Source organism: Corallococcus sp. RDP092CA (assembly GCF_041903675.1).
Classification (GTDB): Bacteria; Myxococcota; Myxococcia; order Myxococcales; family Myxococcaceae; genus Corallococcus.
In genome coordinates, this window is the sequence record NZ_JAYESI010000034.1 from 1 (window position 1) to 88,259 (window position 88,259).

73 protein-coding genes and 1 pseudogene are annotated in these 88,259 nt (G+C 72.4%); 40 read left to right on the plus strand and 34 right to left on the minus strand.

Going from position 1 to position 88,259, the window contains the following annotated elements:
• Positions 1-209: 209 nt before the first annotated feature.
• A complete protein-coding gene (locus tag U8525_RS28250; RefSeq protein ID WP_374269799.1) occupies positions 210-1,310 on the minus strand; it encodes a hypothetical protein in 1,101 nt (366 codons plus the stop codon).
• Between the two features lie 424 nt (positions 1,311-1,734).
• Between U8525_RS28250 and U8525_RS28255 the strand changes: the two genes are divergently transcribed.
• Positions 1,735-2,439 carry a LysM peptidoglycan-binding domain-containing protein gene (locus tag U8525_RS28255; RefSeq protein WP_374269800.1) on the plus strand — a complete coding sequence of 235 codons (705 nt, stop codon included), beginning with the start codon at positions 1,735-1,737 and terminating at the stop codon, positions 2,437-2,439.
• A 243-nt stretch (positions 2,440-2,682) separates the two neighbouring features.
• On the plus strand, positions 2,683-3,066 hold the full coding sequence (locus U8525_RS28260) for a response regulator (protein ID WP_374269801.1): 384 nt from the start codon (positions 2,683-2,685) through the stop codon (positions 3,064-3,066).
• Here the strand turns inward: U8525_RS28260 and U8525_RS28265 are convergent.
• Positions 3,060-4,967, minus strand: a complete 1,908-nt coding sequence (locus tag U8525_RS28265; RefSeq protein WP_374269802.1) for an ATP-binding protein — start codon at positions 4,965-4,967, stop codon at positions 3,060-3,062. The two genes, U8525_RS28260 and U8525_RS28265, sit on opposite strands and share 7 nt — an antisense overlap.
• A gap of 107 nt (positions 4,968-5,074) precedes the next feature.
• On the minus strand, positions 5,075-5,356 hold the full coding sequence (locus U8525_RS28270) for a hypothetical protein (protein WP_374269804.1): 282 nt from the start codon (positions 5,354-5,356) through the stop codon (positions 5,075-5,077).
• A gap of 168 nt (positions 5,357-5,524) precedes the next feature.
• Between U8525_RS28270 and U8525_RS28275 the strand changes: the two genes are divergently transcribed.
• Complete coding sequence (locus tag U8525_RS28275) at positions 5,525-6,211, plus strand: response regulator (protein ID WP_374269805.1); 687 nt, start codon at positions 5,525-5,527, stop codon at positions 6,209-6,211.
• Between the two features lie 8 nt (positions 6,212-6,219).
• Here the strand turns inward: U8525_RS28275 and U8525_RS28280 are convergent, their stop codons facing one another.
• The 4 genes from U8525_RS28280 to U8525_RS28295 form a co-directional block, all read right to left on the minus strand.
• Positions 6,220-9,084, minus strand: a complete 2,865-nt coding sequence (locus tag U8525_RS28280; protein ID WP_374269806.1) for a bpX6 domain-containing protein — start codon at positions 9,082-9,084, stop codon at positions 6,220-6,222.
• Complete coding sequence (locus U8525_RS28285; RefSeq protein WP_374269808.1) at positions 9,081-10,895, minus strand: hypothetical protein; 1,815 nt, start codon at positions 10,893-10,895, stop codon at positions 9,081-9,083. Before U8525_RS28285 ends, U8525_RS28280 begins: the two co-directional genes overlap by 4 nt.
• Positions 10,892-11,308: a hypothetical protein gene (locus U8525_RS28290; protein ID WP_374269810.1), complete on the minus strand. Its 417-nt coding sequence runs from the start codon at positions 11,306-11,308 to the stop codon at positions 10,892-10,894. The genes U8525_RS28285 and U8525_RS28290 overlap by 4 nt, the downstream gene beginning before the upstream one ends.
• A gap of 1,000 nt (positions 11,309-12,308) precedes the next feature.
• Positions 12,309-13,466 carry an AAA family ATPase gene (locus U8525_RS28295; RefSeq protein WP_374269811.1) on the minus strand — a complete coding sequence of 386 codons (1,158 nt, stop codon included), beginning with the start codon at positions 13,464-13,466 and terminating at the stop codon, positions 12,309-12,311.
• A gap of 45 nt (positions 13,467-13,511) precedes the next feature.
• Between U8525_RS28295 and U8525_RS28300 the strand changes: the two genes are divergently transcribed.
• The 3 genes from U8525_RS28300 (at position 13,512) to U8525_RS28310 (ending at position 15,639) form a co-directional block, all read left to right on the plus strand.
• A complete protein-coding gene (locus U8525_RS28300; RefSeq protein ID WP_374269812.1) occupies positions 13,512-14,132 on the plus strand; it encodes a hypothetical protein in 621 nt (206 codons plus the stop codon).
• Between the two features lie 20 nt (positions 14,133-14,152).
• Positions 14,153-14,863: a YqiA/YcfP family alpha/beta fold hydrolase gene (locus U8525_RS28305; protein ID WP_374269813.1), complete on the plus strand. Its 711-nt coding sequence runs from the start codon at positions 14,153-14,155 to the stop codon at positions 14,861-14,863.
• A gap of 62 nt (positions 14,864-14,925) precedes the next feature.
• Positions 14,926-15,639 carry an esterase family protein gene (locus tag U8525_RS28310; protein WP_374269814.1) on the plus strand — a complete coding sequence of 238 codons (714 nt, stop codon included), beginning with the start codon at positions 14,926-14,928 and terminating at the stop codon, positions 15,637-15,639.
• Positions 15,640-15,741: 102 nt separating this feature from the next.
• Here U8525_RS28310 and U8525_RS28315 read toward each other — a convergent pair whose 3' ends face one another.
• The 5 genes from U8525_RS28315 to U8525_RS28335 form a co-directional block, all read right to left on the minus strand.
• A complete protein-coding gene (locus U8525_RS28315; protein ID WP_374269815.1) occupies positions 15,742-16,377 on the minus strand; it encodes a LysM domain-containing protein in 636 nt (211 codons plus the stop codon).
• A 98-nt stretch (positions 16,378-16,475) separates the two neighbouring features.
• Positions 16,476-17,882: an MATE family efflux transporter gene (locus U8525_RS28320; RefSeq protein ID WP_374269816.1), complete on the minus strand. Its 1,407-nt coding sequence runs from the start codon at positions 17,880-17,882 to the stop codon at positions 16,476-16,478.
• An 86-nt stretch (positions 17,883-17,968) separates the two neighbouring features.
• The gene (locus U8525_RS28325) at positions 17,969-20,110 is read right to left on the minus strand and encodes a beta-propeller domain-containing protein (RefSeq protein WP_374269817.1); all 2,142 of its coding nucleotides are present in this window, start codon (positions 20,108-20,110) and stop codon (positions 17,969-17,971) included.
• Positions 20,111-20,236: 126 nt separating this feature from the next.
• Positions 20,237-21,364, minus strand: coding sequence for a TIGR02266 family protein (locus U8525_RS28330; protein WP_374269818.1), 1,128 nt, complete (start codon positions 21,362-21,364; stop codon positions 20,237-20,239).
• Between the two features lie 138 nt (positions 21,365-21,502).
• Positions 21,503-23,329, minus strand: a complete 1,827-nt coding sequence (locus tag U8525_RS28335; protein WP_374269819.1) for an Hsp70 family protein — start codon at positions 23,327-23,329, stop codon at positions 21,503-21,505.
• Positions 23,330-23,545: 216 nt separating this feature from the next.
• Between U8525_RS28335 and atpH the strand changes: the two genes are divergently transcribed.
• From atpH to atpA, 3 genes are all read left to right on the plus strand, one after another.
• Positions 23,546-24,088 carry an ATP synthase F1 subunit delta gene (gene atpH / locus U8525_RS28340; RefSeq protein ID WP_374269820.1) on the plus strand — a complete coding sequence of 181 codons (543 nt, stop codon included), beginning with the start codon at positions 23,546-23,548 and terminating at the stop codon, positions 24,086-24,088.
• A 148-nt stretch (positions 24,089-24,236) separates the two neighbouring features.
• Positions 24,237-25,718, plus strand: a complete 1,482-nt coding sequence (locus tag U8525_RS28345; protein ID WP_374269821.1) for a PAS domain S-box protein — start codon at positions 24,237-24,239, stop codon at positions 25,716-25,718.
• Between the two features lie 231 nt (positions 25,719-25,949).
• Positions 25,950-27,497 (plus strand): F0F1 ATP synthase subunit alpha, encoded by a 1,548-nt coding sequence (atpA, locus tag U8525_RS28350; protein ID WP_374269822.1) that lies wholly within the window; start codon positions 25,950-25,952, stop codon positions 27,495-27,497.
• A 95-nt stretch (positions 27,498-27,592) separates the two neighbouring features.
• On the opposite strand, the gene U8525_RS28355 is transcribed toward atpA, so the two are convergent.
• Positions 27,593-28,441 carry an HAD family hydrolase gene (locus U8525_RS28355; RefSeq protein ID WP_374269823.1) on the minus strand — a complete coding sequence of 283 codons (849 nt, stop codon included), beginning with the start codon at positions 28,439-28,441 and terminating at the stop codon, positions 27,593-27,595.
• Positions 28,442-28,662: 221 nt separating this feature from the next.
• Here U8525_RS28355 and U8525_RS28360 point away from each other — a divergent pair, with 221 nt between their 5' ends.
• The 4 genes from U8525_RS28360 to U8525_RS28375 all read left to right on the plus strand — a co-directional run bounded on the left by U8525_RS28360 (position 28,663) and on the right by U8525_RS28375 (position 34,153).
• Positions 28,663-31,257: a PAS domain-containing protein gene (locus U8525_RS28360; protein WP_374269824.1), complete on the plus strand. Its 2,595-nt coding sequence runs from the start codon at positions 28,663-28,665 to the stop codon at positions 31,255-31,257.
• Positions 31,258-31,326: 69 nt separating this feature from the next.
• Positions 31,327-32,193 (plus strand): OmpA family protein, encoded by an 867-nt coding sequence (locus U8525_RS28365; protein WP_374269825.1) that lies wholly within the window; start codon positions 31,327-31,329, stop codon positions 32,191-32,193.
• 80 nt (positions 32,194-32,273) lie between these two features.
• Positions 32,274-33,158 (plus strand): hypothetical protein, encoded by an 885-nt coding sequence (locus U8525_RS28370; protein ID WP_374269826.1) that lies wholly within the window; start codon positions 32,274-32,276, stop codon positions 33,156-33,158.
• A gap of 161 nt (positions 33,159-33,319) precedes the next feature.
• Positions 33,320-34,153 carry a hypothetical protein gene (locus tag U8525_RS28375; RefSeq protein WP_374269827.1) on the plus strand — a complete coding sequence of 278 codons (834 nt, stop codon included), beginning with the start codon at positions 33,320-33,322 and terminating at the stop codon, positions 34,151-34,153.
• A 73-nt stretch (positions 34,154-34,226) separates the two neighbouring features.
• On the opposite strand, the gene U8525_RS28380 is transcribed toward U8525_RS28375, so the two are convergent.
• The 3 genes from U8525_RS28380 to U8525_RS28390 all read right to left on the minus strand — a co-directional run bounded on the left by U8525_RS28380 (position 34,227) and on the right by U8525_RS28390 (position 36,100).
• On the minus strand, positions 34,227-34,907 hold the full coding sequence (locus U8525_RS28380; protein ID WP_374269828.1) for an NTP transferase domain-containing protein: 681 nt from the start codon (positions 34,905-34,907) through the stop codon (positions 34,227-34,229).
• Between the two features lie 227 nt (positions 34,908-35,134).
• The gene (locus U8525_RS28385) at positions 35,135-35,443 is read right to left on the minus strand and encodes a CBS domain-containing protein (RefSeq protein WP_374269829.1); all 309 of its coding nucleotides are present in this window, start codon (positions 35,441-35,443) and stop codon (positions 35,135-35,137) included.
• 120 nt (positions 35,444-35,563) lie between these two features.
• On the minus strand, positions 35,564-36,100 hold the full coding sequence (locus U8525_RS28390) for a hypothetical protein (protein ID WP_374269830.1): 537 nt from the start codon (positions 36,098-36,100) through the stop codon (positions 35,564-35,566).
• A gap of 198 nt (positions 36,101-36,298) precedes the next feature.
• Here U8525_RS28390 and U8525_RS28395 point away from each other — a divergent pair, with 198 nt between their 5' ends.
• From U8525_RS28395 to U8525_RS28405, 3 genes are all read left to right on the plus strand, one after another.
• Positions 36,299-39,235, plus strand: coding sequence for a hypothetical protein (locus tag U8525_RS28395; protein WP_374269831.1), 2,937 nt, complete (start codon positions 36,299-36,301; stop codon positions 39,233-39,235).
• A 31-nt stretch (positions 39,236-39,266) separates the two neighbouring features.
• Complete coding sequence (locus U8525_RS28400; protein ID WP_374269832.1) at positions 39,267-40,457, plus strand: OmpP1/FadL family transporter; 1,191 nt, start codon at positions 39,267-39,269, stop codon at positions 40,455-40,457.
• An 86-nt stretch (positions 40,458-40,543) separates the two neighbouring features.
• The gene (locus U8525_RS28405; RefSeq protein ID WP_374269833.1) at positions 40,544-41,836 is read left to right on the plus strand and encodes an SEC-C metal-binding domain-containing protein; all 1,293 of its coding nucleotides are present in this window, start codon (positions 40,544-40,546) and stop codon (positions 41,834-41,836) included.
• Positions 41,837-41,852: 16 nt separating this feature from the next.
• On the opposite strand, the gene U8525_RS28410 is transcribed toward U8525_RS28405, so the two are convergent.
• From U8525_RS28410 to rpmG, 4 genes are all read right to left on the minus strand, one after another.
• The gene (locus U8525_RS28410; protein ID WP_374269834.1) at positions 41,853-43,013 is read right to left on the minus strand and encodes a cyclic nucleotide-binding domain-containing protein; all 1,161 of its coding nucleotides are present in this window, start codon (positions 43,011-43,013) and stop codon (positions 41,853-41,855) included.
• 56 nt (positions 43,014-43,069) lie between these two features.
• Entirely contained in the window at positions 43,070-44,284 is a 1,215-nt protein-coding gene (locus U8525_RS28415; RefSeq protein ID WP_374269835.1) for a cyclic nucleotide-binding domain-containing protein, read from the minus strand.
• 245 nt (positions 44,285-44,529) lie between these two features.
• Positions 44,530-45,786: a zinc metallochaperone GTPase ZigA gene (zigA, locus tag U8525_RS28420; RefSeq protein ID WP_374269836.1), complete on the minus strand. Its 1,257-nt coding sequence runs from the start codon at positions 45,784-45,786 to the stop codon at positions 44,530-44,532.
• Positions 45,783-45,947: a 50S ribosomal protein L33 gene (gene rpmG / locus U8525_RS28425; RefSeq protein ID WP_374269837.1), complete on the minus strand. Its 165-nt coding sequence runs from the start codon at positions 45,945-45,947 to the stop codon at positions 45,783-45,785. The genes zigA and rpmG overlap by 4 nt, the downstream gene beginning before the upstream one ends.
• 185 nt (positions 45,948-46,132) lie before the next feature.
• On the opposite strand from rpmG, the gene U8525_RS28430 reads away from it, so the two are divergent.
• The 8 genes from U8525_RS28430 to U8525_RS28465 all read left to right on the plus strand — a co-directional run bounded on the left by U8525_RS28430 (position 46,133) and on the right by U8525_RS28465 (position 53,845).
• Entirely contained in the window at positions 46,133-47,416 is a 1,284-nt protein-coding gene (locus tag U8525_RS28430; protein WP_374269838.1) for a WD40/YVTN/BNR-like repeat-containing protein, read from the plus strand.
• 2 nt (positions 47,417-47,418) lie between these two features.
• On the plus strand, positions 47,419-48,069 hold the full coding sequence (locus U8525_RS28435) for a hypothetical protein (RefSeq protein ID WP_374269839.1): 651 nt from the start codon (positions 47,419-47,421) through the stop codon (positions 48,067-48,069).
• Positions 48,066-49,304: a YncE family protein gene (locus U8525_RS28440; RefSeq protein ID WP_374269840.1), complete on the plus strand. Its 1,239-nt coding sequence runs from the start codon at positions 48,066-48,068 to the stop codon at positions 49,302-49,304. Before U8525_RS28435 ends, U8525_RS28440 begins: the two co-directional genes overlap by 4 nt.
• Positions 49,301-50,020 carry a c-type cytochrome gene (locus U8525_RS28445; RefSeq protein WP_374269841.1) on the plus strand — a complete coding sequence of 240 codons (720 nt, stop codon included), beginning with the start codon at positions 49,301-49,303 and terminating at the stop codon, positions 50,018-50,020. The genes U8525_RS28440 and U8525_RS28445 overlap by 4 nt, the downstream gene beginning before the upstream one ends.
• A 157-nt stretch (positions 50,021-50,177) precedes the next feature.
• The gene (locus U8525_RS28450; protein WP_374269842.1) at positions 50,178-51,518 is read left to right on the plus strand and encodes a PAS domain S-box protein; all 1,341 of its coding nucleotides are present in this window, start codon (positions 50,178-50,180) and stop codon (positions 51,516-51,518) included.
• The gene (locus U8525_RS28455; RefSeq protein WP_374269843.1) at positions 51,491-52,450 is read left to right on the plus strand and encodes an ATP-binding protein; all 960 of its coding nucleotides are present in this window, start codon (positions 51,491-51,493) and stop codon (positions 52,448-52,450) included. The genes U8525_RS28450 and U8525_RS28455 overlap by 28 nt, the downstream gene beginning before the upstream one ends.
• A gap of 86 nt (positions 52,451-52,536) precedes the next feature.
• Positions 52,537-53,322, plus strand: a complete 786-nt coding sequence (locus U8525_RS28460) for a hypothetical protein (protein WP_374269844.1) — start codon at positions 52,537-52,539, stop codon at positions 53,320-53,322.
• A 118-nt stretch (positions 53,323-53,440) separates the two neighbouring features.
• Positions 53,441-53,845, plus strand: coding sequence for a DUF2203 domain-containing protein (locus tag U8525_RS28465; RefSeq protein WP_374269845.1), 405 nt, complete (start codon positions 53,441-53,443; stop codon positions 53,843-53,845).
• 7 nt (positions 53,846-53,852) lie between these two features.
• On the opposite strand, the gene U8525_RS28470 is transcribed toward U8525_RS28465, so the two are convergent.
• Entirely contained in the window at positions 53,853-54,458 is a 606-nt protein-coding gene (locus U8525_RS28470; protein WP_374269846.1) for a hypothetical protein, read from the minus strand.
• Between the two features lie 161 nt (positions 54,459-54,619).
• Between U8525_RS28470 and U8525_RS28475 the strand changes: the two genes are divergently transcribed.
• Positions 54,620-55,546: an NmrA/HSCARG family protein gene (locus U8525_RS28475; RefSeq protein ID WP_374269847.1), complete on the plus strand. Its 927-nt coding sequence runs from the start codon at positions 54,620-54,622 to the stop codon at positions 55,544-55,546.
• Positions 55,547-55,642: 96 nt separating this feature from the next.
• Positions 55,643-56,356: a hypothetical protein gene (locus tag U8525_RS28480; RefSeq protein WP_374269848.1), complete on the plus strand. Its 714-nt coding sequence runs from the start codon at positions 55,643-55,645 to the stop codon at positions 56,354-56,356.
• Here the strand turns inward: U8525_RS28480 and U8525_RS28485 are convergent, their stop codons facing one another.
• Complete coding sequence (locus U8525_RS28485) at positions 56,357-56,656, minus strand: hypothetical protein (RefSeq protein WP_374269849.1); 300 nt, start codon at positions 56,654-56,656, stop codon at positions 56,357-56,359.
• 149 nt (positions 56,657-56,805) lie between these two features.
• On the opposite strand from U8525_RS28485, the gene U8525_RS28490 reads away from it, so the two are divergent.
• The 3 genes from U8525_RS28490 (at position 56,806) to U8525_RS28500 (ending at position 60,709) form a co-directional block, all read left to right on the plus strand.
• Positions 56,806-58,344, plus strand: a complete 1,539-nt coding sequence (locus U8525_RS28490; RefSeq protein WP_374269850.1) for an FAD-binding oxidoreductase — start codon at positions 56,806-56,808, stop codon at positions 58,342-58,344.
• Positions 58,345-58,460: 116 nt separating this feature from the next.
• Positions 58,461-59,399 (plus strand): hypothetical protein, encoded by a 939-nt coding sequence (locus tag U8525_RS28495; protein ID WP_374269851.1) that lies wholly within the window; start codon positions 58,461-58,463, stop codon positions 59,397-59,399.
• Positions 59,400-59,521: 122 nt separating this feature from the next.
• Positions 59,522-60,709, plus strand: coding sequence for a tetratricopeptide repeat protein (locus tag U8525_RS28500; protein WP_374269852.1), 1,188 nt, complete (start codon positions 59,522-59,524; stop codon positions 60,707-60,709).
• Between the two features lie 21 nt (positions 60,710-60,730).
• On the opposite strand, the gene U8525_RS28505 is transcribed toward U8525_RS28500, so the two are convergent.
• Positions 60,731-61,693 carry an ornithine cyclodeaminase family protein gene (locus tag U8525_RS28505; RefSeq protein WP_374269853.1) on the minus strand — a complete coding sequence of 321 codons (963 nt, stop codon included), beginning with the start codon at positions 61,691-61,693 and terminating at the stop codon, positions 60,731-60,733.
• A gap of 243 nt (positions 61,694-61,936) precedes the next feature.
• Between U8525_RS28505 and U8525_RS28510 the strand changes: the two genes are divergently transcribed.
• A complete protein-coding gene (locus U8525_RS28510) occupies positions 61,937-63,991 on the plus strand; it encodes an ATP-binding protein (RefSeq protein ID WP_374269854.1) in 2,055 nt (684 codons plus the stop codon).
• A gap of 7 nt (positions 63,992-63,998) precedes the next feature.
• Here U8525_RS28510 and U8525_RS28515 read toward each other — a convergent pair whose 3' ends face one another.
• Both U8525_RS28515 and U8525_RS28520 read right to left on the minus strand, forming a co-directional pair.
• Positions 63,999-65,360, minus strand: a complete 1,362-nt coding sequence (locus U8525_RS28515) for a Sapep family Mn(2+)-dependent dipeptidase (protein ID WP_374269855.1) — start codon at positions 65,358-65,360, stop codon at positions 63,999-64,001.
• A gap of 18 nt (positions 65,361-65,378) precedes the next feature.
• The gene (locus tag U8525_RS28520) at positions 65,379-65,627 is read right to left on the minus strand and encodes a hypothetical protein (protein WP_374269856.1); all 249 of its coding nucleotides are present in this window, start codon (positions 65,625-65,627) and stop codon (positions 65,379-65,381) included.
• A gap of 112 nt (positions 65,628-65,739) precedes the next feature.
• Here U8525_RS28520 and msrA point away from each other — a divergent pair, with 112 nt between their 5' ends.
• Together msrA and U8525_RS28530 are read left to right on the plus strand one after the other, a co-directional pair.
• Positions 65,740-66,390, plus strand: coding sequence for a peptide-methionine (S)-S-oxide reductase MsrA (gene msrA / locus U8525_RS28525; protein ID WP_374269857.1), 651 nt, complete (start codon positions 65,740-65,742; stop codon positions 66,388-66,390).
• A 162-nt stretch (positions 66,391-66,552) separates the two neighbouring features.
• Positions 66,553-69,057 (plus strand): AAA family ATPase, encoded by a 2,505-nt coding sequence (locus U8525_RS28530; RefSeq protein WP_374269858.1) that lies wholly within the window; start codon positions 66,553-66,555, stop codon positions 69,055-69,057.
• Positions 69,058-69,180: 123 nt separating this feature from the next.
• Here the strand turns inward: U8525_RS28530 and U8525_RS28535 are convergent, their stop codons facing one another.
• Positions 69,181-70,164, minus strand: a complete 984-nt coding sequence (locus U8525_RS28535; protein WP_374269859.1) for an AraC family transcriptional regulator — start codon at positions 70,162-70,164, stop codon at positions 69,181-69,183.
• A 34-nt stretch (positions 70,165-70,198) separates the two neighbouring features.
• On the opposite strand from U8525_RS28535, the gene U8525_RS28540 reads away from it, so the two are divergent.
• Together U8525_RS28540 and U8525_RS28545 are read left to right on the plus strand one after the other, a co-directional pair.
• Complete coding sequence (locus tag U8525_RS28540; RefSeq protein WP_374269860.1) at positions 70,199-71,287, plus strand: alkene reductase; 1,089 nt, start codon at positions 70,199-70,201, stop codon at positions 71,285-71,287.
• A gap of 20 nt (positions 71,288-71,307) precedes the next feature.
• Positions 71,308-72,171, plus strand: coding sequence for a pirin family protein (locus U8525_RS28545; RefSeq protein WP_374269861.1), 864 nt, complete (start codon positions 71,308-71,310; stop codon positions 72,169-72,171).
• A gap of 21 nt (positions 72,172-72,192) precedes the next feature.
• Here U8525_RS28545 and U8525_RS28550 read toward each other — a convergent pair whose 3' ends face one another.
• Positions 72,193-72,567 carry an Mpo1-like protein gene (locus U8525_RS28550; RefSeq protein ID WP_374269862.1) on the minus strand — a complete coding sequence of 125 codons (375 nt, stop codon included), beginning with the start codon at positions 72,565-72,567 and terminating at the stop codon, positions 72,193-72,195.
• 240 nt (positions 72,568-72,807) lie between these two features.
• Here U8525_RS28550 and U8525_RS28555 point away from each other — a divergent pair, with 240 nt between their 5' ends.
• Complete coding sequence (locus tag U8525_RS28555) at positions 72,808-73,902, plus strand: hypothetical protein (RefSeq protein WP_374269863.1); 1,095 nt, start codon at positions 72,808-72,810, stop codon at positions 73,900-73,902.
• 84 nt (positions 73,903-73,986) lie between these two features.
• Complete coding sequence (locus tag U8525_RS28560) at positions 73,987-74,256, plus strand: hypothetical protein (protein ID WP_374269864.1); 270 nt, start codon at positions 73,987-73,989, stop codon at positions 74,254-74,256.
• 6 nt (positions 74,257-74,262) lie between these two features.
• Here the strand turns inward: U8525_RS28560 and U8525_RS28565 are convergent, their stop codons facing one another.
• On the minus strand, positions 74,263-75,033 hold the full coding sequence (locus tag U8525_RS28565; protein ID WP_374269865.1) for a class I SAM-dependent methyltransferase: 771 nt from the start codon (positions 75,031-75,033) through the stop codon (positions 74,263-74,265).
• 202 nt (positions 75,034-75,235) lie between these two features.
• Here U8525_RS28565 and ptsP point away from each other — a divergent pair, with 202 nt between their 5' ends.
• Both ptsP and pfkB read left to right on the plus strand, forming a co-directional pair.
• Positions 75,236-77,716, plus strand: a complete 2,481-nt coding sequence (gene ptsP / locus U8525_RS28570; protein WP_374269866.1) for a phosphoenolpyruvate--protein phosphotransferase — start codon at positions 75,236-75,238, stop codon at positions 77,714-77,716.
• Positions 77,713-78,669, plus strand: coding sequence for a 1-phosphofructokinase (pfkB, locus tag U8525_RS28575; protein WP_374269867.1), 957 nt, complete (start codon positions 77,713-77,715; stop codon positions 78,667-78,669). The genes ptsP and pfkB overlap by 4 nt, the downstream gene beginning before the upstream one ends.
• Here the strand turns inward: pfkB and U8525_RS28580 are convergent, their stop codons facing one another.
• Entirely contained in the window at positions 78,670-79,128 is a 459-nt protein-coding gene (locus U8525_RS28580; protein WP_374269868.1) for an acyl-CoA thioesterase, read from the minus strand.
• 163 nt (positions 79,129-79,291) lie between these two features.
• On the opposite strand from U8525_RS28580, the gene U8525_RS28585 reads away from it, so the two are divergent.
• Entirely contained in the window at positions 79,292-81,124 is a 1,833-nt protein-coding gene (locus U8525_RS28585; protein WP_374269869.1) for a metallophosphoesterase, read from the plus strand.
• 2 nt (positions 81,125-81,126) lie between these two features.
• Here U8525_RS28585 and U8525_RS28590 read toward each other — a convergent pair whose 3' ends face one another.
• Positions 81,127-82,458, minus strand: a complete 1,332-nt coding sequence (locus U8525_RS28590) for a DUF4032 domain-containing protein (protein ID WP_374269870.1) — start codon at positions 82,456-82,458, stop codon at positions 81,127-81,129.
• A gap of 90 nt (positions 82,459-82,548) precedes the next feature.
• Between U8525_RS28590 and U8525_RS28595 the strand changes: the two genes are divergently transcribed.
• Positions 82,549-84,213, plus strand: coding sequence for an alpha-amylase family glycosyl hydrolase (locus U8525_RS28595; protein ID WP_374269871.1), 1,665 nt, complete (start codon positions 82,549-82,551; stop codon positions 84,211-84,213).
• Here the strand turns inward: U8525_RS28595 and U8525_RS28600 are convergent.
• The 4 genes and pseudogenes from U8525_RS28600 to U8525_RS28615 all read right to left on the minus strand — a co-directional run.
• Positions 84,210-85,454 (minus strand): imm11 family protein, encoded by a 1,245-nt coding sequence (locus tag U8525_RS28600; protein ID WP_374269872.1) that lies wholly within the window; start codon positions 85,452-85,454, stop codon positions 84,210-84,212. The two genes, U8525_RS28595 and U8525_RS28600, sit on opposite strands and share 4 nt — an antisense overlap.
• A gap of 21 nt (positions 85,455-85,475) precedes the next feature.
• Positions 85,476-86,837, minus strand: coding sequence for an AHH domain-containing protein (locus tag U8525_RS28605; protein ID WP_374269873.1), 1,362 nt, complete (start codon positions 86,835-86,837; stop codon positions 85,476-85,478).
• Positions 86,838-86,918: 81 nt separating this feature from the next.
• Positions 86,919-87,986, minus strand: a complete 1,068-nt coding sequence (locus tag U8525_RS28610) for a glucodextranase DOMON-like domain-containing protein (protein WP_374269874.1) — start codon at positions 87,984-87,986, stop codon at positions 86,919-86,921.
• Between the two features lie 164 nt (positions 87,987-88,150).
• Positions 88,151-88,259 (minus strand): annotated as a pseudogene (locus U8525_RS28615) (IS5/IS1182 family transposase); the annotation flags it as partial.

An 88,259-nucleotide genomic window follows, 5' to 3' on the forward strand; every position in this document is an offset into this window, starting at 1 on the left:
GGCGCGAGGCTTCCGCCAACTGCTGCTGCGTGGACTGCAGAAAGCGCGCGGCGAGTGGGCGCTCATCTGCCTTACCCACAACCTGCTGAAACTCCATCGGGCTCAGCTCGCCGCGTAGTGGCGGCGCTGCCAGCTCCAAACGGGCGAAGCGCCACCTCTGCTGCAAGGAGCCTGTTATCCGGCTCCTCGCCCGTTACCCCAACACACTCCTAGGCCTTCGGCGCCGTGCCCCGCGCCGCCAGCTCGCGCTCCACGTACAGCCGCAGGATGTGCATGAAGTCCTGCGCGTTCGTCACCACGCCGAAGGCCTGGTGCGTGCCGCGGTCCTTCAGCTTGCTCACCACGAACTCGGACGAATCCACGCAGATGGTGGGCAGTTCCCGCAGGCTGCCGTCCTTCTCCGTCACGAACGCCGGCAGCATGTTCCCCGTCGCGATGGCGTGCAGCGCCGTGGCCACCAGCACCGCCATCGTCGCCTTCACCGCGTGCCTTCGCATCGCGTCCTGCGCCGCCAGGTTGTCCGTCACCACGTCCGGCAACGGCCCGTCATCCCGGATGGACCCCGTCAGCACGAACGGCACCCCGTGCTTCACGCACGCGTGCATGATGCCGTTGGTGATGACGCCCGCCTCCACCGCCTTCGCGATGGAGCCCGCCTGCCGCACCCGGTTGATGGCGCGCATGTGCAGCCCGTGCCCGCCCGACGTCGCCTCGCCCGCGCCGCTCATCCCCAGCGTCGTGCCGTAGATGGACGCCTCGATGTCGTGCACCGCCACCGCGTTGCCCGCGAGCAGCGCCCCCACGAAGCCGTTCTCCACGAACCACGTCATGTCCGCCCGCGCCCGCGAGTGCACCAGCGCCGGCCCCGTCACCCAGATGGGATAGCCGCCCCGCTCGCGCTCCTCCACCAGCAGCCGCGCCATGTGCGCGTAGTCGATGGGCTTCTCGCGCGACACCTCGCTCGTCATGAACTTGAACTCGCCCTCCCCGCCCTCCGACAGGTAGGCCATGTTCACGTAGACGCCCTCGCTGCCGTCCTCCGCCTTGCCCACCACCACCCGCTCGCCCGCGCGCACCCGGCGGCCCTCGCGCACCCAGAGCTCCCCCTGCGCGTCCAGCACCAGCGCGCCGTCCATGCGCGGCTCGCGCGGCATCCGCCACCGCCCGTCCACCCGCACGTACGTGGGCAGGTTCGTCGTCGTGAAGAAGCCCTCCGGCAGCACGCCGTCCGCCGGTGCCGGGGTGAAGCGCGCGTCCGGGAAGCTGGCGAACCGCGCCGCCGCGAAGTCGGGATGAGCAATGGTCGTCACCCCGCCACCATGCGTGGGCGCCCCCACCCGTTCAAGCGCGCCGCGCGTCCCCATCCCCTCGGAATGTTTCCCCTTTCATAAGAGCCACCCACCTGGACGCCGCCGAGCGCGCCCGCCTCGACGCGAAGCAGGACGCCCTCAGCCGCCGCATCGCCCGCCAGAAGCACGACGGCCAGAGCCGCTAAATCCCCTGAAATTGCGCACCGCGACAAGGCCTCCCCGGGCGGCCCCCCGGGTGCCCCAGGGCCGGTGCGCGCCCTGCTCCGGCCAGGGATTCCACTCCGGGTGCGCAGCGTCGCCCACATGTGCGGGCCTGGAGTGAAAAGCAGCCGGGGAACGCAACCCCGGTTCTTGAATGCCGAGAATGGAAACAATCGCAGCCGGTGACCGCCGTCGGGTCACTGCTCCCCTCTCGGAGCCCCCCATGAGCTACCGCATCCAGTCTGGTGACACCCTCTCCGCTCTGGCCCAGCGCTACGGCACGTCCGTGGACTCGCTGATGAAGGCCAACCCGCAGATCACCAACAAGGACCTCATCTACACGGGCAAGACGCTGAACATCCCCGGCTCGCGCGACAGCTTCGAGTCCGGCTCGCAGGGCCTCCGCGGCGGCGGCAGCTCCGGCGGCAACAACAGCGGCGCGGGCGACGTGACGGCGCCCGCGGGCGGCGCGGGTCCGGCCACGCGCGGCCCCGGCGGCAGCCCGTACGACATCGCGGTGTCGAACCTGGGCAAGAACGCCGGCTCGCTGAAGCTCGAGACCAGCGGCGTGGGCGCGGACATGGAGGACTGGGTCCCCAACAACGTCAACTGCGCCAACTTCGTCTCCGCGTGCCTGGAGCAGGCCGGGCAGATCAAGGACAGCCAGCACAGCGCGTCCGTGATGACGCTCCAGTCCAACCTGGACCGCGACCCGAACTTCCAGCGCGTGAGCCTGAAGGACGCCAAGCCCGGCGACGTCGTCTGCATGAAGGTGGGCAGCGGCGAGCACGTGGTGATGTTCGCGGGCTGGAAGGACGGCAAGGCCCAGTTCATCGGCTCCAACAACGTGAACGCGGACGGCTCGCAGCGCATCAGCTTCTCGTCGATGAACTACCCCATCATGTCCGTGCACCAGTACCGGGGCTGAGCACCCCCGGGATGACGGTCCCCGGTGGGGCCTTCGCCTTCCGCGCCCCAGGCGCCCGGAAGGGGGAGGCCCCATCTCGTTTTTCGCGGGTCTGGCTTCGGCCCCTGGACGGAGGCCTGCCCTCCAGGGCCCCCTCCGTGGCGCCGGCTGCACACTGCCCATGGCCTTCCGTCCAGGGTTGGACGTTCCCAGGGCCCGGGGTCTTTGCGTCCGGGGCCGGACGGGGGGAGGCTCCCGGGTGCCATGCGAAGCCTCATCCTCCTCGTGGAAGACCATGTCGACAGCCGTGAGATGCTGGAGGAGTTCCTCACGCTGGAAGGGTTCGCCGTGGAGGTCGCCGGCAACGGCCTGCATGCGTGGGAGCGCCTGCGGCGCGGCCCCATGCCGGACGTGATGCTGCTGGACCTGATGATGCCGGTGATGAGCGGCTGGGAGCTGATGGAGCGCGTGCAGAAGGAGCCGCGCCTGAAGAACCTGCCCGTCATCGTCGTATCGGGCGCGGGCGCCACCCGCCCCGTGCCCCAGGGCATCCGGGCGTCCATCCCCAAGCCGCTGGACCTGGACGACCTGATGCGCGCGCTGGAGCCGTTCCGCTCCCAGCAGTCGCAATTAGCCGCCGCCTACTGAGCCTGCGGCGGCGCGGGCTCGCGAGGCAGGAGCACGCGGAAGACCGTGCCCTCGGACGCGCGCGAGCGCACCTCGATGCGGCCTCCGTGGCCCTTCACCACCTGCTCGACGATGTAGAGCCCCAGCCCCAGGCCGCCTTGCGTGTTGCTGCCCACGCCGCGCCGGAAGGGGTCGAACAGGCGCGGCAGCAGGTCCGGCGGGATGGGGTCTCCGCCGTTCTGCACCTCCAGCACCACGTGCGCGTCCGCGTCCGACAGCGTGAAGCGCACGGGGGAGTCCGGCGGGCTGTACTGGAGCGCGTTGCCGCCCAGGTTGCTCACCACCTGTAGCAGCCGGTCCGCGTCCCAGACGCCGTCATAGCGGCCGGGGCCCACGCTCAGCGTGAGCGAGCGCTCCGGCCACGCCGCCTCCAGCTCCTCCACCGCCTGGCGCACCACCATGCGCACGTCGCCGGGCACCCGCTCGATGGGGATGCCGCCGCCCAGCCGGCTGCGGGTGAAGTCGAGCAGCTCCGAGATCATGCGCGCCATGCGCTCGCTGGAGCGCGCGATGCGGGACACGGCCTTGCGGTCGCGCTCCTGGAGCGCGTCGCCGTGCAGCAGCCGGGTGACGGACAGCTGGATGGCGTTGAGGGGGTTGCGCAGGTCGTGGCTGACGATGGCGATGAGCCGCTCGCCGAACTGCGCCGCCTCGCGCGCCGCCTCCTCCGCGCGGCGGCGCTCGGTGACGTCCACCAGGGTGACGACGCCCGCCACAATCTGGTCGTCCCGGTCGCGCACGGGCGCGCTGGAGCCCAGCAGGTGCGCGGTGGTGCCGTCCGGCCGGCGCACCTGGAGCGGCTCCGCCTGGCGCGTCTCGCCGGTGCGCAGCGCGCGGGCCATGGGCCACGCGTCGTCCGACAGCGGCTCGTTGTCCGCGGTGAACATCCGGTGCGACGACTCGTAGTCCGCGAGGCTGGCCGTGGGCCGGAAGGGCTGGCCCAGGAGCGACTCCAGCGCGCGGTTGCCGAGCAGCAGCCGGCCGCTGGGCGCCTCCGCGATGAGCACGCCCGCGGGGAGCTGGTCCAACACCGCCGCCAGCCGCGCGCGCTCCGCCTCGATGGTGGCCAGCAGGCGCTGGCGCTCCGCCTCTCCCTGGCGGCGCTGGGTGATGTCCAGCACCGTGGCGGCGCGGCCCACGCGGCGGCCCGTCGCGTCCCGCAGGGACGTCACGTGCACGAACGCGGGGAAGCGGCTGCCGTCGCGGCGCAGGTGCAGCGCTTCGTATTCGTGGAACGGCTTGGAGCTGGCGGCGGCCATGTGCCGGGGCAGCGCGCCGCGCGACTCGGGCGCGACCAGCTCCTCCAGCCGCAGGCCCTTCAGCGCCTCCGGGGGCTGCCCGTGCATGCGCGCGAGCGCGGGGTTCGCCGCCACGAACGTGCTGTCGTCGGCCCCCATCACCGCCACGCCCACGCCCAGGTGCGTGAAGATGTCCTCCCAGCGCCGGGGCTCGGGCGCGTCCGGAGCGCCCCGCTCGCGCGCCGCCTCCGCCGCCTCGCGCGACGCGTGCAGCCGCGCCTGGACGTGGGCCTCCAGCGCCGCGGCCTCCACCGCGTCCACGGCGTCGTGGAAGCGCTCCACCTGCGCGGCGTCCTCGCCGCCCCGCTCGCGCCACAGCCGCAGCACCGTGTCGCGCAGGCGCCGGAAGTTGGTGGTCGTGGGGTGCCCGTCGGAGCCCTGCACCAGGAGCGACAGCTCGCGCGCCAGCGCGTCGGACACGCGCGCGTCCGGGTTCGCCATCCGGGCCGCCACCGCCGCCAGCCCGTGCGTGAAGGTGTCGCCGGAGCCGGGGGCTTCGTGGAGCCAGGCGTCCTGCAGGACGTCGCGGGACTGGAAGAGGAAGTCGGCCAGGGACGGAGGCACGGTGCGCGGCTCGCGAGGCGAAGGGACCTGGGGTGCGTCCAGAGAGAAGAGGTCCCCTCCGACTTAGGCCCCCGCTCCCGATGCGACAAGGACCGTCTGGCGACGTGTCAGGAGGAAGGCGAACGGACCAGCCCCAGCGGCCACAGGGCCGTCAGCCGCAGGAGCCCCGCGTCTGGCTCCACGCGGTAGCGGACCTGGAAGCCGCAGGCGAGCACCGTCGCCCCCTCGCCCCCCGGCGGCGACACCGGCAGGGCCGGCATCCGGCTGGCGAGGGCCCCCAGCTCCGCCTGGAGCCGCGCGCGCACCGGGGGCGGACACGCCGTGAGGGCGCGCACCACCAGGGGTTCCAGCTGACAGCGGTAGGCCATGGGCACCCGCAGGGTGTGCATCTACAGCTCAACTACAAGTTGACAGCGACACGGTGAACCAAGCGGATCAGGCGCCAGGTGTCCGGGGGGAACAGTCCCCGGGCGCCACTGTCGGACAGGTGACGCTGGGGAGCCCGCTGGCCCCAGGTCCGGTTCAACAATCCAGGGAAAAGCAGGTCGAATCCGGGGATGGCCCTGGGTGTCCACCACCTGCTGCTCGTCGAGGATGATCGCTCCTGGCGGGAGCGCGTGGACCGTGCGGCGCGGGAGGTGGGCTTCCTGGTGTCGTCCGTGGCGGATGGCGCGGAGGCCCTGGACTGGCTGCGTCATCGTCCGCGCGCGCAGCACCCGGACCTCATCCTCCTGGACCTGATGTTGCCGCGGCTGGACGGCTGGGAGGTGTACGGGCAGCTGCGCACGAACGCGCGGCTGCGGCACCTGTCGGTGATGATGATGTCCACGGCGAGCGGCGCGCCGGAGGTGCCGCTCCAGGGAGTGGTGGGCTTCCTGCGCAAGCCGACGCAGCCGGAGGCGCTGGTGCGGGTCCTGTCGGAGCGGCTGCGGGAGCTGCCCGGGCGCCCGCCTGAACCGCCGCGCGTGCCGTACGCGCTGCGGCTGACGGACGAGTCGCTCTACGCGCTGCACGCCCTGCCAGCCCCCATCCGTCACGCGGTGCGCGTGCACCTCTTGCGCGCCGCGGAGCTGGCGGCCACGGAGCTGCCGCTGGCGTCGTCGTGGTTGATGGCGCTGCACAGCGATCAGCCGTCGCTGCTGGTGACGGTGGAGGGCGTGCGCGTGGTGCTGGAGGTGGACGACGCCGCCTGCGCGCTGACGGCGAGCATCGTCATCGTGCCCAGCCACCTGCGCTGCGCCTGAGGGGAGGCTCACACCACCGGCACGCGGTGGACCTCACCGGAGTGCAGGTCCAGCCACACCACGCGGCCATGCAGGTCGTGGATGGCGCACCAGTCCTCCGTGAGGCGCACGACCTGGGGCGGAGTGCCTGAGAACTCCACCGTCGCGCGCGCGTGGCCGGCGCCGTCGCGCAGGACGGTCGTGTGCAGCTCCCCCTTCTGGAAGCGCGTCGCGCTCCAGGAGCGCGTGAGCACCTCGCCCACGCGCGCCACGTCCCGTCGGGCCTGGAGGTGGAAGCGCCGCGGGATGATGGGGGCCAGGTAGGGCCAGGTGTCGGGCCCCGCCGCGTCCGTGGGGACCGCCATGCGCCCGACCGTCGCCTCGCCGTCGGGCGTGAGCGTGAGCGACGCAGGGGGCTCCCGCAGGTCCTGCATGTCCGCGCGTCCGCGCAGGACGGGGCCGCCCGGCAGCTCGTAGCACCAGCGCTCGACGCGCTCGAAGTCCTGGTTCCAGGTGAGGTGCAGGACGAGGAAGGACAGGTGCTTCGCGTCCACGGCCATCCGGAGCACGGTGCCGCCCACCTCCGACACGCGCCACAGGGAGCGCGGCTCGGCGGCGAGCGTGTCCACCATGCTCACGGCGCCATGCGCGGCGGTGAACCATCGCTCCCCGTCGTAGGTGGGCGCCCACGCGTCCAGCTCCAGGTCGCACCAGTGCGTCGCCCGGCGCTCCACCAGGTCCAGGCGCGACACGCGCCATGGGTCGCCCCGGCGCGCGAGCGCGAGGGCGCGGTGGCCCTGCTCGGACAGGACCAGGGAGAACGCCGGCACGTCGAAGCCCGCGAGCGTGCGTCCGTCCGGGCCCACCAGCCGCGCGCCCGCCTCGCCCAGCGCGAGCAGCACGCGCCGGCCCGGCAGCACCACGGCGTCATGCACGGCGTGGGCGCCCGCGTGGCTCCGGTCCATCCACACGCGCACATGCGGCGCGGCATGCGACTCGCCCCAGGGCTCGCGAGCGGAGGGCGCCGGTGTCGGCAGGTCCGTGCGCAGCGCGGCGAGCGCCGGGGCCTTGAGCGCGTGGAGCTGCTGGAGGAGCCTGGCGTTGGACGGGAGTCCCTCCAGCGCCTCGTCGCGCATCAACGCGCGGACGGTGGGGACGCAGAGCGCGCTCCGCGCCTCGGAGGCGTCCTCGCGCAGGAGCTCCGCGGCGAAGGCCAGCCGCTCCGGGGCGTGCGCGGGCGCGTCATCCGACAGCAGGGAGTGGATGGCGTCCCGCGCGGCGCCGAAGCCATCCGGGAACCCGAGCGCCAGACGCACCAGGAGCTTCGCGCCGCTCATGCCGCCGGCCTGGATGCCACGCTCCACCCAGGCGCGCGCGAGGTGGCGCGCGGAGGCGACCGGCCACACGACGCTCACCGCGCGCTGCCAGTCTCCCGCCTCCGCGAGCGACTCCGCCCACAGCAGGCGCAGGGCCTGGGCTTCGTCGGGGTGGGTCTTCTCCAGGCGCAGCAGGGCGTCCGCGAACACGCCCGAGCGCCGCGCGATGGCCACCGCGCGCTCCACGTCCTTCGCGAGGAACCACTGGCGCACCACGAGGCCGGGCGGAAGGTTGCGGCCCTCGGCGAGCTCCGCGGCGAGTTGGAGGCGGCCGTGGCGCTCCAGGAAGGACACGGCCTCCTCGGTGGCGTCCAGCAGCTCCGCGAGGACGAAGGCGGCCTCGTCGATGCGGCCCTCCCGCTCCAGGCGGCGGAAGGTGTCGCGGTAGCGCTCGCGCAGCGCCTCGAACACGGCGGGGCCGCCGCCAAAGCTCCGCGCGGCGCCACCGCGACCGTGAGGATGGATGCGCAGCTCCTCGCGCGGGCCGGGGACACCGAGCGCGAGCTGCGCGCGGGCGTCCAGGTCCTTGCCCAGGGGGATGGCGTGGCGCAGGGCCTCGTCGAGGTCGCCCTGCTCGAAGAGCTCGAAGAGGTGGCGGAGGTAGTCTCCCTTGCGCTGCCCCACGAGCCGCCCGAGGGGCGTGCTCCGGAGCATCCACGCCTTGAGCTGTTCGAGCGCGCCCGGGCCCTCGGGTCCGGCGGGGCGCGTGCTGGCGCCAGGGGCGTGCCGTGGAGCTGCGCCCTGCGTCTCGGTGCGGAAGGCACGGCGCAGCCGGGCGAAGAACCCCTCGCGCGCCACGGAGATCGAGCCGTCGCGCACGCCTTCCGTCCGCGAGCGAAGCGCCCGGCGCAGCCGCGCGAACAGGCCTTCACGACGGACGGTCAGCGTTGCTTCGCCGGGCTTCCGCGAGAAGACCCGCCGCAGTCTCGCGAAGAAGCCCTCGGGCTCCACCTCCGGGACCGCTCGCCCCGCCATGCGCGCGAGCATGCGCTCCGCCTCGGGCGCGAGCCTGGGCACCCGGGGGCCGAACCGCTCGCGCGTGGGCGCGGGCACGGGCTCCAGCGCGCGCTTCATGGGCTCGGGTGGCGCGCCCAGTCCCTTCACCCGCACGCGTCGCCACGCCGACACGTCCAGCCACGTTCCCGGCTCCACCTGGCGCAGCGCTCCGGGCGCGTACATCCGGGCGACGCCCGCCTGCACCAGCACGACGGCCCCCGCGGGCGGCGCCAATCGCTCGCGCTCGTTCGGGCTCAGCGGCGCGCTGGTGAGCACCCCGGACTCCAACACCAACGGCAGCCCGGGCGCGGACTCCACCGCGCCTGGGTGGGGCGCGGCCCGCTTCAACAAGTAGCCCCCCGCCAGCGCCCAGACCGTGACGCCGGGCCTCCAGGCCTCCAGTACGCGGCGGCGCGCTTCGGCCTCGCCCAGGAGCCCCGGGTGGAACCACCAGGCCTCCACCACCACGGTGCCCCGGTGCACCTGCGCGCGAGGCCGCACGGCTTCGAGCGCGGGGGTCACGGCGCGGCCTCCGGAATGGAGCGATACAACACCGCCTGCTCCATCAGGTCCCACAGCACGAACTCTCCCGCCTGGGTCAGCCATCCCAGCACCTGCTGCCCGTGGCTCGCCTCGGCCTGCACCACGGGGCCACTGGCCGCCACGAGCGGTCGGGACGACTGCTGCGAGAAGAAGTGGAAGGTCCGCTGATCCGCCTCCACCGCGACCAGCCCGGGCGGCGAAGGTGCGGGCGGCTGCACCACGCCCACCACCTGGAGCTCCTCCGGCACGGAGACGACCGACACGCCCGTGTCCAGGAACAGCCGCCACTCCGAGTCCTTGTCACGCACCGCGAGCAGCCCCGCGTCCGGATGCGCCCCCAATGGCGAATAGCCAAAGAACGCATCCCCCTGGCGCGCGTTGAGCGGAACGAGGCGGGCAGGCTCCTCGCCCAGCATCTTGAGCCGCGAGAGGTTCATCCGTCCTGGGAGCTGGACCTGGGGCCGCAGCACGCAGACCGGGCGCGTGTTCACCGCCGCCATCGCGGAGACCGCCTCCTCCTCCAGGCTCAGCGCCGAGGTCCCCCCCGGCGACGGAGGCGCCAGCGAGAACAACCGGGCCCTGCCATCCTTCAACCACAGGTGCTCCTGCCCACGCCGATCCGTCCAGCTGACGAGGCTCACCGGAAGCGCACCCGCCGCGAGCGCTGGCTGTTCGTGGTCCTCCGCCGCGTGGTAGCGCGCCTTCCGGAGCCCCTCCGGCGTGCGAACCAACCCGTGCATCACGTAGCCGTCCAGGTGACTCGCGAGCACGATCAACCCACCTGTATAGCGCCACCCCGCGGCGATGACGCGCTGCCCGGGAGGCACCTGGACGCGCCGGGGCTTGGGCACGGTCGCGCGCGGAGAGTGCGGCACGGCCATGGCCTCCACGGCGCCCCCCTCGGAGAACAGCAGCACGCGCCGGCCGTCCCCGGAGAAGGAGAACTTCGCGATCCGCCGGTCGCCCTTGCGCGGCTGCCACGCGGCAGACGCCCGTCGGGGAGCAAAGGGATTGCGCAGCAACCGCACGCAATCCTCCGGAGGCGGGAGCTCCAGCACCACCGAGCGGGGCACCCGCGCGGCGGGCCGCACGTCCACGGTGAGCCGGTGCGCGCCGGGCTCCATCGGCTCGGAGACCTCCACGCGGGACATCCCCTCCGAGCCCTCCATCCGCCCCAGGCGCGAGGAGCCCACGAGCCACACGTCCCCGGGTGCCCGCGATAGCGCCAGGGCCTCGCGCCACGCGGCCAGGTGCGCCGGGGACGCGGGCACGGTGGAGCGGGCTTCGAGCCACGCGAGCAACGACGTGCCGTCCAGGCCCGAGCGGGTGGCGCGAGCAGGGTCGGTCTGGAGCGCGCCCCAGGTGAACGCCGCGCCCACGGCCTCGGCGCGGCGCGCGAGCACGACGAGCAGCGCGAGGTGCGCGATGCGCGGCAGGCCCAGCTGATCCGGTCCCACGTCCAGCAGCACCACGGTGCGCCGAGCCCCCTGCGGCTGACGGAACGCGGGCTTGAGGAACGACAGCTCGCCGAACGCCGCGCGGCGCACCAGCTCCTCGGGTGCCTCCAGGGCCCAGAGCCACTCACTGACGAGCAATCGGTCGAAGGGGCCCCGACGCGCGAGGCCATCGTAGCCCTGGGGCTCACCGCCCTCGGCCTCGCCGCGAGGCCGCAGCGCCCCGACCGCCGCCGACAGCCGGGCCACCTGCGGCCCCAGGTGCCGCGCCAGGTCCTCCGGGAAGAGGGACAGCTGCGTCGCCCAGGGGCGCAGCGCGGGAGGCAGCGCGTTCACGAAGCGGCCTCCGACGCGCTCAACCACGCCAGCAGCGAAGCGCGCACGACGGGCTGGGCCGCCGCCACGGAGACGAGCACGCCGGCCCCGGGCAGCACCGCGAGCGGCGCATCGCCCTGCCCCGCGAGCAGCGCGCGCTCCAGCAGGGCCGGCGCCACGTCCGGCTCCAGCGCGCACGGCAGCAGCAGCGAGGGCGCCAGCGGGTCGCGGCCCAGGTACACGGCGCCATCCACCCAGGGCAGCGAAGCGGAGGCCCCCAGCAGCACGAGCACGTCCGTCCCCGCGACACCGCTCCACGACGCGAGCGCCGCGTCCCCCGCCCGCGAAGCACGGTGTCCCAGCGCGAGCGCCACGGGCCCGACGCCCGCCACGGCCAGGGGCTCCAGGGGCAGGGCCCGGGGGCGCCAGCGCACGGGGAGCCCCTCGACGGCAGGTTCCGCTGGCGGACTCATGACACCCTGTTCCCGCGCGACCCGCGCCCGTTGAGCACCCGCGCACTCTAGCCCGCGCCGGGCATGACGCGCGACAGTCCGCCGGACTTCCGCTGTACAGCGTTCGGAGGCCTGCCCATGCTCCCGAGCATGAGCACGACCCGGATCCGCTGCCACGTGAAGGCCGAGCAAGCCAAAGAGATAATCTCCCGGGACACGCTGAAGCGAGGGAGGGCGCATTGCAACGTCCTGGGCGCATGGAACTGAAACGGCTGGCGATGGGTCTCGGCGTGCTCGCCGTATCGCAGTCCCAGCCCGCATCCGCGGCTCCGCCCTTGACGAAAGCGCCGGGCTTGCACCACCCGAGGATGGCCCGCGACGGTTCCCTGCGGGAGCACCGCATGCTTCGTTTCAAGCTGCGGTGAAGGCAAGTGCCCCTATTGCTTCATCCAGGGTATGGAGAATCTCGCCATCAAGGGCTGGGCCGTCTACACGTGCATGACCGGTGAAACCGTCACCGGGAAGGCCCTGCTGTTTCACACTTTGCCTTTCAACGCCCGGGTGGGGCCCTTCTGTGGCTGAAACCTCGTGGGAGCAGGAGGCAGCCCTGGTCGCGGAGGCACTCAACCTGTTGACGGTCCTGGCCGCGCCTCGCCTCTATGCACGATGGTCCACGCAAGCCTCACCCACCACGCTGCGTGAGGCGCTGGACGCGCGACTGCTCTCGCTCGCGGCATTCTGCGAGCAAGCCACGGGCAGCCCCGACGCGGAGCGATTCCGAGCCGCAGCGCCCCAGGTACGAGCGCTCGCGGACAGCGTGGTCCACGTGCCCTCCGACAACCTCAAAGGCGCGGACTGGATGCGCCGATCCCGTCAGTGCCTGGATGCCCTCGGGTTCCAAACACCCCCCGAAGGATGGGACGCCTTCGAGGGATGGCCTGAGGGATGACGCCTCCTCGCTTCACGGCTGAATCCACCAACGTCACGCCGCGCGAACCCCCGCCTCCTCCAGCGCCGCCGCCACCGCGCCGCGCAGCGCACGCAGCGTCTCCGGCAGCGCTTCCGGCGCGAAGCCCGCGTCCATCTCGCGCGCCACGCCCTCCAGCTTGAGCCGCCACGCGGCCACCGCGTCCACGTCCCCCTCCACGGGCCGCGCCTCCAGCAGCGCATGCCCCGCCTGCGCGATGCGCTGGGCCCGGGCCAGCGGCCCCGCGCTCGCCTCCAGCGCCGCGGCCGACAGCGCCGGGTTCTCCGACGCGGACAGCACGTCGCGCAGCACGTCCCGCGCCAGCGCCTGCGCCTCCTTCGTGGGCACCGCGTAGACGAGCGGCCACAGGTCCGCCACGCCCGGCGTCGCCCGCCCCGCCAGCGCCGCCGCCGCGGCCACCAGCCGCTGCACCTTCACCGCGCGCCGGTCCGACAGCGCGATGCCCGCCGCCCGCAGCGTCCGCAGCGCCTGCGCCAGGTGCGGCCGCACCGGCCCCAGGTCCGCGCGCCGCGCCGCCTGCGCCACCACGTCCAGGGACTGAAGCGACGCCACGCGCGGCGCCGCGTCCGCCCACGACAACGCGCCCCCTTCCAGCAGCTCCTCCAGCCGCGGATCCGGCACCGGCTCCACGAAGATGCGCGCGAGGAAGCGGTCCGCGAACGCGGCCAGCGCGTCGTCCTCCGGCAGCGCGTTGGACGCGCCCACGCACACCCGCAGCGGGCACTGCATGCGCGTATGGCCTCGCCGGAAGGTGCGCTCGTTGAGCACGCCCAGCAGCGTGTTGAGGATGGCCGTGGAGCCCAGGAACACCTCGTCCAGGAAGGCCACCTCCGCCTCCGGCAACATGCCCGCCGTCTCCGTCTCCACCAGCCCCTCGCGCAGCTTGCGCAGGTCCACCGGCCCGAAGAGCTCGGACGGCTCCGTGAAGCGCCCCAGCAGGTACTCGAAGTAGGAGCCGCCCAGCCCGCGCGCCGTCCGGCGCACCGCCTCGCTCTTCGCCGTGCCCGGCGGCCCCACGACGAGCAGGTGCTCGCCCGCCACCGCCGACAGCGCCACCAGCTCCACCATCGCCTCGCGCTCCACCAGCCCCCGGCTCGCGTCGGTGAGCGCGTCGCGGACCTCGGCCGCCGCGACCTCGAAAGATACGGACATGTCCGGGAGCCTAGCCTCGCCCCCGGTCCGGCATACAGTGGCGGCATGGATACGAAGTGGAAGTGGCTGTCCCTGGCGGGCGTCCTGTCCGCGGGGCCAGCGCTCGCGGACGGGTGGCATGGCTATGCCTCCCTGGGCGCGGGCATCACCCTGGATCATTTCAGCGACTGGCGCGCCAGGGGCCCCGCCCTCCAGGCCTGGCTCGCCGTGGAGACGCCGCCCGGCCTGTCCCTGGGCGTCGTCTTCGAGACCACCCAGACCTGGGGCCAGCAGTTCGCCGAGGCGAAGAACCCGGCGGAGCTGGGCCGCGTGCAGTTGGACTACACCGCCGTGGGGCTGGAGGCCCGCCTGCGCTTCCTGGGCGACAAGCCGGTGACGCCGTGGGTGGGCGCGCGGCTGGCGAAGAGCTGGTCGCAGCCCTTCACGCCGGACAGCCTGGGCCAGCTGCGCCGCGAGGACTTCGAGGTCACCAGCATGGCCTTCCGCCTGGGCGTGGACGGCTGGATCTCCGAGCGGTGGGGCGTCTCCGTCGCCACCGCCCTCCAGTTCTGTGACGTGAAGTTCACCAAGGCCACGGACGACACCAGCGCCAGCGCGGGCGTCAGCGTGAGCATGTGCGCCAAGCCGCTCCAGAGCATCGTCGCCGGGCCCGTGCTCCGCTTCTAGCGCGGGTACAGTGCGCGCCCATGAACACGCCGCCCCCCACCCCCGGCCCCCGCTGGCTCTACCTGCACGGCTTCGCCTCCGGCCCGGCCTCCGCCAAGGGCGTCTGGCTGGATGCGCACTGGGCGAAGCAGGGCATCCCCCTGGAGCGCCTCAACCTGCGAGTGCCGTCCCTGGAGCACCTGGGCCTGCACGCCATGCTGGACACCGTGCGGGACGCGCTGGGCACCCCCAACGACCGCGCCGTCGTCATCGGCTCCAGCCTGGGCGGGCTCGTCGCCGCGCGCACCGCCGAGCGGGACGCGCGCGTGAGCGCCCTGGTGCTGCTGGCCCCCGCGCTCCACTTCGTGGAGCAGCTCCAGCGCCGCATGGGCCCCCACGCCTGGGCGGAGTGGAGGCGCACCGGCTTCCTGGAGACGGACGACCACGCGGAGAAGCGCCGCGCGCGCGTGCACCACGGCATCGTCGAGGAGGCCCAGGCCATGGACGCGAAGCGCGGCCCCTGGCCCGACGTGCGCGTGCCCACGCTCGTCATCCACGGCCGCAAGGACGACACCTGCGACGTGCGCTATTCGCGCGAGTGGGCCCAAGGCAAGCGCCACGTCCGCCTGGTCGAGGTGGATGACGGCCACGAGCTGACCGCCTCGTTGGAGCTCATCGCGAAGGAGGCGGATGCCTTCCTCGCGCCGTGGCGAGGTGTGGAGCAGGCCCGGCAGGTGTTCACTGGCGGCTGACCGGAGCGCGTCCCCGGGGCCGCCTTGCTTCCACCGCGAACGCGCCAGCTAAGGTGGCGGCCATGAACCGCGAATACCACCGCTGGCACAGCCCGCGGCTGAACCGGGACATGGAAGTGCTGCTGTACGGGCACTCGGGCGAGCCCGTCATCCTGGTGCCCACCAGCAAGGGCCGCTTCTTCCAGGCCGAGGACTTCGGCCTCATCGCCGCCATCGCGGACGGCATCAACGCGGGCCGCTACGTCGTGGCGTGCGTGGACTCGGTGGACGAGGAGTCCTGGTACAACAAGGACGTCGCCCCCGCCGTGCGCGTGGCCCGCCACGCGCAGTGGGAGGACTACCTGCTGCATGAGGTGGTGCCGCTGGTGCGAGGCCGCTCCAACGGAGGCCGCCTCACGCTCGCCGGGTGCAGCCTGGGCGGCTTCCACACGTACAACGTGGGCCTGCGCCACCCGGACGTCTTCCAGCGCCTCATCTCCATGGGCGGCAAGTTCGAGACGGAGGACTTCCTCGACGGCCACCACGATGAGCAGGTGTACTTCCACACCGCGCCGCAGTGGCTGCCCAACCTGCACGACCCCCGGCTCCTGTCCGCCCTGCGCCGCGTGGAGATGACCCTGGCGGTGGGCGAGCACGACTTCTGCCGCCCCTCCAACGAGAACCTCTCCAAGGTCCTCTGGCAGAAGGACATCCGCAACGACCTGTCCATCTGGAACGGCGGCACCCACGACTGGCCCGTGTGGCGGCAGATGATCCGCCAGTACCTGCCGGCCTGAGCGCCGCGCCCCGGCGGGGACGCGGGACCCCGGACACGACAGAGCCTCCGGTCGGAAGGACCCGGAGGCTCGCGGGATGCGCCAGCGTGAACGCCGGAGGCACTACTCGATGGGCACGAACACCTTGAAGCCCGAGCGGCCGCTGTTCGTCGTGTTGCGCTCGATGAAGTCGCTGGCGGACGAGTGACCGTCGCCCAGGGTGACGGCCGTGTGGCCGTAGATGCTGCCCAGGCGCGTGGAGGTGCTCTCCCACGTGAGCACGAGGCCCGGAATCTTCAGCGCCTCCTCCAGGGACATGTCCACCTGGCGGAACTTGTCGCGCGGCAGGTTGTTGTCGATCTGGTTGCCGTTGCCCGACACGCCGATGCCCAGGGCGTTGCGGATGGCCCGGCTCACGCCCGTGGCGCACAGGCCCTGGCTGTTGTAGCCGCCCATGCCCATGGCCGCCGCGCGCGCCGCCTCCGCCAGCCGGCGACCCTTGTCGGTCCCGCCGGTGGGGGCCACGCCCGTCGGCCCGCCCACGTCCGCGCCGCCCGTGTTCCCCCCGCGAAGGCCCTGACGTCCCCCGCCGGCATCGAAGCTGTCGGTGCCCGAGTGGCCGATCTTCAGGTTGTTGCCCGAGAAGATGAGGTCCGGGTTGGAGATGTTGTTGTCCTTCGCCAGCTTCTGCACGGAGGTGCCAAAGCGCTGCGCGAGGGCGGAGAGGGTGTCACCAGGACGGATGCGGTAGTTGGACATGTAAGCTCCTGCACCCATTGTCGGGACTTCCTGATCCAGGTTGCGTCCGATTCCCAGATTCTTGGACTTTTCATCCAGGCTGCAAGTTTACACCAACATCAACCCTCCAGGGGCCGGAGGGTGCCGGCGCTGACGCGCAGGAAGCGCCACAGCACGGCGCCGGCCACGGTGATGAGGCCCGCGCACAGGCCCCACCAGATGCCCACCACGCCCATGCCCAGGTGGAAGCCCAGGAGCAGGGTCAGGGGCAGGCCCACGGCGTAGTGGCCCAGGATGTTGGCCACGAAGGTGAAGCGCGTCTGGCCGGCGCCGCGCAGCACGCCCGCGCCCACGCCCTGCACGCCGTCGAAGACCTGGAAGATGGCGCCCACCATCAGGAGGGGCAGCAGCAGCGGCAGCACCTCCGGCGGCGAACCGGCCAGCTTCGCCAGGCCCTGGGGGAAGAGCGCGAAGAGGAGCCCGCTGAGCGACATGGCCGCCGCGCCGGTGGCGAAGGCCATCAGGCCGCTGCGGCGGGCCTGCGGCGTGTCGTGCGCGCCCACGGCCCAGCCCACCCGCACGCTGCCCGCGTTGCCGATGCCCAGCGCCATGGTGAAGGTGAGGCTGGCGAAGGAGATGGCGATCTGGTGCGCGCCCACGCTCTCCGGCCCCAGCTTCGCGGACAGCACGCCCGCCAGCGCGAAGATGCCCACCTCGGCCGCGATGTGCAGGCCGATGGGCAGCCCCACCCGGAAGGCGCGCAGCTGGTCCGCCAGCACCGGCCTGCGCGACGGCGTGCCCGACACCGGGATGGCCTGCACCGCCCGCGCGACGATGAGCACCTCCAGCGCCGTGCACAGGAGGGTGGACAGCGCCGCGCCCGGCGCGCCCATGGCCGGCACCCGGGTGAGCGGCCCCGCCCACCCGGGCAGCGCCGCGCCGCCGAAGACGAACAGCGGCACCAGCATCACGTTGATGATGTTGGCCAGCACCGCGGACACCACCAGCGGCCGGGGCATCCCGATGGCCTGCAGGTACGCGCGCACCGTGAGGAAGATGAGCATCAGGGGCAGGCCCGGCGCGCGCAGGTGCAGGAAGGCGCGCACCTGGACGATCTGCTCCTCCGCCACGCCCACCCACGGCAGGCCGGACGGCACGGCGATGAGCACCGCCCACAGCACCACGCCCACGAACGCGGACAGCCACACGCCCTGCCACAGCACGTCCCGCGCGCGGCGCGGGTTGCCGGCGCCAATGGCCTGGGACACCAGCGGATCCACGCCCATCATCAGCCCCATCCCGAAGCTGCTGACGGCGAAGAAGAGGGCGTGGCTCAGGCCCACCGCCGCCAGGGCCGACGTGCCGGCCCGGCCGACGATGAAGGTGTCCGTCACGCCCATGAGGGACTGGCCCGCCTGCGCGATGCACAGGGGGATGGCCAGCCGCAGCAGGGCGCGCAGCTCCCCCCACGCGCCGCGGGCCGGGGGGGAGGACGACACGGAGGGCTCGACGGCGTCGGACGGCATGGCGGGGCCTATAGCCTCTTCGGGCCGGGATTGCGCTGACGCAAGCGACGCCATCCCCTCCCCGCCTGACCGCTCGCCCTCCCCCGTCAGGGCGTGCTGGCCGGGAACGGAACCGTGACGAGCGGCGTCTGGAGGCTGTCCACCTTCGACACGCGCACCCCCGCGTCGCTGATGGCGTAGACGTAGTCATCCGCCATCACGCTGCGGCGCACCTCCGGCGTGTAGTAGTAGCTCCACTCTGGCGCGCCCGCCTTCTTGAACAGGTCCGACATGGGCACCGCGCCCACCGGGGAGATGCCCGCCGCCAGGTCCACCCGGAACACGCGCAGCTCCGTGCGGAAGCTGGACCAGTAGTCCTCATACGTCGTGTAGGACGCGGAGTCCGTGAACGGGATGGCCACCAGGCCCTTGGCCGCGAAGTAGTTGAAGGCCTTGTGCTCGTAGAGGGCCTCGCTCCAGCCGTAGGCCTGGCCCACCAGCTGCGTGGAGACCTCCTTCGGGTTCGCCAGGTCGCCCACGTCGAAGAGGGACAGCTTCACGTTGCTCGTGCCGCAGCAGCCGCCGTTGGTCGGCTCCGTGTGGATGCCCAGGGTCAGCAGGTGGTGGTCCCCCACCGGGTGCATGTACGTGGAGAAGCCGGGCACCTTCAGCTCGCCCACCTTGCGCGGGTGCGCGGGGTCGCTCAGGTCGAACGTGAAGAGCGGATCCACCTGGAGGTAGGTGACGACGTAGCCGCGCGGGCCCACGAAGCGCGCGCTGAAGATGCGCTCGCCCTCGGCCAGGTCCTCGCTGCGGCCCAGCTCCGCCAGGCGCCCGTCCTGGACGCCCAGCGTCGTCACGCGGCTGGCCGTGGTGGTGCGTCCCCACCACCAGTCCTCGTGCTCCGGCTCCGGGACGCGGGTGGTCACCGTGGTGGCCAGGCGCAGCACGCCCTCGTACTCGTCCAGGGCGAACGGGTTGATGGGCGTGCCCTCCACCGTGCCGGAGCCCACGTACACCGCGCGGCCCGGCTGGCGCAGGTCGAACTTGTGCAGGTAGGTGAAGTCCTTCTGCCCCGGCTCCGGCCACCACCAGTAATGCGGGTGCGCCAGGTACAGCGACTCCCTGGACGCGTACACCGTGCCCGGCTCCGCCACCAGGCTGGTGCGCCCCGGCGCCGCCGTGCGCGCGTCCAGGTCCACCGAGGCCACCGTCACGAAGCCCAGCGCGGCCGGCGCGTTGCTCCGGTAGAAGTCACCGCAGGCCGTGGGCAGCGCCGTCTCCACGCCCGCCGCGTCCACGTGCCTGCCCGCGGGCAGCCACCGGTCCAGGGTGTTCGCGCGGATGCGCTTCTCGTTCTGGGCGATGAGCGCGTCGATGGCCTTCGTGAGCTTGCCCTCGTCCCGGTAGAGGTCCTCCGAGAAGTCCACCCAGAACCGCACGTCCTCCGGCCAGCGGAACGCGTCCGACAGCACCAGCCGCACGTGGCTGTCCACGCGGCGCGCCTGGTTGAAGACGCCGGGCAGGTAGAGCTGATCCACCACCGTGGGGTGCGCCACGTCCGACACGTCCACCGTGGTCACCTTGGTGCTGTCCGCGTTGTAGTAGCCGCACCCGAAGCCGTAGCAGGCCATGTCCGCGACGGGCGTCATGCCCCCGCCCGGTCCCGTGCCCGCCTTCGCCGGGGTGCCCGGCAGGGACAGCGCCACCTGCGAGACGATGACCAGCCGGTCGTGCTCGTCGAGCAGCATCTCCCGGGGCCAGCCCTCCACCTCCAGCGTCGCCGCCAGCGTGAGCTGCTCCGCGGGCCACGAGCGGTGCGCGTACAGCCGGTTGCCGGACAGCACGAAGATGCGCGTGCCGTCGTTCTGCACGAAGTCCGACTCGTGCACGCCCTCCACCTGGTTGTTGGTGCCGGTGGAGTCCTGGGGAGGCGGGGCGCCGTTGCCGCCGCCCGACGTCACCTCGCCGCCCGCGTCGTCGGCGGGCACCGGGCCGAAGACGATGCCGCCGCGCCCCCGGCCGAAGCGCTCCCAATAGCCGGGCTTCTGCTGCTCCAGCACCGTGCGCATCTGCTTCGTCGCGCTGTCCTCGATGTATTGCTCCAGCGCCGCGCAGTCGTTGAAGGTCTCCAGCCTCAGCGACTGCTGCACGGGTTGGTTCTCCAGGCCGTCCGGGGCCCTGCCGCCGTCACTACACCCCACCGCCAGGAGCGTGAGCCCCACCGTTCCGAAAAGGCTGATGCGCATGCGTGATTCCTCCCTCGAAAGCCTCGCGGGGCTCGGCGCATTGCCACGCCCATGCCAGGGGGGAATCCCGTCCGCACTGTCCGTGATTGCGGGGGGTTGGGGCGCGCGAGGGGTGGGACGCCGCTCTCAGAAACCTGAGGCGCGCACGCCCCCCGCGGGGGGAAAACCGTGGGTCTGGGGCACGAAGCGCACGAAGCGCTGCTGGAGCTGCGCGTCCATGCCCTCCAGCCGCAGCCCCATGCCCGTCTGCGAGCGGAACGCGCTGCCCATCCCGGGCGGGTTGCACCACGCCACCACCGCCTGCGCCTCGCAGGGCGTGCGCTGGCCGGCCATCACCAGCCGCAGGGACAGCCGCGAGCCCTCGCGCGCGGGCGTGAGCGTGCGCACGAAGAGGCCCTGGGGGCTGGCGTCATGGCTGAAGCCGCTGAGCGTGGGGCCGCCCTGGGTGCTGAACTCCACCACGGTGAAGAAGGGCACCCGCTCCGCGGCCCTCAGGGGGACCGTGCCCGGCGACAGGCGCGAGAGCACCTTCGCCAGCAGCTCGTCCGCGCCCAGCTGCCGCTTGAGCAGCAGCGGCGCGCCGCACAGCTCCTGCGCGCGCGCCAGCACGTCCGGCGCCTCCTCCACCCGCGACATCAGCACCAGCGGCTTGCGCGAGAACTGCTCCCGCAGGCGCGTGGCCAGCGCCAGGGCCTCTCGCGGCAGCCGGGACACGTCCACCACGAAGCCGTCCAGCCGCTCGCCCTGGGCCACGGCCTGCGCCGCCGCGTCGTCCAGGTCCTTGGCGTAGAGCACGTGCAGCCCCTCGTGCTCCAGCGCCCCGCCCAGGAAGGTGTGCAGGAAGCGGCCGCCCTCCACCAGCAGCACGCCCTTGCCGCGCGGCGGGCCCGTCCAGGCGCGCTCGCGCGACAGCCGCACCGCGGCCACCTTCGCCGCCAGCGCCTCCTGGCTCACCGGCTTGGGCAGGAAGTCATCCGCGCCCGCGCGCCCGCAGTGCATCACCTCGTGCGGCTCGTCCGCCGCCGTGAACATCACCACGGGCACGTGGCGCCCCGCCGGGTGCGCCTTGACCAGGCGGCAGGCCTCGTCCCCCTGGAGCTTCTCCAGGTGCAGGTCCATCAGGATGAGCGCCGGCGTCCGCTGCGACAGCTCCGCCAGGCACGCGTCCGCCCCCTCCAGCCCCACCACGTCGCAGCCCATGCGCGACAGGTGCAGCCGCATCACGTCCCGCGCCGTCCGCGAGTCGTCCACCACGAAGACCAAGTCTCTCGGGCGCGGAGAAGAACCGGGGGTCATCATGACTCCCGGAGATAAGCGGACTCCGGGAAAGGCACCACGGACCTGACGCGACAACGTGCGCTGGTGGACGCCTCTTCCGCGTGGCGCAGGACGTCAGCCCCGGGGCTCGGCGCGGCCGGACAGCAGCTTCGTGAGCTGACGGGCAATGAGGGCGCACTGCGCGGCGTCCCCGGCGGCCAGCGCCTCCTTGCCGCCCACCAGCAGCTGCTGCACGGTGCCCACGGCCGACTCGGCCTCCGGGCTGGGGTTCTCCCGGGCGCTCTGCTGGAGCAGGCGCGCCAGCTTCTCCCCGCGCTCCAGCAGCTTGCGGAAGGTCTCCTCCGCCTTGCGCGCGTCCACCACGCCCTGCGCGTGGGCGTAGTGGGACTGCTCCTGGCCCAGCTTCTCCGCCTCGGCCTGCGGCAGGCCGGCCCGGGCCTCCAGGCGCACCAGCTCCATGTTTCCGGAGGTCAGGTCGGTGGCCTTCACCGCGAGGATGCCCTCGCCGGACAGCTCGAAGACGACCTCCAGCGGCGTCTCCCCGCGGTTGGCGACGTGCAGGTTCTTGAGGACCACCTCGCCCAGCTTGTGGTTCTCGTCCTGGAACTCGCTCTCCCCCTGGTACACGGGGATGCGCGCCTCCGCCTGGCCGGAGGTGCCCGGGAAGAAGATGTCCGTCGCCACCACGGGCACGCCCGTGTTCTTGGGGATGAGCCGCTTCACGCGCCCGCCCATCACGCCCACGCCCAGGCTCTGGCTGGCCACGTCCAGCAGCAGCGCCTGCCCCGCCTGCCGCACCAGCTCATCCGCCTGCACCGCGGCGCCCAGCGCCACGGCCTCGTCCGGGTGCACGTCCGTGGAGGGCGCGCGGCCGAAGAAGTCCGCCACCAGCCGGCGCACCAGCGGCACGCGGGTCATCCCGCCCACCAGCAGCACCACGTCCACCGAGCGCGGATCCATCCGCGCCTCCGCCATCACGCTCTGGCAGACCTCCAGGCACCGGCGCGACAGCGGCTCGGACAGCGTCTCGAAGAAGCCGCGGGTGAGCGCGGTGTTGATCTCCGTGAAGCGCTTCACGCCCGCCGCGTGGTCCCCCAGGCCGGACACGGAGATGGTGGCCTCCTCGTGGTCGGTGAGCTCGCGCTTGGCCGCCTCCGCCGCCACCTTCAGGCGCCGCAGCGACTGCGCGTCGCGGGAGACCGCCTCCTGGAAGGAGTCCTCCACCTGCGCCAGCAGCCACTGGACGATGCGCTGATCGAAGTCCTCGCCGCCCAGCGCGTGGTCGCCGCCCGTGGCCTTCACCTCGAAGACGCCGGCCTTCACGTCCAGGATGGACACGTCGAAGGTGCCGCCGCCCAGGTCGAACACCAGCGCGCTGCCCTCGAAGCCGCGCGACAGGCCGTACGCCAGCGCCGCCGCGGTGGGCTCGTTGACCAGCCGCACCACCTCCAGCCCCGCGATGGCCGCCGCCTCCCGCGTGGCCTGGCGCTGGTTGTCGTCGAAGTTGGCGGGGACGGTGATGACGCACTTGCGCACGTCGCGCCCGAAGTGGGCCTGCGCGTCCAGGCGCAGCTCGCCCAGGATGAAGGCGGACACCTGCGTCACGGGCATCACGCGGCCGGACATCTTCACGCGCACGTCGCCCGTGGGCCCGGCCACCAGGGGATACGGCACCACCACCTTCGCCTGCTGCACCAGCTCCGGCGTGTAGCGGCGCCCCAGGAAGCGCTTGGTGGCCCACACCACCGCGTCCGGGTGCTCCTCCCCCAGGGCCTGGGCGGGCTGCCCCACCAGGCGGTCTCCCGCCCGGGTGAGGCCCACCACCGACGGCGTGAGGCGCCCTCCCGCACGCGAGGGGATGAGCCGCGGACGCCCGTCTTCCACGGTCGCCACGACGCTGTTGGTGGTGCCCAGGTCGATGCCAATGACAGGTTCTTGCATGGCGAGGGTGGGGCCACGCTACGGGCAAGGGCCGCTTCCGCCAAGTCCTGTCGCATGCACGCCGTCCGCTGCCGGGCGCCGGACTGCCTCGGGGGGCCCTCGGACCGCCGCCAGCGCACACGCCGGACGCGCCCGGCCGCCCGCCGCCCCCGGACCCCCGAGGGGCGCCGGCATCCATTGCCGCCAGGGACGCCCCATGCTAAGGGCGCCAGCGTCATGGTGAACGTCTCCATCGCCCGCCGCTACGCCCGCGCCATCCTCGACGTCGCAGCGGAAGGCAACCGCACCGACGCCGTCGCCGAGCAGCTCAACGCCTTCGCCGCCGTCGTGGCCCAGAGCCCCGAGCTGTCGGACGTGCTGCTCAACCCCGCCTACAGCCGCGCCCAGCGCAGCCGCGTGGTGGAGGCCCTGCTCCAGACCCTGCCGTCCCCGGCGGAGCCCGCGCTGGCCAACGCGCTGCGCCTGCTGGTGGACCGCAACCGCCTGGGCTACCTGCCGGACATCGCCCGGCTCTACCGCGACATGGCGGACGCCCGCGCGGGCCGCGTCCGGGGCCAGGTCACCAGCGCCGTGCCGCTCACCCCGGACGCCGTCACCCAGTTGCAGCAGTCGCTCCAGCAGCTCACCCAGCGCAACGTCGTGCTGGAGACCCGCGTGGATCCCTCCCTCCTCGGCGGCGTGGCCGCCCAGGTCGGTGGCACCCTCTACGACGGCACCCTGCGCACCCAGCTGGAGCAGCTGCGCCGCGAGCTGAAGTAGCCGCGCCCCCACCCCCGGTGCGCCCAACGTGCCGGGTTGTCCGGGCTGCCCCGCAGTCCTAGCCAAACCTGTATTTCCCGCTGGCTCGGGGAATGGGTATACTTCTGGTCAACGCGGACAAGCCCGCGTTTTCCGAGACGACCCGCCCATGCCGCAGCCCGTGTTCCAACGGCTTCCCGGAGCCCTTCCGTCACCGGGGGTTCCCGAGGAGACCCTGCCCTTCCTGGGCGCGTTGCTCAACGCGCCGGGTTGGGGGGTGGCGCTGGTGGATGGGGACTCCCGCCTCGTCTGGATGAACGACCTGCTGGCGTCGCTGTGCGGCCGGCCGGCGGGGCTGTGCGTGGGGCGCCTCCTGCCGGAGGCGTGGCCGGGCCTGGCGCCGCCCCTGTCGCTGCTGCTGGCGCGGGCGCAGTCCGGGGAGCGCGTGGCGGAGGAGCAGGTGTCGGGCCGCTTCGGCGAGGTGGGCACGCTGCGCCACCTGAGCGTGAGCGCCATGCCGGCGGGCCCGGCGGGAGCGCTGCTGCTGCTGCGGGACACCTCCGCGCGCCTGCGCGAGGAGGCGGCCCTGCGCGCGAGCGAGGAGCACATGCGCTCCATCGTGGAGATCTCCTGCGACGGGTACTTCTTCCACGACCGCGGGCAGTTCCTGGACATCAGCCCCGGCCTGGGGCGCCTCCTGGGGTACTACGAGACGGCGGAGCTGATCGGCCGGAACATCCTGGAGTGCGTGGCGCCGGAGTTCCGCGCCCCCGCCCGCGACGTGATGGAGCGCGGCGTGGAGGCCCCCTACGAGCTGGCCGTGCTCCACCGCGACGGCCGCCGCATCCCCGTGGAGGTCATGGGCCGGCCGGCCACGTACCAGGGCCGCGCGGTGCGCATGGGCGCGGTGTGGGACGTGAGCATCCGCAAGGCCGCCGAGGAGCGCCTGGCGCGGATGGAGCACTTCCGCGACCAGTTCCTGGACGCCGCGGGGGACGGCTTCAAGGCCCCGCTCCAGACGCTCCAGCACGAGGTGCTCGCGCTCCAGCACGCGCCGGCGATGCCGGAGGACCTGACCGAGCAGGTAGGGCGGGTGGGCCAGGGGGTGCGCCGGGTGGAGCGGCTGATCCGCCAGCTGCTGGACTTCACCCGCGCCCGGCTGTCCAACGGCCTGCCCGTGCACCCCGCCCCGGTCCACCTGGGCGCGCTGGCCGAGCGGGTGGTGGCGGACCGGCAGCGGTCCCACCCGGGCCGCGACGTGCGGCTCGTCCTGGGCGGGGACCTGAAGGGCACCTGGGACGGCGAGCGGCTCCACCAGCTGATGGACTCGCTGGTGGCCAACGCCCTGCACCACGGCCCGGTGACCTCTTCCGTGGTGCTCCAGCTGACGGGGCGCTGGGACGGGGTGACGGTGCAGGTGCACGACCCGGAGTGCCGGGTGCCGCCGGAGCACCAGGGCACCCTCTTCGAGCCGTTCAAGCACCGCGCCTGGTGCGCCGCCGACGACGGGCTGGGGCTGTCGCTCTTCATCGTCCGGCAGATCGCCCTGGCCCACGGGGGGCGCGTCTCCGTGGAGTCGGGGGCGGCGGACGGCACCCGGTTCATCGTGTGGCTGCCCCGCGAGGACGGCTCCCCGGCGTCCGGCGCGTGAGGCCGGGCCCGACGCCGGGCTCGCCGGGGCGGCGGGCGGGCGGGGCCCCTCACGTCCGGGACACCGGCTTACGTGCGCGATAAAGGGGCCCCGGGGTGGGGGAAGGCCCTGGCGCGTGGTGCGTTGCGAGAGTCCCGGTGGCCGTGATAGGGGGCCACCCGGTACATCAAGCTTCGTGGCGGCCAACCCCGTTCCTTCGGGCCGCCCCCTCCGCAAGGACGCAAGACCCCCATGGAAATCCGCGCCGACGAGATCAGCAGAATCATCCGGGAGCAGATCAAGGATTACGGCAAGAAGGTCACCGTCGCCGAGACCGGCACCGTGCTGTCCGTGGGCGACGGTATCGCCCGCGTGTACGGCCTGGAGGGCGCGCTCGCCGGTGAGCTGGTGGAGTTCGCCAACGGCGTGCAGGGCCTGGTCCTCAACCTGGAAGAGGACAACGTCGGCATCGCCATCATGGGTGACTTCAAGGACATCCGCGAGGGTGACTCCGTGAAGCGCACCGGGCAGATCGCCTCCGTGCCGGTGGGCAAGGGCCTGCTGGGCCGCGTGGTGAACGCGCTGGGCCAGCCGGTGGACGGCAAGGGCCCCATCGAGGCCACCGAGCACCGCCGCCTGGAGGTGAAGGCGCCCGGCATCGTGAAGCGCAAGTCCGTGCACGAGCCCCTGCAGACGGGCATCAAGGCGCTGGACGCGCTGGTGCCGGTGGGCCGCGGTCAGCGCGAGCTCATCATCGGTGACCGCCAGACGGGCAAGACGGCCGTCGCGGTGGACGCCATCATCAACCAGAAGGGCCTGGGCGTTTACTGCATCTACGTCGCCATCGGGCAGAAGCAGTCCACCGTCGCGCAGGTGGTGGAGAAGCTGACCCGCTACGGCGCCATGGAGTACACGACGGTCGTCGCGGCGAACGCGTCCGACCCGGCGCCCATGCAGTACTTCGCGCCGTACGCGGGCGTGGCCATCGGCGAGTACTTCCGCGACAACAAGATGCACGGCCTCATCGTGTACGACGACCTCTCCAAGCAGGCCGTGGCGTACCGCCAGCTGTCGCTGCTGCTGCGCCGCCCGCCGGGCCGCGAGGCGTACCCGGGCGACGTGTTCTACATCCACAGCCGCCTGCTGGAGCGCGCCGCCAAGCTGTCCGACGAGGAGGGCGCGGGCTCCCTCACGGCGCTCCCCATCATCGAGACGCAGGCGGGTGACGTGTCCGCCTACATCCCGACGAACGTCATCTCCATCACCGACGGGCAGATCTTCCTGGAGACGGACCTGTTCTTCTCCGGCGTCCGCCCGGCCATCAACGTCGGTCTCTCCGTGTCCCGCGTGGGCTCCGCGGCGCAGATCAAGGCCATGAAGCAGGTCGCGGGCTCCATGAAGCTGGAGCTGGCGCAGTACCGCGAGCTGGCCGCCTTCGCCCAGTTCGGCTCCGACCTGGACAAGGCCACGCAGGAGACGCTGGCGCGCGGCGCCCGCATGGTGGAGCTGCTCAAGCAGGGCCAGTACGAGCCGCTCTCCGTCGAGCGTCAGGTCATCCAGATCTACGCCGCCACGAACAAGGACGACGCCGCCAAGCGCGGGTGGATCCGCAACGTGCCGGTGAGCGACGTGGTCCGCTGGATGAAGGAGATGCTGGAGTTCGTGGACAGCAAGTACGCGAGCCTCGTCCAGGACCTGGTCGCCAAGCGCGAGCTGACCGCCGACATCAAGGCGACCCTCAACAAGGCGCTCACCGAGTTCAACGAGCTGTTCCAGCCGACCCCCGGCGCCAAGGTCTAGGCCGCGCCCCACGCGCGGCGCCGCAGCGACAGCCCCGTCCTCCCTTCACCCGGGAGGCGGGGCTTTTCGTTGGCCCGCGTGGGGGAGGCGCGGCGTCAGCGCAGCCGGGGCAGGATGGCGCGCAGGCTCTTGTCCGCGCTGCCCCGCGCGCCCAGCCGCTGCACGGCGGCGCGCTCGTAGGGCATCACGTTGGCGCGCTCCACCAGTTGCACGTGCGCGCCCAGCGCGGCGGGCATGGCCAGGTCCAGCTCGAAGATGTCGCCCGCGACGAGCGTGGACTCCGGGCCCGTGTGCGTGGCGTCCCAGATGCGCTTGAGCGCGGAGAAGTAGCGCCCGCGCCGCAGGTACACCGGCCGGCCCAGCACGCCGTCCAGGTGGAGCGCCTCCGGCAGCGCGTCGAACCGCGCGTCCTTCGGCTCCGCTTCCTCCAGCTGGAACTTGCGCGCGTCGCCGAAGACCTTCAGCCGCTCGCGGCCCTTGGGGGCCAGCCTGTCCAGCTTCGCCTCCACCAGCTCCGTGTGCGCGTTCGTCACCACCGACACGGGCAGGCCCGTCTCGAGCAGCGCCTCCAGCACCTCCTTCGCCTCCGCCTTGAAGGCCGTGGCCGAGTGCCGGTACGCGTCCCGGTACAGCGTCTGCACCGTGTCCGTGCGCACGGCCTCGTCGTCGCCCTTGCCGAAGCGCTTGAGCAGCCGGTGCGCGGTGCAGGTGGCCGTCAGGTACGGATCCGCGGTGGCCGGCGCGACGATGCGCCCCCCCACCTCCCAGCCGTACTGGTCCACGCCCTCATTCAGCGCGGCGACCTCCTCCGCCCACGCCTGGGACGCGTCCTGCCCCAGCACCCGGTACAGCGCGTCCTGGAAGTGCCGCTGGAAGGGCTCGCCCTCCGCCAGCACGTCCGTGAAGGTCCCATCGAAGTCCAGCACCACGCACGCGATTCCCATCCAGATGTCCTTGCGGCAGCCCGGCCGCTGGAAAGCGCGACCGTGAACGAAAGCCCCGAATGACGCCCCGTCGGCGGCCCCGAATCAAGCCCCCCTGCCCTGCTCCTGGGCGGAGCCAGATGCCAACTCCCGGAAAGCCGGATCCAACCGGGGTCGGGTGGTCCCGGTTCGCCGCCACGCCCACCGTAGAGCCTCCCGCGGGGGAGGGGGGCTCCGCGCCCATGTCCGAGCCGACTGGCACCTTTCTGGCGGAATCCACTCCCGTGCCGCAGGAGTGGCTGCGCACGGTGTTGCAGCTCCTGCCCGTGGGGGTCGTCATCGTGGACACGGCGGGCCGGCTGCTCGCCGCCAACGCCGCCGCCAGGGCGCTGTGGGGACAGGCCGCGCTGGCGGGGATGCGGCTGGAGCGCTTCGGCGCCTTCGAGGCGTACTGGCCCGGCACGGGCAAGCGCCTGCGCGGCGAGGAGTGGGCCGTGGCGCGCACGCTGCGCAACCGGCGGACCATCTCCAACGAGGAGGTGGACATCGTCGGGAAGGACGGCGCGCGCCGCACCATCCTCAACTCCGCGGCGCCGCTGTACTCGTCCGGGGGCCGGCTGGTGGGCGCGGTGAACATCAACGTGGACATCACCAAGCGCAAGGCCACCGAGCGCGCGGAGTTCTTCGTCAGCGAGGCGAGCCGGCTGCTCGCCGAGTCCTTGGACTGGGAGACGACGCTCAAGGCCGTGGCGCGGCTGGCCACGCTGGAGTGGGCGGACTACTGCATGGTGGACGTGCTGGGCCCGGACGGCGTGCTGCACCGGCTCGCGGTGAGCGCGAAGGACCCCAGGCGGCAGGCGCTGCTCGACCAGCTCCTCCCCTTCCCGCCGCGGACCGGCTCGCGCTCGCCGCTCGACCGCGTGTTCACGCGAGGCAAGCCCGTGCTCATCGCGGACATCAAGCCCCGGTGGCTGGACGTCGTGGCCCGCGAGCCGGAGCACCGCCGGCTGCTGGAGGCGCTGGCGCCGCGCTCGTCCATGCTGCTGCCCCTGGCGGTGGGACGGCGCCGCTTCGGCCTCATCAACCTGGTGTCCGCGTCGCCCGCGCGCCGCTACACGAAGCACGACCTGGGGTATGCCACGGAGTTCGCGCGCCGCGCCGCCCTGGCGGTGGAGAGCGCCCGGCTGTACCGCGAGGCCCGCGAGGCCCTGCGCGAGCGCGACGCCTCCGCGGCCATGCTGGAGGCCTTCTTCGCCGCGTCCCCGGTGGGCATGGGCTTCGTGGACCCAGACGTGCGCTATGTGCGGCTCAACAAGGTCGTCGCGGAGAACAACGGCATCCCCCTGGAGAAGCACCTGGGCCTCACGCCCCGCGAGCTGATGGGCCCCGCGGGCGGCCCCATCGAGGACCTGCTGCGCAAGGTGCTGGAGTCGGAGGTGGCCGTGGTGGACGACATGGTGGAGTACGTCGCCGGCCAGGAGCCGCGCACCTTCCTGGCCACGTACTTCCCGGTGCGCTCGGGCACGGAGCTGCTGGGCGTGGGCGGCGTGGTGCGCGAGATCACCGAGCAGCGCCGCATGGAGACGCACCTGCGCTTCCTCACGGACGCGACCACGCGGCTGGCCACGTCCCTGGACTGGCGCACCACCGTGCGCAACGTGGCGGAGCTGGTGGTGGAGCAGCTGGCGGACTACTGCCTGGTGGACATGCTGGGCGAGGACGGCGAGCACCTGGAGCGCGTGGAGCGCCGCGCCCGCGACGACGCGCTCCAGGCCCAGCTGGAGAAGTCCATGCCCTTCGCCCCGCCCCCCGGCGCCCAGACCGCCCTGCGCCGGGTGCTGGAGACGGGGCGCTCGGAGCTGGTGGTCGAGGTGGACGAGGCCGCCCTGCGCGCCTTCGCCGTCAACGACGCGCACCGGGAGATCCTGGAGGGGCTGGACCCGCGCTCGGTGATGGTCGTCCCGCTGATGGCGCGCGGGCGCACGCTGGGCGTCGTGAGCGCGGCGACGTGCTCTCCCACGCGGCGCTTCAGCACGCGGGACCTGTCGCAGCTGGAGGACCTGGCCTGGCGCGCGGCGCTGGCCGTGGACAACGCGCTGCTGTACCGGAAGGCGGAGCTGGCCGTGGCCGCGCGCGACGAGTTCGTGGCCGTGGCGACGCACGAGCTGCGCACGCCCCTGTCCGCGCTGCACCTGCAGCTGTCGTCGCTCCAGCGCACGGTGGACAAGCTGCCGTCGGACGAGTCGGAGCGGCTGGGCCAGGGCCTGCAAGGGGCGCTGCGACAGGCGGACCGGCTGACGCGGCTGGTCTCGCACCTGTTCGACGTGGCGCGGCTGGGCACGGGGCAGATGGCGCTGGAGCTGGAGGCGGTGGAGCTGTCCTCGCTGGTGCACGCGCTGGTGGCGCGGATGGAGGACGCGCTGGCCACCGCGGGCTGCGTGGCGGTGGTGCACGCGGACGCGCCGGTGGTGGCGCGGGCGGACCGGCCGCGCGTGGAGCAGGTGCTGATGAACCTGCTCACCAACGCGATGAAGTACGCGCCGGGCCTGCCCGTGGAGCTGTACGTGGAGCGCGACGGCGACAGGGCCGTCATCGCCGTGCGCGACTGGGGCCCGGGCATCCCCCCGGAGGCGCGAGAGCGCATCTTCGAGCGCTTCACGCGCAACAGCGGCGAGCACTCGCGCGCGAGCCTGGGCCTGGGCCTCTACATCTCCCGGCAGCTCGCCCGCGCGCACGGCGGCGACCTGCTCGTGGAGGCGCCACCCGAGGGGCCCGGCTCGCGCTTCGTGCTGCACCTGCCCCGGTGGAAGAAACCGTCAGGAGCGGCACCGGACTGAGGCATGCGGGCGGTGTCGCACGGCGCCACCTTGCCGCCCACCCCCGGGGGGCCATTACCCTCCAGGGCCATGGACGACGCGCGGAAAGAAGCAGCGCTCGGACGGTGGCGGTGGCTGCCCTGGGGGCTGCTGGCCGTCACGGTGGCGGTGGCCTCCACGGGCGCGTGGCTGGGCTCGCGCTCGCTGCGCGCGCTGGAGGCCCGGAGCGAGCAACTGGAGCGCGAGGCCGCCGAGTCCGAGGCCCACGTCGCGCAGCTGCAGACGCTGCGGCAGGCCATGGAGCGGCGGCTGCGCGCCCTGGAGCGCGAGCAGCAGGCAAAGGAGTGGAGCGGCGCGGCGGCGGACCTCCAGGCGAAGAGCGCGGAGGCGCAGCAGGCGCGGCGCGAGGCGGCGCTGGAGGCGCTGGGCACGTCGCTGGAGGAGGCGCTCACCTCGGGCGACGTGGCCCTGGCCCTGGAGGCCGACGCCCTGCGCGTGGAGGTGTCCGAGCGGCTCCTCTTCGCGCCCGGCGCGACGCGGCTCACCCCGGAGGGCGCCGCCGTGTTGAAGCAGGCCGCGGCGGTGTTCCGGGGCTCGCTGTCGGACCACCGCGTGGCGGTGGAGGCCCACACCGACGAGGTGCTCCCCGCGGAGCCCGGCGCTCCGGCCACCACCGCGTGGGAGCTGTCCGCCGCGCGGGCCGTGGCGGTGGTGCGCCACCTGGGCGAGCGCGAGGGGCTGGACCCGGAGCGCCTGAGCGCCACGGGCCACGCCGCGTACCGGCCGCTGGTGCCCGACGACAGCCCGCTCCACCGCGCCAGCAACCGGCGCGTCACGCTGCGGCTGTCTCCCACGCCGGTGACGCCGGAGCGCGCGGCCGTGGCCCTCACGGAGCCGCCGCCGCGGCCCATGAAGCGCCAGGCGAAGGCCAAGGCGAAGAAGACGGCGCAGCGCTGACGCGCGTGGAGTGAATAGAGCGCCGGGCCGCCCGTCAGGGGTGCAGAGGGCGTCACCCCGCCCCTGCCTCGGAGCCTCCCGTGTCCGCCTTCCGCCCCGCGCTGTGCGCCACCTTCGCCGCCGGCCTCCTCCTGGCCGCGTCTCCCGCCGAGGCCCGCTTCGGAAAGAGGACCTCGGACACCTCCGAGCACAAGAAGGACGACAGGCAGCGCGACGGCAAGCGCGACGACAGGGGCCCCCAGGTCCACGCCGCCACGCCCATCCGCGCCAGCTCGCGGAGCGAAGCCCACGCCTACCGTCCTCCGCCTCCGCCCCCGCGCGTCCGGCCCTCGTACTCCGCGCACGTCTACGGTGACGCCATCGTGGCCGCCGCGGAGCTGCTGACCGTCGCCGCGGAGACCTCCAGCCCCCAGCCCGCCGTGGTCGTCCAGCAGCAGCGCGACGTCCCGCCGATCGCGCTGCGCACGGGCCTCAACATGGCCATCCTGGGCGGCGGCGTCGCCGGGGACGCGTTCCTGGGCATCGAGGGAGAGGCGCTGGGCATCGCCGTGCAGGGCACGCAGCTGGTGCTGCCCACCGACGACGGCTCGCCCGGCACGGATGACCTCCGCCTGGCGACCGTGCACATCACCTGGTCGCCCGTGGCCACCGACCGCGTGCGCTGGCGCCTCGAGGGCGGCATCTCCACCGCCCAGGCGCCGGACGTCTTCTTCGCGGGCCCCAGCCTCGCCACGTCCCTGGAGGTCACCGTGTCGGGGCCGGTGGACCTGGAGGCGCGCGTGCAGGGCACCGCGGGCGCCTACCGGCAGCTGGACGCGAGCGCCGGCCTGGCGCTGCACCTGGGCGCGCTCGTGATGCGCGGCGGGATGCGCAGCCTCATCCTGGACGACGCGGGCCAGGTGGACGGCATCCAGCACGTGGACAGCTTCGTGGGCCCCTACGCCGGCGCCGGCCTGGCCTTCTGAAGCACCCGCGTGTCCAGGGGTGCACATGCCCCCTTCCGGACACCACCCCCCGCCCCGGGGGTCCTGGCTTCGCCGGGGGTGCCGAGGGTTGAATATTCCGGGCGAGCAGGCGTCCACATGCCGCGGCCCATCCCGTGGGCCCATGAAGAGGAGGGGTCGCCGTGGGCTTCTGGAAGACGCTGTGCGCCGCGCTCGCTGTCTGCGCCCTGCTGGGGTCCGCGCCCGCCGAGGCCCGCTTCGGCAAGCGCTCCAGGCCGAGCACCTCCGACGCCAGGGACTCCGACGACGCGGACGGCAAGCAGGAGCACCGCGCCACGCCCGCGGGCCGCGCCTCGGACGCGCCGGTGCGCTCCAGCGTGCGCGCCTCCGGCGTCGGCATCGGCTGGTTCGACGTGCTCTTCATCAGCGGCCCGGCCAGCTACCACCGCCGCGCGCGCGTGGAGGTGCCCCGCGGTCAGCGCGCGCCCCGGCCCGCGCCGCTCGTGCACCTCAACGTGCAGGGCGACAGCTTCGGCGACGTCGGCGGCGCGCTGGACCTCTTCATGGCCCTGGACGGCCAGCGCTGGGGCATGGACGCGCGCGTCAGCGGCATCGCGCTGGAGTCGGACGACGGCTCGGCGGACACGGACCGGCTGACGCTGCTGGACGCGCACCTCACCCTCGCCCCCTGGTCCACCGAGCGCGGCCGCTTCCGCATGGAGGCCGGCATCGCCAGCGCGCACGCCCCGGACGCCATCTTCGTGGGGCCCAGCCTCGCGGCGTCGCTGGAGGCGTGCATCGGCCCCTCGCCCTTCGACGTCGAGGCGCGCATCCAGGTGGTGCCCTTCCCGCACCGCCAGGTGGACATGCAGGCCGGCCTCGCGCTGCACCTGGGCGCCCTCAACCTGCGCGGCGGCTGGCGCACCCTGTACCTCAACGACGGCGGCCACCTGGACGGCGTGGTGCACGCGGACCTCTTCTCCGGTCCCTACGCGGGCCTGGGCCTGTCGTTCTGAGGGCCGGAAGCCTGAAGTAAAAACTCCCGGGGTCCCCGCGCACCGTGCGGCCCCGGGAGCGTCCGCTCGCGGCCTAGTCCTCCGACGACGCCGCGTAGGACGCCGGGGCGGACTCCGCGCCGGCGCCGTTGGCCGCGTTCGCGCGCTTCACGCGCCGCTTGGGCGGCGGGGCCAGCTTGGGCTCCATGCTGAAGACGCGCCCATAAACATCCGGCCCGTTGATGTTCACGATGACGCCGGGGTCCTTCACCTCCAGGGGCCGCGGCTTGAGCGCGTTGAGCGCCGCGTCCAGGTCGTCGCCCTGCGCGTCGAGGAGCTTGCGCGCCGCGTCCCGGGACAGCACCACCGGCCAGCCCATGGCGATGTCGTACTTCGGCCGCACGGCCTCGTCGTTGCGGACCTCCCGGTCCTTGAGCAGGGCCTTGATGGTGGTGACGCGCAGCGCTGGCATGTCCACCGGATGCAGCAGCACCACGTCCGCGTCCTCGGCCATGGCCGCCTCCAGCCCGGCCTTCACGGACGCCATCAGGCTCTTCTCCCAGTCCCTGCTCGTCACCAGCTCCAGGCTCGGGTGCTGCTCGCGCACCTTGTCCTCTTCGAAGCCCACCACGCCCAGCACCCCGCACCCCGCCTTCCCGAAGGTGGACGCCAGCGACTGGAGGAAGCTCTTGTTCCCCTCATGCTCGATGAGCGCCTTGGGGTGGGGCATCCGCCGGGGCTTGCCCGCCGCCAGGATGATCGCCACTGCCTTCATGACCCGCCTCCTCGCCCTCGACGGAAAGCCGGGGGCACCGCCAACAGGCTGTTGACCTCCTTCCGGGATTGCAGCCCGCCCGCCAGTACGAGTCGTCAGACAGCCGCCAGTCATACCTGGAGGTGTTCGCTGCCCGCCCTTTCGGCAAGGGAGGGTGTCCACCAGCGGTCAGGCGACCGGGCCCCGGGGCTTCCCCTCCCTCGCGCCGGATGGCGACAGGGGGCCTTTCAGTGCAGCCAGCCGCTGGAGGCCGCCAGCCGCAGCGGAGCGGCGACCTCCATGGTCGTTTCTTCCGGCGCCTCCAGCGCCTTGACGGTCAGAATTTCAGCCAGCCGGGCCAGCGGGCGGCGGCGGGCCACGCGGTGCAGCTCGTCCTCGGTCACCTCGCCCAGCAGGTCGCCGTCACGCCCCTCCACCACGGGCAGCACGTGCACGCCGTGGCGGTACATCTGCTGGAGCGCTCCCAGGACGGTGTCCTCGGGGAACAGGGTGATGGCGCGGGAGATGAGGGTCTGGAGCTCAGGGCTGCGGCACATCGACACGTGAGGCCTCCGGTGCTCGGCGTACGGGCGCCGTGTACCGGAGGGCCTTAGCAATCCGCTTGCCGACGTCCCCCGAGGCTCCAGGGCCCCCCGCGGATCCGCCCGCCCGCACCCCTACTTCTTCGCCGCGGGCTTCACCGACTCCACCAGCTTGCGGAAGTCCTTCTCCGCGCCGCTCACCGTCTTCTCCGGCCCGGTGAGCTTGTAGAAGAGGGCGCCCTCCGGCCCCTCCACGATGGCGCCGCGCAGCTTGAACTTCGGCTTGGGCGTGGCGGGCCCCATCATGGGACCGCCGCCCGCGTACGTGCCCTTCACCTCCACCGTGGTGACGGGCAGCCCGTTCACCTTCTCCTGCTTCGTCTTCGCGTCCTTGTCCTCCAGGGGCTTGCCGTCGGGCTTCTGGAACTGCGCCACCCAGCGCTTCACGTTCGCGTCCACCGCGCCGCCCTGCCCCTGCCCGAAATAGAAGACAGCCATTTCCGCGTCTTCCGAGTCTCCCTTCGCCGCCGGCACCTTGTATGTCGCCGCGCGCATGGGCCGGGGAGGCTGGGCGGTCCACTCCGCGGGCGCGCTCCACGTCAGGCCTCCGGCCTCCTCCGCGCTCGCGCCCATCGCCACGGTCAACGCCAACACAGTCAGCAGTCGTTTCATGGACGGCAGCGTATCCGCGTTCTTTCGCGCGTCACGCTCCGCTCCAACGCACCCAGCGTGAGACGTCCACCCATGCACGCGGCGCCACCCCACACCTGACTCGGCGCGTCAACCCCTCTCACTTTGTGACTGGTGAACGGCGTGCTACTCACTGACTTGTTTCCAGCAGTTCACCTTGGGCTGGAGGGGATTCCCACCATGAAGAAACAGTTGTTCCTCGGGGCCATGGCCCTGGGAGTCGTTGCCTGCACGCCGGAGATCGCGCAGGACGCTCCGAATACGAACGTCGGCCTCGCGGAGTTCGACCCCACGGGTTCTCCCGCCGTCGTTCCCTCTCCCAATGATCTGGCCATCAACCAGACCACGAAGCTGGTGCAGGCGCCCATCAACCCGGCGGCGTCCGCGGCGGAGCAGGAGTTCACGCGCGACTACCTGAACTCGCTGAACGGCTTCCCGACGTCGGCCATCGCCAACACGAAGGTGAAGGACCTCGACCCCAACACGGTGGACGAGCGGACGGTCATCTTCATCGACCTGTACGCGGGCACGCCGCTGGCGACGAAGCCGGTGACGCCGACCATCGCGTACAACGAGGACACGGACCTCATCAACATCATCCCCCCGGTGGATCCGAACACGGGCCTGCCGGCGTGGCCGAAGGGCGGCCGCTACGCGGTGGCGCTCATCGGCGGTGAGAACGGCCTGAAGACGAACGCGGGCTACCCGGTCATCGGGTCGGCCACGTGGGCCTTCGCCAGCTCCGCGAAGCCGCTGGTCACCTGCGAGGACCTGACCTCGCCGGACTGCGCCCCGGCCACGGAGATCATCCCCTCCTCGGAGACGGATCCGGCCAAGCGCCTGGCGGACCAGACCGCCAGCGCCCTGCAGCTGGAGCAGCTGCGCCGCGGCTACGCGCCCATCATCGACGGCCTGGTCGCCAAGGGCTTCAAGCGCGAGGACGTGGTCCTGCTGTGGACGTTCAGCGTCGTCAACCAGCCGGAGGCCACCATCAACCTGGCGGCCAACGCGCGGCTGCCGCTCATCATCCCCTTCCCCAACGACCTGGCTCGTACCCCGGCCACGGCCACCACGCCGGCGCACCTGTCGTTCGACGTCCCGGCGGAGCCGGGCCTGCAGCAGGACCTGTTCACGGGCCTGAACACGCTGGACGGCTTCTCCACCACGGGCGCCATCGTGTCGGAGAACGGCGACGCGCAGGGCGTGCTGGACGGCACCATGTACCGCGAGGCGTCGGACGGCGCGCCCCCCCGCGTGGACGCGGCGTCGCTGGCCGCGGGCGTGAAGTTCTTCAAGCTGTCCAACCTGGACAAGGGCACCCAGCCGGACGTGGTGCCCTGCCTGGTGGAGAAGAGCGGTGACTGCGGCACCAGCGTGGGCGCGGATGGCATCGTCGACGTGCCGCAGCAGCTGCAGCTCGTCCCGAAGGCGCCGCTGGATGCCGCCACCCAGTACGGCGCGGTGCTGACCACGGACCTGAAGGACACCCGGGGCCGCAACGTCGCCCCGGCCACGGCCTTCGCGCTGCTGCGCCTGGCGAACCCCGTGTTCGCCAACGGCAAGAGCACCATCTCCTCCGTGCCGGACTCGCTGGCGCAGGCGCTGGAGCCGGTGCGCGCGGCCCACAAGCCCTTCTTCGACGCGCTGGCGGCCGCGGGCCTGCCGCGCTCGAAGATCGCCCTGGGCTGGGCGTTCACCACCCAGAGCACCACGTCCATCCTGCAGCAGCTGTACGCGCTGCCCAGCGCGCTCCAGACGCCCACGAAGCCCGACTACGTCATCGAGACGACGACGCAGGTGAAGGCGGCGATGACCGGCGTCGGGCTGACGTCCGACAAGATCGGCGCGACCTACGAGGTGATGGCCAACACGCCGCTGCTGCTCACGGGCCCCTTCGGCACGCTGAACCCGAACCCCGCCCAGGCGCGCGCCACCCGCTACCCGTTCATGGTGTTCGTGCCGGCGGGCGAGGCGCCCTCCACGGGCTGGCCGGTGCTGGTGTTCGGCCACGGCCTGACCAGCAACCGCACCGCGGTGCTCGGCCTGGCCAACAAGATGACCGGCGCGGGCTACGCGGTGGTCGCGATGGACGCCATCTACCACGGTGAGCGCAGCAGCTGCGTGGGCGCCGCCGCGGTGTTGGGCACCTCGGGCACCCCCGTGGGCGACAGCGCCGCGTGCGCCGACCCCACCACCCAGGTCTGCCAGGACGACGCCACCAGCCTGTCCTACGGTCGCTGCGTGGCGAGGGATGTGGGTGACCGCGCGGCCTGCGACGCCGCGGCGCTCCCGCCGGGTGTGCCGGCGGACGTGTACTGCTCCAGCGTGCTCTCGCAGGGCCGCTGCATGGCGGACAACAAGTGCGAGGGTGGTGACTTCAAGCGCGACGGCTCCGGCGTCCCGCTCATCTCCGGCTGGAACTTCCTGAACCTGGGCAACCTGTTCACCACGCGCGACAACTTCCGCCACCACGTGGTGGACTTCAGCCAGTTCCTGCGCGTGCTGGCCAGCCCCGAGCTGAGCGCGGTGGTCAAGCTGAACGCGGCCCAGGTGGACTACGTGGGCCAGAGCCTCGGCGGCATCATGGGCACCATGTCCACCGCGGTGTCCCCGCGCGTGCGCCGCTCGGTGCTCAACGTGGCCGGTGGCAACCTGGCCGGCGTGCTGCTGACGGCGCCCGCCTTCGCCGCGCAGCGCACCGCGTTCCTGAACCAGCTGGCCTCCGCGGGCGTCAACCCGGGCACCCCGGCGTTCGACACGTTCATCAGCCTGGCGAACACCATCCTGGACCCGGCGGACTCGCGCAACTACGCGTACCTGCTGGACAACAACGCGGCGGCCGGCACGGACCCCGCCGTGCACCGCGCGTTCATCCAGTACATCGAGGGCGACCAGGTCATCCCGAACGCGAACACGCTGGCGCTGCTCAACGCGGCCAACCGCAAGGACGCGCCGCGCACGGTGGCCTCGTACATGTTCCCGGAGAGCGTCATCGGCGCCATCCCGGCCGCCAGCCGCCACTCGTTCCTCAACCACCCGCAGATCCCGGAGGCCGTGCGCAACATGGCCCAGGACCAGATCATCGGCTTCCTGTCGACCGGCGCCGTCTCGCAGTAACGCGAACCACTGAGAGAGGAATCAAACACCCATGAAAAAGACACTCTCCCTCGTGGCGATGCTGGCGGCCGGTACGAGCCAGGCCGCGGGCTTCCAGGTCGACACCCACAGCGCTCGCGCCACCGGCGCGGGCGGCGCCGCCACGGCGTGGCTGGAGGACTCGTCCTCCATCTATTACAACGTGGCGAACATGGTCGGCGTGAAGAAGCTCGACATCACGCTCGGCGACACGGGCATCCTCCCCAGCATCAACTTCCAGCGACCGGGCATGGAGCAGGAGGGGCAGCGCACCACGCTGTCGCCGCCCCCGCACCTGTTCGTGGTCTACAAGCCCTTTGAGAAGGCGGCGTTCGGCGTGGGCGTGTTCACGCCGTACGGCGCGCGCAGCCGCTGGGAGGAGGGCTTCAGCGGCCGCTTCCGCGGCTACGAGTCCTCGCTGGCGACGTACTACATCAACCCGTCGTTCGCGTATGAGCTGCACCCGCGCTTCCGCTTCGGCGCGGGTCTGGACATCGCCCGGGCCACCATCGAGCTGACGCGCGGCCTGGACTTCGTGAACAGCGAGGGCGCCGTCCACCTGGGTGGCGCGGACTGGGGCTCCGGCTTCAACGTGGGCATGCAGGCCAAGGTGCTGGACAACCTGGACCTGGGCCTCCACTACCGCAGCGCCATCGCCATCGCGTTCCAGGGCAAGGCGGACTTCCAGAACATCCCGGCGGAGTTCGAGAGCCGGCTGACGGACCAGAAGGCGCACGCGGACGTCACCCTGCCGTCCACCGTGACGGCGGGCCTGGCGTACCGGCCGCTGCCGAACCTGCTCCTGGCGTTCGACGCGAGCTGGGTGGACTGGTCCTCCTTCTCGGAGCTGGCCATCCACTTCGAGAACCCGTCGATCGACAACCCGCTGCCCAAGCGCTGGCACGCGAAGTGGAAGTACTCGCTGGGCGGCGAGTACGGCGTGACGGACGCGCTGCAGGTGCGCCTGGGCTTCACGTATGACCCGTCCCCCAGCCCCGACAGCACGCTGACGCCGGACCTGCCGGACGCCAACCGCTTCAAGGTGTCCGCGGGCGTGGGCTACGAGTTCAAGCCGTTCCGCGCGGACCTGGGCTACCAGTTCGTCGCGCTGGCGGACAAGGAGAGCACGGCGCCGGGCATGCCGGGCACGTACTCCGGCTCCGCGCACGTGCTGGGCCTGACGCTCGGCTTCAACCTGCAGTAGCCGGTTGAACCGTTCCTGAAGCACCGGGGCGCCCGGCTCCTTCCGTTCATGGAAGGGCCGGGCGCTTTCGCTTACGGTGCCGGGCCGTGAGCCCTTCCAAGCCCGGCCGCAACGACCCGTGCCCCTGTGGCAGCGGGAAGAAGTACAAGGCCTGCCACGCCGCCGAGGACCGCGCGCGCGCCGCGCAGCCTCCCCCCTCCGCCCCCGCGAACCCGCTGAAGCAGGACCTGGAGGCCGCCATGGCGCTCCTAGGCGACGCGGACGTGTCCCGCCTGTCGCAGGCGCTGGAGCACCTGAGCGTGCTGCTCCAGGCCGCGGGTCCCCAGCCGGGGCTGCGCTACGACGACAAGGCCTTCAGCGACCACGTGGGCCAGGCGCTCGCGGAGCTGGCCTCGCAGGAGGGCCTGGACGCGATGGCGGCGCGCGACAGCTTGCGCGTGGGCGTGGTGCGCGAGCTGGGCGGGCGGGGCTTCCAGGAGAAGCTGGGCGCGGCGCTGCTCGCGCAGGCGGCGAAGGGCGGGCGCACGCCGGAGGAGCGGCGGGCGCTGAGCGTGGGCGCGCTGCTGGCCACCGCGGCGAAGAAGACGGGCAAGGTGCGGCCGGAGGACAACCCGGTGCTGGACGTCGTGTTCGACGTGCAGTTCCGCGAGTGGAGCCAGAAGCACGCGGAGCTGGTGCGCAAGTACGAGTCCCTGGTCGAGGGCATGGCGCCGGAGTCCCTCACGCCCGAGGCCGCGGAGGCCCTGCGCCAGGCGGAGGCCGGCGAGCTGGACGCGCTGGTGAAGCACGTGCAGGCGGACCCCGCCCTGGTGGAGCGCATCTCGCGCGAGGCGAAGGAGCGCGCGCAGCGGGTGGAGGCCCGGCTGCGCGACCCCGCCACGCCGTCCATCTTCTCCCCGGAGGAGGAGCTGTGGCTCACCGTCGCGCTGTGGGAGCCCCTGCGCGCGATGAAGCGCCAGCCCAAGGACGCGGAGGCCCGGCGGCAGGTCATCGCCGCGCTCCTGCGCGCGGTGAAGGGCGCGGTGGACCCGGACTTCCTGGAGGGGATGCTGGAGCGCATGCGCGCGGGGGCCAGGGACCCGGCCGCGGACGAGCCCACGCGCGAGTGGCTCACCGACGCGGCCATCGCCTTCGAGGCGGAGCCCGCGCGGCTGGTGCTGGCGGCGCTGCTCACCGCGCGGCAGGAGGCGCGGGGGCGGAGCGCGGAGGAGCTGGTGGCGCTCGCGGACCTGAAGGCCCTGCCCGCGTGGACGCCGGAGCAGCTGGAGCCCTACCGGCAGCTGCTGGAGAAGGAGGGCCGCGCGGCCGGCGCCGACCGCGTCCGCCGCGCGCAGGGCTGGCTGCGCGAGCACCCCGTGCGGCTGGACGCGGAGGCCTGACGCCTCACTCCACGGCTCAGACGAAGAGCGCCTTCGCCGTCTGCTGGAGGCGCTCCGTGCCCATGCGCATCAGCTGGCCCTTGAGGCCGGGCTGGCTGACGACGTGCCGCTCGAAGGCGGCGCGCTCCAGGCGCAGCACCACGCACGGCGTCTTCGTGCGCACCGTCGCGGAGACGGGCTTGTCCAGCAGCAGGGAGATCTCTCCGAACACGTCGCCCTCGCGCAGCTCCGGCAGCAGCACGACGCGGCCCGGCTGCTCCAGCGACAGCTGACACTGGCCGCGCAGCAGCAGGTAGAAGGCGTCGCCCGGCTGCCCCTGCGTGAGGAGCACCTCGCCCGCGGGCACGGCGCGCAGGTCGAACTCGCGCGACATCGCCTGCTTCAGCGCGGGCGACAGGGTGGTGAACAGGGGGCTCGTGCGCAGCAGGTTCTCCACCAGCCGGCGCTGGTAGAAGGCGTGCACCGCCGCGTCCGCCTCCGGGTGCGCCGCGCTGACGCGGGCGAGCGACTGGCGCTTGAGCTCCAGCAGCACGGAGCGCTCGCGCACCTCCACGCTGGCGAGCCGGGGCCCCTCCGACACCAGCGCCACCTCGCCGAAGAAGTCCCCCGGCCCCAGCGTGGCGACGACCTGGCGCGCGTTGCCCTCCACCCGGCGCGCCACCTCCGCGCGGCCCTCCACCAGCGCGAACATGGAGTCGCCCGGCTGGCCCTCCTCCACCACGCGCTGGCCCGGCCAGAAGGCGCGCACCTCCAGCGCCGCCACGAGCGCCACGAAGGCGTCGCGCCCCACGGCGGACAGGACGGGCACGCCCGCGTCCTCGCCGGCCGGCCCCCAGGCGAAGGTGGGGGCCAGGGCGCCCGGGGGCCGGGCGAAGCGCTCCGCCAGGGCGCGCACCGTCTGGGGGCGCGCGCCGCGCGACAGCACCGCGGCGGCCACCGCGCGCAAGAGCGCCCCCGCGCGGGTCCAGGCGAGCGCCGCGTCGTCGTAGGCGCGGGCGGCCTCGGGGGCGCGCTCCAGCCACTCCAGCAGCTCCGCGACGCGCTGGTGGATCTCCGCGTCCTCCGGCGCCTCGCGCAGGGCGGCCTGGTAGCCGGCCAGCGCCGCGTCCAGCTTCCCCTCGGCGGCGAGCGTCGCCGCCTGGGCCTTCAGGGACCGCGCGTGTGGGGGATGCGCCATGCGCGCCTCTGTAACCCAGCCGCGCGACGCACGCACCCGTTCGAGGGGGCGGACGTTCAGCTGCTCAAGTCCCGCACCCGCTCCGCCAGGCTCTGGGTGAAGAGGCGGTAGATGCGCAGGGCCGCGGCCTCGTGCGTCTCCAGGAAGTATTGGAAGTCCGTCCGCGTGACGCGCAGGGCGCGCACCACCGTGTGCGCGCGCACATGCGCGGACACCGGGCCGTCGAGGATGAGCGAGATCTCCCCCAGGAACGCGCCCGGCCCCAGCATGTTGAGCTGGCGCGCGTCACGGCCCGGGCCGGTGGACACGCTCACCATGCCCTCCAGCAGCACCACCAGCCCCATGCCCCGGGCGCCCTTCTCCAGCACCGTCGTGCCCGCCGGCACCAGGACGGGCCGGGCCAGGCGGTAGAGGTCGCGCATGTCCTCCAAAGACAGACCATCGAAGATGGGGATGGCTTTCAGGTAGCCATAGCCATCCACCACCGGCGGCGCCTGCTCCGCCGCGGACGCGCCCTCCGGCGCCGACGCGAGCCCCAGCTGCTGGAGCAGCCGCGCCTGCTCCGCCTGGAGCAGCAGCAGCCCCGCCCCGGACGCGTGCTTGATGCCGTCCGCCAGCAGCACCAGCGCGCGCCACGTCGCGCCCTCCGCGTCCAGCAGCTCGCACATGCGCAGGACGGCCTCCGGCCGCTGCGGGTCGTCCACGGGCACCGCGCGCAGCATCTCCAGCTCCGCGTGCGCGTTGCCCAGCACCCGGAACGTCCGCGCCGCCTCCAGGGGCCGGTGCATGCGGCCCAGGAGGTGCGCCAGCGACTCGCGCGCGCCCAGCGCCTGGTACAGCGACAGCGCCTGCTCCAGCGAGCCGGCCCGCTCGAAGGCCGCCGCCGCGCGGGCCTGCTCCCCCACCCGCAGCCACGCCTCCGCCGCCAGCAGCGGCGCCCCCGCCTGCTCGTACAGCGGCGCCGCGCCCCGGTCGTCCCCGTCCGCCTCCAGGAGCCGCGCCGCGCCCGCGAAGTCGCGCGCCTGCCGCAGCACCTCCACCAGCTGGGTGCGCGTGGCGGCGGGCACCCCCAGCGCCTCCTCCAGGACCCGCTCGCGCTGCCCCGCCCCCATCGCCTCGTACGCGCGCACCGCCTCCTCCACCGAGCCCTCCAGCACCCGCGCCCACACCGCTCGCGTGGCGCTGGAGCCAGGGCCCCCGGCCACGTCACCCACGTTCGAATCGTCTGGAGTCACGGCCTTGTCGTTCCTCCCAGACACCCTGGCGGACAAGGGAGGTCCACGCCGGGGTCCAGGACCCTGATTCCGTAGCATCCCGAAACATGGAAAGCCAGCCATCACGGCCATCAACGACAGGCCTTGGACAGACTGTCCACCGCGAGAATCGGATGCGCGGAACCTGAGAGGTGGGGGTTCACGGGAACCCCGCGCTCCAGGGTGGCTGTCGTGTGTGAGAGGGATTCCCCACCTTCAGGCATCCCTGCCCCAGGGACTCCTACCCAGCGAGGGGTGGGCGCTCAGCTGGCGCGCGGGTCGGGCGCGTCCGCGTCCGGCGCCACCCTGCGCCACGCGGGGAAGGGGTCCTGGAGCCGCGCCCAGGCCCTGGGCCCCTTCGCCAGCTCCCGGGGCGTGAGCAGGCAGCGCTCCAGCGCCTCCACCAGCGCGGCGGGGTCCGCGTCGCGGGTGATGAAGACGAGCTCCTGGCGCCGGTCCCCATACGGTCCGGCCGCCACGTCGCGCTCCAGCTCCTCGCGGACCTCTGGCTCCTCGGGCCACTCCTCGCGCGGCAGCGCGGCCCACCAGAGGCCCGCGGGCTCGAAGCTGCACGCGCCGCCCGCCTGCGCCCACAGGCCGGTGATGTCCATGCGCGTCGCCAGCCAGAAGAACCCCTTGCTGCGCAGCACGCCCTTCCAGCTCCCGTGCACGAAGTCCCAGAAGCGCTTCGGGTGCAGGGGCACGCGGCTGCGGAAGACGAAGCTGCGGATGCCGTAGGCCTCGCTCTCCGGCACGTGCTCGCCCCGCAGCTCCTGGAGCCAGCCCGGGGCGCGGCTCGCGCGCTCGAAGTCGAAGCGGCGCGTGTGGAGCACCTCCGCCAGCGGCACCCGTCCCCGCTCCGCGCGCACGAGGCGCGCCTGGGGGTTCAGCCGGCGCAGCACCGCCTCCAGCCGTCCCAGCGCCTCGGCGTCCACCAGGTCCGTCTTGTTCAGCACCAGCACGTCCGCGAACTCCACCTGCTCCACCAGCAGGTCCACCACCGTGCGGTCGTCCTCCTCCGCCAGCGCGAGCCCCCGCTCCGCGAGCCCCTCCGCCCCCTCCCAGTCCTTCAGGAAGTTGAGCGCGTCCACCACCGTCACCATCGTGTCCAGGCGCGCCACCTTCGACAGGCCCTGGCCGTCCTCGTCCTCGAAGGTGAAGGTCTCCGCGACGGGCAGCGGCTCGGAGATGCCCGTGGACTCGATGAGCAGGTAGTCGAAGCGCTTCGCCTTCGCGAGCCTCGCCACCTCCTTCAGCAGGTCCTCGCGCAGCGTGCAGCAGATGCAGCCGTTGGACAGCTCCACCAGCTTCTCGTCCACGCGGCGCAGCGCGGCCCCACCGCCGCGCACCAGCTTCGCGTCGATGTTCACCTCGCTCATGTCGTTGACGATGACCGCCACCCGCAGGCCCTCGCGGTTGTGCAGCACGTGGTTCAGCAGCGTCGTCTTGCCCGCGCCCAGGAACCCCGACAGCACCGTCACCGGCAGCCGCGCGTCCACCGCCCCGCGCGCCCGGCTCACGGCTTGCCCTCCACGAAGAGCACGTGCTTGCGCACCCTCGGGTCGTACTTGCGCTTCTGGAGCTTCTCCTGCGACTTCCGCTTGTTCTTCGTCGTCGTGTAGCAGTAGCCGGTCCCCGCCGAGGACACGAGCTGGATGATGGCGCGGTTTCCCTTGGGCATGGTCGCTTTTGTAACTCAGTTGCATTAACGCCGCAAGCCCTAGGAGTGGGCCGGCCGGGGACGCCGGCTGGCTGCCGGGCGTCCGTGGAGTCAGTGACGGCGGGGCACCCCGGGCGCAGGCGCTGCTATGCAGGGGCGGGCCGGGCGCTATCGTGGGGGCCATGGGGCCTGCCCCGGAGCGCCGGATGCGAAAGCGACGAGTCACGGGGGCTTGGGCGGCTGGCGTCCTGGCGGCGGGCGCGGCGTGGGCGCACGCGGGCCTGCCGGAGTCGTCCAACGTCACGCTGCGGCGAGGCCACCCCGAGGACTTCTTCGTGGGGGCCACGTTCGGCGCGGTCATCTCGCGCGACCGCGGACGGACGTGGCGCTGGGTGTGCCCGGATGCCATGGGGTACGGCGGCTGGCGCCCGGAGTCCTTCGTCTGGCGCGAGACGGGGGAGCTCCTGGCCGCGACGGGCAACGCGCTCCTGTCCTCGAAGGACGGCGCGTGTTCGTGGTCATCGCACCCGGCGTTCAAGGACACCTGGGTGACGGGGCTCGCGGCGCACCCCATGGATGACGCGGTGCTGTACGTGACCACGGGCCGCTCCACGTCGGCGACGAACGGGGTGTTCCGTTCGGATGATGGTGGAGCGACGTGGCGGGCGCTGCCGCTCCAGCGCGCGGGGGTCCTCTTCTCCGCCGTGCGCGTGTCCACGCCGGCTCCCCGCACGCTCTACGTGTCCGCGTCGGACACGGCGCACATGTATCTGTTCCGCAGCGATGACGCGGGCGAGACGTGGGAGGAGCTGCCGCAGGCCTTCCCGGACCTGGTGCGCCCGTTCGACTTCGTGGTGACGGCGACGGACCCCGTGGCGCCGCTCGGTGTCTGGGCGCGCGTGTCCGCGCAGGGATACACGCACGTCCTCCACAGCACGGACGGCGGGCGCACCTTCACCGCGCGCACGGGCGCCGGCATCGACGACGTCTTCGTCAACATGGACGTCTCCGCCGACGGCGGCACCGCGTGGGTGTCCACGTACAACTCCTTCTTCCGCAGCCAGGCGGGCGGGGCCTTCTCCAAGCTGGAGCTGCCCACCGGCAACGCGTGCGTGACGCGCGTGGGAGACGTCATCTACGGCTGCGGCTCGCCGTGGCTCCATGACTGGTCGCTGGCGCGCAGCAGCGACGAGGGCTCCACCTGGGAGCCCCTCTTCAGCCTGGAGCAGATTCAAGGCAGCCATCCGTGTCCGGCGGGCACGCCCGTGCGCGAGCTGTGTCCGTCGCGCTGGCCCCAGCTCGCGCAGACGATTGGCGCGCCGCTCTACCCGGACGGCGCGCCGGATGCGGGGGCCCCGCCGACCGACGACGCGGGCACGCCCGCGGAGCCGAAACCGTCCTCCGGCTGCGCCGCCGCGCCCTCGGGTGCGCTGCTTCCCCTGCTGCTCCTTCCCCTGTGGCGCCGCGGCCGGCGGCGCGAGGACCCATGACCATGAAGCTGAAGACGTTCCTGCCGTGGAGCACCGCCGCCGTCGCCCTGCTGGCCCTGAGCGCGTGCAGTGACGACGACGCCCCCCAGGCCACCGCGTGCGACGAGCCGCTGTACGCGGGCGGCGCCACGGATGAAGCGTGGCGCACGCTGGAGGATGCGCGGAACCAGCCCGTGGACAGCTCGCGCGCGGTGACGCTCGTGTCGCCCGAGCCCGGTCAGTCGTACTTCACGGACCAGTCCGCGCCGCTGTGGCGGTGGACGTCCCCGCTGCGCGCGTCGCTGGAGCGCCCGGGCCGCACGTCGCCCCGGCTGCCCATGCGGGAGGTCCGCCCGCGCGAGTCGAAGCGCTCGGTGCTCGCGTGGCTGGGCAACCTGGTGCTGCCCACCGCCGAGGCCCACCTGCCGCCATACACGGGCGACCTCTACTGGGTGAAGGTCTACGCCGCAGGGCGCGAGTGCCCCCTCGCGCAGGTGTTGACGTCTGAGTTGCAGTGGCAGCTGGATGACGGCTCCTGGCAGACGGTGAAGGACGCGGCGGGCAAGGGGCTGTCGGTGCAGGTGGTGAGCGCGTACCTGGTGCAGAACCGCATCACGGAGGGGCCCTACACGATGGGGACCGCGGTGCCCTTCACGATGGGGATGGCCAGGTGAGGTGGGCCGTCTGGCTCTGCGCGCTGGCGCTGGGCGCGTGCACGGAGGCCGAGCCGCCGGAGCCGGGCTCGGGCGTGCCCGAGCTGACGTACGCGGAGCCGGCGCCCTGGACGCGGGGCGGCTCGACGGTGCCTCCGCCGGGGCCGGCCGGGCGGCTGCTGGTGACCAACAGCCTGGATGACTCCGTGAGCCTGCTGGAGCTGGACGGGCTGGGCACGCCGGGCTGGGGCGAGCTGGCGCGGGTGCCGGTGGGGCTCAACCCGGTGGAGCTGGAGGGGCCGCACCACACGGCGGTGTCACCGGCGGGCGACTTCTACTACGTGGGCATCTCCAACTACGTGCCGGGTGGCGGCTCGGGGCCGCATGGCGCGCATGGCACGGGCACGGCGGACGGCTACTGCCTGAAGCTGAGCGCGAAGGACCACCGGCTGGTGGCGTCCACGCGCGTGGATCGCAACCCGGGGGACGTCATCGTCAGCGCGGATGGGCGCACGCTGTACCAGACGCACTTCGACCTCTTGCGCATCGCGGACGTGGCGCGGCAGGGCGGGGCGGAGGAGGACATGGTCGCGCGCATGGTCATCCTCGACGCGGAGACGATGACGGTGAAGGAGCGGGTGGAGGTGTGCGCCGCGCCGCACGCGGTGCGCCTGTCCGCGGACGAGCGCACGGCCTACGTGGCCTGCTGGTCGGACGAGGTCGCGGTGGTGGACCTGGCGGCGGAGGGCCGGCCGGTGACGCGGGTGAAGGTGGCGGCGGGCGCGGGCACGGCGGTGAACCCGCGTCACCAGCCCTACGCGCTGACGGTGTCGCCCACGACGGGGGACGTGTGGGTCAGCTCGCTGGCGAGCCGGCAGGTGCAGGTGCTGGAGCCCGGGACGCGCACGATGAACCCGGAGCGCACGGTGTACCTGCGCGGCTCGCCCATGTTCGGCGCGTTCACGCGGGACGGCCGCACGCTCTACATGCCCTATCAGCAGGAGGACGCGGTGGCGGTCATCGACGCCGCGACGTCCACGGTGTCGCGCACGGTGCAACTGTCGCAGGCGGGCTGTCTCAACGTGCATCAGCTCATGCTGACGCCGGACGAGCGCCACGGGCTGGCGGTCTGCGAAGGAGACCACCTGGGCCCGGGCACGTTGCACGTCGTGGACCTGGCGGAGGGCGCGGTGGTGGCCACGGTGAAGGTGGGCATCTTCCCGGACTCGGTGAGCCTGCTGCGAGGGCAGCCGTGAGGGGCCTGCGCGGGGGCGTGGCGGCGCTGCTCATGGGCGTGCTGACCGGGTGCGGGGGCGAGGAGGGGCCCCGGGCCGCGGCGGACTACGGGGAGGCGCTGTTCCAGAGCTCGGAGTTGTCGTCGAGCGAGTACAACCGCTTCTCGTGCGCGACGTGCCACGCGACGACGCGAGAGGCCCCGGCGGGGCGCATCGACTCCGGGCACACGCTGTTCAACGTGGCGGCGCGGCCCAGCTGGTGGGGCGGCAACGAGACGCGGCTGCTGGACGCGGTGAACTTCTGCTACGTGAGCTTCATGCGCGGGGTGAGGAAGCTGGACGCGGAGGCGCCGCGCGCCCGGGCGCTGTATGAGTACCTGTCGCGGATCAGCCCGGACGCGCAGGCGCCCGCGCTGCCCTTCACGGTGGTGAAGGACATCCAGGACGTGCCCCGGGGCGACGCGACCCGCGGCGAGGCGGTGTACCGGGCGGCGTGCCAGAGCTGCCACGGCGCGGCGCACACGGGCGAGGGCCGGCTGACGGACCTGGCGTCGGTGCTGCCGGAGGTGACGCGGGAGTACGACCGGCTCTTCCCGGGCATCCCGCACGCGCAGGTCGTCATCGAGAAGGTACGGCACGGGCCGTTCTTCGGCGTGGGGGGCAACATGCCCCTCTACAGCACGGAGGCCCTGTCCGACGCGGACCTGGGCGCGCTGCTCACGTACCTGGGGCTGTAGCCGTGCGCTGAGCCTGTCCGACCCGTGGACAGGCGAGGAGGAAGGGGTCGGGCCTCCCGACCCTGCCCATGCGCGCCCGGCCGCCGCACCTGTAGAACCACTCATGGCTTCATCGGGTTCACAGGAGCGGGGCCCTTCCACCGGAGAGCCGATGCCCATGCAGGGCCGGTCCCCCGCGTCCCTGTCGGAGCTGCTGGACACCGACCGCGACGCGCTCCTGGAGGACTGGGTCGCCCGGGTGTCCCCCCTCTTCGCCCCCCTGCGCATGTCTCGCGAGCAGCTGATCGACGCCCTGCCCGCCCTGCTCGATGAGCTCCACGCCGTGCTCGTGGAGGCGGAGGAGGACCCCGACCGCCTCCCCCCGCCCCACCCCAGCGAGTCCGCGGTCGCCCACGGCCGCCAGCGCCTGCGCCTGGGCGCCGACGTGCCCCTGCTCACGCGCGAATACGCCCTCCTGCGCGACTGCGTCCTGGCGCGCGCCGAACACGCGGACCTGGACGTGCCCCTGGCGCAATGGCGCGTGCTCTGCGCCTGCCTCGACAACGCGCTGGCCCAGGCCGCCATCCCCTTCGCGTTCGACAGCGCCGAGCGCCGCCACGCCGAGGCCGAGGAGCGCGAGCACTTCTTCCAGCTGTCCCCGGACATGTTCTGCATCGCGGGCCTGGACGGGTACTTCAAGCGCGTGAACACCTACTTCATCCACGTGCTCGGCTGGAGCGAGGCGGAGCTCTACCAGCACCCCTACACGGAGCTGCTCCACCCCGACGACCTCGCGTCCACCCGCGAGGAGCTGCGCAAGCTGTCCCAGGGCCTCCCCACCCTGCGCTTCCAGAACCGCCTCCGCACCCGCGACGGCCGCTACCGCTGGCTCGCGTGGGCCGCGCGCCCCGTGCCCGAGCTGGGCCTCATCTACGCCGCCGCGCGCGACATCACCGAACAGAAGACCGTGGCCCAGGAGCGCGAGCGCCTGCTGGAGGCCGTGCGCGACAGCGAGGCCCGCTTCCGCAACATGGCGGACCACGCCCCCGTCATGCTCTGGGTGACGGACGCGCGGGGCTCCACGACCTACATGAACCGGGGCTGGTACGCCTTCACCGGCCAGACCGAGGTCACGGGCCTGGGCTTCGGCTGGCTCGACGCCGTCCACCCCGACGACCTGGGGCGCACGCAGCGGACCTTCGAGAGCGCCAACGCCACCCGCCAGCCCTTCCGCATGGACTACCGGCTGCGCGGCGCGGACGGCCACTACCGCTGGGCCGTGGACACTGGCTCGCCCCGCTTCGACGCGGAGGGCCACTTCCTGGGCTACATCGGCAGCGTCATCGACATCTCCGACCGCAAGCAGGCGGAGGTGGAGCGCGAGGCGCTGCTCGTCCGCGAGAGCGCCGGGAGCGCGCGCTGGAGACCATCGAGCGCAACGCGCGCGCGCAGGGCCAGCTCATCGAGGACCTGCTCGACGTCAGCCGCGTCGTGTCCGGCAAGCTCAGGCTGGACGTGAGGCCCGTGGACCTGGACGCGGTGGTGCAGCAGGCGCTCGAGTCCGTGCGGCCCGCGGCGGACGCGCGCGGCATCCAGGTGAGCGCCCTGGTGGACCCCCCCAGCAGCGTGATGGGCGACCCGCACCGGCTCCAGCAGGTGGTGTGGAACCTGCTGTCCAACGCGGTGAAGTTCACGCCCAGGGGCGGACGCGTGCGGCTGGTGGTGGCGCGGCGCGACTCCACCGTGGAGCTCACCGTGGAGGACACCGGCCAGGGCATCGCCGCCGCCTTCCTGCCCCACGTCTTCGAGCGCTTCCGCCAGGCCGACAGCGGCAGCACGCGCAAGACGGGCGGCCTGGGGCTGGGCCTGGCCATCGTGCGGCACATCGTGGAGATGCACGGCGGCACCGTCTCCGCCACCAGCGGCGGCGAGGGCCGGGGCTCCACCTTCACCATGCGGCTGCCCTTGTCCGCCACCCAGCGGCGCGACCTCGCCACGCCGCCGTCGCCGAGGCCGCCCGCGCCGGACCGGGCGCCCGCGCCCCCGCCGGAGCTGAGCGGCGTGCGCGTGCTCGTGGTGGATGACGAAGAGGACGCGCGGGAGCTGCTGCGCACGCTCCTGGAGGACAGCGGCGCCCAGGTGGTGACCGCGGGCTCCGCGGCGGAGGGGCTCCAGGTGCTCCAGGCGGAACATCCGGACGTGCTCGTCTCCGACATCGGCATGCCGGGCACGGACGGCTATGGCTTCATCGAGCGCGTGCGCACGCTGCCCCCCGCCAGGGGAGGCCGCACCCCGGCGGTGGCCATCACCGCCTACGCCCGCTCCGAGGACCGCACCCGCGTGCTGCGCGCCGGCTTCCAGAGCCACGTGCCCAAGCCCGTGGAGCCCGGGGAGCTGCTCGCCGTGCTCGCGTCGCTCGCGGGCCGCTACCCCGCGCCCCCGAGGCCCTGACGGCCGCGGCGGCTCGTGGGACACCCGACGCGGCCGCGCGCATCCTCCTGGCCAGCGGGCGGGGGCAGGGCTTACCTTCCCCCGGCATGCGTCCACCGCCCGGACAGCTGGCGATGTTCGACGCCCCGGCGCCCGGGCGGGAGCCGGCGCGCTCGCGGCTGCCCTCGCGCGAGGACGCGCTGCCCCGGGCCGCGGAGCTGGCCCGATGCGTGTCCGCGCTCCTGGGCCAGCCCGTGCACCTGCGCCTCACGGACAACCGCGCCACCCTGGTGAGCTACCGCCGCCTCCCCGACGGCGTGCGCCTGCGCCTGCACCACCTCTTCCTGGACGCGCCGGACCCCGTGGTGCGTGCCCTGGCCCGCTACGTGGCCGGCGACACCGCCTCCGGCGAGGTGCTGGAGGCCTTCAGCCACGCCCACCAGGGCCAGGTGCGCCGCGAGCGCAGGCCCGGCGCGCCCCTGCGCACGCGCGGCCGCTGCTTCGACCTGAAGGCCGTCCACGCCCGGCTCGACGCGGCGTACTTCGACGGGCGCGTGCGCGCCGTGGAGGTGGGCTGGGCCCGCCGTCCCGGCCGCCGCACCCGCCGCACCATCCACCTGGGCGGCTATGACGCGCGCCTGCGCGAGGTGCGCGTCCACCCCGCGCTGGACCGGCCCCACGTGCCCGCCTTCGTCGTGGACTTCCTCGTCTTCCACGCGCTGCTGCACGCGGACCTCTCCGCCACCGACGCGGCCCAGGACGTCCACGACGCCTCCGGCCGCTGCGCCGCGGAGCACACCCCCACCTTCCTCGCGCGCGAGGCGGCCTTCCCCCTGCGCGAGGCCGCCTGGCGCTGGCTCCTGGAGAACCTGGCTTCGCTGCGACGCGGGTGACCGCCCGTCCCGGGCGCTGACCTGTTCCCGACACGGTCACGCGGCCGTGACACGCGCTCCCCTCCCCTCCCGGAACAGGGTGGCGGGCGCGGGGCGCGCGCTGCATGCTGTCCCCCCGATGCGCTTTTTCAGCGTGGAAGAGGCCAGCCGGCTGGTGCCGTTGCTGACGAAGACCTTCGGGCGCGTGCGCCCCTGGGTGGAGCGCGTGCAGAAGCTGGCGGAGCTGCTGGACGGCCCGGAGGCCCCGCCCGACACCGCCGAGGTGCGCTCCTTCCGCGAGGAGCGCGACGCGCTGCTGGAGCGCATCCGCGGCGAGCTGGGCCCGCTCCAGGAGATGGGCCTGGAGATCAAGGGCGCGGACGGCCTGGTGGACTTCCACGCGCGGCGCGGCGAGGAGCCCGTCTACCTCTGCTGGCGCTATGGCGAGGACACCGTGGCCCACTGGCACGACCTGAAGGCCGGCTTCTCCGGGCGCCGCCCCATCGACAGCCCGGACGACTTCGAGCCCACCTACCTCAGCTGAGGCGCGCTCACTTCGACAGGCTCTGGTGCAGCAGGCCCAGCTTGTTGCGCGCGGCGAGCAGCTGCTGGCGCAGCGACTCCGCCTGCCGGCCGATGTCGGAGAACCTCGCCTCCTCCGCCGCGCGCGTCAGCGTGGCCGCCTCGTCCGCCACCTCCGCCATGCGCGCCTGGAGCGCGGTGAAGACCTCCGTGAGCCGCGCGTCCTCCTCCGCCGTGCGCGTGGGCTGCTGGCGCAGCGCCGCGAACTCCTGCATGCGCCCGTTGAGGTCCGCCGCGCTCTGCCCCAGCGCCCCGTAGCGCGTGAGCAGCTCCTTGAAGACCTCCGTGCGCTGCTGGAGCTCCTGCGCGCGCGCGTTGACCGCGTCCGCCTGCGCCTGCTGCCGGTTGCGCACCCCGGCGATGGCCTGCACCAGCGCGCCCACGCGCAGGCGCAAGGCGTCGTCCAGGTCCGCCAGCTCCTTGAGCATCTTCGACGCGCGCTCCAACTGCTTCTCCGACGTCATGGGCGCTTCCTTCAGCTGCTCCGACAGCGCCTCGAAGCGCACCAGCTCGGCGTCGAGGGCCTGCGCGGCGGAGACCAGCTCGGAGGGCGGGGGCGTGTCACGCTTGCTCATGGGGCCAGGAGGATGCCACGCCGCCCGCCCCTCCCCCGCGGGTCGCCTGCCTGCCTCGGGAGCCTGTGCTCGCGGGAGGACACTGCGACCGGGAGGCCTCGCCAAAGAGGGGGGGCGTCTCCAGCTTTCCGTGACACGTCGCATCCGGAGGTCTTGAAGCCATGCCCGTGGATTTCTCCATCACCGTGCTCGTCACTGGCGCGACCGGCCAGCAGGGCGGCGCCGTCCTCCGCAAGCTCGCGGACCGGGGCCACCACGTGGTGGCGCTGGTGCGCGACGTGGACACCCCCGCGACCCGGGCCCTGCGCCGGCCCGGCGTCACCCTGGCCCAGGGCGACTTCGACGACCCGACCTCCCTGGAGAGCGCCATGCGCGGCGTGGACGCCGTCTACGCCATGGCCACGCCCTTCCGGGAGGGCGGCGCGGACGCGGAGGTCCAGCACGGCAAGAACCTGGCGGACGCGGCGAAGCGCTCCAACGTGCGGCACTTCGTGTACTCGTCCGTGGCGGGCGCGTCCGAGCTCACCGGCATTCCCCACTTCGACAGCAAGCACGCCGTGGAGCTGTACCTGCGGCGGCGCGACATGCCCTTCACCATCCTGGGCCCCACCTACTTCATGGAGAACCTCCTCCGCCCGCCCACGCACGACCTGCTGGCGAAGGGGACGCTGGCCCTGGGGCTGCCCGCGACGCGCGGCCTGCAGATGGTGGCCGTGGAGGACCTGGCCGGCTTCGCGCTGCACGTGCTGAGCGACCCGGAGCGCTTCATCGGCGAGCGCATCGACGTCGCCTCCGACGAGGTGACGGGCCAGCAGGCGGCCGCGTTGCTCTCCATGGTGAGCGGCCACCGCATCAACTTCGAGCAGGTTCCCCTGGCCCAGCTCCAGCAGCAGAGCGAGGACCTGGCGGCCATGTTCGAGTGGCTCGACCGCGTGGGCTACCACGCGGACATCCTCACCCTGCGCAACAACTACCCACGCGTGGGCTGGCAGAAGCTCGAGGACTGGGCGCGCCACCAGACCTGGGACTTCATCGCCGCGCCCTCCTACCTCGAGGAGGCCGCGCAGCCGGTGACACCCCAGCCCTGAGCCCCCCGGCCGGCCGCCCGCTCTCCGGGGTGGAGCACGGGGCATGTCCTCCACCGGACGCCACGGACGTTACGTTGAGACGGGAGGAGGCATGCGATGCGTGGAGCACTGGGGCTGGGGGCCTTGGCGTTGAGCCTGGTGGCGGGCTGCGCGGCGGAGACGAAGCTGCGGCCCACGCCGGAGGCGGGGGTCCTCCAGGGCAACAAGAGCAGCGCCATCACGGAACAGCAGGGCGTGCGGCTGACGGCGGACGGCTCGGCCTGGCGGGGCTCCCCGTCCGACCTGGAGCGCCGCGTCACCCCCGTCTACGTCCGCCTGGAGAACCAGGGGCAGCGCCCGCTGCGGCTCCAGTACAAGGACTTCGCGCTGGTGGGCCAGGAGTCGCGCTTCCGCTACAGCGCGCTGCCGCCCCTGTCCCTGCGGCGGGCCACCTCGTCGCGCGACGCGGAGGCGCCCGCGAGCATCCGCCCGGCGGCGCACCGCGGCAGGGTGTGGGTGGGCGGCGGCTCCCCCTATGGTCCCTGGCGCGGCTGGGGCCCCCGAGGGTACGGCCCGTGGGGCAGCCCCTTCTACGACCCGTACTCCCTGGGCCCGACGTACTACGAGCCCCCGCTGCCCACCGAGGACATGCTCAACGACGCGCTGCCCGAGGGCACGCTGGAGCCCGGCGGCACGATGGCGGGCTTCCTCTACTTCCAGGGCGTCGCCCACCGCGAGAGCGCGGTGACGCTCCAGCTGAGGCTGGTGGACGCGGAGACGGGGGAGCCGTTCGGTTCGCTCGGCATCCCCTTCGAGGTGAGCACGAAGTAGCTAGTGCAGGAGCGTGCTGGGCGGGGCGTAGGGGGAGCGGCCGCCGTCGTGCGCCAGGTCCAGCAGCGGCGCGTCCTCCGGCTGGCCCAGCGCGCGCCGCGCGTCCGCGCCCCGCACGGGCAGGCCCAGGAGCGGCCCCAGGAGGAACAGGTCCAGCGCGCCGGAGAGCAGCGGCACCAGGCCCGTCAGCGCCACCACCGCGCCCCGGGACGTGCCCGAGCCCAGTCCGCCCAGGACCATGCCCGTGCCCGCCAGAATCCGAACCCACCGTCCGTTGCGTGACGTGATGAAGCCGACCATGAACACCTCCCCACGCCGAAGATGAACACGCGGCAGGGGGCGACCATGGCCGGTGTCCACCCGGCGACCCTCCGCCCCGGGGGCTCGCCCGCCCGCTCGCCGCACGGCGGGCCAGCAGGAGGCCGTCCGCGAGGGCATACTGCGGCCCCGTGAGCGAGACCGAAGGGAAGGCCCCGGTGGACTCCCCGCTCCAGGCGGCCCTGGCCGCGTGGCGGGAGGCCGTGGGCGAGGCGCATGTCGTCGTGGACCCGGAAGCGCTGGAGGCCGCCGAGACGGCCACCTTCGCCACCACCCAGAGAATCCCCGCCATCGTGCGGCCGGCGGACACGGCGCAGGTGCAGGCGTGCCTGCGCATCGCGAGCGAGCACCGCGTGCCGGTGTACCCGGTGAGCGCCGGCCGCAACTGGGGCTACGGCTCGCGCGTGCCCCCGGGCGACGGCTGCGCGCTCCTGGACCTGGGGCGCATGAACCGCATCCTCGCGCACGACGAGCAGCTGGCGTACCTCACCGTGGAGCCCGGCGTGACGTTCCGCCAGGCCTACGCGTACCTGCGCGACAAGGGCTCCTCCACGTTCATCACCACCATCGGCGGGTCGCCGGACGCGAGCATGGTGGGCAACGCGCTCGAGCGCGGCGACGGGGCCGGCCCCAACGCGGACATCTTCCAGCACGTGTGCGCGCTGGAGGCCGTGCTCCCCACGGGCGAGCGCATCGAGACGGGCCACGCCAGGTTCCCCGGCGCCCGCGCCGCGCCCGTCTTCCGCTGGGGCCTGGGCCCGGTGCTGGACGGCCTGTTCAGCCAGTCCTCGCTGGGCGTGGTGACGCGGATGACGTTCTGGCTGGCGCGCAAGCAGCCCTGGCTGCGCGACTTCTTCTGCGCCGTCAACGACGACGCCCAGCTCTGGGACATGGTGGACCGGCTCCAGGCCCTGGCCCTGGACGGCACCCTCAAGGGCAGCTTCTTCTTCTGGAACGACATCAAGGCCTACAGCATCACCCAGCAGTACCCCTACCCCTCCGTGGGCCGGGCGCCGCTGCCGGACTGGGCCCGCGAGAAGCTCCGCGAGGGCTTTGGCCGCTGGGCCATCAGCGGCACCCTCATCGCCCCGGACGCGGAGCTGGGCGCCCTGCTGGAGAAGCGGCTCGCCCGCGCCGTGGAGGGCGCCTTCCGCCCCCTGTCCTTCGGCCCGGTGGCCCCCTTCGGAGAGGGCACGCTCCAGGGCGTCCCCACCGAGACCAACCTCGCCATGGCCTACTGGCGCAAGCGCACCCCCAAGCCGGCGGACCCGGACCCGGACCGGGACCGCTGCGGCTTCATCTGGTGCTCCGTCGCCGTCCCCTTCACCGGCCCGGAGGCGAAGCGCGCCACCGACATCGCCGACCGCGTCCCCCGCCTCTTCGGCTTCGAGCCCAACCTGGCGCTCCTCGCCCACTCCCCGCGCTGCGTCTACCTCGTCACCGCGCTCGCCTATGACCGCGACGTGAAGGGCGAGGACGCCCGCGCCCAGGCCTGCTACCGCGCCCTCACCCGCGAGCTGGCGGAGGCCGGGTACCACCTGACCCGAGCCGGACTCCAGGCGAGGGACGCCGTACCGGCCGTGCGGGACGACTCCGCGGAGGTGCGCCGGCGGCTGAAGGCGGCGTTCGACCCCGAGGGAATCCTGGCTCCCGGGAGATCCGAGCCCTGAGGGCCGCGCGGATCAGCGAAAAAAAAGAGGGGCGGAAACTTTCTCAGGGCCCCCTCCGATAAATTCTCAAGACACAAGCTTTTCCACCGCGCCTCGCGCCCGCCGGAGCCTCTTCCATGACCATCGAAACGAACCGCTACCGCCCCGTGTTCCGGAACCCCACCACCACGCCCCCGGCCAACGGCACGCAGGTTCGCCGCGAGGTGCAGGCCCAGACGCACAACCGGGCCCAGGGCGAGGCGACCATCGACCTGAACCGCGGCGTGCAGGGCAACCGCGTCACCACCAGCAACAAGGCCAACGAGTCCACCACCACGGACATCCAGAAGCAGCTGGAGACCAGCCGCTTCGACAAGACGGTGGCCTCCGGTGAGTGGAACAAGAACTGGACCGCGGCCTCCGGCGAGCACACCTTCGGTGACCCGAACGGCAACTTCCACACGACGGTGGAAGGCCAGGCGCTGACGGCGGACGTGTCCGCGCAGGGCAACGTCTCCGTGGACCCGCTGCACGGCAAGATTGGCGCCGAGGGCTCCGTGGACGTGAAGGCGGACCTGGTCCGCGGCTCCGTGGAAGGCCACGCGGACAGCGCCCTGGGCCGCTCCGAGTGGGGCGCCGAGGGCAACGTGGGCGCCGAGGCGAGCGCCACGGGCCAGGTGGTGCTGGACCCGCTGCACGGCCAGGCGGCCGCGTCCGTCCACGGTGAGGCCTTCGCCGGCGCCCGCGCCAGCGCGGAGGTCAGCCAGGAGATCGGGCCCGCGACGGTCACGGCCGGCGCGGAGGCCTTCGCCGGCATCGGCGTGGAGTTCGAGGCCAACGTCGGCCTGAAGGACGGCAAGCTGTCCGCCAACTTCGACGTGGGCGCGGCGCTGGGCATCGGCGCCAGCCTGGAGTTCGGCTTCTCCGTCGACGTGGGCAAGGTGGGCGACGCCGCCAAGGCCGCCGTCGAGGGCGTGGGCAACGCGGTGCAGAACGTCGGCGAGGGCATCAAGAACGTCGGCGAGGGCATCAAGAACGTCGGCGAGGGCATCAAGGACGCGCTGAGCAAGTGGTAGTGGCGGGCCTCGGCCGGCCGTCTCCCACCTGAAGTCCTTCCCAGGGCCTCGTCCATCCGGGCGAGGCCCTTCCTTTTTCCCGTTGCTCGACAGCCCCCGCCCTGTGGGGGACACTTTCCCTCATGAACTCTCTGGAAACCCTCCTCGCGCAGGGTCAGGTGGCCCAGGCGAAGGCCGAGGCCGAGAAGCTCCTCGCGAAGAACCCCAACCACCGCGACGCCCTGGTGGTGATGGCCAAGCTGGCGCTGGTGGAGAACAAGCTGCCCCAGGCGGAAGGCCTGCTCGCCAAGGCGGAAGCCCAGGGCGCCACGGCCGAGACCGGCCTGGTGCGCGCCAACATCGCCGCCCAGAAGGGCCAGCTGGACGCCGCCCTCAAGGCCTACCAGGGCGTGCTCGCCGTGGATCCCAACCGCGCCGAGGCCCACTTCGGCAAGGGCATGATGCTGATCAAGCAGGACAAGGCCGCCCCGGCGCTGGAGGCCCTGTCCCAGGCCGCGAAGCTCGCGCCCCAGAACCCGGTGTTCCGCTACCGGCTGGGCCAGGTGCAGCTGGAGGCGGGCAAGACGGACGCCGGCCTCGCCACGCTGCGCGAGGTGCTCACGCTGGCGCCGCGCTTCGTGCCCGCGTACCTGAGCCTGTCGCACGCGCTGTCCGCCCAGGAGAAGCTGGTGGAGGCGCGCAAGGTGCTGGAGCAGGGCCTCAAGGCGGTGCCCAACCAGCCGCGCCTGCTCGCGTCCGTGACGGTGCTGTCCATGGCGCTGCGCGACCTGCGCACGTCCTACCAGGCGGCCTCCACGCTCGCGGCCCAGCGCCCGAAGGACGCGGACGCCCAGGCGAACCTGGCGCAGCTGATGCTGGCGCGCGGCCAGATCGAGCAGGCCCGGCACCTCTGCCAGACCATGACGTCCCTGGGCGTGGCCAGCGAGTCGCTGAAGATGGCGGAGGCCACCTGCTACGAGGCGCAGGAGCCGCCCGCGTACGACAAGGCCATCGCCGCGTATGAGCAGGGCATGAGCATCGCGCCGGACGGCTGGCGCGCGGCGAACAACCTGGGCCAGCTGCTGCTGCGCGTCCCCGCGGAGCCGGCCGACGCGAACCTGCCGCGCGCGGTGACGGTGCTGGAGGAGGCCGTGCGCCGCGCCCCGGAGCGCCCGGAGCCCCTGCTCAACCTGGCGCTCGCGCAGGCGCGCCTGGGCCAGGAGGCGAAGGCGAAGGAGCTGGTGCAGAAGGTGCTCGCCATGCCGCTGGCGGAGGACACCGACCTGCACGAGGAGGCCGTGCGCCTCTCGCAGACGCTGTCCAAGGCCTGAGGCCCGCCCGGGCGGCCCGCGCTACGCGTTGAAGTCGAGCGTGGGCACGTCCGCGTCGCCGGTCGCCGCCTGGTACACGTGCCAGGCGGCGGCCAGGTCCTGGAAGGGCAGCCCCACCCCGGCGAACACCGTCACCTGGTCCTGGGACGCGCGCCCGGGCTTGAGGCCCGCGAGGACCTCGCCCAGCTCCGCGTGGATGGCGGACTCCGTGAGCCCCACCGCGCCCGCCGCGCCGGTGGAGACGCCGAGGCCGCGGTGGTCGCAGACGAGCAGGGCTCGCTCGAGCAGGTCCCGGGACAGCTCCGCCTTGCCCGGCTCGTCCGCGCCCAGCGCGGTGATGTGCGTGCCCGGCCGCACCATGCCCGCGCGCAGGAAGGGCTCGCGGCTCCACGTGGCCGTCACCACGATGTCCGCGTCCGCCACCGCGTCCGCCACGGACGTCTCCACGCGGACGGGCAGGTTCAGCTCCTGGTACATGCGCGAGGCGTAGGCGTTCGCGTGCGCGAGGTTCGTGTCGTAGACGCGCACCTGGCTGAGCGTGCGCACCAGCCGCAGCTGCTTGAGCTGGAGCACGCCCTGGCGGCCGGCGCCAATCACCGCCACGCGCGTCGCGTCCGGCCGGGCCAGCACGTCCGCGGCCAGCGCGCCCGCCACGGCGGTGCGCACGGCGGTGAGGTGCCCGGCGTCCATCACCGCGAGCAGCCCTCCCGTCACCAGGTCGTACAGCTGCACCACGCCCTGGATGGCGGGCTGCTGCCCGGGGAACTGCGCGTGCGCCTTCACCGTGTACGCGGGGATGCCGGGCACGCAGCCGGGGAAGAGCACCATCGCGGTGCCAAACGAGTGCAGCGGCGCGCGCACGCGCTGCGGGGCCACGGTGCGCGCGAGGGCGTCGGTGCGGAAGGCCTCGCGCAGGTCATCCAGGAGCAGGAGCGCCTGGAGGTTGCGGGCCACGGCGGAGCGGTTGAGCAGGAGGGTGCGCATGCTTTGCCGGCCACCCTACCCGAGCGTGCGCACGCCCTGGGGCGCGAACATCCCCCGGGACGGCCGAGCGCATGAAGGTGAACGGCGAGCCGGCCGGTGCGCCCGAGGCCCGACCTGGCGGCGGCGGCCGAGAGCTCGGGGTGAAGGCCCCCGACCGACGCGAGGGCGAGGCGCGCCGGGGCCGCCATGCGCAGACTTTCGCGAGGAGCGGCACGACCGGGCGAGGGCCCGGGGAGAAGGGCGATGCAGGGGCCGGGTTCACACTCCGCGGACGAGCATGCGCGCGACGGCCGCCGCCCGTCCGCGGCGGAGTTCCTGCGCGCGAACCACGACGCGCTGCTGGCGGACTGGCAGCAGGCGGTGTTCGAGCACCTGTGCCGGCAGGACTCCCCCCACCCGCCCTGGCTCATCGACCACATGCCGGAGCTGCTCGCCGCGCTGGCGGACGCGATGGAGCAGGGGCCGGAGGCGCTGGACGAGCGCCTGGAGGCGGCGCACGCCGCGGCCCGCCTGGACGCGGGCTTCGACCTGGGCGAGGTGGCCCACGAGTACGCGCTCCTGCGCCGCTGCATCCTCCACCGGCTGGAGGCGATGGAGCAGCGGCTGCGACCCGGGGACCTCACGGGGCTGGAGGAGACGCTCGACCGGGTGGTCACCCGGACCATGTCGTTCTTCTGGGACATGAAGCAGCGCATCCTCCAGACGCTGGACCGCATGTCCGAGGCGACGCTGGACGACCCGGCCATGGAGACGCTCCTGGAGCGCCTGCTCACCCGGCTGATGGAGTCCGCGTTCACCGTGGACACCGCGGCGGTGATGCTGCTGGAGGGCGACGCGCTGGTGGTGCGCGCCGCGGTGGGCCTGGGCACGGATGAGGTGAAGGGCCTGCGCGTGCCGGTGGGCGAGGGCGTGAGCGGGCAGGCGGCGCTGGAGCGGCGGCCCTTCTTCGTCCGCTCGGCCGCCACGGATCCGCGCGTCCTCTTCGGGCCGCTGCGCCGCGCGGGGCTGCGCGCGCTGTACGGCCTGCCGCTCCTGGACGGCGAGCGGCTCCTGGGCATGGCGTACATGGGCTCGCGCACGGCCTTCGCGTTCTCCGACTCGGACGTGCTGCTCTTCCACGCCGTCGCGGAGCGGGCGTCCGCGCACATCGCCCAGACGGAGCTGCACGCGCGCGAGCACGCGGCGCGCCAGGAGGCCGAGCGGTCGCTGGCGCTGCTGGACTCGCTGCTGGACGCGGCGCCCGTGGGCATCGCGTTCCTGGATCCGGACCTGCGCTACCTGCGCATCAACGACATGCTGGCGCGGCTCAACAGCAAGCCCGTGGAGGCGCACCGGGGCCACGCGCTGCGCGAGATGGTCCGCACCGGCGCCGTGGCGCCCATCGAGCAGGCGCTGCGGCGGGTGCTGGAGACGGGGCAGCCCGTGCAGGACATGCTCCTCGTGGGGCCGGATCCGGTGCGGGGCCGCGAGGGGTCCTGGCGCGCGGACTACTTCCCGGTGCGCACGCCGGACGGGGTGCTGCTGGGGGTGGGCTGCACGGTGGTGGACATCACCGACCACAAGCGCGCGGAGGCCGCGCTGGAGCAGGCCATCGACTTCCGCGAGGAGCTCATCGCCGTCCTGGGCCACGACCTGCGCAACCCCCTGCACGCGGTGACCGCGTCGGCCTTCATGCTGGGGAAGGCCTCGGGGCTGGATCCGGCCGCGCGCCGCTCCGTGGACCGCATCCGCAAGGCCACGGCGCGGATGACGCGGATGATCAACGACATCCTCGACTTCGCGCGCAGCCGCCTGGGCGGGGGCATCCCCGTGGCGCGCCAGCACGTGAACATGGTGGAGCTGTGCCAGGGCATGCTGGACGAGCTGCAGGTGGTCTACCCGGAGCGACGCCTCCTGCTGGAGGTGCACGGCGATGACCTGTGGGGGGACTGGGACCCGGACCGGGTGACGCAGGTGCTGGGCAACCTGGTGGTGAACGCGCTGCAACACGCGAGGAACGGGACGCCCGTCGTCACCTCCCTCGCCGGCGAGCCGGCGGAGGTGGTGATGCGGGTGAGCAACGACGGCGACCCCATCCCCCCGGCCCTGCTGCCCCACCTGTTCGACCCGTTCAAGCAGCCGCACTCGCCGGAGAAGAGCAGCAAGCACCGCAGCCTGGGGCTGGGGCTCTACATCGTGAGTGAGATCGTCCAGGTGCACCGGGGCACCGTCGGCGTGGACACCGCCGCCGGCGAGGGCACGACCTTCACCGTGCGGTGGCCCCGCGTCCCCCCGCCCAGGGGCTACCTGCCGCCGTGAGCGGGCGTCACGGCGCGGCCTTCGCCTCGGAGGCGGGCGCGATGGCGAGCGTGTGCACTGCCTCCGCGAGCATGCGCGTGCTCAGGTCCAGCGTCTCCAGCGCGATGGACTCGTCCGGGGCGTGGCCGGTGTAGGGCTCGTTGGGGAACGCGGGCCCGAAGTCCACGGCGCGGGGGAACAGCCGCGCGTAGGTGCCGCCGCGGATGGAGCCGGGCACCGCGTCCGGCGCCTTGCGCTGGCGCTTGTAGATGTCCATCAGCGTCTTCACCAGCGGGCCGGACGTGTCCGCCACGTGCGGGTCGCCCAGGTAGCGGCCGGCGCCCTCCTTCACCTGGCCGCCGGAGTCCTCGCCCACGCGCTTCGCGGCGGCGTCCAGCGCCGCGTTGAACGCGGCGGCGTCCTGGCCCTGCGGCCGGCGCATGTTGACGCCCAGGGACACGGTGCCGTCCTTCACGCGCAGCACGGTGGGCGCCACGAGCAGCGGCCCCATCAGCGCGTCCTGGTACTGGAGGCCCAGCTTCTCGCCGTGGTGGTCGCCGTCGAAGCGCTTCGCCACGACGCGCAGGAGCGCCGCGATGCCGTTGTCCTCCAGGGGCAGCCGCGAGGCCACGGCGGACAGGTCCCAGAGCGCGTTGTGGCCCTCGTCCGCGGTGGACGAGTGCACCGCCACGCCGTGGGTGGTGAGCACCACGGTGCTGCCCTCGCGCTTCGCCTCCGCCTTGAGGTCCTTGCGCGCGGGGGCCTCCTGGGCGATGGCGGCCTTCACGGCGGCGAGCACCGCGTCCGGCGTCTGGCCCTTCACGGGCGCGAGCTTCAGCGTGGCGGCGCCGGGCACCTGGGTGAGGAACTCGCCCGCGCTCACGTCCACGGCGCGCGCGACGGTGCCCTCCTGGGGCGTTGCGGGCGCGGCGCCCACGGGCGCCTCCAGCGTCCACGCGACGAAGCCGGACTGCGCGGCCATCACCGGGTAGCCGGAGTCCACGGAGATGACGTGCGTGGGCCGGGGCTCCGTGTCCGCGTACTTCTTCATGCCGTTCCAGTCGCTCTCCTCGCCGTTGCCGATGATGACCAGCACCTTGCCCTGGGGCTTCAGGCCCAGGTCCCTGGCCATGGCCAGCGCGACGAGCCCGGAGGCGATGGGCCCCTTGTCGTCCTCCACGCCGCGGCCGTACAGGCGGCCCTTCTCCACCACGGGCTTGAAGGGCGCGCGCTTCCACTCGTGCGCGGGCGCGGGGACCACGTCGCCGTGGAACACGAGGCCCAGGAGCGGCTCGCCCTCGCCCCAGGACAGCTCGAAGACGTCGTTGTCGCCCACGGTGCGGAAGCCGAAGCCGTGCTGCTTGGCCCACGCCTCCAGGGCGCGGCCCATGGCGGCGATCTCCGGGCTCTACGCGGCGGGGGCCTCGCTGCTCACGGTCTTGAAGCGGACGAGCGTCTGGGTGAGGGCCACCACGTCCTCCAGCGCGCAGGCCTGGACGTAGGCGGCGTAACGCTCCGCGGCGGAGGCGCCCTTCAGGGCGGCCTCGGAGAAGCGGGCGGCGCGGGCGGCGGGCTTGCCGACGCAGCGGGGGTCCTTGGCGGCGAGGGCGGCGGCGGGCGCCAGGAGGCAGAGGGCGGCGAGGAGGCGGGTGCGCATGGGTGGCCTGGGGAACCGTCGGGAGGACGGGGCATTCCTGGTGGGAGGGAGGGCGGGAGGGCGGCCGTGCGGCGGACGTGAAAATCGGGGGGTCCGGGGCTAAAGCTAGAGCATGTTCTTCACGTCCCCGAAGAAGTCGAGGCTCCCCACTCCGCAGGAGGCGCTGCCGGGCCGTTCGCAGGAGATGCCGGTTCCGCCGAAGCACACCGTGCTGGGCACCCCGCTGAAGGGGCCGGTGCCGGAAGGCCTTGAGACGGCCCTCTTCGGCATGGGCTGCTTCTGGGGGGTGGAGCGCAAGTTCTGGCAGGTGCCGGGCGTGTACTCCACGGCGGTGGGGTACGCGGGCGGGCTGACGCCGAACCCCACGTACGAGGAGGTCTGCTCGGGGCTCACCGGCCACAACGAGGTCGTGCGCGTGGTGTACGACCCGAAGCAGGTGACGTACGCGCAGCTCTTGAAGGTCTTCTGGGAGAACCACGACCCGACGCAGGGCATGCGCCAGGGCAACGACGCGGGCACCCAGTACCGCTCCGGCATCTACTACGCGAACGACGCGCAGAAGCGCGCCGCGGAGGAGACGCGCCAGGCGTACCAGGGCGCGCTCCAGGCGAAGGGCCTGGGCGACATCACCACGGAGATCCTCCCGGCGCCGGCCTTCTACTACGCCGAGGACTACCACCAGCAGTACCTCCAGAAGAACCCGGGCGGCTACTGCGGCGTCGGCGGCACCGGCGTGAGCTGCCCGATTGGCGTGGGCGTTTGACGTTTGCTCCACACGGGGCCCGCTGTCTTCCGGACACGCGCCCTGCCGGGTCACCAGCCTCTGCTCCGCAATCCCTCTCAGTGGGTATGGTCGCCGACCAGGAGCACATGCAACCTCCGACATCGCGAATGCGGTCACGTCGCGATGCGAGGGAGGGCGCCCATGAGGTTGGACCGAGTCACCATCCGGAACTACAAGTCCATCAAGTCGATCGAGCTGCGAATTCCTCAAAAGGAAGAGCAGCGACAGGGTTCGGCGGACTTCCTCTCCATCGTTGGGGAGAACAACGCGGGGAAGTCCTCCATCCTGGAGGCCATCCGGCTGGCATGCAGTGCCAGCATGAAAGCCTCCGAGGAGCAGTTTCCTGGCAACGCGTCCAGTAACGGACCCATCGAGGTTGAACTCGAGTTCGACCAACTGAGCGACAACGACCGGCAGCTCGACGCGCTCAAGGACAATACCTTCTTCGACGGCACCCAGCAGCGTTACCGGCTGAAGCGCATCTGGAGGGCAGTCAACAGCGCAGCGGAGAACTGGTCGTACAACCACGACCGTCCACCGGATTATCAACTCACAGGTTGGTCACACAAGAAGAGCATCAAGTCGCTTGAGAAGGAAGACGAGCGATGGAAACCCATCATCGAGCGCGCTCTCAAGGACGGCGCCCCATCGAAACCCACATTCGCTCAACTCCTCAACGCCGCTCGTGAACTCCAGTCCCCCCTCGTCGAAGTCCATAAGCAAGAGGAGTGGGTCCTCCATCCTGGAAGCATCGCGACTGCCCTCGAAGCGGCCCTTCCTAGCGTCATCTACGTCCCCGCACTTCGCGAGACCAGCGCGGAGACGGACGTGGGCGCCAAGCAGTCGGCGATCCGGAAGATCGTCAAAGCCTTGTTCGACCAGCAGCTTGCGAATCACGAATGCGTCATCCGCTTCAAGTCAGCAGCAGATGAGCTTCAGGAGCTTTTCGCGACCGAGGGAAAGCACCGGCTCGTGGCCTCCATGGAAGAGAAGCTGACGGAGAAGTTCAAGGAACTCATCAACATCCGCGCGGAACTCAAGTTTACCACTCCGGATGTGACCTCGGACCTCGCGAGCAGCACCGAGTTCAGGGTGTTGGATGGAGCCCTGTCTACGAGACCGGATAACCAGGGTCATGGAGCCCAGCGTTCCATCGTCCTTGCCCTGCTCCAGTTATACGTGGAACAGAGCAGGCAGGGCGATTCACACGAGCGCCAACACATGCTGTTTCTGATTGAGGAGCCTGAAATCTACCTGCATCCCGGCATGTGCCGGAGGATGCGGGACACCCTGCTGAAGATTGCACAGAGCGGTATCGGGCAGGTCCTCTGCACGACGCACTCGCCCGTCTTCCTCGACCTCGCGGACCGCCACGATGGCATCCTCATCCTGAGGAAGAGAAATGGGCATCCCACGGCCCATCAACGCACAGCAGACGTCTTTGACCAGTCCGACACCGACAAGCAGCGGCGAGCACGACTCAGGATGCTGCTCAACTTCGATCCGGCCGTGAATGAAGCCTTCTTCTCGGAGAAGGTCTGCTTGGTCGAGGGTGATTGCGAACTCGCGGCGATCGACGCCCTCGCAAGGAAACTTTGCGAGTCCGGAGAACTCAATTGGGCCAAGTACCTCCTGGCCAGACGAGCCACCACGATCATCAACTGCCGTGGAAAATGGACCATCCCCGCATTCCAGAAGGTCCTCAACGCCTTCGACATCCACTACCGCGTCATTTACGACTTGGATGAGGGAAGTCAGGCCGACTCGGCGAATGAGCAGATTGAAGCACTGCTACGAGGCGGAGGAACCAGCCTCACCCATGAGCCAAACTTCGAGCGATTCATTTTCGGCGAGACATGGCCGTCCGACAAACCCTGGACCGCCACCAAGCGGATCACCGAGTCCTCCGAACGCAATGAGCGCCTCCTCAAGTTCTTCGAGTTCGCACTGGGACAGTCCCTCTCGGAGTTGAAACCGGAGTCCGTCGCTCCCACTGCGACGCAGACCATGCCCCCGCAAATCAATCCGCCCAGGCGCCGTAATCTCCGAAACAGGCTCAAGGAGATCAAGGTCTCCCACGACGTCATTCAATCAGCTCGTCGCGTGGATCAACTCTTCCGTGTCGCAGCAGGGCCAAGTTCAGCCCTCCACCCCGACCAGGACACGCGCTATCAGTCGATCGACGGTACGAAGATTGACGCCTTCGCGACTGTGATAGGTGACTCGATGGCGGATACCCTCCAGCCCAATGACGTCGTGGCACTCAAGCGCCTCCAGGGGGTGACTCTGGAGCCCTTGCAGGAAACGAACGCCCAGGCGAACTCAGCACTGCCAAATGTGATTGAGAACGAGGGTATCTACGTCCTCGCATACAACGACTACATCGAGCAAAAGTCCTATACCATGAAGCGGGTCCGTATCTCCGTGCTCTCTGATGGAACTTGGCGCGGAGACATCTCTGCGGACAACCCCCAAACGAGCTGGGCCGACCGCGGACTCATGCAGATCCGGAAGACGGACCGCATCCATTTCGCTGCGCAAGTCATCGGAATCGTCAGGAGCAGCGACGAGCAATCCGCTTCCACCGCCAAAGAGGAACTCACCATGGTTCCAACGGAACACGATCCGGTCTTCGAGGAGATTTGACGCCCAGTCCTCGTTTCAGCGTATCCAGGCATAGATGGGCAGCTCCAGCTTCAGCCGTGAGCTGCCCCATCAGCGCCGGAGTCGCGCATGAGGCCCCCCCTCCGCGGGAAGAGCCCTGAAGCCTCACGCCCGGCGGTGGTTGCGCCGGTACGCGCCGGGAGCCGTGCCGTCCCAGCGCTTGAAGGCGCGGTTGAAGGACGCCTCGCTCTGGTAGCCGATGGCCGGAGCGACCTCGCTCAGGGGCAGCTCGCTCTCGCGCAGGAGCTGGGCGGCCTTGATCATCCGCCACCCCGCCAGGTACTCCAGCGGCGGCTCTCCCACGAGCTCGCTGAAGCGCGCGGCGAAGCCGGACCGCGACATGGCCACGGCCGACGCCAGGCGCTCCACCGTCCAGGGCTCCCCGGGCCGCTCGTGGATGAGCGCGAGCGCCTTGCCTATCGGCGGATCCACCAGCGCCCGCAGGCCGCTCTCCCGGCACGACTCCGAGGACATGATGTGCGCCCGCAGGGCCTGCACCAGCAGGATGTCCGCGAGCCGGCTCATGATGACGGTGGCCCCCGGATGCGACGACGCGCTCTCCGTCAGCAGCAGTTGCACCGTGGACGCCAGCGACGGCGCCGTCGCCGCATCATCCGCGGCCAGGTGGATGACCCGCGGCAGCTCCTGGAACAGGAGCGTGCGCGGCGCGACGCCCAACTGGAACGACGCCGCCACCAGCGTCGTCCGCTCGCCGTCGCCGCCCAGCCGGATGGCGCCCTTGCCACGGGCGCTCGCGCAGGCGCCCGGCTCCAGGACATGAACGGGGCTGCCCTCCGCGTCGCGCAGCGTGTGGCCTCCGCCATGCGGCAGCACGGCCAGGTCGCCCGCGGACAGCTCGAGCGCCCCCGGAACGCCCTCCACCTCCAGCCGCGCCCCACCCCTCGCGATGAGGATGATGTGCGCGCCCGGGTACGTCCCGAACTGGAGCCCCCACGGCGCGAACAGCTCGAAGCGGCCGTGCATCCGGGTGGACAGCCGCAGCGTGTCCAGCACGTCCGCGAGCACGTCCGCGCCCTGCCACTCCGGCACCTCTGGACGTTCGGTCAATTTCTTTGGACTGGAGGCCATGGCACGTCCATAGCGCCTGGAGCATTCACCGGCCATGGCAAATCCCCTGAAGCTCCTCTCCCCCTTCCGGCTGGGCCGGCTCGAACTGAAGAACCGGCTGGTGATGGCCCCCATGACCCGCAGCCGGGCGCTGGTGGACGGCAACGTCCCCAACCCGCTGGCGGTGACCTACTACGCGCAGCGGGCGTCCGCGGGCCTCATCGTCTCCGAGGGCACCCAGGTCAGCCCCCAGGGCGTCGGGTACATCCGCACGCCGGGCATCCACTCGCCCGAGCAGGTGGCGGGCTGGCGCAAGGTGACGGACGCGGTCCACGCGGCGGGCGGGCTCATCTTCGCGCAGCTGTGGCACGTGGGGCGCGTCTCGCACCCGGACTTCCACGGCGGCGCGCTGCCGGTGGCGCCCTCCGCGATCGCGGTGGACCAGGAGGTCTTCACGTTCCAGGGCAAGAAGCGCGCGGTGGCGCCCCGGGCCCTGGAGACGGAGGAGCTTCCCGGCGTCGTCGAGCAGTTCCGCCAGGGCGCTCGCAACGCGAAGGCGGCCGGCTTCGACGGCGCGGAGCTGCACGGCAGCAACGGCTACCTGCTGGACCAGTTCCTGCGGGACGGCTCCAACCGGCGCACGGACGCATACGGCGGCGGCATCGAGAACCGGGCGCGCTTCCCGCTGGAGGCGGCGCGGGCGGTGGCGGAGGTGTTCGGCGCGGACCGCGTGGGCTACCGGCTCCACCCGCAGAACTTCGCCTATGCGGGCATGACGGACTCCACGCCCGTGGAGACCTTCACGTACCTGGCCCGCGAGCTGGCCAGGCTGGGCCTGGGCTACCTGCACGTGACGGAGAACGTCGCGGGCCCCAACGCCCCGGCGCCCGAGCAGCGCATCACCCCGAGGCTCCGCGAGGCCTTCCCGGGCGTCCTCATCGCCAACGGCGGCTACGACGCGCGGACCGGTGAAGCGGTCGTCGAGCGCGGCGAGGCGGACCTCGTGGCGTTTGGCGTGCCGTTCCTCGCGAACCCGGACCTGCCGGAGCGCTTCCGCCGGTCCGCTCCGCTCAACACGCCGGACGCGGCGACCTTCTTCGCGGGCGAGGAGCAGGGCTTCACGAGCTACCCGGCGCTGACCTGAGCCGAGAGGAGAGAACCGTCATGAACACGCAGCGAGGCGAAGTCCTGGAGCGCCGGCTGGAGCGCGTCATCGACCTGCCGGCCCCCATGCCGGGGCAGTTCGGCCCGGCGCACACGGTGGTGCCGGTCATCTCGCCGGAGGACTACGCGCGGTCGGATCCGTTCATCCTGTTGATGGACGACCGCATCGACGGCAAGCCTATCGGCGGGCCGCATCCGCACGCGGGCTTCGAGACGGTGACCCTCGTGGTGAAGGGCGGGATGACCCACGACAGCGGCAAGCTGGGCGAGGGCGACGTGCAGTGGATGACGGCCGGCAGTGGCGTCATCCACGGCGAGGGCCTGGAGGGCGACCTGGGGCAGGCGCGCATCCTCCAGCTGTGGCTCACCCTTCCCCGCGCGCAGCGCTGGGTGGCCGCGGGCTACCAGGACCTGCCCTACGCCCAGCTGCCGGTGCGGCGTGAGCCGGGCGTGGAGGTGCGGGTCTACAGCGGCACCTCGGGGCCGGTGCGGTCGGCGACGAAGAACTACGTGCCCGTCACGCTGGCGGAGCTCGTGCTCGAAGCGGGCGCGTCCGTCGAGCAGGACCTGCCCGCGTCGTACAACGGCTTCTTCTACGTGCTGGAGGGCGCGGTCGCGGTGGGGCCGGACCGCCGGACGCTGAGGCCCGGGCAGGTGGGCTGGCTGGACCGGCCGGTGTCGGGCGGCGACAGCACGGTCCGCGTCACCGGGACGACGCGAGCGCGGGTGCTGCTGTACGCGGGCCAGCCGCAGCGGGAGCCGCTGGTGAGCCACGGGCCCTTCATCGGCGACACCCAGGCGGACATCCTGAGGGCCTTCGAGGGGTACCGCGCGGGCCGCTTCGGTCCGCCGCCGCCGAGGTAGCGGACCGCGCGGCGCCGGGCGTCAGCGGCTCTCGGCGGGGGCCGGCGCCAGCGTGGCGGCGGCCGGCGCGCCGGCGTTGGCGCGCTCCAGGTGCGGACCCAATTGGCCGGTGAGCATCAGCGCGGCCATGCGGAAGTCGGAGATGAGCGACCAGAAGGGGTACTTGAAGGTCGCGGGGCGGTTGTGCTCGATCTTGAAGTGGCTGGCCCACGCGAAGCCGTAGGCGGACACCAGGGCCGCGGGAATCAGCGCGCCGCGCCCGGTGACGGCGGCGGTGATTCCCAGGCCCACGCCCAGGCTGGTGCCCACGAAGTGCAGCCAGCGTGTCGACGCCTGCGAGTGCTCGCGCAGATAGAACGGCCAGAACTCGGCATAGGTCTGGATGCGGTCGGACATGAAGTGAAGTTGTGTCCAGCCGCCCGCCTCCCGTCAACCCATGCGGGCTCTCTTCGTGCCGGTCGGGACACCGGTCGCCCCCGAAGCCACGGCAACCCGGACGCGGACTGTCGGCAGGAGGGCGGACAGGCGGTCCTCGACGCGCCCGGTCGTTCCAGGCGGGTAGGGAACAATCCGGTGCGGACAGCCTGGAGGTGGGAGGCGCGAACCGCGCGTGTCGTGAAAGACTCGGGGGCGCGCATGAGTGACTGGACGCCCAAGCTGAACCCCACGGTGGACCTGCGGCGCCTCCCGCTGAACGCGGAGGAGGGCTTCGTGCTGTCGCGGCTGGACGGCCACACGCGAGAGAGGGACCTGCCCGCGCTGACGGGGTTCCCCCCGGACAAGCTGCGGGACATCCTCGCGAGGCTGGTGTCGCAGGGGGCGCTGCTATCGGGCGCGGAGCCCGCGAGCGCCGTGAACACGCTCCGGCCTCCGGATGCGCCACCCGCGAGCGCCGCGCTCCTGGCGGGCGCGGCCGTGGAGGAACGCGCCATGCCCTCGCTCGATGAGAGCGGGACGGAGCCGCTGCCGGAGGCGGAGGCCTCGGGCGACTCCGACGAGGAGGCCGCGCCCGCGGACGACGTGCCCGAAGCGGTGCTGGGCGACTACCGCAAGCTCTTCGAGACGCGGCTGCACGCGCTGCCGGAGGACCAGCGGGTGGCGCTCGCGAAGGGGGCGGAGGAGCCGGAGCTGTCCGCGCTGTGCTTCGACCCGGTGCCCGCCGTCATCAAGGCGGTGCTGGAGAGCTCCCGCGTGGGCCTTGCGCACGCGAGGCTCATCGCCAGGCACCACCGCAACCCCGTGGGCCTGGAGGCGCTGGTGGCGCGAGCGGCCTTCGCGTCAGACGCGGGCGTGCGCCGCTTCCTCGTGCGCAACCCGCAGCTGCCGGTGGCCGTCTTCCGCCGCCTGTGGGCGATGCGCCGCCTGATGGAGCACCACAAGCTCACGGTGGACCGCGACGTGCCGGAGCAGACCCGCCGCGCCGCGCGCGAGCTGCTGCGCCAGCGCTTCTCCACCGGCCCGTCCGAGGAGAAGGTCGAGCTCATCCTCAACACGGAAGGCCGGGCCCTGGGCGCGCTCGTGGGCATGCCGGTGGACGGCAAGACGACGTCGCTCCTGTGCGGGCGCACGTACCGCTCGCCCATGCTGGTGCAGAACATCGCGCGCTGGAGCGCCGCGCCGCCCGCCCTCATCGCGCACCTGCTCAAGCAGGAGCTGGTCCGCCGTCAGCCCCAGCTGCGCATGATGCTCGCGCGCCACCCCAACGCCCCCGCGGACGCGAAGCGCGCCTGAGCCACAAGCCCGCCACGGCCACTTGACTACAGTCGTAGTCATGACATATCGCTCCTGACTACAACTGTCATCAGGAGGGGTGCCGTGGACAGACCGCCGCATGGACAGAGGTCGCTCCCGTCGTTCGTCCGGGAGGGCCTGGGCTGGCTCCTGGCCCTGCACCTGCTGCTCGCGCTGATGCCTCACGCGCACCTCGCGCAATCGCTGCGCGCCGGGGGCCACAAGGTCCGCGTGTGGTGGAAGGCGGCGGACACCGTGCGCCGTCACGCGGCGCCCCTCGTGCGCGCGGAGCTGGAGGCGTGGTGGCACGACGCGCTGGCGGGCCGGTGCGCGCCCGGGGCGTCCCGCGTGTGACGCGGCTCAGGGCTTGCGCGCAGTGATGAGCGGCTGGTTGAAGCCGGTCTCCTCCGGCGTGTACCAGCGCGGATCCACCAGCCCCGCCTTCGTGAGCGCCTGCTCCAGCTCCACGGGTTGCAGCAGGCGGTAGACGCCGGTGTGCTCGGTGGTGTGCCAGACGCCGGACTCCTGGCGCAGGATGAACTGGCGCACGGTGTATTGCCTCTCATCCACCGCCCAATCCCAGACTTGAAACAGCACGCGGCGGCCCAGCGGCGTGTCCAGCACGCGCTCCGCCGTGAAGCGCGGCCGCTTCTCCAGCAGCGCCGAGTGGTCCCGCAGGCTCGCCACCAGCAGCCCCCCGGGCACCAGGCGCGACGCCATGGCGTTCGCCGCGTCCTCCAGGTCCGAGTCCTCCAGCAGGTGCGCCACCGCGTTGTCGCACGACATCACCACGTGGAAGGTGCCCGGCACCTGCCAGTCCAGCATCCGCATGTCCGCCACGCCGGTGGTGAGGCTCACGTGCATGGCGCGGGCTTCCCGCTCCGCGCGGGCGACCGCGGAGGGGCTCAGGTCCGTGGCGTGCACCGCGTAGCCCCGCGACGCCAGCCCCAGCGCCTGCGTGCCGATACCGCACGCGCAGTCCAGCACCCGGCGCGGCGGCGCGACGCCCGCGCGGCGCAGCAGCGCGTCCAACACCGCGCCCTGCCGGTCCACCGCCTGCTCCCAGTCCGCGAAGAGCAGGTGGTACTCCTCGGCCAGCCCTTCGTAGAAGTCCAGGACGCTCTCAGACATGACGGTCTCCCCCCCCTTTAACACCCCCGCGCGGCCCGTCACGCGCGAGGACGCCGCCCGTCCGCCATGTCGCTGGCGGGAGGTCTTCCCTTCTCTGAGCTGTTACCCGGAAGACGGGACTCGGGAAGCCCGCGCGCGCCCGGGCAGGAGGCACCGCCGTTCCCCGCGTGAAACCCTCGCGCACCCGAAGCAAGGAGCTCTGATGCTGACGCTGACGCCGTCGCGGGTCCGCCTGGGATGGGTCGCAGAGAACAAGGCAGAGGCCATCCGCCTGGTCGGCCAGGTGATGGTGGAGGCCGGCTTCATCTCGCCCGCCTACGTCGACAGCATGCTCGAGCGCGAGCAGGTGTCCGCCACGCTCCTCGGCCCTGGCATCGCCATTCCACACGGCCTCCCGGAGGCGCGCGACCTGGTGCTCCAGACGGGCGTCGTCGTGGTGCAGTTCCCCGCCGGGGTCGCCTGGAGCCAGGACGGCCACGCGCGCCTCGTGGTGGGCATCGCCACGAGGTCCGATGAGCACCTCCAGGTGCTCGCCCACCTCACCGACGTGCTGGGCGACGAAGCCCGCGTCGAGGCCCTGTCCTCCACGCGGGACATCGCCCTCGTGGTCGAGGCCCTCAACGTCCCTGGCACGGAGCCCGTGCCCCCGGCCGCTCCCGTGCCCGACGGGCCTTCGCTCCAGGTGCGGTCCCCTTCGCCGGACGGCCTGCACGCGCGCCCCGCCACCGTGCTGGTGGAGGTGGTGCGCCGCTTCCGCGCGGACGTCACCGTCCACCACGAGGGGCGGCAGGCGAGCGCGCGCAGCCTCCTGTCGCTCCTGCGCCTGGGCGCCCGGGGCGGCTCGACGCTGACGCTCACCGCGGCGGGCGACGACGCGGACGCGGTGCTCCTCGCGCTGCGGGACGCCTTCGACGCCGGCCTGGGGGAAGCGACGTCCACGCCCTCGCCGCGGACCGCCGTCGTGCTCGACTACGAGGGCGCGTGGGTCGCGGGCCTGTCCGCGTCACCGGGCATCGCGGCCGGGCCGGTCTGGGCCTTCCAGCGGCAACGGCTGGAGGTGGAGGAGCGCGCCGACGACGCCGCGCGGGAGCACCTGCTGCTGGACGCGGCGCTGGCCGGGGCGGCGACGGAGCTGCGCCAGCTGCACGAGGGCTTCCTGCTGAAGGTCGGGGCGCGGCGGGCGGCCATCTTCAAGGCGCACCTGGAGCTGCTGGACGACCCGGAGCTGCGGTCGGAGACGCACGGCCTCATCGACACGGGCCTGAGCGCGGGCGAGGCCTGGCGCCGCGTCTTCGAGAGCCGCGCGGAGGCGCTGGCCGCGATGGAGGCGCCGGTGCTGGCCGCGAGGGCCGCGGACCTGCGGGACGTGGGCCTGCGCGTGCTGCGCCCCCTGGCCCGGGCCCAGGAGGCCGCGCCCCTCCTCCCGGACCACCCGGTGGTGCTGCTGGCGGAGGACCTGGCGCCGTCGGACACCGCCAGGCTGGACCCCGCGAGGGTGCTGGGCCTGTGCACGGCGGGCGGCGGAACGACCTCGCACACGGCCATCATCGCGCGCTCGCTGGACCTGCCGGCGGTGGTGGCGGTGGGGCCGGCGGTGCTCGCGCTGCGGAACGGGCAGCACTGCATCCTGGACGGAGACGCGGGCGTGCTCGTGGTGGAGCCCTCCGAGGGGGACCGGGCGAAGGCCGCGCGCCAGCGCGAGCGGCTCCGCCAGCGCCGCGAGGCGGAGAAGCTGGAGCGCTACCGGCCCGCCATCACGCTCGACGGACAGCGCGTGGAGGTGGCCGCGAACATCAGCGAGGCCGCGGAGGCCGCCAGGGCCGTGGAGGCGGGCGGCGAGGGCGTGGGCCTGATGCGCACGGAGTTCCTCTTCCTGAGGCGCGACGAGCCGCCCGGAGAGGAGGAGCAGCTCCACGCGTACCGCGCCATGGTGCGAGCGCTGAACGGCCTGCCGCTCATCCTGCGCACGCTGGACATCGGCGGGGACAAGCACGCGCCCTACCTGTCGCTGCCGGCGGAGGAGAACCCGTTCCTGGGCGTGCGCGGCATCCGGCTGTGCTTCGAGCGCGAGGACCTGTTCCGCACGCAGCTGCGCGCCCTCCTGCGCGCGTCGAAGGAGGGCCCGGTCCGCATCATGTATCCGATGGTGGCGACGCCCGAGGAGCTGACGAGGGCCCGCGCCATCACCGAGTCCGTGCGCCGCGAGGTCGGCGCGGCCCCGGTGGAGACGGGCATCATGATGGAAGTGCCCTCGGCGGTGATGATGGCGGAGCAGCTGGCGAGGGACGTGTCGTTCTTCTCCATCGGGACCAACGACCTGACGCAGTACGCGCTGGCCATGGACCGGCGGCACCCGGCGCTCGCGCCGCGAGTGGACGGCCTGCACCCGGCGGTCTTGCGCATGGTGGCCCTGACGGTGAAGGCTGCGAGGCAGGCGGGCATCTGGGTGGGCGCGTGCGGCGGCATCGCGGGGGACCCGGCGGGGGCGGTGGTGTTGTCCGGCCTGGGCGTGACGGAGTTGAGCGTGGCCATCCCCAGCATCCCAGCGGTGAAGGCGCTGCTGCGGGGCATCTCCATGGCGGACGCGGAGGCGGTGGCCCGGGCCGCGTTGGCGTGCACCACCGCCACCGAGGTGCGGAGCCTGGTGCGCGGCCTGCTGGAGCGGAAAGGAACGAACGCGTGAGGCCGAAGAAGCCGGGCGTGGTGACGGTGACGTTGAACGCGGCCATCGACCAGACGCTGGAGTGCCCGGGGTTCACGGCGGGCGCGGTGAACCGGGTGGTGGCGGAGACGCGCACGCCGGGGGGCAAGGGCATCAACGTGGCGGCGTTCCTCGCGGGAGGCGCAAGGCCGGTGACGGCGGCCGGCTTCCTGGGCGGGGACACGGCGCCGTTGTTCGAGGCCCTGTTCCGCGAGCGAGGCATCCAGGACCGCTGCCTCCGGCTGCCGGGCTCCAGCCGCGTGAACATCAAGGTCGTGGAGCGCACGAGCGGAGCGGTGACGGACCTGAACCTGCCGGGCCCACGGGTGCCGGAGGAGGCGCTGGACGCGCTGACGGCGACGCTGGACGCGCTGGCGGAGGAGAACGGCTGCTTCGTGCTGTCGGGCAGCGTGCCCGCGGGAGTGCCCGCGACCGTCTACGCCACGCTGACGGAGCGCCTGCGCGCCAGGGGCGCGCTGGTGGCGGTGGACACCAGCGGAGCGCCGCTGCGCTATGCGGTGGCGGCGAAGCCGGACCTCGTGAAGCCCAACGCGCACGAGCTGGAAGCGCTGGTCGCGAGGCCGCTGGGGAACGCGGGCGAGCTGGCGCGCGCCGCGAGGGACCTGCACGCGGCGGGCATCGGGCTGGTGGTGGTGTCGCTGGGAGCCGAGGGCGCCCTGTTCATCTCCGACGACGGAGCCTGGAGGGCCCTCCCGCCGCCCGTGGAGGTCGCGAGCACGGTGGGCGCGGGCGACGCGCTGATGGCGGGGGTGCTGGCGGCGAGGCTGGAGGGCTACGACCTGGAGACCTGCGCCCGAAGGAGCACGGCCTTCGCGGCGGGGAAGCTCGCGAGGGTGGGCCCGGTGCCACCGACACCGGAGCGGGTCGCGGAGCTGGTGTGCGCGGTGCGGATGCATCCGCTGGGCACGGGCTGATCACCCCCCGCGCCCCTCCAGCTCTTCGATGGCGGCCCGCACCGCCGGGGGCACCGGCACCTTCTCGTGCGTGGCGTAGCGCAGCGTCACGATGATGGAGCCGCCGCGCGTGTAGAGCACCCCGTCGTCCGCGCCCGCCACCACGTGCTCGAAGGTGATGGAGGAGTTGCCCACGCGCGTGACGCGCGCGCCCGCCACCAGGTTCACCGGGAACACCACCGGCCGGAGGTAGTCCGCGTGCGTGTTCGCCAGGATGGGGCCCACCCCGTCCGCCGACGTGGTCTCCGCGCCGGCGGCGGACGGCCCCACCAGCCCGATGCGGGCCATGTACGCGATGCGCGCGGACTCGAACCAGGTGAACGTGCGGGCGTTGTTGACGTGCCCGTACGCGTCCATCTCGCTCCAGTGCACGGGGAAGGGTACGACGACGGGGCAGTCCTTCAGGGTGGCGTTCGACATGCCCCCCAGGGTCGCAGGGACCATCCCGCCAGGGAACGGAAACCACGCCTGCCTGCCCTCCAGGAGTCCCGTGCAGCCATGCTAAGCCAGGGGTCCATGGCTCTCCGGTCCACCCTGGCGCCGCCCGCCGCTCCGTCCCATCCCTCCGCCCCGGGTCCCCGCGATGGCCGGTGAGCCCACGCGGCCCGAGGGGGAGCGCCGCCAGGACCCGCCCGCCCCCTGGGAGGAGCCGCCCTCCCCTCCCGCGCCGCACGAGGTGCGCGAGCGGGGCAGCGCCACCGCCACCAAGCCCCAGAAGCACGCGGCCATGGTGCGCTGGCTGCATCCCACGCAGGTGCTGCGCACGGGCCTGGAGGCGGTGGTGGCCACGGTGTTCGGCTCGCGCGCGGACCACCGGCTCATCGAGGCGGTGGTGCGGCCGCAGCAGCCCTACTTCGACTATTCGGAGGAGTCGGGCCCAGACGGCGACTTCTGGCTCGACTACGTCTCCGACATCGGCGACGGCTGGGACTCCACCTACGCGGTGGCGCGCCTGCTGGCCCTGCCGGAGCTGAAGCTCCCGGAGGAGGACGGCAAGACGTCCCACGTCACGCCGCGGGGCCGCGTGCTGGTGTTCGGCGGGGACGAGGTCTACCCCGGCGCCAGCCGGGAGACGTACGAGGAGCGCACGGTGCAGCCCTACGAGGCCGCCATGCGCCGCTCGCGGCCCCCCCACCCGGACCTGTTCGTCATCCCGGGCAACCACGACTGGTACGACGGCCTGTCCGCCTTCATGCGGCTGTTCTGCGCGCAGCGCTGGGTGGCCGGGCGCCGCACGCGGCAGAGCCGCAGCTACTTCGCGCTGAAGCTGCCCCGGAACTGGTGGCTCATCGGCACGGACGTGCAGCTCAACAGCGACATCGACGTGCCCCAGGTGGAGTACTTCCGCCACGTCGCGGATCAGATGGGCCCCGACGACCGCGTCATCCTCTGCAACGCGGAGCCCGCGTGGGTGCTGGCCGCGGCCGCGCGCCGCGCCAGGGGCAGCTACCTGGAGAACAACCTGGAGTACCTGGAGGAGAAGGTGCTCGGGCGGCGCATCGCCGTGTTCCTCGCGGGCGACCTGCACCACTACCGCCGGCACGAGGACGACACCGGCCAGCACCGCATCACCGCGGGCGGCGGCGGCGCCTTCATGCACCCCACGCACGCGCCCGCGGCGCCCGTGCTGCGCGACGGCTCCACGCTGCGCAAGAGCTTCCCGGACGAGGCCACGTCGCGAAAGCTCGCGCGCAAGAACCTGCTCCTCATCCGCTACAGCCCGCTGTTCGGGCTCATCACCGGCCTGTGGTACCTGCTGCTCGCGCTGGCGGCCTACGCGGAGGTGGGCTCGCTTGGCCTCTCCCGCCTGCCGGAGGTGGTGACGGCGGTGGCCAACAGCATGGTCAACCGCCCGTGGACGCTCATCCTCGGGATGGTGACGGTGGGGGGCCTGGCGGGGCTGGCGGACGCGGCGCTCGGGAAGTGGCGCGCGCTCCTGGGCGGCCTGCACGGCGTGGCGCACATCGTGGCCGCGTTCTTCGTCGCCTGGGGCGCGACGTACTTCACGGTGAGCACGCTGGGCGTGTGTCCGGTGCTGTCGCCGGATGGCGCGCACTGCGCGGACGGCTGGCTGCACCTGGCGGGCAAGTTCTTCTTCTCCAGCGCGTTCACCTTCGTGGGCGGCTTCCTCGTGGGCCCGTTCATCACCGGCCTGTACCTCTGGCTGAGCGTGAACTCCTTCGGCGCGCACTCCAACGAGGCCTTCGGGTCGCTCGCGCTGCCGGACTGGAAGAACTTCCTGCGCATGCGCATCGGGAAGGACGGGGCGCTGACCATCTACCCCGTGGGCATCGAGCGCGTGCCGCGCAAGTGGAAGCCCACCGGCGCGGGCCCCCTGTCGCCCGCGTTCGACCCGGACGACCCGAAGGCCACCGAGCCGTTCCTCATCGAGCCGCCCATCCGCGTCAGCCGCTGACGCTACCCGGCCGAGCGCGGCCCGGGAGGCGGCTCCTCTTCCGCCGTGGAGCTGGAGGACGCGGCCCGCGCCGCGTCCTCCAACAGCGGCGCGATGCCGGGCTGCTTGCGGGTAAGGGCCACGTAGTCCTGGAGGGCCGCGTCCAGGCCCACGTCGCGCCTCGCGCGCTCGGACAGGAACCACTTGTGCTCCAGCACCTGGCAGTAGAGCTCCGCGGTGTCGGCCGCGCGGCCCAGCTCCTTCTGAAGGCGTGACAGCGTGGGGTGGTAGCGCTCGTCCAGCCAGCGGAACGCGGCCACGCTCAGGGGCACGCTGCGGTCCAGCTTGCGAGTGAGCGTGGCCTTCATCTCCCGCATCTCGTTGAGCAGCAGGCTGGCCTGGCGCTCCTCCGCGACGATGCCGGTGAGCGAGTGCAGCTGGTGCCGGTGGTACTCGCGGTCCGTGACGATGGTGCGCATGCGCAGCTGGCTGCCCTGCCCGCTCGCCAGCAGCTCCACCTCGCCCACGGAGAAGCCCAGGTCGTTGAGCGTGCGGATCCGCTCGTGGATGCGGTAGCTCTCGTGCGGCTGGAGGATGAGCTCGCGGTTGATCTCCGCCCACAGCCGCTCGTACTTCTGGCGGATGCTCGCGGCCGTCTCCCGCCAGGCCTCCAGTTCCTGGGGCAGCTCCGCCGCCAGCTCCACGCGCGCGGCCAGGTCCGCCAGCCCTCCGGCGATGTTCTCCTCCATGATCTGGAGGTCCATCTCCCGCTGGCCGTCGGAGAGCTGCTCGTGCAGCTCGGACGTCTCCGCGTCCACCGCGTACGCTTGCAGCTCGCCCGCGTCGCGGCGGAAGAGCACGTTGGACAGCGAGCAGTCGCCCCAGAAGAAGCCGCCCAGGTGCAGCCGCACCAGCAGGCCCGCCATCGCGTCCAGGAGCCGCGACCGGTAGCGCTCCAGGCCCTGGTGCATGAACAGCGCGCGGTACGGCAGCGACGAGGCGAGGTACTGCGTGATCAGCAGCCCGGGCCTGTCCCCGGGCGCGGCCTCCAGGCCCTCCTCCGTCTGCACCGCGAGGCCCACGGGCACCACCGATGGCAGCCGGCGGTCCTCCAGGCCGCGCAGGAGGTCGTACTCGCGCTGCGCCACGCGCGCGGGGGTCTCCTTGAAGGCGTAGATGGTGGCGCCGTAGCTGACGAACACCACCACGTGCCGGGACAGGCCGCGCGGCACCTCCACCACGCGCGGTGAACGCTCCGGCCACGCCTCCAGCGGCAGCTCCCACGGCAGGTCGAGGAAGTCCGGGTGCCCCTGCCGGATATGCAGGGAGTGGAGGCGGCGCGCGGGGTGAGACATGTTGGTCACCAGCCTACTGCCCGGGGGGCCGCGCATCACCCGGACCGCCCGGTGGCCGGCGTGGATCGTTCGCTGCTAGAGGAAGAGGCCATGCGACCCCTCCGCGGCCTCTCCCTCTACAGCGCGGCCCTGCTGTCGGCCTGCGCCGGCTCCTCGCCCTCCCCGGCCCCGACCCCGTCCGGGTCCGGCAACATCACGCTCGCCGCGCCGGCGGGAGACGCGTGGTACCGGGGCGCGGTGTTCTACGAGGTGTTCGTCCGCAGCTTCCAGGACTCCAACGGCGACGGCGTGGGAGACCTGCCGGGGCTCATCTCGCGGCTGGACTACCTGAACGACGGCGACCCGGCGACGACGGACGACCTGGGGGTGGACGCGCTGTGGCTGATGCCGGTGTTCGCGTCGCCCAGCTATCACGGCTATGACGTGACGGACTACGAGCGCATCCAGACGGCCTACGGCTCGCTGGAGGACCTGCAACGGCTGTGTGACGAGGCGCACCGCCGGGGCATGCGCGTCATCCTGGACTTCGTCATCAACCACACCAGCTCGGAGCATCCGTGGTTCGTGGACTCGGCGTCCTCGCCGCAGTCGGCGAAGCGCGACTGGTATCAGTGGCGCACGAACAACCCCGCGTGGGCGCAGCCGTGGGACCTCTACTCGCAGACCAACACGTGGCATCCGCAGGACACCGGCTGGTACTACGGCGTCTTCTGGGGCGGCATGCCGGACCTCAACCTCCAGACGCCCGCGGTGCGCGACGAGGTGAAGCGCCTGGCCACGCTGTGGCTGGGGCGCGGCGTGGACGGCTTCCGGCTGGATGCCGCGCGCTACCTCATCGAGACGGGCGGCGGGGCGGGGCAGGCGGACACGCCGGAGACGCACGCCTTCTGGAAGGAGTTCGCCGCGCACGTGCGCTCGGTGAAGCCGGACGCGGTGCTGGTGGGTGAGGCCTGGAGTGAGACGCCGTCGGTGGGGAAGTACTACGGCTCCACGGCGACGCTGCCGGGCGGGGACGAGCTGCCGCTCAACTTCAACTTCCCCATGTCCGCGCGGGTGATTGAAGGCATCAACGCGGGCAACAGCGGCGGCGTGGCTTCGAAGCTGCTGGAGATGAAGAACAACTATCCGGCCGGCGTGGCGGACGCGCCGTTCCTCACCAACCACGACATGGTGCGGCTGGCGACGCAGTTCTCCAACGACGGGGCGAAGCTGGGGCTGGCCGCGGCGGTGCTGCTGACGCTGCCGGGCGCGCCGTTCCTCTACTACGGCGAGGAGGTGGGCCTGGGGAACGGCAACGCCAACAACGACGAGTCCAAGCGCACGCCCATGCCATGGAGCGGCGCGGCGGGCGGAGGCTTCACGGCGGGCTCGCCCTGGTATGCCTTCTCCAGCGGCCGGGAGACGGCGAACGTGGAGGCGCAGCGGAGCAACCCGGGCTCTCTGCTGTCGCGCTACCGGAACCTCATCCACGCGCGCCAGGGCTCGGAGGCGCTGCGCAACGGAGGCCTGCGGCTGTTCACGGCGACGACGGGCGTGTCGCGCACGCTGGCGTTCGTGAGGACGCTGGACGACGAGCAGGTGCTGGTGGTCCACAACTTCTCCACCGCGCAGGAGTCGGTGGGTCCGTTCGACGTGGAGGCCACGACGGCGGAGCCGCTGTTCGTGGACTCCGGCGTGGCGCCGCTCACGGGCGGCTCGGGGGCGTGGAGGACGAGCATCCCGGCCCGCTCCACGGCCATCTGGCGGCTGCGCTAGCTGACGACAGGCTGACGCCACGAGCGGGAGAGGTGCCCCTCTCCCGCGGCGTTGAAGCGGCGGATGAGCTCCGCCGCCGCGCCCTTGTCCTGACGGAGCAGCCATTTCAGCTCCGCGGGCATCAGCGCCTTCACGGTGAGGAGCCGGACCTCGCCCCCGGGCAGCGTGAAGCGCGCGGGCAGTGCGTCCGTCTCCACGCCGATGAGCACGGCCACGCGGCCCTCGGGGGTGACGAGGGTTTCGGGCATGCCCGCGCCGTCCACCTCCATGGACAGCGTGCCCTTGGACAGGGTGACGCGGAGCTTCTCGAGCTCGGCGACCTCGTAGGCGACGCGTTCGAGCAGGCGCACCGGCCAGCTCTTCCAGAATTCCCCCAACCGCTCCGGGGTCTCGATGGCGAGCTCCAGTCCGAAGCCAGCGGTGGGCCGGTCCAGGATGTCGCTGAACGGGTCGGACAGGCCGTCGGTGACGATGAGCATGCGGCCTTCAGGGCGGCGCACGGCCATCCAGTGCTGACTCCTGGCAGGCCATGGGCCGCCCACGACGGGAGGGATGTAGTCGTCGTCGGACATGGTGCCAAGCCCGCGCCACACAGCCACGCGCGCACGGTGAGCCTGGTCCCACAACTCGCCGCGCCTCTTCGTCTCCGCGCGGCGAACCGGGTCGACGGTCGGAGGGCCCGTCACCGCTTCGAACTTTGCGCCCGTAATGCCCGCGCGCTCCATCGCGTCCTTGATGTCCTCGGAGACGATGAGGACGACATCCCATTCCGAGGGGCGGAACACCTTCGCATCGCCCACTTTCGACGTGTCGATGCGCATCTCGGAGATGAAACTGAGGGTTCCGACCTTCTCCGGGAACCCGTCCTCTTCGGTCCAATACACCACATCCGAAGACGCCTTGGCGTCGACGCACGGAATGGTGCGGAGGGCATTGAGAATGAAATACGGCCCTGCGTGGGAGTCGACCTCGACGGGGATCAATTCGATGTCAGTCGGAGCCAATTCCTGAAAAAGAGCCGCGAGCTTCGCATTGACGACCGGGGTCCCGAACGCCGCATGCGCGTAATCACGAAATTCCCCCTCCACGTCCAACGGAAGCCGAATCGTGTCCTTGTAGTGCGCGGGCTCTCCAACCGTGAACTGCCAGGGGTCGTCGAGTTCTCGCCTTTGACCATCGAGAGGATGCCCCAGGCACCAGAATCCCTCAGCGACGTTCTCGGAAAGAATGAAGTACCTCATCGCCACAATGAATCTCCCGCGTTACTCAAGGCCGGTCACCCATCGATTCAGGTCTGTCCCCCTCTGGTTGATCACGTTCGCGAGAATCCGCAGTTCTCTCGCCAATGCAGCCCTGCAATCTTGCATGGACCTGCATCGCTTCGTCACCCTCTCCAGAGCGTCGAATACCTTCTGATGGTACGCCTCTGGATGAGGCCCTCTGTGCCCTGGCACGCGGACCTTGTTCGCGGGATCGTCGAGCGACATCCCTGCCTTATCGAAGATCCTCTGGAACTTTGGTGACCACGGACCACCACGATTCGTAGCGGTCCAGAACTTGTTGGACGCGATGTGATGCTCCGGTCCATCCACATCCGCGCCACTCGCGACAGGCCCCTTGTCGTCCCGAGCGGACATGGCCACCGCGTTCGGCGGCAGCGCCAGGGTGACGACGCCCTCGGACGACACCGCCGCGGACTCCACCTGCGCCGCCGCGCCCAGCCGGAAGCCGCCCAGCTCCGCGGCCACCAGCGAGGCCTGCCCGGCCCCCGGGAGCGTCGCCACCTTCGCCGCGAACGTCTCCGCCGTGCTCCCCACCGCCGCCAGCGCCAGCATCACGAACGCGCGCGCCGCGTTCTTCCCCATCACCTCGCCGTACTCCTCCCCCGCGTCACGGAGCGCATCGAACGTCCGGGCCACCCGGGCCTGCTCGGACAACTCGATCCAGCCCTGGATGAGGTTCCACACCGTGTCGATGCCCAGGTAGGCGATGAGCACCACCGTCATCGTCGCGGCGATGCCCTTCGACACGGGCTCGGGCAGCAACCACAGCGCCAGGTACACGGTGCCCGTCGCGACGACGGTGGTGAGCACCGCGCGCGGATCCGTCATCCCCACCAGCGCTGCCTCGGTCTCCTCCCACACCGACTCCAGCGCGATGGCGAACGCCAGCGACCGACGCCCGTCCTCATCCAGCGTGCGCCGGTCCTCCAGCAACTGAAGACAATCCCCCGGAGTCTGCTTGCGCTGGCACCACCGCCCATACGCGCTCGCCAGCTCCCGGCCGCCCTCATCCACCAGCAACGAAGCCCGAGCCGGCGCCCCCACGGACACCAATCCCAGCCGCCCGCGAACATGGGCATATGCCTTTGAAGAGAACGTCCCCGCGAACAACCGGTACGCCGCGTCACGAGGACGCGGAGCCACCGGAGCATCCTCCGCCAGCGTCCGCACCGCCTCGGTGAACTCCCCCGCCTCCAGCTCCACGGGCGCGACCTCCGCCCGAGGCACATGGACGACCGGCGCCCCGCGCCCCGTCTTCAGCCGGACACCGCGCGTCGCTGAACACCCCGTGCCCAGCAACACCAGCAGCACCGCGACCGACCAACTCCGGCCTGAGGACATGGACGCCTCCCTGGCACCCATCCTCGGCCGCGCGGACTCACCGCGACCAGGACCTCCCGCGCACGTCGCGCGAGCCGACCGTCATGGGGCGGGCGAGGACGGACCCACGGGCCCCGCGTCCGGCACCTCCGCGGGCACACCGGCGTCCTCCACCGTGCCCGCGTCAGGAGGAGCCACTCCCGCCGGAGCCGCGACCTTCCCCGAAGGCACCACCGCGCTCCACGCCGGCTTCGCGGGCCCCAGCACCGCTTCCTGCGTCGTCCCCGGCGCCACCAGCAGGTCCACCACCGGCGATTGCGAAGAATCCCCCTTCCGCCCTCCGCCGAAGCGGTCGTGGACCGGCTCCCCCGGCATGATGCCCATCGCCATCAGCCGCGAGTTCGCGGACGTGTCGCCGCCGAACATCCCGCCCAGCGACACGCGCCGGTCGAGGGTCGCGCCCGTCACCGCCACGCCGTAACCCCAGTCCGCGCTCGCGTGCCCGCCCAGGAAGCGATCCGGCACCTCGAAGATCACCGTGCGCCCGCTCACCTGGATGAGGGTGGGGAAGAACACCCGCGCCTCCAGCTCCTGCTCCGTGGCCGCGTTCAGCTCCGCCTCCACCTTGCCGCCAATCCCTCCCGACTGCTTCTCGTACGCGGCCAGCGCATCCTGCCGCCACTGCTTGCGCAGCGCCTCGCGCGCCTCGTAGGGACGCGGCGTCAGCACCACCGCCTTCTCCCACCCCGAATCCGCCGCGAGCGTGAGCCCCCGCCCCGGCAGCGTGTCCGTGCGCCCGGAGCCGGGCACCCGGTCCTGGTCCACGTACAGGTCCACGTTGAACGTGTAGAAGCCGTGCCGCGCCCGCTCCGCGACCGTCGCGCCCTCCAGGTCCACCGCCTGCGCGCGCGACGGCTTCGCGATGGGGTGCGCGAACGTCACCTCGAACCGCGTCGCCTGGTCGTCCGCGAACGCCGCCACCGACACGACATCCAGATCACCCGGCCCCAGGTCCGTCCGGCGCGGGTACACCAGCTCGCCGTCGCCGTGGTCGTCCCCCACCGGATCCGTCAGCCGGAACAGCAGCGCGTCCTCGCGCGTCTTGCCGCCGGAACACGCGGCCAGGGTGGAGGCGAGCAGCAGCGCGGACACGCGGGGACGCACGAACATCGGGGGGCACCTCATGCACGAGGAGAAGGCCCGTCCAGGTGTATCGCGCGGTGCCCCAAACGCAAGGAGCCCGGAGTGCCTTCACAGGCGCCCCGGGCTCCCCCTGCGTCAACCGCATGCCCCGCCGCGAGCAGGGCGCGCGATGACTAGGGCGTGTCCGCAAATCAGAGCCAGAGGCGGATGGAGGCGATTTGGACCATCGCGAGGTAGTTGGCGGCGCGCTTCTCGTAGCGCGTCGCCACCCGCCGGTTCTGCTTCAAGCGATTGAAGAGA

What these genes read in the sequence shown, in the direction of transcription:
- U8525_RS28300 (WP_374269812.1), top strand. Translation starts at nt 13,512, where the DNA reads ATGGATACGAAGTGGAAGTGGCTGTCCCTGGCGGGCGTCCTGTCCGCG.
- U8525_RS28510 (WP_374269854.1), top strand. Translation starts at nt 61,937, where the DNA reads ATGCAGGGGCCGGGTTCACACTCCGCGGACGAGCATGCGCGCGACGGC.
- U8525_RS28465 (WP_374269845.1), top strand. Translation starts at nt 53,441, where the DNA reads ATGCGCTTTTTCAGCGTGGAAGAGGCCAGCCGGCTGGTGCCGTTGCTG.
- rpmG (WP_374269837.1), bottom strand. Translation starts at nt 45,947, where the DNA reads ATGCCCAAGGGAAACCGCGCCATCATCCAGCTCGTGTCCTCGGCGGGG.
- U8525_RS28470 (WP_374269846.1), bottom strand. Translation starts at nt 54,458, where the DNA reads ATGAGCAAGCGTGACACGCCCCCGCCCTCCGAGCTGGTCTCCGCCGCG.
- U8525_RS28580 (WP_374269868.1), bottom strand. Translation starts at nt 79,128, where the DNA reads ATGTCGAACGCCACCCTGAAGGACTGCCCCGTCGTCGTACCCTTCCCC.
- U8525_RS28320 (WP_374269816.1), bottom strand. Translation starts at nt 17,882, where the DNA reads ATGCCGTCCGACGCCGTCGAGCCCTCCGTGTCGTCCTCCCCCCCGGCC.
- atpH (WP_374269820.1), top strand. Translation starts at nt 23,546, where the DNA reads ATGGTGAACGTCTCCATCGCCCGCCGCTACGCCCGCGCCATCCTCGAC.
- U8525_RS28310 (WP_374269814.1), top strand. Translation starts at nt 14,926, where the DNA reads ATGAACCGCGAATACCACCGCTGGCACAGCCCGCGGCTGAACCGGGAC.
- U8525_RS28475 (WP_374269847.1), top strand. Translation starts at nt 54,620, where the DNA reads ATGCCCGTGGATTTCTCCATCACCGTGCTCGTCACTGGCGCGACCGGC.
- U8525_RS28305 (WP_374269813.1), top strand. Translation starts at nt 14,153, where the DNA reads ATGAACACGCCGCCCCCCACCCCCGGCCCCCGCTGGCTCTACCTGCAC.
- U8525_RS28585 (WP_374269869.1), top strand. Translation starts at nt 79,292, where the DNA reads ATGGCCGGTGAGCCCACGCGGCCCGAGGGGGAGCGCCGCCAGGACCCG.
- U8525_RS28515 (WP_374269855.1), bottom strand. Translation starts at nt 65,360, where the DNA reads ATGGGCCGCGCCCTGGAGGCGTGGGCCAAGCAGCACGGCTTCGGCTTC.
- U8525_RS28360 (WP_374269824.1), top strand. Translation starts at nt 28,663, where the DNA reads ATGTCCGAGCCGACTGGCACCTTTCTGGCGGAATCCACTCCCGTGCCG.
- U8525_RS28540 (WP_374269860.1), top strand. Translation starts at nt 70,199, where the DNA reads ATGGCAAATCCCCTGAAGCTCCTCTCCCCCTTCCGGCTGGGCCGGCTC.
- U8525_RS28600 (WP_374269872.1), bottom strand. Translation starts at nt 85,454, where the DNA reads ATGAGGTACTTCATTCTTTCCGAGAACGTCGCTGAGGGATTCTGGTGC.
- U8525_RS28550 (WP_374269862.1), bottom strand. Translation starts at nt 72,567, where the DNA reads ATGTCCGACCGCATCCAGACCTATGCCGAGTTCTGGCCGTTCTATCTG.
- U8525_RS28435 (WP_374269839.1), top strand. Translation starts at nt 47,419, where the DNA reads ATGAAGCTGAAGACGTTCCTGCCGTGGAGCACCGCCGCCGTCGCCCTG.
- U8525_RS28430 (WP_374269838.1), top strand. Translation starts at nt 46,133, where the DNA reads ATGCGAAAGCGACGAGTCACGGGGGCTTGGGCGGCTGGCGTCCTGGCG.
- U8525_RS28545 (WP_374269861.1), top strand. Translation starts at nt 71,308, where the DNA reads ATGAACACGCAGCGAGGCGAAGTCCTGGAGCGCCGGCTGGAGCGCGTC.
- U8525_RS28505 (WP_374269853.1), bottom strand. Translation starts at nt 61,693, where the DNA reads ATGCGCACCCTCCTGCTCAACCGCTCCGCCGTGGCCCGCAACCTCCAG.
- U8525_RS28295 (WP_374269811.1), bottom strand. Translation starts at nt 13,466, where the DNA reads ATGTCCGTATCTTTCGAGGTCGCGGCGGCCGAGGTCCGCGACGCGCTC.
- U8525_RS28365 (WP_374269825.1), top strand. Translation starts at nt 31,327, where the DNA reads ATGGACGACGCGCGGAAAGAAGCAGCGCTCGGACGGTGGCGGTGGCTG.
- U8525_RS28345 (WP_374269821.1), top strand. Translation starts at nt 24,237, where the DNA reads ATGCCGCAGCCCGTGTTCCAACGGCTTCCCGGAGCCCTTCCGTCACCG.
- U8525_RS28595 (WP_374269871.1), top strand. Translation starts at nt 82,549, where the DNA reads ATGCGACCCCTCCGCGGCCTCTCCCTCTACAGCGCGGCCCTGCTGTCG.
- U8525_RS28590 (WP_374269870.1), bottom strand. Translation starts at nt 82,458, where the DNA reads ATGTCTCACCCCGCGCGCCGCCTCCACTCCCTGCATATCCGGCAGGGG.
- U8525_RS28535 (WP_374269859.1), bottom strand. Translation starts at nt 70,164, where the DNA reads ATGGCCTCCAGTCCAAAGAAATTGACCGAACGTCCAGAGGTGCCGGAG.
- U8525_RS28450 (WP_374269842.1), top strand. Translation starts at nt 50,178, where the DNA reads ATGCAGGGCCGGTCCCCCGCGTCCCTGTCGGAGCTGCTGGACACCGAC.
- U8525_RS28500 (WP_374269852.1), top strand. Translation starts at nt 59,522, where the DNA reads ATGAACTCTCTGGAAACCCTCCTCGCGCAGGGTCAGGTGGCCCAGGCG.
- U8525_RS28385 (WP_374269829.1), bottom strand. Translation starts at nt 35,443, where the DNA reads ATGTGCCGCAGCCCTGAGCTCCAGACCCTCATCTCCCGCGCCATCACC.
- atpA (WP_374269822.1), top strand. Translation starts at nt 25,950, where the DNA reads ATGGAAATCCGCGCCGACGAGATCAGCAGAATCATCCGGGAGCAGATC.
- U8525_RS28520 (WP_374269856.1), bottom strand. Translation starts at nt 65,627, where the DNA reads ATGCGCACCCGCCTCCTCGCCGCCCTCTGCCTCCTGGCGCCCGCCGCC.
- msrA (WP_374269857.1), top strand. Translation starts at nt 65,740, where the DNA reads ATGTTCTTCACGTCCCCGAAGAAGTCGAGGCTCCCCACTCCGCAGGAG.
- U8525_RS28530 (WP_374269858.1), top strand. Translation starts at nt 66,553, where the DNA reads ATGAGGTTGGACCGAGTCACCATCCGGAACTACAAGTCCATCAAGTCG.
- U8525_RS28395 (WP_374269831.1), top strand. Translation starts at nt 36,299, where the DNA reads ATGAAGAAACAGTTGTTCCTCGGGGCCATGGCCCTGGGAGTCGTTGCC.
- U8525_RS28355 (WP_374269823.1), bottom strand. Translation starts at nt 28,441, where the DNA reads ATGGGAATCGCGTGCGTGGTGCTGGACTTCGATGGGACCTTCACGGAC.
- U8525_RS28260 (WP_374269801.1), top strand. Translation starts at nt 2,683, where the DNA reads ATGCGAAGCCTCATCCTCCTCGTGGAAGACCATGTCGACAGCCGTGAG.
- U8525_RS28565 (WP_374269865.1), bottom strand. Translation starts at nt 75,033, where the DNA reads ATGTCTGAGAGCGTCCTGGACTTCTACGAAGGGCTGGCCGAGGAGTAC.
- U8525_RS28495 (WP_374269851.1), top strand. Translation starts at nt 58,461, where the DNA reads ATGACCATCGAAACGAACCGCTACCGCCCCGTGTTCCGGAACCCCACC.
- U8525_RS28380 (WP_374269828.1), bottom strand. Translation starts at nt 34,907, where the DNA reads ATGAAGGCAGTGGCGATCATCCTGGCGGCGGGCAAGCCCCGGCGGATG.
- U8525_RS28555 (WP_374269863.1), top strand. Translation starts at nt 72,808, where the DNA reads ATGAGTGACTGGACGCCCAAGCTGAACCCCACGGTGGACCTGCGGCGC.
- U8525_RS28610 (WP_374269874.1), bottom strand. Translation starts at nt 87,986, where the DNA reads ATGTTCGTGCGTCCCCGCGTGTCCGCGCTGCTGCTCGCCTCCACCCTG.
- U8525_RS28315 (WP_374269815.1), bottom strand. Translation starts at nt 16,377, where the DNA reads ATGTCCAACTACCGCATCCGTCCTGGTGACACCCTCTCCGCCCTCGCG.
- U8525_RS28410 (WP_374269834.1), bottom strand. Translation starts at nt 43,013, where the DNA reads ATGGCGCATCCCCCACACGCGCGGTCCCTGAAGGCCCAGGCGGCGACG.
- U8525_RS28270 (WP_374269804.1), bottom strand. Translation starts at nt 5,356, where the DNA reads ATGCACACCCTGCGGGTGCCCATGGCCTACCGCTGTCAGCTGGAACCC.
- U8525_RS28480 (WP_374269848.1), top strand. Translation starts at nt 55,643, where the DNA reads ATGCGTGGAGCACTGGGGCTGGGGGCCTTGGCGTTGAGCCTGGTGGCG.
- U8525_RS28485 (WP_374269849.1), bottom strand. Translation starts at nt 56,656, where the DNA reads ATGGTCGGCTTCATCACGTCACGCAACGGACGGTGGGTTCGGATTCTG.
- U8525_RS28275 (WP_374269805.1), top strand. Translation starts at nt 5,525, where the DNA reads ATGGCCCTGGGTGTCCACCACCTGCTGCTCGTCGAGGATGATCGCTCC.
- U8525_RS28605 (WP_374269873.1), bottom strand. Translation starts at nt 86,837, where the DNA reads ATGTCCTCAGGCCGGAGTTGGTCGGTCGCGGTGCTGCTGGTGTTGCTG.
- U8525_RS28460 (WP_374269844.1), top strand. Translation starts at nt 52,537, where the DNA reads ATGCGTCCACCGCCCGGACAGCTGGCGATGTTCGACGCCCCGGCGCCC.
- U8525_RS28390 (WP_374269830.1), bottom strand. Translation starts at nt 36,100, where the DNA reads ATGAAACGACTGCTGACTGTGTTGGCGTTGACCGTGGCGATGGGCGCG.
- U8525_RS28400 (WP_374269832.1), top strand. Translation starts at nt 39,267, where the DNA reads ATGAAAAAGACACTCTCCCTCGTGGCGATGCTGGCGGCCGGTACGAGC.
- ptsP (WP_374269866.1), top strand. Translation starts at nt 75,236, where the DNA reads ATGCTGACGCTGACGCCGTCGCGGGTCCGCCTGGGATGGGTCGCAGAG.
- U8525_RS28255 (WP_374269800.1), top strand. Translation starts at nt 1,735, where the DNA reads ATGAGCTACCGCATCCAGTCTGGTGACACCCTCTCCGCTCTGGCCCAG.
- U8525_RS28325 (WP_374269817.1), bottom strand. Translation starts at nt 20,110, where the DNA reads ATGCGCATCAGCCTTTTCGGAACGGTGGGGCTCACGCTCCTGGCGGTG.
- U8525_RS28335 (WP_374269819.1), bottom strand. Translation starts at nt 23,329, where the DNA reads ATGCAAGAACCTGTCATTGGCATCGACCTGGGCACCACCAACAGCGTC.